The sequence below is a fragment of the Streptomyces sp. NBC_01707 genome, from assembly GCF_041438805.1.
Lineage (GTDB): Bacteria > Actinomycetota > Actinomycetes > Streptomycetales > Streptomycetaceae > Streptomyces.
This window is the reverse complement of sequence record NZ_CP109190.1, coordinates 4,073,000-4,188,342: the sequence shown is the minus strand read 5'-3', so window position 1 is coordinate 4,188,342 and position 115,343 is coordinate 4,073,000. Positions and strand designations below refer to the sequence as shown.

Here is a 115,343-nt window from a genome sequence, read left to right as displayed (position 1 = left end):
CTGAGGGTCGTCGTCGCCGACGACAACCCGGTGGTCCGGGCCGGTCTGGGCGTGCTGCTCTCCGGCCGTGAGGACATCGAAGTCGTGGCCGAGGCCGCGGACGGCCGCCAGGCCTACGACATGGCCGTTCGGCACCGCCCGGACGTCGTCCTGCTCGACGTCCGCATGCCTGGGGTCGACGGCATCTCCGCGCTGCCGCACCTCGTGCAGGTCGCCCCGGTCATGATGCTGACGTACAGCCGCGAGAGCGAGATCGTCCACGAGGCCCTGCGGCTGGGCGCGGGCGGCTATCTGGTGCACGGGGAGTTCACGGCGGACCAACTCGTGCAGGCCGTAAGGGACACCAAGAGCGGGCGGGCCCACTTCACCGCCACCGCGGCGAACGCGCTCCTGGCCCATATGCGGCAGGGCCCCGGACCGCAGGGCGGGCAGCTGCCCGAGGGGCTGGGGACCGCGCTGACCACGGGCGTTCCCCACCAGGGCCCAGGCTACGACGGACAGGGCGCCGGACATGTGCAGCGACACGGTGCGCCTGCACATCCGCCGGCTCCTGAAATGCCGCCACCTGCGACGCGACCTGCCCAACTCGCGCAGGGTCTTTCGCAACTGCAACCAGTTGTGGCACAGTCTTCAACAACCGGGGGGTCGGCCATGGCTCCCAACAGGCAGCAGTACGGGCTGAGTTCGCGGGAGGTGGAGGTCATGGAGCTGATCGCGTCCGGCATGAGCAATCAGCAGATCGCCGCCACCTGCTTCATCAGCGAGAAGACCGTCAAGAACCACATCAACCGCATCTTCACCAAGTTGCACAGCGGCAGCCGCAGCGAGGCGATCGCACGCTGGCTCGGCACGGCGCCGGCGCGGGGGAGTGGTGGACATGGCTGAGCGGGGGGCATGGGCCCAGGGCTTGGGCGTCAGGACCCAACTCGCCCTTTGGGCCCGGGATTGGGCCCTGGGACCCTCTGGCGGGCAGGGTGTTCCGCCGTATGTTTCTCATGTCGCAAACGGCACCGGCCAGGAGGAAGCCGGTAACGGAAGCGACACCGAAGAAACGTGTGAGTCGGCCGGCTACCGGTCGGCCGAACCTGGAGGGGAACACCATGTCGAACATCACCCTGAAGACCGCCGTCCGCGTCAACGGCTGGGCCAGCACCGCCGTCCGTTCCATCCAGAAGCGCTACGAGGCCAAGGACCGCGGCCAGACGGCCTTCGAGTACCTCGGCATCATCCTGGTGGTCGTGGCGATCATCGGTGCGATCGTGGCGACGGGCATCGGTGGCGCGATCTCGGGCCGGATCTCCGACCTGGTGGACCAGATCAAGGCTGGCTGATGACCGCGAAACACCGCGGCGACGCAGGGCAGGCCTTCCCCATCTATGTTGTGATGGTGGCGGGCCTGCTCTTCCTCGCGTTTGCCTTCTTTGCTGTCGGTAAGGCATCGGCCACTCGAAACGGAGCTCAGGGCGCAGCGGACGCTGCCGCGCTCGCTGCGGCTCAGGATGCTCGTGACACGCTGGGTCCTCCGTTCGTCGCTTCTCTCATGACACCGGGCGGACTCCACGAGTTCCTGCAGGACTACATGTTCAACCCGGCGGTTCCGTGTATGCAGGCTCAGCGGTTTGCATCGTCCAACCGGTCGGACACCGTGACGTGTTCCCCGGAGTACGGCTACCTGCGGGACAAGATGCACGTCAGCATCCGGACCCGCTACACGGTTGGCGACACGGTGATCCCCGGTACGGAGACGCGACATGCCACTGCGGATGCGACTGCAGTCATCGAGTTCCGATGCACCTACAAGTTCAAGGGCGACCCGGGTGAACCGGTGAGCTTCAAGTGCGATGGCCGGGATGGCTTCTCGATCGACCCGACTGACTTCAATCAGAATGCATGGGCCGCTCTGAGCAAGGCCATCTTCGCCGTCCACTTGGTCGACGACTGACAGCGAACGACGAGTAAAGGATTCAGATCCCATGAGCATTCGGCGTACTGCGAGGACCCGAAGGGTTGTGGCAGCTGTCTCGATGACGGCGGCACTGGCCCTCGCCGTCACTGCTTGCGGCAGTGATGACGGCGGAAAGACGAAGGACCCTGGTTCCTCGTCGTCCTCCGCACCCTCAAAGCCCGACGGGGACAAGGGCGCGGCGCAGGAGGATACTGCTGCCGGGGACAAAGTAGACCCGAATGTGAAACTCGCCGAGGTCAGGGGCGACAAGGACATGCTGCTGGTCGTCAATGAGGTGAAGAGGGATTCCGGCGGGTTCGTCACCGTTCAGGGTGAGTTGAAGAATCAAGGTGACGCAGCCGTCAATCCCTCTGCATGGGCTGGCACCGAGAGCGTCATCGTCAGTAAGAATCTCAACTCCGTCGGTGGCGCGACTCTGGTGGACAAGGCCGGTAAGAAGCGCTACTACATCCTGCGCGACACGGATGGCCGGTGCCTTTGCACGACGGGGATGTCCGCGGTCCAGCCCGGAAAGTCGGTCCCGGTGTTCATGCAGTTCCCGGCTCCGCCGAGTACAACGACGGAAGTCGACCTCAGCCTGCCGACGTTTGCCACCACGTCCCTGAAGATTTCTGGGTGACGGCCGACATGACACACATCCGCGCACGGCGTAGGCCAACGCATGCGGCAGGCATCGCCATCGCTGCGGCCGTACTGATGGCCGGCACGTCCGTCTTCGGTGTTTCGACAGCGCTGGCCGATGACGGACCGAGCGTGCCGCCGGGGACTGAGGCATCCGCGACGCCCCCGGTCGAGGTGGACGGCAACGACCCCGACCTCAAGATGGCCGAGGGCGGCACTCTCGCTCCCGCCAAGGTCCTCGACATCATCCAGGTCGTCGAGGACATGGGCGGCGAGGAGCGTCGCGAGGACAGCAACGCGAGCATCAAGTTCGCGCTCCAGGCCGAAGTCCTCTTCGGCAAGGACAGCGCGAAGCTGAGCTCGGCGGCCAAGTCCCGTATCGCGGCCGTCGCTGCCGAGATCAAGAAGCAGAACGCCACCAAGGTGCGCGTCTTCGGCTTCACCGACAATCTCGGTTCCTCCGCTCACGGTGACGTGCTGTCCAAGCAGCGTGCCGACGCGGTGCATTCGGTGCTGGCCCAGTCGCTCGATTCGAACGTCACCTTCGAGATCCGCGGCTACGGCGAGCAGTACCCGATCGCCAGCAACGCCAACGAAGAGGGCCGGAAGAAGAACCGGCGCGTGGAGGTCTCCTTCCCGCGCGGCAACGCTTCCTGAGGGCGCAGGCCCACCTGGGGCCTGTTTTGTAGGGTCTCAAAAGCCTTGGCAGAATCTCACGGCAGTTGGCAGATGGATGGCAGAAATGCCACTGCCGTGAGACTTGCAGTTCAGGGGCTTGACTCGTTTGGGTGGCTCGGGCGGTAGTCCGGGTCACCCAGGACGGGATCTCAGCGCCTCGTCTCGTACCTGGTCAGGATCACGCCGCAGGGAAGCGTCCGCGTCTCCACCAGGTTGAGGTTCACCCAGTTGTCCAGCGCGGCGAAGAACGGCGTGCCGCCGCCCACCAGGACCGGCGCGGTGGCCAGCACGTACTCGTCAATCAGCCCGGCCCGCATGGCCGCCCCGGCGAGCGTCGCGCCGCCGATGTCCATGGGGCCGCCGTCCTCGGCCTTGAGCCGGGTGATCTCGGCGACCGCGTCGCCGGTGACCAGGCGGGTGTTCCAGTCGACCTTGTCGATCGTCGAGGAGAACACCACCTTCGACATGTCCCGCCAGCGGCGTGCGAACTCGATCTCCGCCGGGGTGGCGTTGGGCTGCTGGTCGCCGGTCGGCCAGTAGGAGCTCATCGTCTGCCACAGCTTGCGCCCGTACAGCGACAGGTCGGTCGCCTGCAACTGGTCGGACCAAAACTGGAACAGCTCGTCGCTCGGCACGCTCCAGCCGATGTCGTCGCCGGGCGCGGCGATGTAGCCGTCGAGGGTCAGGTTCATGCCGTAGATCAGTTTCCGCATGGCGCCAGCCTTCCGTGAGTCGGTCTCACGCGTACAGACCGGCGCGGCGCGGGAAACTCATCGGTGCGCGATCTGAGCTCACATGTAGTCCTCGTGCTCGGTGGCTCAGCCCCCCGCCGACCCATGCCGCAACCGCTCATGGTGACCCGCTGGCTGGTGTACGTATTGTTCGGGGCGACTGTGCTGGGCGGCACAGGCCTGTTCCTCACCGCCGCCTCCCTTGACGCGGTGAAAGGCACGCTGCTGGGGCTGCTTGCGTACGCGGCCGCGCCGGGGGCTGTCGGTTGGGTGCTGGCGCGGCGCGTCCGGCCCGGTGGGGTCCGGGTGTGGTGGGGCCTGATCACAAGAAGACCGGTACGACCCCACCAGGCACCCCGGCTCAGACCATCGCGGACAACGGTCTCGGCGCCCGGATCGCCGGCCAGGACGTCACTCCCAAGCAGCTGAAGGACATGGACGCCGCGTGGAACTCCAAGACCGACGCGGAGAAGCAGGCCGCTCGTGACTCCGGCAAGATGAAGGACCCCAAGAGTGCGATGGAATACCTGGGAGTCTCGTGATGACTACGGAAGACGATGGCGAGGAGCCCTTGCTTCCCGAGGTCGTACGCGCCCTGCCGTACTCCTGGGACCTCGGCTTCGTCTGGCCCCCCGAGACGGAGGAGAGCCGAGAGAACCTCGCCTACGCGCGAGCCGTGCTCGAAGCCTGCCTTCCCCCGGCTCCCCTTGCCGCACCCGAACCTCCCTCCGAAGTGATTCTGAAGTTCCTGGGCCAGGACGCGTCCTGGCCCGAATGGACCCGGATCAGGCACGTGTTGCGGGAGCGCATGCCGTACGCCCGCTGCGTGACGCGTGAACGCATGGCCGAGGCCGAGGCGGAGTGCGCGCGCAGAGGCTTCGACACCACGGACTTCACCGAGCGGTGGACCGTCCGTATCTCTGCCTGGATCGCCGAACAGGTCCTGTACTGGTGCGGGCTCATGGTCGATGACACCGCGGCGATCACCCCATGGGCCATGGAACTTGCCGAGCGGTACGCGCAGCGAGGCATGGCCGCCGAGCAGGCCGTGTGGACACTCCGCAACACCGCCGAAGTCCCGCAGAGCCGCGAGGCCCTGGCCCGGCTGGCGGAGGACGAGGCGCTGCCTGCCGAGATCCGTGAACTGGCTGCGCAGGAGCGCGGCTGAGCGGTGACTCCCACGTCCGTCGGACAGGTCCCGTATCGGGCTGCCGTCAGCGTCCGTGCCGATTCCGAAGCAGTCGCATCTCCGAGCAGCACAGGACCTTCAGTGCGGATCCACCCAGCCGTGTCGGACGGCGTGACCGCCGAGCTGCATCCGGGTCCGGACTCCGGCCATGTCCATGAGGTGGCGCAGGCGTCGGTGCAGCGTGCGCGGTGACAGGCCGAGCTGTGTCGCGGCCGTCGGGTCGGTCAGACCGGCCAGCAGTAGCGCGAGGATCTTTCGGTCGAGGTCGGTCGGACCTTCCGCACCGAGCTCGACGGTGGTTCCGGCTTCGCCGCCGGTGCCCGACAGTTCGAGTGGGTGGGCGGTGCGCCATACCGTCTCGAACAGCGCGTCCAGGGCATCCAGCAGGCCGCTGCGGTGCAGCAGTACGGCGCCGGGTTCTCCGGCCGGTGTGACCGCGAGCGGGACGAGGCCGAGGTCGGCGTCGGCCAGCACGAGTTTCATCGGCAGCTGGTCGGCGACACGCAATTGCACGCCGTTTCGCAGTGAATCGATCGCATCGGTGATGATGCCAGGCTCTGCCAGCACCGCCCGGTCCAGTACCACCCGGAAGTGCACGCCGCGGCCGATTGCCGCGGGTTCGGCCGTGTTCTCGTCGGGCGGCACGGCGAGGAACGGTGCGGTGATGAAGCTGCGGACCTGCGTGCGGGCTGCCTGCTGCACCTGCAGGAAGCGATGACGGATGGCGTCGACGCCTGTGACGACCTCGATCAGATCGCTGATGCTGTTCCCGGTCATCGCCGCCCGGTGTTCCTCGGCGAAGGTCACCAGTGCGTGCTCAGCCATGCGTAGCCCGTCCCGGCGCTGGCTGATGAGAGCGCCGAGCGCCATGGCCGGCGGCGCGGCCGTGTACTGATCGTCCGCCGACCCGATCACCAGCCCCCACCCGACCAGGCGGGACAAGGCCTTGTCCACGTCGGCCCGCGATACGACGAGCAGATCCGACAGCAGCATCGCGGTGGAGTTCGGCCGTCCGAGCAGCGCCCGGTAGACGCGCTCGTCATCGGGTTCGAGGCCCAGAACATCCAGCATCGGCGACCGACTCTCTTCCGCTTGCCGCAGCGGGGAGAGTATGCGCCATGGCGGCAGACCCTGAATAGTCCCTGCTGGGAGCAGGTGTGACGGGAAGGGCCCCGGGGAGTCGCCTCCCCGGGGCCCGACGGTGCGGTTCATCGCAGGCCGTACGCCCGGATGATCTCGTTCTTGACGCTGAAGCCGCTGTCCGTCCCGGCGCTCGCGCGGACCGAGATGAAGCCGCCGCGCTTCTTGGCCGCCCTGAACGAACCCGTCCAGTAGCCGTGGGCGCCCTTGGCCAGGGTCACCTTCTGCCAGGTGGCGCCGTCGTCGTACGAGACGTCCAGCTTCACATTGGTGACCTTGCCCGGCACGGTGCCGAGGTCCATCGACACCGGCTTGAGCGCGATCTTCTGGGTCGCGTCGGCCTTGACGTCGCCGTGCAGGTCCGACTCCAGCTTGTAGTTCAGGTTCAGCACCGAGAACGGCTCGAAGAAGTCCGAGTCGACGGTGTCGGACATGAACGTCCACTCGGTGTGGGTGCGCGTCGACAGCCGGAAGGCGTCACCGGGCCGCTCCGCGTCGAGGACGGCGCGGTAGGGCAGGTTGCCCGCCGGCACCTCGACCCACTGCATGTCGGTGCTGTTCGGGTTGTCGTGGATCAGCTTGTCGCCCTGGAAGACCTGCAGGTGGGTCGGCGTCTCACCCCAGTCCAGGAAGCCGCCCAGCCGCATGTTGTCGCTGGCGGAGGCCCATGCCTGCACGTTCCAGGTCATGTAGTTCTGCCAGCGGGAGTTGTACACGCCGAAGGACTCGCCCTGGCCGGGCCGGGTCGCCGGAGCGAACCAGTCCAGACGGGTGGTGCTGCCCTTGGCATACGTGTTGTCGCCCGAGACCATCACCCACGGCAGGTCTCCGTCGACGCCCTGCGCGTGGAACTCTCTCCAGACCTGGCCCGGCGTCACCCATTCGGTGCGGGTGCCCGGGTGCCACTCGCGCTCGGGGAGGTTGAACGACGGGCTGAGGGTGAAGTCGGACCGGTAACCTTCCGCCACCCCGCCGTCCGCGGCCGAGTAGTAGCGGGCATCGATCCGGGCGAGGTCACCCTTGGTCGGCTTGTAGACCAGGGCCCGGTTCGGCACCTGGCCGGGGTATTCCCGGGTCAGGTCGTAGACGAACGGCGTGTACTCGGTCTGCTTCGCGGTCAGCTTCAGGAAGCCGGCCTTGGCCATCGAGACAAGCGTCCTGCCCGCGTCGCGGTGCACGGTGGCGACCGGGATGGTCGACTCGCCGACGTACTCCATCAGGGCACCGACACCGTCGTTGACCACGACCAGCGCCTTCGCACCGGCCGCGGCCGCGGCCTCGGTGCGCTCCTGCGGCGAGACCTCGTCGCTGCGCTCGATGACGACGACCTTGCCCTTGGCCCTGACCTTCTTGTACTCGGCCACTGCGCCGTTGCCCGCGTAGACGGCGTCCAGCTTGTCCGTGGCGGTGCCCAGCGCGCTGCCCGCCTGCACCAGTGTCTCGAAGCGGAGCCGACCGCCCGGCGTGCTCAGGCTGAGCTGCGGCTCGCCCTTGCGCCAGCGGGTGGTCAGCATGAACTCGCCCTGCTTCATCGGCTCCGTCGGCGCGACGTAGACGTCGTCGTACGTCGGCGGCAGCACGTACGCGCTGCGGTAGTCCGTGAACGGGTCGAAGCCCTTGTAGTGGACGTTGAAGTCGACCTTGCGCTGACGGTCCTCGGTGCGCTGCGGCGCCTCGGTCTGCAGCAGGCGTGCCTTGCGCGCGTCCAGCACCACGTCCATGGAGCCGTTCTTGAGCACGGTCTCCGGGTCGACCAGCACGGCCAGACCCGAGCGGTCCGACTTCTCGCCGGCCACGTCGAGGTAGCCCGCGACGGTGTACAGGCCGGGGGCCATGCGCATGGTGGTGGAGCCGTCGACGTAGACGTTCCACGGCCAGAAGTCGCCGGCCAGGTTGACCGTGACCCAGCCGGCGGCGGGCTTGCCGTCCCGACCGACCAGCTTGATGTTCAGGTCGTAGCGCTCCTCCTCCTTGAGCAGCGCCACGGACGTGCGGGTCACCGGCTTCCCGGTGGCCGCATCGGTCCCTGTCACGTAACCGACGTGCCGGCCTGGCGAGGCGGCTTGCGGGTCACCGGTCACCGGGACGGTGGCTGTGCCGCCCGCAGGGACGGTCACCTCGGTGGCCCCCAGCGCGAACGGGCCGCCGTCGTCGGTCAGCGCCAGTTTCAGCGTGACGTCGGCGGAACCGGTGTTGGTGTAGGTCAGGTCCTTCGTGACGGCGACGTCGCTCGGCTCGTGCGGCCATGTGTAGTTGCCGAAGAAGAGCGAGCCGGTGCCGCGGACCGTGGTGCGCACGGCGGCGGCCACATCGACACGGCCGGTGCCGACCTCGTACGGCGAGTACCCGTCGGCCAGGCCCTTCGCGGTGCTCATCAGGTGTTCCTTGAGCTGCGCGCCGGTCCAGTCCGGATGCCGCTGGGCCAGGATCGCCGCCGCGCCGACCACGTGCGGGGTGGCCATCGACGTGCCGCTGAGGGTGCGGTAGAGGCCCTCACCACCGTCGGTCATCTCCTGCGAGCGGGCCGCGGTGATGTCCACGCCGGGCGCCGCGATGTCCGGCTTCATGCCGCCGGAGTAGGCCAACGGGCCGGTGCTGGAGAAGGACGCGAGCTGGTCCTGCTTGTCCGTGGCGGCCACGGTCAGCGCCGAGGCGGCCGCGCCCGGGGCGGAGATGCTTTCCGGGCCCGCGTTGCCGGCGGCGATGACGAACAGCGTGCCGTACTGCTCGGACAGCGCGTCGACCGTCTGCGACATCGGGTCGCTGCCGTCCGTCGGGTAGGAGTCGCCGAGGCTCATGTTGACGACGTCCGCACCGGATTCGGCGGCCCACTGCATGCCGGCCATGACCCAGGAGTCCTGGCCGTAGCCCTCCGCGCCGCCGAGCACCTTGCCGACGAACAGGTCGGCGCCGGGGGCGACACCCTTGTAGTCGCCGCCGGAGGCGGCGCCGGAGCCGACGATCGTGCCGGCCACATGCGTGCCGTGCCCGTTGACGTCGGTGACGCCCTCGCCCGGTACGAAGCTGGTCGTGCCGTCGATCAGGCCGGCGAAGTCGGGGTGGTTGACATCGATACCGGTGTCGAGCACCGCGACCTTGACGCCCTTGCCTGTGTACCCGGCCGCCCAGGCCTCAGGCGCGCCGATCAGCGGCACGCTCTCCTTGAGGTCGGCCTTCACGCGACCGTCGAGCCACAGCTTCGACACACCCGCGCCCAACTTCGCGCTGCCGTGCGGCGCGACGGTGGTCCAGAAAGTGCGGGCCTGCCGCTTCTCGGTGCTGAGCGCTGCACCGCGGATGCCGTCGAGCCTGCGAGTCAGCTTGCTGCCCCGGGGGGCCGTCGGCTCCACGGCCGAGCGGGACTTCGGCTGGGCGTACGCCGCGATCAGCGGCACCGCGGCCGACTTCGCGTCGTCGTAGCCCATCTCGATCAGGTCGGTGACGTTGAACAGCCGCCGGTCCAGCTTGTCCGTGCCCAGCAGCGGCACGGCCTCGTCCGGGATGACGAACAGGTCACCCTTGATCTCCTGGATCTTTACGCCGCCGACGGCGCTGTCCGGCCGGTCGACGTCGGCGGTCTGTTTGCCGTCGGCCATCGTGGTGACCGTGACGACGTCGCCGGTGACCAGGGTGACCTTGTGGGTCGCCGAGGGCTTGGCGGGAACGGTGGGTTTGATCGGAGCGGCCTGTGCGGGCGCTTGCAGAACTGCGAGCCCCGAGGCCAGCAGCGGCACCGCGGTCGCGGCCGAGAGCAGCTGCCAGCGTCTGCGCCGGAAGGCGGAAGATCGTGAGGGGGAGAACATGCCATGGGTCTATCGGCCGCCGACGCCGACGAGAAGGCCTGACGAAGGCAAGTCCTTGCCATGGCACAGACTTGCCGACCGTGAATCACGCGAAGCGGGACAAGGTCGCACTTTCCCCGCGTGGCCTTGAGCCGGCGGGCGCGGCGCGAAACCCTTGGCGACCGGTCGCCGCCCCGCTCGCCCGCGCTCTCCGCGTCATCGACCGGCTCCTGCGTCTCGGCCGGCTCGGACGGCGGGACCTGTTGACGGGAACCCGGGCCTCCTGCTCACCCGTTGAGTGGCCCTGCCCCCGTTCAGTGGCCCTTCAACGGGGCCCGAGGGACTGTTCGGCCCAGATGGTCTTGCCGTGCTGGCTGTAGCGGGTGCCCCACTGGTGGGCGAGTTGGGAGACGATGAACAGCCCGCGACCTCCCTCGTCCGCGACCGGCGCGTGTCGCAGATGGGGTGCGGAGCTGCCGCCGTCCGTCACTTCGCAGGTGAGCGTGCCCTCCAGGATGAGGCGCAGTTGCACGGGCGGGGCTCCGTAGTGCACGGCGTTCGTGGTCAGTTCACTGACGATCAGCTCTGCGGTGAAGACGGTTTCGTCGTCGAGGTTCCATCGGGCGAGTTGGCGCCGGGCCAGGGCTCGGGCTTCACCGGCGCCTGTCGCGTCGGGGGTGAGTCGCCAGGTGGCCACGTGGTCGGGCGCGATGCCGGAGGTACGGGACAGAAGAAGCGCGGCGTCGCCCCGTGGGGGATCGGTGCCCAGCGCGTAGACGACGTCGTCGCACAGGGTCTGCAGTGAGCGGTCGGGCCGGCTCAGCACACGCCGGAGCAGGTCGGGATCCGTCTCCGCCTCCGGGAGCAGGGCCGCGGTGTAGAAGGCGAGGATGCTGCCCTCGGCGAGTTCGAAGCTCGTGGAAGCCCTGGGCAGATCCTCGGCGCATCCCAGCAGCGGACTCGCCGGGACGTCACAGACATGGGACGTGCCGTCCGGGTGGACCACGATCGGTGCGGGGTGCCCCGCACGGGCGATGGTGCAGATGCGGGTGATGGGGTCGTAGACCCCGTAGATGCAACTCGCGGTCAATGTCTCGTTGTGCAGCGGATCGGCGGGTGGGAGTGCCGCACGTTCCTCGGCCAGGCGGCCGGTGGTGTCGTGCAGTCTGGCGAGGAGTTCGTCGGGCTCCAGGTCGAGTGCGGCCAGCGCGTGGATTGCGGTGCGCAGCTGCCCCATGGTGGTGGCGGCGGAGATTCCGTGTCCGGTCGCGTTCCCGGTGACCAGGGCTGTGCGGGCGCCGGGCAGGGCGATGGTGTCGAACCAGCTCGCACCCAGGTCCGCGGGGAGGCGGAGCCACGCGGTGTCGACGGCTGTCCGCGGACCGGGGCTCTGGGGCAGGAGCCGGCGCTGGGTCGTGGTGGCGATGGTCCGCTCGCGGGTGAAGCGGCGGGCATTGTCGATGCACAGCGCTGTGTGGGCGGCCAGGTCGAGGGTGAGGTCGATGTCGTCCTCGGCATAGGGCTCGGTACGTCCGCAGCGGTACAGACTCATCAGCCCCAGCACCGTGCCGCGGAGCGTCAGCGGCGCCGTGATGAGCGAATGTGCCGCCGACGCGCGGATGGCCTCGGCACGTGGTGGATCCGCCGCCAGCCAGGCACCGTCGGCACTCAGTTCCACGAGCCGGGGACGCAGGTCGGACAGAGCCTGCCCGAACGGGGTCCCGTAGGGCGCGGTGCGTACATCGCCGACCGGATGCACGGGCTCCGCGACACGGCTGCGGAAGGCGGCACGCCGTAGGGGCACGTCCCGGCTGAGCGGACCGATCGGGGGGTCCTCACCCCGTACGACTTCATCCACCACCTCGACCACGAGGATGTCGGCGTATCCGGGCACCAGCACATCCGCGGCCTCCTGGCAGGTGGTGACCACGTCCAGGGTCCGACCGACGCGTTCGCGCACATCCGCAACGATGGCGGTGTGTGCGTGCGCCCGTTCACGGTCGGTGACATCGACCGTGGAGAGCGCAATCCCGAGGACCGCACCTCGGGCGCCCTGGAGGCGGAAGGCGGACACGGAGAACACCCGTTCCCGGCCGTGATCGACGGGAAAGCGAGTGCGTACCAGGCGGTCGACGGCCGGCCGGCCCTGCTCCAGGACGGGTCGGAGCACGGTGTCCACGTCCGCCGGGTCCGAGAGCGGGTACGCCTCCGGGAGCGACCGACCCAGCACGCTGTCGGACCGAATTCCGTGCATGGTGAGTGCGGCCGTATTGACGCGCATGATCCGGAGCTCGGGGTCGAGGATGTGCAAGCCGATGGGTGACTGGGTGAACAGCGCCTCGATCAGACTGGCACCTATGCCGGCCGCCACATAGGTCCCGTCGGCGGGTTCCGTCGACAGTCGCCTGATCTCCCAGGCCACGGCGCGGTCTCTCAGTACCGGACGCGCGCGCAGGTCACCCGCCGCAATGCGGCCTTCCCGGGACTTCAGCTTCAGCTCGTCCTCGCCATGATCGCCCTTGCCGACCGTGAAGAGTCCTGCGGCCGGAAAGCCCAGCACCTCGGACGCGGGGAGGCCAAGCAAGGAGGTGGCCTCGTGACTCCACTCCGTGATCACACCGGAACCATCGACGATCATGAGCGCGTCGCCCCTCACGGCCCAGGCACCTCCGTCGGCCGTCGGGGCGATCACACATCCTGACAGCGGGTGACCGTCCCGAGTCTTCGATGATCCCGCAGGTGAGGTGGTGACCTCCGTCCTGAGGAGTACTCGGCGCCGGATCGACGCCCGTTTTCAGTGTGCCGCGATGCGCTCGACGCGGCGACACCGAGCTGTACGTGGCCACGCCGGCCTGCGCCGCGACCGGCACTCGGGCACCGGTGCCGCGTGACGTGTCACGCCGTCGCGTTTCCATCGGGCCGTGAGCGTGCCGTTGGCATAGCCCGATAGCAATTGCCTCCACCGGTACCGGCCCGGGCTCTCCGGCGTCGGAGCAGGTGGTCGACCTTGCCGGCCTTCCCGTGCCCTGTGGCTGCCGGATTCCGTCGTGGACGACCGGGGCGGGGAACGGGGTGTCTGCGACGGACTGCCCGCCGCACGCGGGCATCAAGGTCCTGGGCCCAGCTGCCCAGGTGACGGAAGCTTCGCCGGGCTACGGTCGTACGTGAGCATCCGGATCGCGGCACAGCGGCGTCGAAAGTCGCATTTGTGTATGTGTGGGGGCGCGTCGGAAGGCCCCATGACTCCTACCGGCGGGTAAAGGTTGCACAGGCGGAGTCTTGTATCTCGATCATCTCCTTCCTAAGTTCAGGTGAACATCAGTAGAACTCCAGGAAGTCATTCCATGCACCGAGACATACCGCCCCTCGTCGAGGTGCGTCGCATCACGCAGAAGAAGCGCGATGCATGGTGGACCGTGCTCCTGGTCGACCCCGTGGCCACACCGCTGGTGCGGTTGGTTGCCAGGCGCACCCGCATCACGCCCAACCAGATCACCTGGGGGGCGCTGATCCTGGGGCTGGTTTCCGCCGCGTGCTTCGCCAAGGGTGACTGGTACTGGCTGATCGCCGGCGCGGTGCTCTACCACCTGAGCTTCATCCTTGACTGCATGGACGGCAAGGTCGCCCGTCTCACCGGTCAGGGATCTGTGTTCGGCGCCTGGCTGGACTACATCTTCGACCGGATACGGGTCATGGCCTGCGCCATCGCCCTCATGGCCGGGCAGTACAGCCGCACCGGTGAGATGATCTATGTCTGGCTCGCTGCCGTGGTCGTCTTCCTGGACGGTCTGCGGTACATCAACTCGCTGGAGATCTTCAAGACCCGGCACACGATGCGCAAGCAGATCAAGTCGCGCATCCGGGCGGCCCGCCGGGACGAGAACCAGGCAGAGCTCGCCTTCATGGAGGACCTGCTTCGGGACAACCCCGAAGCCGACGTCGAACAGGATGCGACCAGCGCCCCTGCGCGGGAGGAGGCGCTCTCCGGTCCGGTGAAACTCGCAGCCTCCCGAGGGCAAGTGATCGATCTGCAGCAGGAGTTCCGTCACCGCTTCCCCGGCTACCTGCGGTTCCGCTCGTTCATGCTGCGCCACCGCATCCGCACCCATCTGATCAGTGGCATCGAGTTTCAGATGAGCGTGTTCATCATCGGTCCGCTCCTGGACCAGATCATCGGTGCCACCGTCGTCAGCGCGGCGCTGCTGCTGGTCTTCGAACTGGCCATCGTCTACAAGCTGCTGTTGTCCACCCGTGACTTCACGCGCACGATGAGCTCCTTCGAGCAGCAACAACAGAACATCACGACTGCCGCCTGACCTCCGGCGGCGACCGTACGTGGGTTCACAGGTCGTCGGGACTGTCGTCGCGCAGCTTCCGCCAGAGGCGGGTGCGGTGCAGCACGTAGAGGGCGATGAACAGGACGATGGCCTGCAACCCCACCGCGAGCATCCAGAAGACGGTCGTGCTCTCCAACTCATCGGTCATGTAGGTGAAGTTCATGCCGAAGAATCCGGTCAGGAAGGACAGCGGCAGGAAGATCGTCGACACGATGGCCAGCCGGTTGATCACGCCGTTCTGCTCGCCGGACACGAGGGATGAGTAGCTGACGAAGGCTCGCCGGGAGGCGTCCTGGAGGGACGCGATGTCCGTGAGCACCGACCTGGCTGCGCGTTGGTACGAGCGGACGAGCCTCTGCCGCTCCTCCGGGAAGTTGCCGCTCAGCATCCTCCGAGTCAAGGTCTCGTCCGTCGCCTCCAGGTACGGCAGGAGCGAGTGGTGCAGGAGGGCCGCCCGCCGTCGTAGCCGTGCCAGACGGTAGACCTGCTGGGGCCGGCGTTCCCGGAACATCTCGTCCTCGAGGTCCTCCACCTCCAGCAAGGCTTGTACGGCGGAGCGGCGAAAGGTCCCCAAGGTCTCCTCCAGCAGCAGGAACAGCGTGGCCACGGTGTCGGAGGGCCTTTCGTGCGGCAACCGGGCGGTGAGGTTCCCGATCGGTCCCAGCGGCCCTCGGTGAACGGTGACCAGGTACCGCTCGGTCACGAAGGCGTGGACATGGATGACCTGGCCTGCCTCGACGACGGGTACGACGAACCCGGCACTCTCCCCGAGGAACTCGGCCCGCACGGACTCGCCCTCCCTGCCGAGCCACGCCAAGTCCTCCGCTTCCAGGCCGAGCTGATGGGCGACCGGCTGTTCGTCGGGCGATGCCTCCTCGGGCAGCTCGATGTCCACGATCAGAAAGCGGGATGTCGCGAGGCGCTCACGCGCCTCCGACACGTGTGTATGAGTAACGGTGCCTTCCGGCATCGACACCACCGATACGATCATCGTTCCTCATCGTGGATCACCGGCTGCGGCACCTTTCAGCGTGTGCAGACCCCGAAGGCCGCGCACCTGGAGGGATCCATTCGCACCGCCGGGCGGCCCCGAACGGGTGAGGGCCGCGCCGCCCGGCGTCCGTAGGCCCGAAGGGGCGCCCGCCGTCAATCGCTGCCCTGGTGGAGGCTCTGCAAGGTCACGGGGATGCCGACACTGGAGGGTGCTCCGGCAGACCTCCCCTGGAGTTCGGCGGCCATGTCCCGGATCGCGGGGAGCCGGGCGAACAGCGCATCCCCGGGGCAGTCGGTCTCATTGCCGTCGCGATGGCCGGAGATGACGTCGAATTCGGCCGAAGTGCCCTTGGGATAGCGGCTCTTGTCATTGGTGGACGTCAGTCGCACCTTGCTGCGGGGGTCGACACCGCGCAGGCCGAGTTTCCAGGCGGCGAGGGCTGCGATCGCGTGCTCCATGGGCTCCGGCACCTGTGTCCCCCGTCCGAAGGTGCCGATCGCCGCGATCCCCGCGGTGCCCTGGTTGAACCCCTGGGTGTGGGAGCCGACGACGGGGCGGTCGACACCGCCGGCGCGGCCTTCGTAGACGTTGCCGCATCGGTCGACGAGGAAGTTGTAGCCGAGGTCTCCCCAGTCCCGGTCACGGGTCTGGCCCGTGTACAGGTTGCGCAGGGTGAGCGGGACGTCCGCGCAGTCGTAGTCGTTGGGGGTGTCGGTGTGGTGGATGAAGATGGCTGTCACCCCTCCCGCGTAGTGGGCATGGGCGTCGCGCTTGGTCTCGTCGGCCCGCCACTGCGCACGCGACACGATGGTGGGCCGCTGCGCCGCACGGGGGAATGTCACGGGCGTGGCTCCGAGGACGGGGAACGGCCGCGCGGAATCCACGACGGGTTCCGTGGCGGTCTGGGTCCGCTGCGCCGAAGGAGGACTTTCCGGCATCGTCCCGTCCGCGGTCCCGCCGTTCGTCCCCCCTGCCGCTGCCGCCGTGAGAGCAACGGCCGTAGGGACCATGACCCACAGTGCCATTCGGTAGAGACGCACAGGGAGACCTTCTTTGTCTTCGCCGTGGGGACGGGCCGTGGGGACGGTGTGGGGTACGTACGCCCAACAGCTTTCCGGGAGGAGGTTCGCTGCGCGCGCCGGGTTACCGCATGCAGGGGAGCATGCCGACGTACGCAGGGGTTCCGAAGCAGGGCCGTGCCGAGGCCCCGGCACCCGGCCGGGCGTACCGTCCATGCCCGACTGCCCGGACGCACGTACCGTGACGAGGGACTGCACAGGGTCGTCGCAGAGGTTCCGGCATGGAGGAGTGGACGTGAAGCTCGGCCTGCACTACTGGAACTACTCGCAACCCGCCGACCCCGCGCTCATCGCGCCCACCCTCGGCGAGGCGGCGCGGATCGCCGACCAGGGCGGGGTCGCTTCGTTCACCGTGATGGACCACTACTTCCAGATGGAGACCCCGCAGAGCACGGCCGACGAGCCGATGCTGGAGGGGTACACGGCCCTCGGATACGTGGCGGCGCTGACCCAGCGGATGACGCTCGGCCTGATGGTGACGGGTGTGATGTACCGCTATCCGGGCCTGCTTGCGAAGATCGTCACCAGCCTCGACGTGCTGTCCGGCGGCCGGGCCGTGCTGGGTCTGGGCGCCTCCTGGTACGAGCGGGAGCAGCGCGGACTCGGAGTACCGGTCGTTCCGGTCGCGGAGCGGTTCGAACGGCTGGAGGAGACGCTGCAGATCTGTCTTCAGATGTGGAGCGAGGAGAACGGCCCGTACGAGGGGCGGCACTACCGGCTGGCGGAGACGCTGTGCATGCCGGAGCCGATCGGCGAACGGCCACCGATCATGATCGGCGGCGGCGGCGAGAAGAAGACGCTGTGGCTGGTCGCCCGGTACGGCGACGCGTGCAACCTGTTCGCCACCGACGTGGACGAGGTGGCCCACAAGCTCGACGTACTGCGGGCGCACTGTGCGGCGGCGGGCCGCGACTACGACTCCATCGAGAAGACCCTCATGTTCAACAGGCCGGTCCTGGACGAGACCGATGCGTTCCTCGCCGACGTCGAGGAGTACGCGGAGCTCGGCATCACGGCCGTCCAGGTGCTGCCGGACCGGCACCCGGTCAGTTTCGCCGAACAGCTCGCCGCACGCATCGTGCCCAGGCTCGACACGATCGGCTAGACCGCCCGGGAGCCCGTTGCAGTCGGTTCGCAGGGTTCTCCGTATCAGGAGTCCGTTCCGGTACGGCGGCACCGACACCGGCGGCGGAGCTGATCAGCAGCGCGGCGACGGAACGGGCCGAAGCCGGGCGGTCGCTGTCGAGTGCGGGCCACAGCCCCGTCGCGGACCACGGCCACCCGCTCGCCGACAGCTTCGGGGCTCGTGGAAGCACTCGATTTCCAGGGAGAACTCCATGCGTTACACGACCTTCGGCCGCCGAACCGGACTGCGCGTCTCCCAGTACGCGCTCGGTACCGGCAATTTCGGCACCGGCTGGGGCGCCGGGGCCGAGCCCGGCGAGGCACGCCGTATGTTCGACCGGTTCGCCGAGGCCGGCGGGAACTTCCTCGACACGGCGGACGAGTACCAGTTCGGCGAGTCGGAGACGCTGCTGGGGCAGTTCCTCGGCGCGGAGCGGGATGACTTCGTCGTGGCCACGAAGTTCACCAACGGCGCCGCTCCGCAGTCGGGTCTGTCGCGGACCGGCAACAGCCGGAAGAACATGCGCCACTCGGTCGAGGCGAGCCTGCGGCGCCTCGGCACCGACTACATCGACCTGCTCTGGGTGCATTTCCCTGACGGCCTGACGCCGGTCGAGGAGATCCTGCGCGGCCTCGACGACCTCGTGGGCCAGGGCAAGATCCTGCACGCGGCACTGTCCAACTTCCCCGCCTGGCGCGTCTCGCGCGCCGCCACGCTGGCGGACCTGAAGAACTGGGCGCCCGTCGCCGGAATCCAGGTCGAGTACAGCCTGGTCGAGCGGACCGCCGACCGTGAGCTGCTGCCGATGGCCGAGAGCCTCGGGCTCGGCACCGCCCTGTGGTCCCCGCTCGGCGGAGGGCTGCTGACCGGCAAGTACCGTGGTAGCGCGGAAGGCCGGCTCAGCGACCTGAAGACCCTGGTGCACACCGAGAGCAGCGATCAGAAGACCGCGATCGTCGACGCCGTCCTTGCCGTCGCCCAGGAGACCGGTGCGCCCCCGGCCCAGGTCTCGGTCGCCTGGATCAACGAGCGGGCGGCACGCGCGACGACCTCCCGGATCCCGATCGTCGGCCCGCGCACACTGGGCCAGCTCGACGACTACCTGGGCGCCCTCGACGTCGTCCTCACGCCCGAGCAGTACAACCGCCTCTGCGATGTCAGTGCCGTTCCGCTGGGTGTGCCGCACGAGGCGAGCGCAGGTGTCCGGGACAGGGTCCAGGGCGGGGACGCCTCGCTCTTCGCCACACCTGCCGTGCCGGTCGCCTGAGCCGTTCAGGTACTCATCGGGTCGCCCCCTCGCCGGTGCATGCGGACCGGTTTTGGGGCCCGCCCCTGGGCCCGTGGGCCCACGCCCCCGTCGGCTGTGCTCATTACGCTCGTAACCGACCGAACGTGAGCTGAGGGCCTGCCGCCACCGAGCGGCGATTCGACATGCTCATACGCACATCCGAAGAGGTGCCCCCACACTCTTATGAGGTGAAGCGTCGATGAAAGACGGTTTCTTCCACTCGTACCATCTCGGCTGGAGCCGACTCGATGCCGAGTCGTTGCTCGGGGATCTGGGCGCGGCGGGGCTGCGGCTCGACCACCCGGCCACCGGCCGCATCACCCTGGTCAGCCCCGGTTCCGAACCGCCGGCCACCCAGGCGCGGGTGACCTGGGAGCAGCTGGTGACCGTGGCGGGCCTGCAACGGCTCGACGAGATCAGTTTCCTGCTGTGGGTGAGGAGCGGCGCCGAGGTGTACGCGCGCATCCGTCGCACGGGGGGTGGCGTCGTCGCTCTCGAATTCGGGCTCCACGGGCTGTCCCAGGACGATCAGGAGCTGGCCGTCCGCGCGATCAGGGAGGCGATCGGCAGGGCCTCCGTGCTCTGCATCGGCTTCGTGGTCGACCGCGAGGGGGCATCGGAGGCGACCGACTGGGACGGGGTCATCGTCAACGGCACGACGCTCTTCGACAGTTGGCCGGACACGCTGGCCGTACGGCACGAGGTGGCGGCGGTGCAACCGCAGCTGTCGGGAGTGTCGTCGTTCGAGCAGTCGCCGTGGAAGCTGTTCGGCAGCGAGGTCCCCAGCCGGTAGCGGAAGCCAGGAACGGAGAGCGGGGCTGACGGCCCGCCAGGTTCGGCCGACCGTGGAGACCCCGGCACGGGCCCGACACCCTCAGACCCAGCCCCGCATCGCCACGAACCCGTACAGCAGACCCAGTGAGAACACTGTCAGGCCGGCCGCGAACACCGCGGGCATCAGTACCGGCCCCCATGCCCGCGGTCCGGCCACCGTGGCGCGCTTCTCGGGGGCCGCCGGATCGTACGTGATCCGGATCGGCGCCCCGACCTCGAAGCCCAACGGGCCGGGCGCATGGTCGACGAACTCCATGTCGCGGCCGTCGAGCGTGCGGAACGCGAACACGTACTCCGTCGCGTACCCACGCTCCCGGTCCGCCCCCCGGTCCACGACCCGTCGCTCCGCGCACCGGCCCTCGACCTGCACCCCGTGCCGGATCAGGCTCAGCACCCGGCCCAGCCGCAGCGCCGACCGCACGGCGAACGCACCGAGGAACAGGCCGAACAGCAGCAGGAAGGTCGCGGTGCCGCCGGGCAGAACATTCATGAACGCCAGTCCTCCACGGGCTACTTCACGGTGATCGAGCCGACGAACGCGTCGAGATCCTTGGCGCTCAGCGAGCCCTTCACCGCATTGATCCGGATGGCGAACGGTACGTCCTTCGAGTCGACCCCCGCCACCACGACCCCCGTCATCGGGGTGCCGCTCGCCGGGGTCTGCTCCTTGCCGGACGAGGTGAACTCGTAGTCGATCCGACGTGCGTCCCGTGCGCTCTCCTCGCCCGCCAGCCGCACATCGGAGGTGGCTTTACGGGTAGCGCCGAGGCCGATACCCGCGCCCGCCGCGGCGGCCGCCTCGCCCGCGTCGTCGACGCCCGTGGCGAAGTCGAGCTGGACCGACACCATGCCGGTGCGCAGCCCGCCCTCCGTCTTGAGCGCGACGGCCGCGTTGCTCCTGCTGCGGTCGGCCGCGGACTGCTCCTTGTATCCCTTGTCCTTCGGGTAGCCGACGGACAGGCTTTTCGTGTCGAGCTTGCCCCAGCCGTCCGGGACGGCGCCCGCGTCCGAGGAGCCGCAGCCGGTGAGAAGGGTGAGGCCGATGGCGGCGGCGACAGCCGCGCCGAGCATCCGGGACCTGTTCACTGCCGCCCTTGCCGTTGCCGCTGCCATGGTCTGTTCATCGCCTCTCGTCGTGCAATGGTGCCGGGTGGTGCCGCCGGTGCTGCGGGGTGCTCAATTCGCGCAGTAGCTGTACGGAAGGAAGCTGCGCTTGTCGCCCTGCGGAGCTCCGAGGAACTGCGCGTCCGTCAGTGTCTCCTTCTTGTGCTCGTCCGAGATGGAGAACCCGAGACTCATGCCGAGCGAGACCTCGAAGCCGAACTCCTGGGCGTCCGTCTCGCCGTGGTACTGCATGGTGCTCGACAGGCCGTCCTGGAACATCATCTGCTCGAAGGGGTCCGTTCCGTCGGGCTTCTGCTGCAGCGACTTGTCGCCGAACATGTACTCGAACGGTGCGGTGTTGTTGCCGCTGCCGTCCAGCCACTTCTCGGCGATGGCCCGCTTGTCCTCGGTGGCCTTGTCGTCGTCCTTGCCGAAGACGATCGAGTTCGTCTGGACCTCGATGCCGGTCTCGCCGGACGAGTCGGTGACGCTGCCCTTGCCGCCGCGCTTGTCGCCGTCCTTCTTGCCGTTGTCGCCCTTGGCCTCGCCCTTGTCGGACGTCGAGCCCGTCTCGACCGTCTTCGTCATGTCGATACGGACGATCTTGCCGGTCTTCTGGTCACGGGTGACGGTGATCGCTCCGGTGCGGGTGTCCTTCGCGCCGGCCGTGCCGGTGAGCGGGCCCGCCGTGCCGCTGACCTTGCCCTCGAGTTCGAGCTTGGCGGTGTACGTGTACGACTCGTTGCCGTTCACGTCGTCCTTGGTGATGGTCACGTCGGGGGAGAACTTGGCCTTGCCGCCCAGCTTGGCACCGAGCTCGGACTCGTCGCCCGCGCTGATGTTGAGACCGCCGTCGGCGTACACGTTGAGACCGATGGTCGAGTAGGAGATCTTCTTGTCACCGATCTTCTTCTCGACGTCCTCCTTCTTCTCGGCCCACTTCATGCCCGAGTACCAGCCGCCGCCGTAGCCGCCGCTGTACTTGGTCGAGGTCTCCCACATCTTCATTTCCTCGATGTCGTCCCGCATCTTCTTGGCGTCCTCCTCGCTCTTGAAGACCCAGGTGTCACCGTTGGTGATCTTGATGCCGCCGCCGACGTCGACATCCGCCTTGCCGAGCTTGCCGAGCTTGACGCCGGGCGTACTGCCGGTGGCGCCGACGGACGCGGCGTCCGTGAACGTCATGTAGACCAGCTTGTCGTTCTCGTCGACCTTGCCGTCCTCGTTCACGTCCGTCTTGGCCTGGCTGACCTTCTGCTGGAAGCCGTACTCGTTGCCCCACTCGAACCAGCCGATCTTCACCTTGTCGCCGACGGTGTCGGAGACGCTGGAGACCTGGCACAGCTTGGGCTCGTAGTCGGCATCGGTCTTCGGCTTCGCGGTCGGGTCCCCGCCGCCTGTCGTGCATCCGGCGCTGCCGCCGCCCATCGAGCTGATCGCACACCGGATCCGGTCGCCGATCTGCCCGCCGACACCCGCCATCGCCATCGCGCCGATCAAGGTGACGACGAGGACGATCACCCCGAGGTACTCCATGGCGGTGGCACCGCCGTCACGCCAGGTGTACGAGTTCGGCGCGGCGGGCTCCGTCTCGTCGGCCTCCAGCAGCCGGTCGACGGCCAGCCCCACGGCCGAGCCGGTGACCAGCACCACCACCGGCATCAGCACGCCTTCGACACCGACGACGTGCCACGAGACGTAGAGGCCGTACGCGAGCCCGACGACCGGAACACCCAAGGTGGCGAGCAGATACAGCAGACGGGACTCGCGTTGCTCGTCGGGCAGGACGCGGGCGGCGGCCAGGGTGGCGAGGAGGGTGGTGATGACGCTGGGCACATGCAGCAGTGCCAGCCGCCAGGTGAATACCTGGAGCCGCTCATCGGTGGCGAGCGTCTCGACGAGTCCACGCGTGACCAGGATCCCGGCGAAGACGTAGACGAGGGCGCCGACGGCCCAACTGCGCGTCAGGGGAAAGAACACACCCCCGCCGCGCTCCCGCGGTATGTGGCCCCCGCTTCCGCTTCTCCAACCGCCGCCACTTCTCACGGTCTTCCCCTCCGCCACTGACTCGCACTGCCTGCCCGCCCCGCTGCTGAACCTCGGGTGTGGCGTGAGCGTACGGGCGGGCGGACCGGATGACCTGGGCCCTTGGCCCCAAGTTCGGGCCCAAGTCCGCGGGAACGGGGCGTTGGGCCCGGGGGTCGGTGAAGCCGGGACAGCCCTCAACCGTCGTGGAGCACAGCCGTATCGACACCGACGCCGACACCGGCCACGCCGCCGTGCAGCTTCAGCCAACGCTGCTCGTCCGCCGCGTTGCCCACCTTGATGCCGAACGTCCACGTCGGATCGAGGAACAACGTGCGGCCCCCCTCGAAATCGAGGGCGAGGCAGGTGCAGTCGACGCCGGCGGACGTCCGGTAGGCGCGCAGCCGCGTGCAGCGCAGTTCGTCGCGGCCGTCGCCGAAGAGCTGCTCGCCGAACGAGGCGACGATCACCTCGTCCTCGGCCTCCGCCAGCAGCTCGATGTCGGCCCAGTCGAGCCCCGGAACGCGCGTGGCGCCCAGCCGGTCGTACTGGCCCTGCGACTCGAACCGCAGCAACCCGTCGTCCAGCCGCAGCCATACGGCCATCGGCTGCGGCCGGAACTCGGGGAGGTCGTCGTCCCGGTCGATCCAGCCCGGGACCAGGACATCGCGGACGCGATGCTCACGCAGTGCCGCTTCGACGGTCCGCCAGCCGCTCATATCCCTGCACCCCTGTCTCTGCGGCTACTTCCTCTTCGGCACCAGCTTGGTGAACTCGATGCCGGTGTCCATGCCTTCACCGCTCTTGAGCGCAGTCCAGAAGTCGCCGTTCTCCTTCAGTACGATCGTCACGCCCTTGCCACGATAGATCAGCCCCTCGGGCTCGCCCTTCTTCAACGTGCCCTTTCCGACCAGCTCGAACGTGCCGTCCTTGATGGCCTTCGCGATGTCCTCCCGGAACCGCGGGCCGTCCTCCTTGAGCTTCTTGTACTTGGTGCCCAGCGCGTCCTCGACCAGCTTCTTGTGACGCAGGAAGTGGTCCTTGAACTTCTTGGCGTCGCCCTCGCCCACCTCGGGCTTCCTGGCTGCCTCGGCCTCTTCGGGAGACATCTCGCAGTCGTTGTTGTGGACGAGCGCGTTCGACGCGCCGACGCCCACGTAGTACGTGTGGACGCCCTCGACCGTCAGGTCGTAGGTGGTCAGTCGCCGGGTGTACCGGGAGACGCCGGTGACCGTCAGCGTGGAGCCGGCCACCGTGCGCAGCTCGTCACCACGGCCGAGCTCGCCCGCGTCGGCCCAGCGACCGCTGTCGCTCAGCCAGAACGGGTGGGTGTCCGTCGCCGTCAGCCGGGCCTGCGTGCCGTCCGTCGCCACCACGAGCCGCGTGAAGTGCTTGTCGTCGTACGTGGTGATGGTCCGCTCGACACGACGGGCGCCGGTCACACCGCTCACCGGGTCGGTGGCGACCACACGGTCGCCGACGGAGACGTTCTGGATCGGGACGCGGCGGCCGTCGGCGAGCAGGACCGGGGTGCCGGCGAGGAAGCTGTGCCGCGCGGGGCAGGTCGTCGGCTTCTTCTCGTCCGGCTTGTCCTCCTTCCTGGGCGGGTCCTTCTTCGCGTCGTCGAGCTTCTTTCCGGCGTCCTCGAGCTTCTTCTCGGCTTCCTTGACCTTCTTGCGGTTCTTCACCAGGCCCTTGAGGGCGTCGTAGAGGTCGCCGCCGTGCTTCTTCAAGCTCTTGATGAGCTTGTACGCCTTCTTCCACTTCCACGGGGCGCCGTACTTCGCCCCGAGCTTCCCGACCGCACCGCCGATCAGGGTCAGCAGCACATTGATGAGTGTCTCGGTGCAGGCGCCCATGTCGCCCTGGGTGATGCAGTCCAGTGCGTCGGTGATCCCGAGCTCGTCGGCAAGGATCTTCGCGAGTTCCTTCGCGGCTTCCTTCGCCTTGTCGGTGTTGGACTTCTGCTCCGCCTGGGCGTCCTGGAGTTCCTTCAGCGCCTTGTCGTAATCGACCTGCTCGGGCGTCTTCGGCGTGCCGTCGTCGTTACGGTCCGAGGCCGGGTCACCGGTGCCCGGCTTTCCCGAATCGCCGTCCCTCGCCTCGGTGCTGCTGTCTCCGCCGCAGTTCCCGCCGCCCCCGATCCGGCAGACCTGCACACCGATCTTCTCGGTGAGTTCTGCACCGATCCCGGTCGCGACGAGCGCACCGACGATCGCCCCGACCACCAGAACGAGCCCCAGGTACTCCAGCGCGCCCTGCCCCCGATCACGCCGACGGCGCAGGCCCACCAACCGCACGTCCGTGCGCGGCACGGAACCCCGTGACCACCTCCGGATCCGACGACGCAAATCCCCCAGCTGAGACATGGTCCCGACACTAAAAGTCCTGACACGCCGGTGTCTTGGGCCTGTGGACCCAATGCCGGAAGCGGTGCCCGTCCCGTGTCCTGGGGCCCAAGACGCCTGAACCGCAAGGAAGTAGCGTCCTGCCCGAACGCAGTCACGGCGGGACGAACGGAAGGGTGGACGGGTGAGGACTCGCTTACAGACAGCGGAGCAGCTGAAGCTGACGGAGGAGGAGTCCCGGCTCCTGCAACAGGGCCTGGTCGAGTGGAGCGGACCGGCGCGCTGCACGGAGGAGTTCGCGGTGGCCATGGGCTTCGATGACGCGGACGACCTGAACCGGCGGGGGGACAGAATCCGCACGGCGCTGGCCGCGAAGGAACCCCTCGAGCCGATGGACTGGGCGCGGGCCCTGCTCGCCACGGAGCTGGCGTTCGCCAGCGAGGTGGTCGGCTCGGGCTACGAGTGGTCGACGACGACCGGCTGGTCCGACGACACGACCGTGAAGATCCTGCGCTCCACACAACTGAAGCTGATCCGTACGGTGTCCCCGCTCGTCGGCCGCGGCCTGGGCACCCGTCCCTCGACCTCCTGAGCGCCGCCCCGAGTTGGGCCCGTGGGCCCACGCACCCGCCGCCGTCCGGTTGTTAGCGTGCCGGACAGGGGAACAGGGCTCACGGTCAGGACGGGGAACGATGAACACTCGTACAGCAGTCGTGGCGGCGGTGCTCTGCCTCGCGGCCGTGTCCTGCGGCCCGTCCGGCGGCGACTCCTCCCACGGCAAGGACGGCGGCAGGCCGAGCAGTCCGTCGAGTGCGAAGCCGGCCGGCGACGACGCCTCGTCCCCGGCCCCGCTGCCGTCCCCGAGCACGCTGCCGGCCGGTACCGGCAAGGTGCTCACCGAGGCGGAGCTGACCGAGGCGGCCCTGGCCACGGGCGACGTGCCCGACTACGAGGTCACCCCCCTGCAGGGCAGCCAGGACACCGGCACGGAAAGAGCCGAGAATCAGGCCTGCCGGCCGCTGGCCGCCGTGATCAACGGCGCTCCCGAACCCGCCGCGACCGCCACCGTCTTCCGAACCGTCATGGACGGATCGGAGGAGGGAAAGGACGACCAGACCGTCGTCACCGAGATTCTCACCTCCCACCCGAAGGGCGGGGCCCAGCAGGTGCTGCGCGGCGTCAGGGACGCGGTGCGGGCCTGTGCGGGCGGGTTCAGGACCTCGAGCGACGAAGGGCCGTCCACGTACAGCAAGGTCGATCTCCTGGACGCGCCGCGAGTGGGCGAGGAAAGCATCGCCTACCAGGTGACGGGGAACATCGAGGGCGACAAGGTGCCACTGGTCTTCCAGCTCGTGCGGAGAGGCTCGACCGTCGTCACGTTCTACGTCGCCGACTTCGTCGACGCGACGCCTCCGGAACTCCCGGCGGAAGTGGTCACTGCGCAGCTGGCCAAGCTCCCGTGACCCGCCTCTTCAGTCGGCCTGGTCGATCTGCACCTGCACGCCCGGCCGCAGCCCCCACTTCTGCATCGTCCCGGCCGCCGACTCGAGCACATGGCGGGACCGCAGCCGCACCCTCCCGAGCCGCCCCGGCTTCATCGTATGGACCGCCACGACGTTGAACTTCCGGTCCAGGTAGGCCACATCGATCGCGAACCGCATCCCGAACGTGTGCACACTCCCGCACGGGGTGATCATCAGTGCCCCGTCGATCCCGTCCTGCCCGAGAAGCCCCTTCGACCGGGCCCGGTACGAGGCGGCGATCCGAAGCGGTATCTCCAGCCCCGGTCCCCCCTCCCGGTCCCCGACCGTCAACGTCCCGTTGCCATTGCGCCATTGACCCATGGCGACGACGGTAGCGCCCGGTGACGGCCACTGGGCCCGGAATGCCGCGCAGTGGGCCCCAGGGCCCATGACCCGTGTGCGTCGCCCGCCTAGGGTCGGTTCCGTGTACGTCATGCTGACAGGCGTCGCCGCGCTCTGGGGCGCCGCGACCGGACTGCTGGTTCCGCGCGCCGCCTACCGGTTCTCCGTCGAACCGGAGGACGCATGGCGGGACACCTGCCCCGCCGGCCACCCCTTCAGTGGGGTGGCCCGCGGCTGGCTCGGTTCCACGCGGTGCGCGGCGTGTGCAGCGGGTGCTGCGGCGCGTACGACTGCGCAGACGAGGACGGCCGCGGTACCGGCCCCAACCGTCGAGCCCGCCGTCCCTGTTGAGCCCGACGAGCCTGTTGAGCCCGACGAGTCCGACGAGCCCGACGGGTCGGCGGACACGGGTACGAGGGAGGGCGACGGTCGGGAGGGGGACGCCTGCGCCGAACCGGTCGCGCGTTACGCCCCCGCCGTCCTTGCCCCCGTCGCCACCACCCTCGGCTGCGCCGCCCTCGCCGCGGCCACCGGGCCCCGGCCCGAGCTTGCCGTCTGGCTGCTGCTGGCCCCCGTCGCCGTACTCCTTGCCACCATCGACCGCCGCGTCCACCGGCTGCCCGACCGGCTGACGCTGCCGCTCGCCGGTGCGGCCGTCGTACTGCTGGGCGGCGCGGCGCTGCTTCCGGAGCACGCCGGCTCGTGGCTGTCAGCCCTGCTCGGCGGCCTCGCCCTCGGCGGCTTCTACCTCCTGCTCTTCCTGATCAACCCGAACGGGATGGGCTTCGGCGACGTCAAGCTCGCCCTGTCGCTGGGGGTGACTCTCGGCTGGTACGGGTGGGCGATCGTCTTCGCGGGCGGCTTCGCCGGGTTCGTGCTCGGTGCCGTGTACGGGCTCGGGCTGGTGATCCTGCGGCGGGCCGGGCGTAGGACGGGCATCCCGTTCGGGCCGTTCATGATCGCGGGCGCGCTGCTCGGGATACTGTTCGGCGGCCTCGCGGCCTGACCCGCCCGGGCCCCGGAATTCGGTCGCGTCCGCGCACGCTCGGATGGCACCATCCCCGCATGCCCGGATCATCGGAAGAAGAGGAACGCGCTCGCTTCGAAGCGCTCGTCGCCGAGGCCGCCGCCGTATCCGTCGACGGCTGGGACTTCTCCTGGCTCGACGGCCGGGCCACCGAACAACGCCCCTCCTGGGGGTATGCGCGCGCCATGGCCGACCGGCTGGGCCGGGCGCAGGCGGCCCTCGACATCCAGACCGGCGGCGGCGAGGTCCTCGCCTCCGCCCCGAAGCTGCCACCGGTGACCGTCGCCACCGAGTCCTGGCCGCCGAACATCGCCCGTGCAACCGCGCTGCTGCACCCGCGCGGCGCGGTCGTGGTCGCCGATGCCGACGAGCCGCCGCTGCCGTTCGGGGACGCGGCGTTCGACCTGGTGGTCAGCCGGCATCCGGTGACCACCTGGTGGGCGGAGATCGCGCGCGTGCTGAAGCCCGGTGGTACGTACTTCTCGCAGCAGGTCGGGCCGGCCAGCGTCTTCGAACTCGTCGAGTACTTCCTCGGTCCCCGGCCCCCCGAGGCCCGTGGCGCCCGCGACCCGCAGCGGGCCCGCGCCGACGCGGAGGCGGCCGGGCTCGACGTCGTCGATCTGCGGCCGGAGACGCTGCGTACCGAGTTCTTCGACATCGGCGCCGTCGTCTACTTCCTGCGGAAGGTGATCTGGATGGTGCCCGGCTTCACGGTCGAGCAGTACCGGCCGCAACTGGCCGCTCTGCACCACCTCATCGAGACCGAGGGGCCGTTCGTCGCGCACACCACCCGCTTCCTGATCGAGGCCCGCAAGCCGCAGCAGCCGTAAACCTGGTGACGCTCGCTGTGTCACCACTCTCCCTTCACCGGCGTACGCCCGAAAGGATGCGACCCTGGGCGGTGACGCACGGGGAAGGAGCGGGCCATGAGGGTGGAGAACGGCGAGGAGGCCTTCCGCAGCACGCGGCAGGGCAACGCCGAATGGCTCAGAGGGGCACGGGTCGTCGGTGTGCTCGGACTCTTCTACCGGCCGGAGGGGCGGATGGGGGAACCGGAGGCCGTCGAGTTCCTGCTCTCCGACAGCCAGTCGTTGCTCCTGACCTGCGCCTCCGACTGGACCCTGCACATCGGCCCCGGAACCTGGCCGCGCCTGCCCGAGTGGTGCGTACCCGCCGGCCAATGGGAGTTCGCCGCCCTGCCGCACCTGCCGGAACCGCCCGACGGCGGCTGGACGGTCACCCGCACGGAGGAGCTCCGGGACGAGCGCGGCGAGGTGCACCAGGCCGTCATCCGGTGCGAGGGCGGACGCTTCGTGGTCATCGGCGGGGACACCGTCGCGATCCGTTACACCCGCGGCCACCGCGGCGCGGAAGCGACCACCTGAGTACACGAGCGACCACCACCGGGGGACGTCATGCGTGGGGCCCCACCGTCACCTTTCCGACCGTCAGTTCCGGCTTCCCCTCCAGCACCACCCCGACCCGCTCCACCTGCTCCTCCAGACCGCGCAGCTGCCCGGCCGTGAGTGGGGACAACGGCTCCACGGTCACCGGGAGCCGACGGCCCGAGCGGCGCTGGTGCCAGACCCCGGCGACCGCTCCGTCGATCAGCAGCACCGGGTGGTTCCCGGCCTGGCCACCCGCCAGCGCGCGGGCGTACGCCGCGCCCGGGAAGAGCCTCTCGCGGGGCTGCGACGCGATGGTGAACGCGTCGAAGTAGGGGAGCAGCCGCACCCCGCGGGCCGGCCCGGCGGGGAAGTCGGTGTCGCCGGCCACCAGCCAGGCCGGCCCGACACCTTCGTACGCCACCTCTTCGATCGCCCCGGCCCCGGCCCGTTCCGCGAAGACCGATACCGCCCAACTGATCGGCGCGGCAAGCCATTTGGCGAAGTGTTGCGGCGTGGCGGGACCGTACGCGTACAGGTAGCGGTGCACGAGCCCGGCCAACGCCTCCGGGCCGTCGAGCGGGGTGGTGCCAGGGTTCGTGTACGTGACCTTGCGGCCGCGGTCGGGGGCGAAGCGCAGTACACCGCGGTGGCCCGCGAGATGCATCACCTGCCGCCAGCGCGGCCACATGCCCTGGAACGCGGGCATCACCCGGTCCCCGGCCCACGGCCCGGTGCGGGCGACCACCGCGTCGGAGAGCTCGTCGATCGTCAGCTCGGCCCCCGTCAGCGCGTCGCCGATCGCCGCGAGCACCTCCTCGGTCTGATCCGCACTCAGCCGGACGTCCTTGCCGAGCGGGCCGGACCGGACCGGGATCGTGGACAACGCACCGGTCCACAAAGGCAGTTCGTCCTCCGGCAGCAGATGAACGGTGCCGCGGGGTCCGAACGTCCTGACCAGGATGCGGTCGTTCCACAGCGCCTTGCGCACGTCGGTACGCGTCGCGCCCGTCAGTCGCAGCCCCACGGACAGCTCGGCGGCGGACGGCACCTGTGCATGGGCGGCGAGCATCGCCGCCACGGCGCGGCCGGGGGAGGAGGTCATCGGGTCGGCGAGGCCCTGGCGTCCGATCCGGCGCGCGTTCGCCTCGGCCCAGGTCACGGTCGCGGTTCGTGTCGTCATGATTCGGAAACTAGCGGCCCATCAGGTCAGAGCGTGTCCCCTGTGCCATATCGGTGCTCACGACAACGCCCACGCCCTCCGTCGCGGTGGCCCTCCGCCGACCGGGTGAAGGCCGGCCCGGATCGAGCGGATCGAGGCCGCGCTCACTCCGATGGCCCAGGGCCCGCACACCACCGAGGCCGGGGACCGCGAGGTGGCCGTCCGGTGGCCACCGGCGCCACTGCCGGCCGTGAACGGGAACGGGCCCGGGGCCGGTACGCCCCGTTCCGGCGTCAAGGCGGCGCCCCGGGCCGTCCACCGTCTTCGCACCCTCTCCAGGGCCCCGGAATCCGGGCCCGGAGCGGAGTCCCACCAACTCGGAGAGTAATTGTGGAGCGGCGTGGCACGCAGCATCACTTACGAAGGGTTATGGTGGAAACCCCCCCTCGGGCCGGTCCGTATCCCCCCCCACGGACCGGCCCGTTTTTTGTGGGCAGGCGGTGCAGGCCCCGGGCGGGACCCGCGAAAACCGGACCGATCAGCCCCGTCCGGCCCAGATGTTGGTGCCCGCGGTGTCCACGGCGAAGGTGTCGATCTCCTTCAACTCCTCGGCGGACAAAGCCGGTCCGGCAAGCGCCGCGACGTTCTCCTCGAGCTGCTGCACGCTCGAAGCGCCGATCAGGGCAGAGGTCATACGGCTGTCCCGCAGCACCCAGTTGAGTGCCAGTTGGGCGAGGGACTGTCCGCGCCGCTGAGCGATGTCGTTGAGTCCGTTCAGCCGGCGGACCACCTCGTCCGAGAGCAGATCCGGGCTGAGGGACTTGCCCTGGGTCGCGCGCGAGCCCTCCGGGATGCCGTGCAGGTACTTGCCGGTGAGCAGGCCCTGGGCGAGCGGCACGAAGGAGATGCAGCCCATGCCGGCCGCCTCCAGCGTGTCCAGCAGCCCGTCGTCCTCCGTCCAGCGGTTGATCATCGAGTAGGACGGCTGGTGGATCAGGGCGGGCACACCCATCTCCTTGAGCAGCCGGGCGGCCTCGGCGGTCTGCTCCGAGTTGTACGAGGACACACCCACGTACAGCGCCTTGCCCTGCTGCACTGCGGAGGCCAGCGCACCCATCGTCTCCTCGAGCGGGGTGTCCGGGTCGAAGCGGTGCGAGTAGAAGATGTCGACGTAATCCAGCCCCATCCGCTTCAGCGAGGCGTCCAGCGACGACAGCAGGTACTTGCGGGAGCCCCACTCGCCGTACGGGCCGGGGTGCATGTCATAGCCGGCCTTGGTCGAAATGACCAGTTCGTCGCGGTACGGGGCGAAGTCCTGGCGGAAGAGCTTTCCGAAATTGAGCTCGGCGGAGCCGGGCGGCGGGCCGTAGTTGTTGGCCAGGTCGAAGTGGGTCACGCCGAGGTCGAAGGCGCGGCGCAGAATCGCCCGCTGGGAGTCCAGTGTGCGGTCGTCGCCGAAGTTGTGCCACAGGCCGAGCGAGACGGCAGGGAGCTTGAGACCGCTGCGGCCGGTCCGGCGGTACTCCATGGAGTCGTAGCGCGAACCGGCAGCCCGGTAGGAAGAAGAAGAATCAGTCACGTTTCCCTCCTTATCACGTACTTGTGACAGACCAGGTTGGGCCGGTGCGGCGCCTGCGCAGTAATGTGGCGACGTCGGGGACTGCCACGGCACGGCGGAGCGATGGCTCTGCGGACTTGTGCGGCGATCCCCAGGGGGACGACCCCGGACCCCGGGCAATGGGGCGGGCGGGCCCGCACAGAACCGAGAGGTGAACTCAGTGAACTTGCGCGACCTGGTGTACAGGCTCTACGCGCGCCGGGTGGAGGCCCGCCTCGATCACACCCAGGTGCCCAAGCACATCGGTGTCATCCTCGACGGCAACCGGCGCTGGGCGAAGGCGTCCGGTGGCACAGCCGCGCAGGGACACCAGGCCGGTGCGGACAAGATCCAGGACCTGCTCGGCTGGTGCAGTGAGACCGATGTCGAGGTCGTCACCCTGTGGCTGCTCTCCACGGACAACTTCGACCGGCCCGCGTCCGAGCTGACCCCGCTCCTCGGCATCATCGAGAACACCGTCCGCGACCTGGCGGCCGACGGCCGGTGGCGCGTTCACCACGTCGGCACGCTGGACCTGCTGCCCGCGCACACCCAGACCGTCCTCAAGGAGGCGGAGCAGGCCACGGTCGGCGTCGACGGGATACTGGTCAACGTCGCCGTCGGCTACGGCGGGCGGCAGGAGATCGCGGACGCCGTGCGCTCGCTGCTGCTCGACCACTCGTCCAAGGGGACGTCCTTCGAGGACCTCGCGGAGATCGTCTCCACGGACCTGATCTCCGAGCACCTGTACACGCGGGGGCAGCCGGATCCGGACCTGGTGATCCGCACGAGCGGTGAGCAGCGGCTGTCCGGCTTCATGCTCTGGCAGAGCGCGCACTCCGAGTACTACTTCTGCGAAGTCTTCTGGCCGGCGTTCCGCAAGGTCGACTTCCTTCGCGCGCTGCGCGACTACGCGGCCCGAGGCCGCCGCTTCGGCGGCTGACGCCGCCGCGCCTCCCGACCCAGCCTGTCCGTCGTCCGACGACGGAACCCCGGGGCGGGTGGGCCCGGACCCGTGCCCCCGGGGCGCCGCTTCCGGCTCGCCCGCGCCCCTGCGCGACGGTTCCGGCCCCAAGTGCCGGACGGACTCACATCATGGCCCGGACCTGTGTGGTCGGGACATCACTTCCGGCTCACCCGCCCGCCGCGTGGCGGCATGGCTTCGCGTGTTCGAGGGAATACCCCTGACAGGTCGACGTCCGGTCAAAAACCAGGCGGACGTCGTGTCCAAGTGAGTGGCATCGAGTCCGCTCGCCCGGGAGGCCCTTTGCACACGAAGGACCGTACATACAGTGCGGCCGACGCGGAGGGCCGGCGCTCGGCCCGCGCAAGGTGGCCGCAGCCCGGTCCGTCCTCTCCCTTTGGGATGCTCCGCGACGCCGTCGCAGCCCAACCTCGTCCGAGGGGGTACGTCCTTCCGTGGTGACCAGCACAAAGCGCCGCATGCCCGACAGGCGCACCTACGTTCTCGACACCAGCGTCCTGCTGGCCGATCCGAACGCCATGGCCCGCTTCGACGAGCACGAAGTCGTGCTCCCGATCGTCGTGGTCACGGAACTGGAGGCCAAACGCCACCATCCGGAGCTCGGCTACTTCGCCCGGCAGGCCCTGCGCCTGCTGGACGACTTCCGCGTCCGGTACGGCAGGCTCGATGCCCCGATCCCGCTCGGGGATCTCGGCGGAACGCTGCGCGTCGAACTCAACCATTCCGATCCCGGCGTACTGCCCGCCGGCTACCGGTTGGGGGACAACGACTCACGGATTCTCGCGGTCGCGCGCAATCTCCAGGCCGAGGGGTACGACGTCACGGTCGTCTCCAAGGACCTCCCGCTGCGCATCAAGGCATCGTCGGTCGGCCTCCTCGCGGAGGAGTACCGCGCGGAACTCGCCATCACCGACTCCGGCTGGACGGGGATGGCGGAACTTCCCCTCTCGGCCGAACAGGTGGATCTGCTCTTCGGAGAGGAGACGCTGTACGTCCCCGAGGTCGCGGAACTGCCCGTGCACACCGGACTGGTCCTCCAGTCCGAGCGCGGCAAGGCGCTCGGCCGGGTCACGGCCGAGGGCAATGTGCGCCTCGTCCGCGGCGACCGGGAGGCGTTCGGGATCCACGGCCGCAGCGCCGAGCAGCGCATCGCCCTGGATCTGCTGCTCGACCAGGACGTCGGCATCGTGTCGCTGGGCGGCCGGGCCGGTACCGGAAAGTCGGCGCTGGCGCTCTGCGCCGGTCTCGAAGCCGTGCTGGAGCGCAGGCAGCACCAGAAGGTCATGGTCTTCCGGCCGCTGTACGCGGTCGGCGGGCAGGAGCTCGGCTATCTCCCCGGCACCGAGGCCGAGAAGATGAGCCCCTGGGCGCAGGCCGTCTTCGACACGCTGTCGGCGGTCGCCGGGCGTGAGGTGATCGAGGAGGTGCTGGGGCGCGGGATGCTGGAGGTCCTGCCGCTCACCCACATCCGGGGCCGGTCGCTCCACGACGCCTTCGTGATCGTCGACGAGGCGCAGTCGCTCGAACGCAACGTCCTGCTGACCGTGTTGTCCAGGATCGGGGCGAATTCCCGGGTTGTGCTCACACATGACGTGGCCCAGCGGGACAACCTCCGGGTCGGCCGGTACGACGGCGTCGTCGCCGTGGTCGAGAAGCTGAAGGGCCACCCGCTCTTCGCGCACGTCACGCTCACCCGCTCCGAGCGTTCGCAGATCGCCGCACTGGTGACCGAAATGTTGGAGGAAGGCCAGATCTGATACTGGATGCGACAGTTGATGCCGCCCGGCGAGCCAAGGAGCTTAGCCGGGCGGCATCATGTTGCGGCGCCATTTCCGCAAAACACCTGAGCCAAACGAGGTGTGAGCTTTCACACGCAACGGAGAATTGCTTAGCGGTGGCCAGTTCCGGCAGAGTCTTGCTTCCGTCAGGCCCCGCATACGGCACACCCGCACCTCCAGAGGTGCCACGCACCACACAACTCAACAATCGCCGTCCGTATGCCGCCCGCGAGCACCACGCGGCACTCCCTCAGGGGAGCTGCCCACCGGGCCCGTGCCTCCCCGTGACCCAAGCAGTAGGGAGGCCAGTGTCAGGGGCACGATTGCGCCTGCGAGGTCACCTAAGCGGGCGATGCTGGAAGGACACCGTGTGAGCCGGATCTCGGTCCGGGGGTTCGCCGTGGCATCTGCCACTGCGGTCACCACCGTCGGCGCCGTCGTAGGCGTTGCTTCGGGCAGCACTCCTGCTGTCGACGACAACAACTTCGAGGCGACCGCAGCCGACACGACGCTGCTCGCCGACATCCCCGCGGGCCAGCAGGCCCAGGTGCAGACCGCCTCGCTGACGCAGCAGGCCGACGCCCAGGCGTCCGCTGCCGACGCGGCGGCGAAGAAGTCTGTCGAGGAAGCAGCCCGTATCCAGGCCGCCAAGGACGCCAAGTCGAAGAAGCAGGCGGCCGAGGACAAGCTGGAGCGGGAGCGGCAGGCCAAGGAGGACGCCGAGCGCGCCAGCCGTTCCGAGGTCCGCAGCGCCTCCGCGTTCGCCACGCAGAGCTCGTACACCGTGGCCGAAGTCCAGGCGATGGCTCGCCAGATGATCCCCAGTGACCAGTTCCAGTGCTTCAGCAACATCGTGAACCACGAGTCGAGCTGGAACTACCGGGCGACCAACGCCGCTTCCGGTGCCTACGGTCTGGTCCAGGCTCTGCCCGGCTCCAAGATGGCATCCGCGGGCGCCGACTGGCAGACCAACCCGGCCACCCAGATCAAGTGGGGCCTCAACTACATGGACAGCCGCTACGGCAGCCCGTGCGGTGCCTGGTCCTTCTGGCAGGCGAACAACTGGTACTAGAAATCGGAACCTTCCGGGGTTCCGGTCTCAACCTTGCGAAGCCCCTCACCGTCCTACGGTGAGGGGCTTCGCGCGTGTACCGTCGTCCGAACGGCTCCGGGGGGAGTGGTGGGGAGAGAACTCGGGGGAAAAGGAACGTATATGTCGAAACTGCCAGGTTGGCTCGGCCGGCTGGGCGCCGAACTGACCGAACTCGGCGAGCGCCTGGAGGAACGCCGAGCCGCGGCGGAGGCCGAGGCGGACCGGGACGCGGATGCCGAGCCACCGGTCCCGGCCGCCGCCGACCTCCCTGCCGCCACGGCCGACCACGTGCCGCCACCGCCCGCATACGCCCCGTCCGTCGCCGCCCGGCCCGATCCGGTCGCGGCGATCCCGTGGGGGATGCGCGTCGCGGCCGAGGCCGGCTGGCGGCTGCTCGTCCTGGCGGGCACGCTCTGGGTGCTGATGCGGGTCATCAGTGCCGTACAGCTGGTGGTGCTGGCGTTCGTCGCCGCGCTCCTCGTCACCGCGATGCTGCAGCCGACCGTCGCCCGGCTTCGGCGCTACGGCCTGCCGCGCGGTCTGGCCACCGCCGTCACGGCGATTTTGGGCTTCGTCATCATGGGCCTGGTCGGCTGGTTCGTCGTCTGGCAGGTCATGGACAACCTCGACACCCTCTCCGACAAGGTGCGGGACGGTATCGACGAGTTGAAGCGCTGGCTGCTCGACAGCCCCTTCCACGTCACCGAGCAGCAGATCAACGATGTCGCGAAGAACCTCAGCGACACCATCGGCACCAACACCGAAGAGATCACCTCCGCCGGGCTCCAGGGCGTCACCGTGATGGTGGAAGTCCTCACCGGGATACTGCTGGCGATGTTCTCGACGCTCTTCCTGCTGTACGACGGGAAGCGCATCTGGCACTGGGTGCTCAAGCTCGTACCCGCCCAGGCCCGGCCGGGTGTCGCGGGCGCCGGGCCGCGTGCCTGGCGGACACTGACCGCCTATGTGCGGGGCACGGTGCTGGTCGCCATGATCGACGCGATCTTCATCGGGCTCGGGATCTGGTTCCTCGATGTGCCGATGGCGGTGCCGCTGGCCGTCTTCATCTTCCTCTTCGCCTTCATCCCGCTGGTCGGCGCAGTGGTCTCCGGAGCGCTCGCGGTCGTCGTCGCGCTGGTCACCGAGGGCGTGTTCACCGCGCTGATGGTGCTGGTCGTGGTGCTGGCCGTGCAGCAGATCGAGGGGCACGTCCTGCAGCCGTTCATCCTCGGCCGCGCGGTCCGCGTCCACCCGCTCGCCGTCGTCCTCTCGGTCGCCGCGGGCGGCATGGTCGCGGGGATCGGCGGTGCGGTCGTCGCGGTGCCGCTGGTCGCGGTCACCAATACGGTGGTCGGCTATCTGCGGGCGTACGGGCAGGAAGCCGCCCTTCGCCATGCACCGCAGCCCCGCGGGGCCACCGCGATCGGCTCGGCCCCGACCTCGAGTCCGTCCCCGGCGCCGGAGCCACCGCCCGCTGGTGAGGGTGACGGGGAGGAGAAGCCGCCGGCGCAGTGAGGCGAAACGATAAGAAGGGCCCCGTGGACGGTCGGTCGTCCTCGGGGCCCTTCTCGTATCAGGGGTACTGCTGTTACTGCTCGGCGAGCACGGCCTCGGCATCGAGGGTCACGCCGACCGCCTGGATCACCGAGGCGATCTTGAAGGCTTCCTGAATGGTCTCACGGTCCACGCCGGCCTTGCGCAGCACCTGCTCGTGCGAGTCCAGGCACTGGCCGCAGCCGTTGATCGCGGAGACGGCGAGCGACCACAGCTCGAAGTCGACCTTCTCCACGCCCGGCTTGCCGATGACGTTCATCCGCAGGCCCGCACGGAGCGTGCCGTACTCGGGGTCCGACAGCAGGTGCCGGGTCCGGTAGAAGACGTTGTTCATCGCCATGACGGCGGCGGCCGACTTCGCCGCGGTGTACGCCTCGGCGGAGAGGTTGGCCTTGGCCTCCGGCTCGAGCTCGCGAAGCACCTTCGGCGAGCGCGAGGCGATCGCGCAGGCGAGGACGGTGCCCCAGAGCTGCTGCTGCGGGAGTTCGCTGTTCCCGATGACCGAACCGAGGTTCAGCTTCAGGTCCTTGGCGAAGTCCGGTACGGCGGCCTTCAGTTCGTCGAGTGCCATGTCGGTGTCAGCTCACTCGCCCGAGAGGAGCGCGACCGGGTCCAGGGTGTTCTCGCCCTTGGTCCAGTTGCACGGGCACAGCTCGTCGGTCTGCAGGGCGTCGAGGACCCGGAGGACCTCCTTGGGGTTACGGCCCACGGAACCGGCGGTCACCATCGTGAACTGGATCTCGTTGTTCGGGTCGACGATGAAGACGGCGCGCTGCGCGAAGCCGTCTTCGCCCTCGATGCCGAGGTCACGCATGAGCTCGTGCTTCGAGTCGGCCATCATCGGGAAAGGCAGGTCGGTCAGGTCCGGGTGGTCCTTGCGCCAGGCGTGGTGCACGAACTCGGAGTCGCCGGAGAAGCCGAGGATCTGGGCGTCACGGTCGGCGAACTCGTCGTTCAGCTTGCCGAAGGCGGCGATCTCGGTGGGGCACACGAAAGTGAAGTCCTTGGGCCACGCGAAGACGATCTTCCACTGACCCTCGTAGGTCTTGTGGTTGATCTGCTCGAACTCCTTGCCGCTCTCCAGCGAAACACAAGCGGTCAGGTCGAACTGGGGGAACTTGTCACCGACAGTGAGCACGCGCTCTCCTTGCAGCGTAGGAATTCCCTTTTGCGGGAGTTCCTCAGGGTTGGACGGTGTCCACCTTGGCACAGAGTGCATTGATCGCAGAAATAGCTACACTCGGTCCTGATGATCGGAGGTGCCTATCAGTGGCGCAGAGCAACCAGGGCAATCGACCTAAACAGCCCAGTCTGTCGCAGCTGCGCGCCTTCGTGGCCGTGGCCGAGCATCTGCACTTCAGGGACGCGGCGGCGGCAATCGGGATGAGTCAGCCTGCGCTCTCCGGGGCGGTGTCGGCGCTGGAGGAGACACTCGGTGTCCAGCTCATCGAGCGTACGACGCGCAAGGTGCTGCTCTCGCCCGCCGGGGAGCGGCTGGCGGTGCGGGCCGGGGCGGTGCTCGAGGCCGTCGGTGAGTTGATGGAGGAGGCCGAGGCGGTCCGGGCGCCGTTCACCGGTGTGCTCAGGCTCGGCGTGATTCCGACCGTCGCCCCCTACCTGCTGCCGACCGTGCTGCGACTGGTCCACGACCGCTACCCGGAGCTCGACCTGCAGGTGCACGAGGAGCAGACGTCGTCGCTGCTGGAGGGGCTGGCCGCCGGCCGGCTGGACCTGCTGCTGCTCGCCGTGCCGCTCGGGGTGCCCCAGGTGACCGAACTTCCGCTCTTCGACGAGGACTTCGTGCTGGTCATGGAGCGCAGCCACTGGCTGGGCGGTCGTGCCGACATCCCGCGCGAGGCGCTGCGCGAGCTGCCGTTGCTGCTGCTCGACGAGGGGCACTGTCTGCGTGACCAGGCGCTGGACATCTGCCGGGAGGCGGGACGCACGGAGAGGGCGCCGGTGACCACGACCGCGGCCGGGCTGTCCACGCTGGTGCAGCTGGTCGCGGGAGGGCTCGGGGTGACGCTGCTGCCGCGTACCGCCGTCACCGTGGAGACCGCCCGCAACGACGCGCTGACCACCGGGTACTTCGCGGATCCCGCGCCGTCGCGGCGGGTGGCGCTGGGGATGCGGACCGGGGCGGCGCGGCACGGCGAGTTCGAGGAGTTCGCGGCCGCATTGCGTGAGGCGATGCGGGCGCTGCCGGTACGGCTGACGGCGGGCACGTCCCACGCGTGAAACGTGAAAGGGGTGCGGCCCCTCCTTGCGGACGGACCGCACCCCTTGTGTCCGTCATTCCGTCCGCAGGCCGTCCGGTCGCATGAGCCGCCACAGCAGCGGCAGCGAGACCAGGGTGACCAGCAGGATCAGTGCGCCACCCGCCCCCACCATCGGCAGGAACACCCACCATTCGGTCACCTTCTTGGCGATCATCCTGGTCATCACGGCGCCGAGCCCGAGCCCGCCCGCGACCGCCACCACCAGGCCGATGACCACCGGTACCGCGGTCTGCCAGAGCACCGACCAGCCGAGGGTGGTCCGCCGGGTGCCGAAGGCGATCAGGACCGACAACAGGCGTCTGCGCTCCCGCAACTGCTCCAGCTGGGAGACCAGCATCGAGGCGGCGATCAGCAGCAGGGTCACGGTCGCGCCGACCTGGAGGCCGGTCTGCACGCTCGCGTACTGCCGGTCGCGCGTCATCGAGTGCAGGGAGGAGACGCTCATGCCGGGGTCGATCCTGGCCGCCGTGTTCCGTACGTACTCGGAGACGTCCGCGACGTTCTCGTCGACCTTGATCTGCGCGTTGACCGTCGCGCCGGGCAGCGTACTCGGGTCGACCGCGCCGACCGTGGCCATGATGCCCCAGTGGTCCTCGCCCATCGGGTCGGGGCGGGAGACGACGGTCCGGGCGTCGGCGGGCAGGGTCCACCGCTTCGACTTCACGCCGTCCGGCTCGATGGACGAACTGATCTCGACCTCCTTGCCCTTGCGAGCCGTCTGGTCCATCCAGGAGGTCATCTCCTTGTCGTTCCTGGGGTGGACGACGAAGACGTCGCCCTCCTTGCAGGAGTCGATCCGGGCGATCTCGCGCAGGGTCGCGCAGTCGCCGACGGACAGTGAGGTGGTGGGGCGGATGTCGCCCTCGTACTTCCCCGGCCGGGTGACGTACACCTCGACGGTGCCGATGACGGCCTGTACGCCCTTGGTGGCCCGGAACTCCTTGATGGTGCGCGCGGCCGCGTCACCGGGCACGTTCTCGGAGGACGTCGTGAACTGGGCCCGCGAGGGATCCTGCCCGGTGATCCGGTTGAAGTCGTCGCCCACCGCGGCGAACAGCATCTGCAGCGCCACCGCGCCCGCCACCGCGACCGTGATGCCGCTGACCGCACGGGACGCCGCCCCGCTGCTCAGCTGGAGCCTGCGTGTCGCGAGCTGCCAGGGCACCGGGCCGCCACGCAGCCGGTTCACACACGTCTCGACCAGCCACGGCAGCAGCAGCGCGAGCCCCACCAGGACCAGGATGGCGCCGGCCGCGATCGGATACGGATCGACAGTTGTGTTCTCGTCGACGTTTCCGGTCAGCGCGAGCACCGTCACGCCCAGGACCGGCATCAGCAGCCGCCACCAGAGACGGCGTCTGCGGCTGCGGCTGTTGCGTACGACTCCGAGCGGTTCGATCACCACCGAGCGCAGGGCGGTCAGAGTGACCAGCACCGCCGCCACCGGAATCGACACCGCGATCAGCGCCGCCAGCCAGGGGGCCGGGACCAGATCGGCAGGGAAGGCGCTGACGTCCCACACCTCGACTCCGCCTATGAACCGACGCCCCACCAGGAAGAGCGCCAGACCCGCCAGCAGGCCCAGCACGGCACCGAAGAGCGCCTCACCGGCAGCGATCCGGCGGGTCATCCGGATGTCCGCGCCGACCAGGCGCAGCGCCGCGAGCCTGCGGTCGCGACGGTCCCCGCCGAAGCGCACGGCGGTCGCGATGAAGATCGCGACCGGCACCAGCAGGACGACGCAGGTCATGATGACGAGCACGATGAGGACGGGGGACAGGGGCTCGGGTGGGGCCTGGTCGCCGTAACCGGCGAGCCGGTGGCCGCCCGCGGCGGCGGTCAGGGTGGCGCTGCCCGCGTAGTAGCGCAGTTCGCCCGGGGAGCTCAGTCCCGGATCGGCGATGGTGCCGGTGATCCGGTACGGCAGCCGCTCCTTGAGGAGTCGTCCTTCCGGGGAGGCGAGCAGATCCTTCAGGGCAGGCGAGAGCACCATCTCGCCGGGGCCGGGGAAGTCGGCCACGCCGGGCGGGGTCACCGGGTGCGCCCCTTCCGGCCGCATCAGGAAGCCCTCGACGGAGCGGCCGCGGAACTCGGACTGCGTGCTGATCCGCAGCACCGTGGAGTCCGACTTCGGGACGGTGTCGTTGCGTGAGACGCGGGCCTCGGCGCGGGCCTGGTCGCGGGCGGAACGCTGTTCGAGCAGATGCGGTACGGAGGAGGCGACCAGCAGCAGCGCCACACCGAGGCCGACACCGACCGCGGTGAGCACGGTGCGCGTCCAGCCCTCCCGCCCGCCGGAGGAGGCGAACCGGATGCCGAGGCCGAGGTCGCGCAGCAGGGCGATCGCGCGGGAGGGCTCGGTGGGCCGGGGTTGCTCGGCCGCCGGGACCTTCCTCGGTTCGAGCAGCGTCATGCGATGTGCTCCAGGTCGCGGGCACGGCCGTCGCGGACGGTGACGTCCCGGTCGGAGTAGGCGGCGATGCGGGCCTCGTGCGTCACCAGGACCACGGCGACACCGGCGGACCGGGCGGCCTCGGTGAGCAGGTTCATCACCCGCTCGCCGTTGAGGGAGTCCAGGGCGCCGGTCGGCTCGTCCGCGAAGATCACCTTCGGGGAGGAGGCCAGGGCGCGGGCGATGGCGACGCGCTGGCCCTGGCCGCCGGAGACCTCGCCGGGACGCTTGGTGCCGAGGTCGTCGACCTCCAGGCGCTCCATCCAGCGGAGGGCGGTGCGTTCGGCGTCCTTGCGCCTGGTGCCGCTGAGGCGGAGCGGCAGGGCGACGTTCTCCACGCAGGTCAGCTCCGGGACGAGCTGTCCGAACTGGAAGACGAAGCCGAAATCGGTGCGGCGCAGGGCGCTGCGTTCGGCGTCGGACATCGCGGAGAGTTCGCGGCCCGCGTAGCTGACCGTGCCGCTGTCGGGGCTGATGATGCCGGCGAGGCAGTGCAGCAGGGTCGACTTGCCGGAGCCGGACGGGCCCAGCACGGCGACGATCTCGCCGGGGTGGACGGAGAACGAGGCGCCGTCCAGGGCGGGTGTCGAGCCGTACGCCTTGTGCAGGTCGTGGGCGACGAGGAGGGAGCCGGCCGGGGTCATGCGACGACCTCGAGGGCGAGGCGGTCGAGGCGGGCGGCGGTCAGTTCCAGCCAGCGGAGGTCGGCCTCGAGGTGGAAGAGGGCGTGGTCGCAGATCAGCTGATCCGCGAGGTCGCCGCCGCGCTTGCGGTCGGTGAGGATGCGCATGAGGCGCAGGTGCTCGGCGCGCTGCGTGTCCAGGAGGGTTTCGGCGCTGCGGCCGGTGAGCAGGGCCAGGACGACCTTCGTGTACAGCGTCGACTGGAGGTACGGCTCCGGCTTCTCGGGCTGCGCGAGCCAGTCGGCGACGTCGGTGATACCGGCCTCGGTGATGGCGTATCGCTTGCGCTCGGGGCCGCCGCCGCTCTCTATGCCGTCGACCTCGACGAGGCCGTTCTTGAGGAGGCGGGACATGGTCGAGTAGACCTGGCCGTAGTGCAGGGGGCGGTCGTGGCCGAACTTCTCGTCGAAGGTGCGCTTGAGGTCGTAGCCGTGGCGGGGGCCGGACTCGAGGAGCCCGAGGAGGGTGTGACCGATAGACATGCGGACACTATAAGTGGTGTGTATACCTCGCGTGTATATCCGGGTGGGGCGGTCCCCCTCGAGGTGAGGTGGGGCACGCCGCCGTGCCGCGCGGTGCCGCCTCGAGCGGGCTCACGGCGACCCCGTGCCGACCCGACGGCATCGCGCCCCGCGCCCACGGGAACGGGCCCCGGGAGGATGCTCCCGGGGCCCGTTCCTTGCGTCACCGTGTTCAGCGGCGCGGTGCCAGCACCTGCTTGAGCACGTCGTGCACGTACGTGTTCGGGTGCTTGCCCGAGAAGCTGTCGGAGAGCGGACCGCTCGCCGTCACGGGCACGTCCACGCTGGTGTGTCCCGACGTGGTCCAGTCGATGATGAACTTGCGGTCGCTGCCGCGGATCGAGAACGGACCGTCCTCGGCGGAGATGGCGTCCCCGGACTCGTCGGTGCCGTCGACCTCCTCGACCGAGAGACCGCCGGTCTCGTGGTCACCGGTGACGACGAGCAGCGTGTCGGGGTGCGTCGCGATGTACGCGCGGGCGACCGCGACGGCCTTCTCCAGCTGCTGCATCGACTGCAGGACGCGCGTGCCGTTGTTGGAGTGCGCGAACTCGTCGGTGCCTTCCTCCTCGACCATGAGGAAGAAGCCCTTCTTGTTCTTGTCCAGGCTGGTCAGGGCCTTGCTGGTCATCGTGCCGAGGTCCACGACCGGGCTGTAGACGTCGCCCTGGCCCTCGGGGCGCTGCTGGAACATCTCCTCGTTGCTGAACAGCCCGAGGATCTTGCCGTTCTTGGCCTTGCTCAGCCCGCTCGCACTGTTGACGTACGAGTAACCGGCCTTCTGGGCCTTCTTGATCAGGTTGCCCTTGGTGCCGCGGCTGCCCTCGGTCGTGTCCTCCGCCGGCTTGTCATTGAACGCGCCCGGCGTACCGGCCGGCAGCCACCAGTCCTCGCCGCCGCCCAGGATGACGTCGGGCTTGCTGACGTCCAGGTACTGACGGGCGATCTCGTCCTGCTGTCCGCGGTCCGCGGTGTTGGCGAAGAACGCCGCCGGGGACGCGTCGGTGACCTGGGCGGTGGTCACCAGTCCGGTGGCCTTGCCGGCCGCCTTGGCCTGCTGGCCGAGGGTCGCCAGCGGGTTGCCGTCGACGTCGACGCTGATCGCGCCGTTGTAGGTCTTCTCGCCCGTGGCCCATGCGGTCGCCGCGGCGGCGGAGTCCGTCACGACGGCCTTCGGGTCGTGCGGGGTGGTGGTGAGCTGGCCGGATGCCGCGAGGCGGTCCATCGCCAGCTGGCCTTCCAGGCCGGAAAGGTTGAGCCTTGCCGCCTCGCGCATCGAGGCGCCCATGCCGTCACCGTTGATGAAGATGACGTTCTTCGCCGTGGGGGTCTTCGCCTTTGCCGCCGACTGCGGAGCAACGGCCGACGCACCCAGCGTCGGGTTGAGCACCATCGTGGCGACTGCCGCCACGACGGCCGCGGCAACGGGTGCTCCCCATCGCGCACTACGCACGCGTCTGTTCACAACAGCTCCTCGTGAATTGCATAGCTTTCACATGCGAACGTAGGTGTGGGGTCGGTACCCGTCGTGAACGAGAGGCGTCGGGAGACGGAACAACCCGCAGCCGGGGCTTCGTCGGCCCGGTTCCGCTCGTCGCCCTCGGCCCCGGGAAGACCTGCCGGAGCGCGGCGGGCACGGTCGGATCCGGCTTCCTCCAGCGGCGTCCGCCGGGGACGACGGCTGCGTGCCCACGATCGCCGGACGGGCCGGTCCTCCGGCCCGTCCGGCACTGCGGGGCAGGCGCCCGGCGCCCGGTCCCGTCCGCCCCCCTACTCCGCCGGGGGCTTGGGGGGACGGCCCCGGCGGGGGATGGGGGACGCTGTCGTCGGCAGGCGGCCCGCCTCCGCCAGCGCCCTGCGCAGCAGGAACTCGATCTGGGCGTTCGCGCTGCGCAGTTCGTCCGAGGCCCAGCGGGCCAGCGCGTCGTGCACCGCGGGGTCCAGCCGCAGCAGCATCTGCTTGCGCTTCGGGGTTTCTTCCGTCACTGGTAGAGCGTGCCCGTGTTCAGGACGGGTTGCGCCGCGCGGTCACCGCACAGCACCACCATCAGGTTGCTGACCATTGCCGCCTTGCGTTCCGAGTCGAGCTCGACGATGTCCTGTTCCGCGATCCGGGTCAGCGCCATCTCGACCATGCCGACCGCGCCCTCGACGATCTGCTGACGGGCCGCGACCACCGCCCCCGCCTGCTGGCGCTGGAGCATCGCGGAGGCGATCTCGGGGGCGTAGGCGAGGTGGCTGAAGCGGGACTCGATGATGCGTACGCCGGCGGCCTGCACCCGGGCGGTGAGTTCGGCGCCCAGCTTCTCGGTGATCTCGTCCGCGTTGCCGCGCAGTGACAGGCCGCCCTCGTCGTGGGCGTCGTACGGGTACTCGATCGCGATGTGGCGGACGGCCGCCTCGGTCTGCGTGGCGACGAACTTCCGGAAGTCGTCGACCTCGAAGAGTGCCTGCGCGGTGTCCTCGACCTTCCAGACGACGATCGCGGCGAGCTCGATCGGGTTGCCGTAGGCGTCGTTGACCTTGAGGACCGCGGTCTCGTGGTTGCGGACCCGGGTGGAGATCTTGCGGCTGCTGGTCAGCGGGTTGATCCAGCGCAGTCCGTCGGCGCGGATCGTTCCGACGTACCGGCCGAAGAGCTGGATGACGCGGGCCTCACCGGGCGCCACCATCTTGACGCCGCTCATGCAGAAGAGCGAGGCGACGGCGAGGAGCACCCCGACGACGAGGAGCGGGATCCCCGCCCCGTTGTGGCCGTGGGCGCCCAGGGCGCCACCGAAGATCGCCAGGCCGACGCCGAGGAATACGCCGAGAACGGTCAGGAGCAGGCCGAAGCCGCCGGGGATGGAGTGGGCCGTGGTCTCCCGGACCTGTGGCTCGGGCATCTCCGGAGCGCCGTCGGTCTGCGCCGCTATGGCGTGGTCCGTCATTTTTTCCCCCTGTTTGTGTGTCTAGCTCGTTGCTAGCAATGTGATTACACATTAAGCGAATTCGCAACCATGTGCACCTCCCGGGAGTCGGTTCCTTAAGGAACGGGTGCTGATTGTCACGTCCGGAAAAGACCGGATCGCTTGCATTTTGTCCTTGTCGACAGTGTTAGCTGTCTGGGCTGAGCGGATCAGGCGAGCAGAGAAACGGGAGCGATACAGCGATGGGTCGAGCGGATGCGCGACGAGCCCAGCAGCGCGGAGCGCGGCGGGCCGCGAAGAGCGGCGGCATACGCAGACTCTTCACCTGGCGGAAGATGCTGGGCACGTTCTTCGGGTTCTGCCTGCTGATCATGGGCGCCTTCGTGGCGCTCTACCTGTACGTGGACATACCCAAGGCCAACGCCCTGGCCGAGCGGCAGAGCAACGTCTACCAGTACAGCGACGGCACAGTGCTGACCCGGACCGGTAAAGGGGTCAACCGCCAGATCGTGGACCTCGCCGAGGTCCCGAAGGAGGTGCAGCACACCTTCGTCGCCGCCGAGAACAAGACGTTCTACAAGGACAAGGGCGTCGACCTGAGGGGCACCGCGCGCGGCATCTTCAACACGCTCTCCGGCAAGGGCAAGCAGGGTGGCTCGACCATCACCCAGCAGTACGTGAAGAACTACTACCTGACGCAGGACCCGACGGTCAGCCGCAAGCTCAAAGAGCTGGTGATCTCGCTCAAGGTCGACCAGAAGAAGGACAAGAACTACATCCTCGCCGGGTACATCAACACCGCGTACTACGGCCGCGGCGCGAGCGGGATCCAGGCCGCGGCGCAGGCCTACTACGGGGTCGACGCCAAGGACCTCAACGTTTCCCAGGGTGCCTACCTGGCCGCGCTGCTCCAGGCCCCCAGCCAGTACGACTGGGCGGTCGCGACGCCCACCGGCCGGAGGCTCGTCAAGGAGCGCTGGGCCTACACGCTCGACAACATGGTCGAGATGCACTGGCTCGACCAGGCCCAGCGCGACACCCTGAAGTTCCCCGTCCCGGACAAGCCCAAGCCCGCACGCGGCATGGAGGGCCAGACCGGATACCTCGTCGAGGCCGCCAACAAGGAGCTGGACAAGCAGGGCATCACGGGGGACATGCGGGAGGCCGGCGGCTGGACCTTCACCCTGAACATCGACAAGAAGCGGCAGAAGCAGCTGGAGGCGTCGGTCGACCGCCAGCTGGAGTCCAAGCTGGACCGCAAGGGCAACAAGGTCGACGCGACCGTCCAGGCAGGTGCCACCTCTGTCGACCCGAAGACCGGCGCAGTCGTCGCGCTCTACGGCGGGGTGGACTACGTCAAGCACTACATCTCCAACGCCACGCGCCGGGACTACCAGCCCGCCTCCACCTTCAAGCCGCTGGTGCTCGCCTCCGCGCTGGAGAACGAGTCGAAAACCCAGGGCGGCGATCTGATCGGCGTCAACACCCGCTACGACGGCACCAGCAAGCGGCCGGTCGTGGGCAGCGACACCCCGTTCGCCCCCGAGAACGAGGACAACCAGAGCTACGGTGATGTCACCGTGCAGACCGCGATGAACAAGTCGATCAACTCGGTCTTCGCGCAGATGGTGGTCGACGTCGGCCCGCCCGCGGTGAAGAAGACGGCGCTGGCGCTCGGCGTGCCGGACCAGAACTTCCCCGAGCGCCCGGCCATCACACTGGGCACGATGAACGCCTCGACCTGGGACATGGCGGGCGCGTACGCCACGCTCGACAACCACGGCCGGAAGGTCACCCCGTTCATCGTGAAGTCCGCCAAGCACCGGGACCGCACCGTCGACCCGGTCGAGGGCATCGGGAGTCAGGTGATCAGCCGCAAGTCCGCCGACACCGTGACCTCCGTCCTGAGGGGCGTCGTGCACAGCGGCTCCGGCCAGGCGGCCAACACCTCGGCCTACGAGGCGGCGGGCAAGACGGGTACCTCGGAGAACAACAAGTCGGCCCTGTTCGCGGGCTACACCCCGGAGCTCACCACGGTCGTGGCGCTCTTCGGTGAATCCCCCAAGGAAGGCGGCGGTCAGGTCAGTCTGACCGGCACCGCGAACTCCGGCCGGGCCAACGGTGGCGGCTTCCCGGCGCAGATCTGGGCGGACTACACCCTCGGCGCGCTGGGCGGCGGCTCCAGCGCCCAGTTCGATCTCCAGGACGTGGAGCGCGGCGAGGTCACCGTGCCGGCCAGCCCGTCGACGAGTCCCTCGACGTCGGAGAGCCCCGACCCGTCGCCGTCCGAGTCGTCGGATCGGCCGTCGCAGAGCCCGATCGAGACGCCCAGCGACCCGGCCAGTCAGTCGCCCATCGAGCCGCCGAGCGAGTCCCCCGTCCTGCCGAGCGAGTCCCCCGTCCTGCCGGGCGGCGGAGCGAACTCCGGGCGGCCCGGACACAACAACCCGCTCAATCAGTGAACGCATGAGAGAGCGATGAACGCACGGGAGAGGGGCGGTGCCGGACGGGCACCGCCCCTCTCCCGTGTTTCTGCGTACGACGGTGTCAGCCGCCGTTGACCTCCTTGGCGATCCGGTCGCCGAGGTCCTGGTCGACGTTGCGCCAGTACTGCAACGCCCGCTCCAGGACGGGGCGGCTCACGCCGTCCAGGAGATGTCCGGAAATGTTCGACACGAGCCGATCGCGTGCCGCGTCGTCGAGCACCTTGCGGACCATCGTGCCCGCCTGGCCCCAGTCGTCGTCCTCCCGGTGCAGCTTGTACGCCTCGTGGACCATCTCACCCGCGGTGGCCCAGCCCGCCGGGTCGCCGAAGCGTTCGGTGTCCGCGGCCGGTCCGCCGTACGAGTTCGGCGCGTAGACCGCCCCCGTGCGCGTCGGCTCGTACCGCATCGGGCCGTCCTTCGCGTACGAGTTCCGGCCGAAGCGCGGACGGTTCGGCGGCAGCTGCGCGTAGTTCGGGCCGATCCGGTACCGGTGGGTGTCCGGATACGAGAAGAGCCTGCCGAGCAGCATCTTGTCGGGCGACGGACCGATGCCGGGCACCAGGTTCGACGGCTCGAAGGACGCCTGCTCGATGTGGACGAAGAAGTCCTCGGGATTCTCGTTCAGCGTCATCCGGCCGACTTCGATCTCCGGGTAGTCGCCGTGCGGCCACACCTTCGTGAGGTCGAACGGATTGAACCGGTAGTCCGGCGCGTCGTCGAACGGCATGATCTGGACGTACAGCGTCCAGCTCGGGTGGTCGCCCCGCTTGATCGACTCGAACAGGTCACGGCGGTGGACGTCGCCGTCGATACCGGCCATCTCGTCGGCATCGGCCTGGGTGTAGAAGTCGATGCCCTGGTCGGTCTTGAAGCGGTACTTGACCCAGAACCTCTCGCCGCCCGCGTTCACCCACATATAGGTGTGCGAGCTGTAGCCGTTCATGTTGCGGTACGTCTTCGGGATGCCGCGGTCGCCCATCAGCCAGGTGACCATGTGGGCGGACTCGGGAGAGAGGGTCCAGAAGTCCCACTGCATGTCGTGGTCGCGCACCGCGCTGTCCGGGCGGCGCTTCTGCGAGCGGATGAAGTCCTGGAACTTCATCGGGTCCCGTACGAAGAAGATCGGCGTGTTGTTGCCGACCATGTCGTAGTTGCCGTGCTCGGTGTAGAACTTCAGCGCGAAGCCGCGGGGGTCGCGCCAGGTGTCGGGGGAGCCCTGTTCGCCGGCGACCGTGGAGAAGCGGGCGAGCATGGCGGTCTGCTTGCCCGGTTGGAAGAGGTCCGCCTTGGTGAACTGGCTGACGTCGTTGGTCACCTTGAAAATGCCGTAGGCGCCGGAGCCCTTGGCGTGGACCACTCGCTCGGGGACCCGTTCACGGTTGAACTGGGCCATCTTCTCGATGAGGTAGTGGTCCTGGAGCAGGATCGGGCCGTCGGATCCGACGGTGAGCGAATGTTCGTCGCTCTCCACCGGGATCCCGGCATTGTTCGTGGTGTAAGGAGCGTTCTTCGTTTCCTCGGTCACGAGCGTCCTCCCGTCGGTGCGGGGTGTCGGTCAGGTCGTCCAGGCGGCGCCCGGTCACGACTGAGTCAACTCCGACGACGAGAGGTCGGCAACATGTAGACCTTGTCCAGACTTGGGTTAATTCGTCCTGATTTTATTGCTGGCCGCGAGTCGGCATCTCGAACCAGACGACCTTGCCGGTGGACAGCCGGGTCGCACCCCACCGCCGGGCCAGCCGGTTCACCAGGAAGAGCCCGCGGCCGCCTTCGTCCATGTCGCGGGCCCGGCGCTGCCGGGGCAGCTGCGGGGCGTCGTCGCCGACCTCGCAGCGCAGGATGTCGGTCCGCAGCAACCGCAGCGTGACCGGTCGCTCCGCGTACCGCACCGCATTGGTCACCACCTCGCTGACCAGCAGTTCCACCGAGTCCGAGAGCTCGTCGAGGCCCCATCTGCTGAGCGCCCTGCGGGCCAGCCGCCGGGCCCGTCCGGGGGCGGAGTCCTCGGGCTCCAGGAACCAGTACGCGACATCGCTCGGCGCGATCCCGTCGAACCGGGCGGCGAGCAGCGCGATGTCGTCGTCGCGGTCGCCCGGGCCGAGCATGTCGAGCACGTCGTCGCAGAGCGCCTCCAGCGGCGGCGAGTGATCCGGTCCGGTGAGCTGGGCGGTGGCGGCGAGCCGCTCGCGCAGCTGCTCGATACCGGTCCAGACGTCCCGCAGCCGGGACTCCACCAGACCGTCGGTGTACAGCAGCAGCGTGGCGCCCGAGGGCGCGTCCAGCTCGACGGCCTCGAAGTCCACCCCGCCGACGCCGATCGGGGCGCCGGGCGGTACCCGCAGCACCTCGGCGCGGCCGCCCAGATGGAGAAGCACGGGCGGCGGGTGTCCGGCGTTGGCGATGGTGATCCGGTGCGCGACCGGGTCGTACACCGCGTACAGGCAGGTGGCCATCCGGTCGCTGCCGAGCCGCTGCGCCTGCTCGTCCAGGTGGTGCAGCACCTCCTGCGGCGGCAGGTCGAGCCCGGCGAGGGTCTGTGCGGTGGTGCGCAGCTGGCCCATGATGGCCGCGGAGGTCATGGAGTGGCCCATGACGTCGCCGACGACCAGGGCGACCCTGCTGCCGGGCAGCGGGATGGCGTCGTACCAGTCGCCGCCGACCCGGGCCGTCTCGGCGGCCGGGAGGTAGCGGGAGGCGAGCCGGACGCCGGTGGGCTGCGGCAGCGAGTCGGGCAGCATGGTGCGCTGCAGCTCATCGGCGATGTAGGCCTCGCGCCCGTACAGCACGGCCTTGTCGATGCCGAGCGCGGTGTGCGTGGCCAGCTGGGCGGCGACCAGCAGGTCATTGGCCTCGAACGGCGGCCGCTCGGTACCGCGCAGGAAGACGGCAGCACCGATCACCCGCCGGCGGCCGCGCAGCGGGGCGAGGATCACCCGGTGGCCGGAGGGGACGGTGCGCCCGGCGCCGAGCAGTTCGGGCAGGGCGACGCGGGCCGCCGCGGAGTCCCCGAAGACGGGCCGTACGCCGCGCAGCACCTCGGCGAGCGCACCGCCCGCCTGCACCTCGCAGAGTTCGGCCGCGGGCGTCAGGTCGGCGTGCGGGTCGATGGTGGGCGGGCGCAGTCGCTCGGTCTCCGGGGAGGTCTCGGTCTCCTCATCGTTTAAACGCAGCCGGTCGGACCGGCGCAGCCGCAGGATGAACGGAGTGGCCGGGCGCTCGTCGCCGACGGGGAGCGGATCGCGGAGGTAGACGAGTATGGCGTCGGAGAACGTCGGCACGCTGGCCCGGCACAGGCCGAGGACGATCTCGTCCAGGTCTATGCCGCGGGCGATCCGGCGGGTCGCGGCGCCCACGAAGCGCAGCCGGTCACCTTCGCGGCGGGCCACCGTCTGCGGGTCCGGTCCCGCCGCCGCTGTGCTCGGCGTGACGGCGGGGGCCGGTGCCGTCGCGGGGCCGGGAATCGCCGTGGGATTCGAGCCGGTGCCGGCGGGCGTGGCCGGCTTCGGGCCCGACGCCGCTGCGGGGCCGGGAATCGCTGCGGTGGCAGGGGCGGCTGCCGGCGCGGCGTCCTGCTGCCGCGGCCGGGCGCGTTCCTGCGACCGGGCGGCGAGAGGCTGCCGGCCTTCGTGGGAGGTGGGATGCTCCGTCACGCGTGGGGTTCCGTCCGTCCGGGCCGGTTGTATGAGGCAATCACCTTGTGGGGCGCCACTGTGCCCCGGAGAGAGCGTTGATGACAACGGCTGCCATCGCATGCCCAGCTCTGCGGGGCCGAAACCGTATGCCTGCGGGGTGTGTCGCTGACAACGTTTCCGCCGTTTCGGCGGCGGACAGCGTGCACATCTCCACCCCCTCGTAGTGGCTCGTGCGGTTGTTGCTGCTCATGCAACTGATGCGGCTCATGAAGATCGTGCACTCGTGCGATGACTCGCGGTCAGGTCGTGTGCCGCGCCCGCCGATTGGAGCGGAGCAGCCCTCCGGAGGACGATCCTACGTTTGCCCCCCTGGGGTGCATCAAGGGTCTCACGACGGCATATGCGAGGGCGTACGGTCCCAGTCATCCGGCAGAGCGGGCACCTGCCACCGCGGATCGGGCCGCCAGTTCTCCCAGCCGTCCCGGAACGGAGCGCCCCAGGTGTTGATCACGTCGACGGCCGCGCGGCCCGCCTCCCGTACCCGCCGCGCGGTGTCCCGGTCCATCAGACCGACCCGCTGCGCCTGGGCGAATTCGTCCTCGTCCAGCCAGCGCCAGCTTCGGTCGGGGTGCACGGCGATGTCGAGAAAGTGATCCTCGGAGTCGACGCCGCCGGCCCAGCGGGTGCGCGGTTCCTCCAGGTTCACGTACCAGTTGCGAAAGCTCCAGCCTCGGTCCCAGAACAGCCAGACCGACCAGGGTTCGCCGGGTCGGGCGAGTTTCAGCACGCCCCTGCCGAACCAGGTCGAGCGGGCGACGGTGCGGGGCGCGGTGTACCGGGTGGCGAGCGGCTCGGCGTGCACGCTGGTGCCGTCGGCGAGGACCGGTCTGATGCATTCGGTGCCGGGTGCCATCCAGACGGCGAGCAGTTCGTCGGTGTCCTGGACGACGGTGACCGGCCGGCAGATGTGGACGGGGCTGTGGGCGTCGCCGGGCGACCGCGGACCGTTGCCGCGGTAGCGCCACAGGATGTGATCGCCCGGCGCCCAGTACCCGGCGTCCGAGCGATCGACTTCTGCGCGCGCGTTGTCTCCCGTACCTGCCATGGAGAGATCTTAGGGATGCGGCCGCCCGGTTGCTGCGATCCACGTCACGGGCGGGTCATACGCAACACGTCGAGCGCTTCGTCGAGCTGTTCCACCGTGAGATCGCCGCGCTCCACATACCCCGAGGCCAGCACCACTTCGCGGATCGTCCGCCGTTCGGCGAGCGACTTCTTGGCGACCTTCGCCGCCTCCTCGTAGCCGATGTACTTGTTCAGCGGGGTGACGACGGACGGTGAGGACTCCGCATACTCCCGGGCCCGTTCCACGTCGGCCGTGATCCCGTCGACGGTACGGTCAGCCAGCAGCCGGGAGACGTTGGCCAGCAACCGGACCGACTCCAGCAGGTTCTTCGCGATGACCGGCAGCATGACGTTCAGTTCGAAGTTGCCCGCCGCGCCCGCGACGGCGACCGTCGTGTCGTTCCCCATCACCTGGGCGGTGACCATCAGGACGGCCTCGGGAATGACCGGATTCACCTTCCCCGGCATGATCGACGAGCCCGGCTGGAGGTCCGGAAGGCTGATCTCGGCCAATCCGGTGCGCGGGCCGGAGGCCATCCAGCGCAGGTCGTTGGAGATCTTGGTGAGCGAGACGGCGATCGTGCGGAGCTGACCCGATGTCTCGACGAGCCCGTCCCGCGCGCCCTGCGCCTCGAAGTGGTCGCGGGCCTCGGTGAGCGGAAGCCCGGTGACGCGGGCGACCTCGGCGATCACGGCGGCGGAGAAGCCGGGCGGGGTGTTGATGCCGGTGCCGACGGCCGTGCCTCCGAGCGGCAGTTCGGCGAGGCGCGGCAGCGAGGCGTTCAGCCGCTCGATGCCGTACCGGATCTGCGCCGCGTAACCGCCGAACTCCTGACCCAGGGTCACCGGCGTCGCGTCCATCAGATGTGTACGGCCCGACTTCACGACTGTTGCGAACTCGGCGGACTTGCGCTCCAGCGCGGCCGCCAGATGGTCCAGGGCGGGGATCAGTTCACCGGTGACGGCCGCGGTCGCGGCGATGTGGATGGACGACGGGAAGACGTCGTTGGACGACTGCGAGGCGTTGACGTGGTCGTTGGGGTGGACCTCACGGCCGAGCCGTTCGGTGGCGAGGGTCGCCAGGACCTCGTTGGTGTTCATGTTGGAGGACGTGCCGGACCCGGTCTGGAAGACATCGATCGGGAAGTGCGCGTCCCAGCGGCCGTCGGCGACCTCGGCCGCCGCGTCCTGGATCGCGTCGGCGATGTCCGGGGCGAGCACCTTGAGCTCGGCGTTGACCTTGGCCGCGGCGGCCTTGATCCGGGCCAGGGCCTCGATGTGAGCCCGTTCCAGGCGCTGGCCGGAGATCGGGAAGTTCTCCACGGCGCGCTGCGTCTGGGCCCGCCATCTGGCATGCGTGGGGACCTTCACCTCACCCATCGAGTCGTGCTCGATGCGGTACTCGGTGGTGTCGGCCGGGCCGGCGGGTGTCTGTGCGTCGTCCATGGGGTTCAACCTCCTGAAAAAGTTGAGCACTTGTCTTGTTCTGCGTATTCCCAAGTCGCCTACCGGCCAGTAAATACCGGGGGTAACCACAAACCGGGGAGGCGCAATGAGGCGCACCAGACACAGACTCCGCCGTACGGTCGCGGCTGCCGCGGTCTTGGCGGCGGCGATGGGCGGCACGACCGCGGCAGCCGGACCGGCCGGCGCGGCACACCGGTCCGGTACCACCCCTACCGCATCCACCCCCCTCCCGCCCGAACTGGAGGCCGTCCGCGCCGCCGAAGCCACCCGGCTGTACGGCGACCCGGCGGAGCGCCCGCTCGCCGACCGCAGGACCGGGCTGATCTCGCTCGGCGACAGCGAGATCTCCGGCGAGGGCGTCGGAACGTACGAAGCGGGCACCAACGGTCCCGACAACTGGTGCCACCGCTCGCCCGACTCCGCCATCCACCGCACCGGGATCCCCGCCGACGTCACGTACAACGTCTCCTGCTCGGGCGCGTACACCGGAAACATCGTGATCGGCGGGACCAGGCAGTACGCCGACGAACTCGTGCAGAGCGACAACCTCGCCATCAAGGCCCGCAACACCCGCATCAAGATGATCGTGCTCGTGGCCGGCGCCAACGACGACCTCCAGTTCGGCCCGGTGATGACGGACTGCGTGGAGCGCTGGGTGCTCCTCAAGGGCGCCTGCCGGCCGACGTACGAGGGCGGCTGGCAGGCTCGGGTCGACGGGCTCGTCCCCAAGGTCGAGAAGACGGTTCGCGACCTGCAGACCGTCATGTCCGACGCCGGATACGCCAGTGGCGACTACAAGCTCGTGGTCATGGGCTACCCCAGCCCGATCGGCCCCGACTTCAACGACAACCCGAACTTCCCCGGCAAGATTCCGGGTGGCTGCGCCGGTTACGACTCCGACGCCGCCTGGGGCCGGAACGTCGCCGTCCCCGCCTTCGAACGCGGAATGCGCAAGGCCGCAGCCGACACCGGGGCCGTCTACCTCGACAACTCCCGGCTCTTCCACGGCCACGAGGTCTGCATGGAGGACACCTGGGCCCGCGGCCTCTACATCGACCTGTCGCACTTCCCGCCGGACTCCAACTCCGTCCGGCAGTCCTTCCACCCCAACGCGCGCGGACACGCCGCCTTCGCCTCCTGCCTGACCCAGATCTACAACTCCGGTCTGCGCGAGGCGAGCTGCGCAGACCCGGCGAGCACCGGCAAGCCGGTCCTGGAGCCTGCCGCCTGGGACTCGGTCTTCAAGCCCCTGAGGAACGCGGCCACCGGCACGTGTGTCGACGTCCCCGCGTCGGTGACCCGGAACAACACGAAGATCGCGGGCTGGGACTGCCACGGCGGTCGCAACCAGGGCTGGTGGTACGACGCAGGCACGAAGACCGTCCGTACGGAACTGAGCCACGACCGGTGCCTCGACGTGCCGGGCGCCGACTACCGGGCGGGTGTCACGCTCATCCTGTGGAACTGCTCGGGCGCGGCGAACCAGCAGTTCGTCCAGGAGTCGGGCACGCTGCGCCCGGCGGCTTCGACCGGGCTGTGCCTGACGCTCGCGGCGGCCAAGGACCCGCTGAAGCTCCAGGCGTGCGACGGGACCGCGAAGCAGCGCTTCGCGTAGGGCCGCAGGGCGCATGACGGCGGGGCGGTCGCGCGCCGCGGCCACCCCGCCGTCACTCGTCCACCGCCTCGCTCAGGGACCGGACCGTCGGCGACAGATAGAGCCGCCGCAGCGGCACCGGAGGCAGGCCTCGCTCCCGCATCGCGGTGGCCAGACGGATCGCGTAGAGCGAATTGCCGCCCAGATCGAAGAAGTTGTCGTCGGGGCCGACCGGCACGCCGAGGACGGACTCCCAGATTCCGATAAGTTCCGCGAAGAGGCCGGTGGGGGCAGTGGTGCCGGGCGGGGCGTCGGCGAGGGCCTCGGCCGGGGCCGTCGGGGCGGGCAGCCCGGACGGGTCCAGCTTGCCGTTCGGGGTGAGCGGGAGCTGCTTCAGGGCGGTCACCGAGGCGGGCAGCATGTGATCCGGCAGCAGCTTCGCGGCCCTCCGGCGTATGTCGTCGGCCGTGCCGACCGGGTCCGCCGCCAGAACGACGTACGCATCGATCCGCACACCCGCCGCGTCCAGGAACGCGTCCCCGGACACCGTCACGGCCGCCGCGGTCACGGACGGATCGGCCAGCAGCACGTGACGGATCTCGTCCGGCTCGATCCGGAAGCCGCGCACCTTCACCTGGCTGTCGATCCGGCCCAGATGCTCCAGCGTGCCGTCCGGGAGCAACCGGCCCAGATCGCCGCTGCGGTACATCCGTCCGCCGTGCCACGGGTCGGGTACGAAGTGCTGCCCGGTCAGCTCCGGGCGGCCCAGGTACCCGGTCGCGACCCCGGCGCCACCGACGTGTATCTCGCCGGGTACCCCGGGCGGGACCGGCCTGCCCCGGGCGTCGAGCACGTACACGTACCAGCCGGGCAGTGGACGTCCCACCGAGCGGGATCCGCACAGCGTCGTGTGCCGGGTCACCGTCTGCGCCGTGACATGGACCGTCGTCTCGGTGATGCCGAACATGTTGACCAGCCGGCAGCGGTCCTCGGGGTGGCGGTCGAACCAGTCGCGCAGCGGGCGGACGTCCAGCGGTTCGCCGCCGAGGACGACCAGGCGCAGGGCCAGCGGCGGCCCGTGGCCCCGGCGTTCGCCGTGCTCCCGGTCGGCGGCCATGAGCTGGGTGAATGCGGACGGGGTCTGACTGAGGACGGTGACCCCCTCCCGCGCGAGCAGGGCGTGGAAGTCGGCGGGGGAGCGCGACAGCCAGTAGTCGACGACGACCAGCCGGGCGCCGGTCAGCAGGGCGCCCCAGATCTCCCAGACGGAGAAGTCGAAGGCGCTGGAGTGGAAGAGGGTCCACGTGTCGCCGGGGCCGAGACCGAAGTCGTCGCGGGTGGCTTCGACGAGGGCGAGGACATTGACGTGGGGCACGACGACGCCCTTGGGGCGGCCGGTCGAGCCGGAGGTGTGGATGACGTAGGCCGGGGCGGTGGCGGGCCGGGCGGTGAAGGCCTGATGCTCGCCCGGGTGGCCGGTGAGGGTGGTGGTGTCCTCCACCGTCAGCCGCAGCCCGGCGTCGTCGGCGATACGGGCGCGGCGGTCCGCGGGGTGGTCCGGATCCAGCGGTACGTAGATCGCGTCCGCCTTGAGGACGGCGAGCATCATCGCGACGAGGTCCGTCGAGCGGGGCAGGCAGAGACCCACATTGTCACCGGGCAGGACGCCCCCGGCGCGCAGCCCGGCGGCCAGTTCGTCGGCACGGGAGTCCAGCTCCCGGTAGGTCAGGGTGTGCTCGCCACAGGTCAGGGCGGGCGCGTCCGGACGCAGGGCGACCTGGTCCGCGAAGGCCTCGTCGATGCGGCGGGAAGGGACGGACGGCGGGGCGGCCGGGCGGCCGAGGGCGAGCTGCTCGGCGGACTCCGTCTCGTCGAGCAGGACGAGGTCGATGAGAGGGGTCTCGGGCGGCACGGTGGCCAACTGGTCCTGTACGCGCGCGACATGGCCCTCGGAAAGGGCGGCTTCGTCGATGACGTCGTCGCCCGGAGGAGTGAGAGGAGCGAGAGGAGCGAGAGGAGCGAGGGGAGTGGCCAGGAGGTCCCCGACCGTACGGTCCTCGGACAGGTCGGCTTCGAGCACGGCCCGGCCGTCGAACGCGCCGAGGGCGTACCCGGGCCGGTCGGGCGCCGATACGGGCACGGTCACGCGCACGGACGACCTCCCCTCGTACCGTCCGCGCACGAGTGCGGTGGCGGCGGCGCGCCGCAGGGCTGCGGGGGCGGGGACGAGACCGGGATGTGCGGCGGGGGGGCGTTCGGCCGTCCGTACCTCGTCCGGCCCGAGCTCCCCGCCGAGCACCCGGGAGATCAGCCGGAGCGAGGTCGCGTCCAGCGCCGCCGGATCGGCGACGAGGACGAGATCACCGGGACGGGGAACGGGCGTGCGCACGGTGCCCTGCGCGGTCCCGTCGGCGGTCTCACCCGCGAGGCCGCCCGCGGTCCCGCCTGCGCGGGCGTCCACGAGGTCGCCTGTGGTGCCCGTCGCAGGGGTGTGTACGCGCCCGCCCGCGAACACGCCCCCGGACCCACCCGCGCCCTCCACCTCGTACCGCAGCAGCAGCACCCTCAGCAGCTGCCCCGGTCCGAGCGGACGTCGGGTCTCGGTCTCGCGGCGGCGTGCTGCCCTCTCCGAGTCCGCCGGTGCCGGGACGGTCTCGGTCCACAGCCGGGGGTGCGGGCCGTCCGGCCACCACCGCTTCGACGCCGTCGCGAGCACGGTCGCGACGGCGTCGTTCGTCGCGCCCCGTGGCAGGCGGACCGTCAGCGTATGGGGGGCGATCGGCACCGGTGCTCTCCTCCTCGTCGGGGTGCGCCTCAGCGCGTCGTGAATCCGCCGTCGACCGTCAACACGCTCCCCGTCACCTGACGCGACTCGTCCGACGCCAGCCAGAGCGCCGCGTCCGCGACATCCTGTGGTTCGACGAGTGCGTTCATCGGCTGCGCCCGGACGAACGTCTCCTCATGCTCGGCGACCGGCACCTCCAGCGACCGGGCGATCTCCGCGAGCATCCGGCCCTCCATCGCCTCGTCGTCCCGCACCGACCCGGGGCACACCGCGTTGACCCGGACCTTGCGCGGGGCGTAGTCCAGTGCGACGGCCTTGGTCAGCCCGACCAGGCCGTGCTTGGCGGCGACGTAACCGGCGAAGTGCCGGTAGCCGACCAGGCCCGCCGTCGACGCGATGTTGACGATGGAGCCGGAGCCCTGCGCGGTCATCCGCCCCCCGACGGCCCGGATCGCCCGCCAGGCGCCACCGAGGTCCACATCGATCATCAGCTGCCACTCGGGCTCGGTGATCTCATGTGCGGCACGGCCCGAAGGGGCCGCGATCCCGGCGTTGTTGACGAGGACGTCGATCCGGCCGAAGCGTTCCTCCGCGTCGTCCGCCGCCGCCTCCAGCGCGCCGAGATCCCGCACGTCCGCCTGCCGGGTCAGCACGGCGGCGCCCGCATCGCGGCAGAGCTCCGCCGTGTACGCGAGCTGGCTCGACGAACCGAGCGGATACGGAACGCCGGGCAGCGGACCCGCCACATCGAGCAGCACCAGATCCGCGCCCTCGCGGGCGAACGTCAGCGCACAGGCCCTGCCGAGCCCGCGTGCCGCACCCGTGATCAGAGCGGTCCGCCCGGCCAGCCGGCCGGTGCCGCCGCTCGTCGTCATACCTCGCCCAGTTCGGTGGCGATCAGTTCCAGCAGCGCGCCCGGCCGGTCGGCCAGATACATGTGCCCGCCGTCCAGCTCGGCGACGGTCAGTTTCCCGCTCGTCGCCCACCCCCACTCGGCGGCGCCGGCCGCGCCGACGAGCGTGTCCGTACGCCCGCGGACCGAGACGACGCGTACGGTCAGCGGCCGTTCGGAGGCCGGCCGGTAGCTCTCGTGCAGCTGTACGTCGGCCCGGAGCGACGGCAGCAGCAGCTCCCGCATCTCCGGGTCCTCCAGCGCCGGATGCGCGTACCCGGCGAAGCTCTTCACCCGTGCGACGAACTCGTCCTCCGGCAGTCCGCCCGCCCGGTCGGTGCGGGCCGTCCACGGACCGGGCGAGCCGCTGACGAAGAGCGCTTCGAGACGGATCCCCGGCTCGCGTTCGAGCCGGTGCGCCAGCTCGTACGCGAGTACCGCGCCCATACTGTGCCCGAACACGGCCACCCGTCGGCCCGTGCCCCCGAGCGCGGCGGTGACCTGGGCGTACGCGTCGTCCACGGCCTCGGCAGCCGAGGTGTACGCGGGCTCGGCGAACCGCTTCTCCCGGCCCGGCAGCTGCACCGGAAGGAACGTCAGCCCCACCGGGGCCTGCCCCTGCCAGGGCGTGAAGAACGACGCACCCGCCCCGGCGAAGGGCAGGCAGATCAGGACAGTCTCTTCCACGGTCTCTCTTCCGGTCGAAGGTGTACGGGAGGGTCAGCCGGACGTCACGAACGCGCCCAGGATGGCGGCCAGATACGCCGGGTCGTCCGCCCCGCACAGCTCGCGCGCCGAGTGCATGGAGAGACCCGGCACCCCTACATCGACGGTCGCGACCCCCAGCCGGGCCGCGGTGAGCGGACCGATCGACGTACCGCACGGCATCGCGTTGTTGGAGACGAACGGCTGCCACGGCGCACCCGCCCGCTCGCACGCCGCCGCGAACACGGCCATCCCGGTGCTGTCGGTGGCGTACCGCTGATTGACGTTGACCTTGATCGTCGGTCCGCCGTTGGGCAGCGGGTGGTGGTCCGGGTCGTGCCGCTCGGCGTAGTTGGGGTGCACCGCGTGCGCCATGTCGGCGGAGACGCAGAAGGCCCCCGACACCGCTCGCGACCAGTCCTCCGAGCTGCCGCCGCGCGCGGTGACGGAGCGACCCAGGACCCGCTCCAGCATGGGGCTCTGCGCACCCGTCTCGGAACCGCTGCCGACCTCCTCGTGGTCGAAGGCCGCCAGGACGGGGATGTACGAGGGACGCTCGGCTCCCGTCGCCGCGCCAGCCAGCGCGGTGACGCCGGCATGTACCGACACCAGGTTGTCCAGCCGTGACGAGACGACGAACTCCCGCTCCGCGCCCAGATATCCGGGCGGCTGGATGTCGTGCAGCATCAGGTCCCAGCCGAGCACCTCGTCCGGGTCCACCTCGGCGGCCGCCGCCACCCGGCGCAGCAGCGCGCCCTCCTCGGGGGCGCCGAGCGCCCACAGGGGGGCGACATGGCGCTGCCGGTCGAGCACCAGTCCCTCGTTGACGGATCGGTCCAGGTGGATCGCCAACTGAGGTACCCGCAGCAGCGGTTCGTCGATCTGGACGAGCCGCGACTCGGTCGTGCCGCCGGGTCCGCGCAGCGCCAGCCGCCCGGAGACGCCCAGGTCGCGGTCGAGCCAGGTGTTGAGCGGGACCCCGCCGTAGATCTCCACGGCGATCTGGCGCCAGCCCGCCGAGCCCGTGTCAGGGGTGGGCTTGATCCGCAGGTTCGGCGAGTCGGTGTGCGTGCCGATGATCCGGAACGGGGTGTGCGCCGGGGCGTCCTCGGGGACGTACCACGCGATCAGGGCGCCGCCGCGGGCGACGAAGCTGCCGCCGGTCGTGCCCGTCCAGTCGTCCGTACCGCGCAGCTCGCGGAAGCCGGCCTTCTCCAGCCGCTGGATCGCGCTGGCCACCGCATGGTACGGGGACGGGCTGGCCCGGATGAAGGTGAGCAGGTCGTCGGTGTGACTGCGGTGACTGGGGTGGGGGGCCGGCGTCATACGGCGTCCGCCTTTCCGCTGTTCGGTTTCGCGGGTGGGGGTGAGGGTTTGGGGCGTGAGGGTGGCGACCAGGGCTTCGAGGGTGTGAGTGACGGGGACGACGGGAGCAGCAGTTCCCGGACCGGGCGGTCCGGCCGGGCGCAGAACTCCTCGAGCAGCGCGATGTACGAGTTGAGGAGTTCTTCAGCTGTCTCCCGGTTCCACAGGTCGGTGGAGTACTCCAGGAACGTCCGATAACCCTTCGTACGGTCCCGGCACGGCGCAAGCCCGAAGCACAGCTCGCTGCGTGAAAGAGGCGGTGCCAGATCCTCCACCTCGACGTCCAGACCGGGGATCTCGATGTCCGTGTCGAGGGAGTTCTGGAAGGCGAGCACATGCGGCACCCGGTCCGGCACGTCGTCGGCGCCCGCGTCGCGCATCGCCTGCATGATCCGGGCCGTCGGCAGCACATGCGCCATCGCCCCCATCGCCCCCACCCCGGTACGCGCCGTCAGCTCGGCACAGGTGGTCTCGAGATTGGCCGAATCCTGTCGTACGCGGACCATGACCGCCGTCGACGTCATGGCGACGAGCGACTCGAATGCGGTGCCCTGACGGTTGGCGTACGGGACGCTCAGCAGAATGTCCGGCTCCCCGGAGAGCCTGGTCAGAAACACTCCGAGCGCCGTGGCCGCCACCGCGAACGGGGTGGTGTGAACAGCCCCGGCGAACTCCTCGACGGCCGCCCGCACCGCCCCCGACGCCCGGCCGCGGATGGTGTCGCCGAGCCCGCTGAGCTGCGCGGGCCGGGGACGGTCGGTCGGTACGGGCACCCGGGACGGCACTCCGTCGAGATACCCGGCGCAGTACGCGGCCCGGCGGGCCTCCGTCGCCGGGTCGTCCTGGGCGCGCTGCCAGCGGGCGTACTCCGTGACCTGCGAGCCCGGCGGGTCGAGAGTGTGCGGCACGCCCTTCGCCGCCGCGGTGTACAGCGCGGCGATCTCGGCGAGCAGGAGCGACAGGGACCAGCCGTCGGCGGTGATGTGGTGCAGGACGAACATCAGCGCCCAGCGGTCCTCCTCGACGCGCAGCAGCCGCAGTCGGGGAATCGCGGGCTGCGAGAGATCGAAGCCGGTGGTCGCGGTTTCGCGACACAACTCATCTGCCCGGGAACGCCGTTGACCTGGTGGCAGACCGGTGAGGTCCTCGACGGGCAGATCGACGGGTCGCGCGGCGACGACCTCCTGCCACCAGGACGCGTCCTCCTCGACGAACCGGGTCCGCAGGGAGTGGTGCCGGGCCAGCAGCTCGGTGAGCGCGGACCGCAGCGCCGGCACGTCCAGCGCGCCGGTGAAGGTGATCCGGGTCGGGATGTTCCACAGCTCGGAGTGCGGTACGGAGTGGTGTCCGGCGATCATCCGGGCCTGCTGGTCGCTGACCGGGGCACGGTCGACGACCTCGACATCCTCCCCGGCGGGTTCGGGCTCGGGCGTGAGCTGGTCGGTCATCGCCCGCAGTGTGGCGTCGGAGAAGAAGTCCGCCATCGGATAGTCGACACCGAGCGCGTCCCGTACCCGGTTGACCAGGCGGATCGCGGTGATCGAATTGCCGCCGAGATCGAAGAAGTTGGTCTCGGCGGGGAAGCCGCGGACGTCGAGGACGGACTCCCAGACGTCCCGGAGCGTGTCCGCGGCGGAGCGCGGTGATTCGTCCCCGGCGGCCCTGCCGCCACTCGTCATCGACTCCAGCGTCCCGACCACCTCGTCGAGATATCCGTGCGCCGTCTCCGCGTCGAACAGATCCGCGTCGTAGCGCAGCCGCAGCCGCAGGCCCGATGCGGTGCGTGTCGCCATCAGGGCGAGTTCCAGCGGGGCGGACTCCGTCCCGGCGGGCACCTCCTCGGCCCGTAGACCCGGCAGGTCGATCCGCGACAGCGTCTCGTTGTCCAGGTCCACCGACACGGTGATCAGGGGGCGCGGGTTGCCCGGGTCCGGGTGCGTCCCGACGAGCAGGGCGTCCAGGTCGACCAGCTGCCGCTCGTCCGCCTCGCGCAGAGCGCGCCCGGTGGCCCGTACCGCATCGGCCGGGTCCGTGCCGTCCGGCAGCGACACCCGCAGCGGCAGCAGCGCCACATGGAAGCCGACCGTGTCCCGGGTCCCGGGGGTGCGCCGCCCGAAGGTGGACCCGAGCACGAACTCGTCCTGCCCCGAACGCCCGCGCAGCACCAGCTGCCACGCCGTGCACAGCGTCGCGAACAGTGTGGCGCCCTGCTCCCCGCTCCACTCCTGCCACCGTACGGTCCGCTCCTGGTCGACCCGTACGGCCACCGCCCCGCCGCGCCCCGCGACCCGGCGCTCGCGCGGCCGGTCGGTGGGCAGTTCGAGCACCGGCGGCTTCTCGCCCAACTGCTCCCGCCACCAGGCCAGATCGGCCGGGTCCCGGGCGGGTTCCGGTGCACCGGCCGTCGTGCCCGCAGGCCGCGCGAAGACCGGTGCGCGGTTCTCCACCGCCGCCCGGTACAGCTCCTCCAGGTCACTCGTCATCAGGCCCGCGGAGTGGGCGTCGGTGACGATGTGGTGCATGCCGAGCACCAGCACCTGGTCGTCGTCCGCGAGCCGGATCAGCCGGGGTGTGAACAGTGGTCCCTCGGCCAGGTCGTACCCGCGCCCGCTCTCCTCGGCGACTGCCGCCGCGACCGTCGGATCGGCCCCGTCGGGGGACTGCCCCCGGGCGTCCGTCACCAGGAGCGGGATGCGCAGCCCGGGCCGGACGACCTGGACCACGGTCGCGTCGCCGCTGCCGGCCCGGAACACGGTCCGTAGCCCGGCATGGCGGGCCACCAGCCCGTCCAGGGCGGCACGGAGGGCGGACTCGTCGAGCCGGCCGCGCAGGCGGACCGCCTGCGTCTCGTTGTACGCGGCGGAGTTGCCGAGCAGCCGGGCCGCGAGCCACAGCCGCCGCTGCGCGGAGGTGGCGGGCGCGGTGATGTCCTGCGCCTCCCGCGGACCCTGCGCCTCCCGCGGCCCCTGGGCCTTCTGCGGCCCCCGGGCCTCGTGCAGTCCCTGCGCCTCCGGCGTCCTCCGCTCCCGGGTGCGGCGCCGCAGCAGATCCAGCTGTTCCAGCCCCGCCCGCATCCGCTCCTCGGGCAGCCCGAAGTCGACGAGCGCGGCGATCTCGTCGGCCCCGGCCCTGTGCAGGGCGTCGACGAACGGGGCACAGCTCTCCGGGGTACCGATCAGGGCCCGCTGGTCGCAGTACCGGTCGTACGCCCGGCGGAAGAGATAGTCCAGGTCGTCCTCGCTCGCCGTCGCGACGTCCTCGGGGCTGCGGCCCAGCGCGGTGGCGGCCGACCTCATCAGCAGCGACGAGCGCAGATAGCGGCTCATCGGCTCCAGCGCCTCGGCCCGCGCGGCGGCGTGATCCGTACCGAGGTAGGTGTGGACCAGGACGGTCACCCGGCCGCCGTCCGGATCGAGTCCGGAGTCGGCGCGCACCTGCCGGTAGTGGTCGATGTTCGCGGCCAGTTCGGCCACGGTCTGGCTCATGAGGTTGGTGACGATCCCCAGCCCGCGCCGGGCCGCCTCCCCGTACGAGGAACGCTGCCCGGAGGTGGCGAGGAACATCGGAGGCTCGGCCTGCACCGGACGTGGATGGATGCGTACGCCGGTCTCGGCGCCCTCGCCCGTCCGACGCGCGACGGACTCGCCGGCCCACAGCCGGCGGACGTCGTCGAGATGGGAGAAGGCGATCTCCCGGCGGTCCTCGAACCGGTCCGGGTGCAGGGCGAAGTCCTGCGCGTGCCAGCCGGTGGCGCAGCCGATGCCTACCCGCCCGCCGGACAGGTTGTCGACGACCGACCACTCCTCGGCGACCCGGATCGGGTCGTGCAGCGGCAGGACGACCGAGCCCGCGTTGATCCTGATCCGTTCGGTCTCACGGGCGAGGACGGCGGCGAGTACCGCCGGGTTGGGGAAGAGGCCGCCGAAGGAGTGGAAGTGCCGTTCGGGCAGCCAGACGGAGCTGAAGCCGCGCTCGTCGGCGAAGCGGGCCGTCTCGATGACGCTGTCGTAGGCCTTGGCCGTGTCCGCGGTCTCGGGGTGGTCACCGAAGAAGTAGACGCCGAGGTCGGGGGCAGGGCGGGTGCGCGGTGCGGGCAGCGGCCGGACGGGCCGCTTCGCCGACGGGAAGAAGCCGCCGTCGCGCAGTTCGCGCAGTGAACCCTCCACGGCGGCGGCGATCGCCGCCACGTCGTCGTCGGTGTGCGCGGTGGAGAGATAGAAGCTGCGCCACTCCCAGACGTACAGGCCGCGCAGCAGGAGGTGGTGGTAGAGCAGCTCCATGTCGGCGCGGTGGGTGAACCGGAACATCGAGCCGAAGTGGGCCAGTTCGAGCGGGAACTCCTCGTCCCGGAAGAAGCGGTTGAGGCGGTCGGCGAGCGCGTCGGTCCGGGCGTTCAGCTGCTCCTGGAGAGCGGGGCCCTCCTCCTCGAGGTGCGTGAGCACCGCCCGCGCCGCGGCCATCGACAGCGGGTGCTGCACGTACGTACCGCCGAAGAAGGTGGTCTCGTGCGGGGGTCCGCTGTCGTCCCCGTACTGCCAGGGACCGCCGTCGACGCCGTCGAGGATGTCGGCGCGGCCCGCGATCGCGCCGATCGGGAAGCCGCTGCCGAGTGCCTTGCCATAGGTGGCCAGGTCGGGGACGACGCCGAAGTGGTGCTGGGCGCCACGCGGGTGCGGGCGCAGACCGGTCAGCATCTCGTCGAAGAGGAGCACGATGCCGCGGCGGGCGGTCAGGTCGCGCAGCGACCGCAGGAAGTCGGCCGGGCGGAGTGCGGGGTTGCGGCACTGGACGGGCTCGACGAGGACGGCCGCCACGGTGTCACCGAGCGCGTCGATGGTGTCGAGGGAGTCCTGGCTGCCGTACTCCAGCACGATCAGCTCGGCGACGGCGCTCGCGGGGATGCCGCGTGAGACGGGTACGGCGCCGGGGCCGCCCGGACCACCGGGGCGGCCGAGCACGGAGTCGATGTGCCCGTGGTACGAGCCGCGGAACATGACGACCTTGTCGCGCCCGGTCGCGGCCCGGGCCAGCCGGACCGCCGCCGAGTTCGCCTCCGTACCGGAGCTCGCGAACGCCACCCGCTCCATCCCCGTCAACTCGGCCAGTAGTGCGGCCACTTCACCGGTGTCGGAGGAGCGGGGACCGAACCGGAGGCCCTGCGAGAGATGGCGCTGCACGGCATCGGTGACGAACTCCGGCTCGTGCCCGAAGAGCAGGGAGCCGAAGCCCATGGTGATGTCGGTGTAGTCGTTGCCGTCGACATCGGTGAGCCGTGACCCGTGCGCGGACCGGGCGGCGATCGGGTACAGCATCTCTTTGGTGGCCTGGCGGAACCCGACGACGGCCCGGCTGTCGGCGAGCACCGGCCGATGCCGCTGTGCCAGTTCCTTCGAGGTGCGGGTGCGCTCGGTGAACCGCCGGACGAGGGAGGCGGTGTGCGCGCGCTGTGCGGGGTCGGCGTCCGTCCCGGCCATGCCGGCCGCGGGGTCCACGACGAGGCGGGGGCCGTGCTGTGCGGCGGCGGTGGAGGGGGAGCGGGGCGGGGAGGAGGCAGCAGCGGCTGCGAGCTGTTCGGTCAGGCGTCGCGAGAGCTCCGCCGCGCGGGCCACCTCGACGGCGGCACCGTCCGCCTGGTTCATCGGCGGTCCCCCTCGGGGGCGGCGGCGGAGATGCCGGTCAGCAGGGCCACGGCATCCGAGAGCTGGGTGAGCATCGCGGCCTGGTTGCGGGCCAGCTGGGTCACCTGACGGGTCAGTTCCTCGACCTCGGCGCGCGTCGCGTAGACCGGCTCCGGCTCGTCCTCCACCTGCGGCTTCGGAGCCGTGCGCGTCACTATCAGGCGAGCCGTGAGCCGGGGGGTGCCCGCCTCCTCCAGTATCTCCCGTATCGCGATCTCCGTACCGAACTCCGCCTCCAACTGCCGGACCATGCCGATCAGCTGGAGCGAGTCGGCGCCCAGTCCGACATACGTCCTGTCCGCACCGACCTCCGACGGCCGGTAGCCCAGATGGCCGGCGGTCAGCGCCAAGACCCGTTCCAGTACGGCCTGTTCGGTCATGCCATCCTCCGTTGTGCGCTCGGGTACGTACGAAGTGGTCGGGACCGGTGGCGGACCGACCCAGTGGGACCGACGCTGGAACGGATACGTCGGCAGCGGCACCCGCCGGCCGCCGCATCCCGCGAGCAACGCCGCCCAGTCGACGGCCACCCCCGCGCAGTGCAGCCGGGCCACCGCGTGCCGGAACGCCGACGTCGGTACGGGGGCCGCACCCGGCAGCACCCGGCGCGCCATCCCGGTCAGTACGGCGGAGGGGCCGAGTTCGAGGAGGACCGCGCCGGTGGGTCGAGCGGATCCCATGGACCCGATGGCCCGCAGCACCGCGTGGAAGTCGGCGGTCCGCCGTGCCTGCCGGACCAGATGGTCGGCGTCGGGCCGCCACCCCGGATGCCGCACCGCCCCGTCGAGCCCGCTGACGAACGGCGTGCGCAGCGGGAGCAGCGGTGTCTTCTCCACGGCGGTCCGCAGCTCGTCGAGGACCGGATCGAGCAGGGCGGTGTGAAAGGCCCGGTCCACGGCCAGCGGCTCGTACGCCTCTCCGCCCGCTGCCAGCAGAGCGCGCGCGGCCTCGACCGCCTCCGGGGGCCCGGCGACGACATGGTGGACCGGCCCGTTGACCACGGCGAGCTCCAGCCCCTCGACGGCAGCCTGCAACTCCCGTACCCGCGCTTGCGGTACGAACGCCGCGAGCATCGCACCGGCCGCCGACCGCTCCTGCATCAGCCGCCCGCGCCGGCACAGCAGCCGCATCCCGTCCTCCATGCTCAGCGCCCCGGCCACGCAGAGCGCCGCGTACTCGCCGACGCTGTGCCCGGCGACCAGCGAGGGTGTGACGCCCAACTGCTGCCAGAGGCGGGCCTGGGCGATCTGGAGGGCGAAGAGAGCGGGCTGCGCGAAGCCGGTGGTCCAGGCGGCCGGGCCGTGGCCGTGCACGACCCGGTCGAGGAAGTCGCCGTTGCCCGTCTCCTCCTCGTAGACGCGGGCGCAGGAGGCGAGTACCTCGGCCACGACGGGGAAGCGGGCGGCAGGCTCCGCGCCCATGCCCGGATGTCCGCCGCCCTGCCCGCTGAAGAGGAAGACGGGCCGCTCCGGCTCCTGTTCGACGACCCCCGTGTCGTACACACCGCCCGGGTCCGCCCCCGCCAGGAACGCGTCCAGCCCCGCCACCGGATCCTCGGACGTCACGACCAGCCGGTGGCGCAAGTGACGTCGTCCCAGCGCTGCCGTGACCAGCAGATCGGCGGGCTTCGCCCCGGTCCCGCGCATCAGCCGCTCGCGGAACGCGCCGGCGTACGCCACCAGCGCTTCGCGGCTCGCGCCGGACAGCGGCAGCAGGGGCAGCGTCCCCGAGGAAAACTTCCGCTCCCGCCCCGGTGTCCGCCCGGGCTCCTTCTCCCGCACCACGGGCGCCTGCTCCACAATCACGTGCGCATTGGTACCGCCCATCCCGATGGAGTGCACCCCGGCTCGCCGCACCTCCCCGGGCACCGGCCACGCCGCCTCCCTCGCCGGTAGGACAAACGGGCTCGACTCGACGGCGAGCGCCGGATTCGGCGCCCGGAAGTTCACCAGCGGCGGGACGATCCCGTGCCGCAGGACCAGGATCGCCTTGATCAGCCCGGCCAGCCCCGCCGCACTGTCGAGGTGTCCGATGGCAGGTTTGGTGGAGCCCAGCGCGCAGAACCCGGTCCGGTCGGTGTGGCGGCGGAACGCCTCCGTGAGGGCGGCGAACTCGATCGGGTCGCCCTTGAACGTCCCCGTGCCGTGCGCCTCCATGTAACCCAGCGATTCCGCCGGGACCCCGGCGGACCGCAGCGCGCCCAGCACGGCGTCCCGCTGCCCGGCGACACCCGGTGCGGCGAAACCGGCCTTCGCCGCACCGTCGTTGGTGACCGACGAGCCCAGGATCACGGCGTGCACGGTGTCTCCGTCGGCGAGCGCCCGGTCCAGCGGCTTCAGCAGGACGGCGGCGACACCGTTGCCGCCGACCGTACCGTCCGCACCCGCGTCGAAGGCCCGCACGGCACCGGTCCGGGAGAGCGTGGAACCCTTCACATGACGGTGCCCCGTCACCTGCGGCAGATGCAGCGCCGCCGAGCCGACCAGCATCAGATCGGCGTCACCGGCGCGCAGCGCCTGACAGGCCAGATGCACGGAGACCAGCGAACTGGAACACGCCGTCGCCACATTGATCGCGGGACCGGTCAGACCGAGCCGGAACGCGGCCCGATTGGCGGTGAAGTCCGGGTAGTTGCCGACCTGGACCTGTTTGACGGTCATCCAGTCGCCGGACCGTGCCTCCGGGGCCAGGTTCTCGGCGAGATAGCTGTGCAGGGAGTAGAGGCGGTAACCGGCGCTCCCGTACACCCCGATCCGTGACGACTCGTCGTGACCGGCGTAGCCACCGTCCTCCAAGGCGTGGAAGCAGCACTCCAGGAAGAGCCGCTGCTGCGGATCGGTGAGGGCCGCCTCGCGCCCGCTCATCCCGAAGAAACCGGCGTCGAACCCGTCGATGCCGCCGTGCCCGTCGCCGTCCAGCAGCGCCGCCGCCCCGATGAACCCCTCCGCCCGGTACTCCGACTCCGGTATCCCCGCGGCGGCGAACTCGGCCTGGGTGAAACGGCGTACGTGCGAGACGCCGGCCCGGATGTCGCGCCAGTACCGCTCGGGGGTGTCAGCTCCCGGGAACCTCAGCGCCATCCCGATCACCGCGATGCGGTTCTCGTTCCCCCGCTCCTGATCCCGCTCCCTCGCCGTCTCCACCACCGCGACTCTCTCCCCTCCGCAGCCCCGCAACCCGGAGCAGGAACGCCACCGCGACCACCATCGCAGCGCCATGGGACCAACCGACGACCGTCAGCGGGCTGTAGCGGTCGAGTGCCGCCGCGACAAGGATCATTCCGACGCCGAAGCCAAGATTCTCGAACGTCGCGGAGAGCCCGAACGCATGCCCGCGCAGGTCGGTGGAGAGCGTCTGCAGATGCGAGGTGTACGAGACCTCCGTGAGCCCGTCGGCCGCTCCCGCGACCAGTGCGATCACCCCCGTCGCCACCAACGGGAACCCCGCGAACGCGAGGATGAACGCCCCGGACATCACGATCGTGCCGTAACCGAAGCCCAGCGCACCCACCGATCGGCCGGTGCGCTTCGCGTACCGCTGGATCACCTGTTGTGCGACGACGTTCCCCAGCGCCCACAGGCACCAGAAGGCGCTGACGAACACGGCCGGGCGCGAGGCGTCGAGCCCGGCGGAGTAGACCGGCAGCGCCGCGTTGTGGGACGACGAGCCGAACGCGTCCACCCCACGCAGCGCCACCATCAGGCCGAGACCGGGCGCGGCGGCCAGCGCGACGAACGCGACGGGCATCCGCCGCCGCCCCGCCTTCTCCGCGGCCGCCGCACCCTGTTCGGTGCGCCCGCCGGAATTCCCCTCCGAATCCGGCCGGGCGCTCTTCCCTCTGCCTCCGCCCGCGATCGGCAGCAGTGCCACCGTCACGGCGCAGATCACAAAGGTGGCCATGTCCACCACGAAGGCGGCGGTGTAGCCGACCAGCGACACGACCACGCCGGCCGATGCGAAGCCGGCCACCATCGCCAGCGAACGCCCGGTGATGGAAAGGGAGTTCGCCCAGCCGCGCCGGTCGGCGCCCACCATCTCGGGAATGGAACTGCGCAGCGACACCATGAAGAGCGTTCCGCAGGACCCGACCACCACCGAGACGGCCATCAGCGCACCCGTGCGCAGCCCGTCCGGCGCAAGGACCAGCAGCAGCATCACCGCCGCCTGAGCCACATTCGTCCAGAGCATCACGGTCTTGGCGGTGAAACGCGCGAGCAGCGTGCCGGCCGTCAGACCGGCGACAAAGCCGGACCCCAGCCGCACCGCCATGAACAGCCCCATGGCGATCGCCCGGCCCGTCGTCTCATAGACGAACAGATTGAGCGCCACCATATTCAGGAAGGTGCCGTACGAAGAGATGGCGTATCCGGCGACGAGGAATCGATAACGCCGTTCGCCGTGCGCCGCGCTGTCCGGGCCGTCGTCGGAATGGCTGTTGGTCTGGTCGATGCCGAGCTTCACCCGGACATACTCGTCGAGCAACCACGACCCCCGATGTCGAGCCGTTTGCACAAATGTAATCTGCATACTTGTGAAGGACGATCAATCCGGCCCACGGGCATGTGATTGCCGCGAATCGTCGCCCGACCGTCCCTGCGAGGCGGCCCTGGCGGCGTACCGGCGCGCGCTCATGGAGGGAAGCCTTCCACAGGACGGGGCGCCGGCCTGCCTACGGGCCCTGCAATTGGTGGTGACGGACCGGGACGTACCGGGTTCGCTGATTCCCGTGCCGCCGGAGACGGCATCGTTCGCCGCACTCGGCCCCATCGAGGAGGCGATCGTCCGGCAGCGCCGCAACCTTCGCGCGGTCCGCGCCAGTCTCGCCGCGTTCGAGGAGCTGTACGCGGAAGTCCACCGGCTCGAACAGCCCGTTCTCACCCGGCTCGTCGGAAGGGCCGTCATCAGCAAGGCACTTGACGCGGCCGTGGGCAGTTGCCAGGAGGAGCTGCTCACCGCACAGCCCGGCGGCGGCCGCCCCTCGCACGTCCTCGGCGAGGCGTTGCCCCGCGATCTGCGGATGCTGCGGCGCGGAGTGCGGCAGCGGACGATCTACCAGCACACCGTCCGCTCGCACCGGGCGACGCTCTCCTACATCGAGCAGGTGACGTCGGCCGGAGCCGAGGTCCGGACGGTCGCCGAAGTCGTCGACCGGCTCATCGTCTGCGACCGGGAGATCGCGTTCGTGCCCGCCCCCGACGAGCCGGACACGGCGCTGCGGGTCCAGCACCCGGCCCTGGTCAGCATGGTGGTCCGGCAATTCGACAACGCCTGGTCCCGCTCCGTCCCGATCCGTCCCGACGGCGCGCCGCTGCGCTCCTCCGTCATCATGTCCGACCTTCAACGCACCATTCTGCTGGCGGTCGTTGGCGGTGAGACGGACGCGTCGATCGCCCGCCGGCTCGGCATGAGCCGTCGCAGCGTGGCCGAACACATGCGGAAGGTATCGGAACAACTGGGCAGCAACAGCCGCGCCCAACTCGGCTATCTGCTCGCGACGTCGGGGCTGTTGGAGCCCTGAGCGAAGCGCTACGGACGCACCGCGGGGGCGCCCCGGCGGAAACCGGAACGCCCCCGCAGGCAGGTGCGCACGAAGTGGTCAGGCGAGACCGGGACCCCGCACCGGAATGCTGGTGAACGTGGGCGCGGGAGCGGGCTCGGTGAAGAAGTCGTTGCCCTTGTCGTCGACGACGACGAACGCCGGGAAGTCCTCGACCTCGATCCTCCAGACCGCCTCCATGCCGAGCTCCGCGTACTCGACGACCTCGACCTTCTTGATGCAGTCCTGGGCGAGGCGCGCCGCCGGGCCACCGATCGAGCCGAGGTAGAAGCCGCCGTGCGCGTCGCACGCGTCCGTGACCTGCTTGGACCGGTTGCCCTTGGCGAGCATCACCTTGGAGCCGCCCGCCGCCTGGAACTGTGCGACATAGCTGTCCATGCGGCCGGCCGTCGTCGGGCCGAAGGAACCGGAGGCGTATCCCTCGGGCGTCTTCGCCGGGCCCGCGTAGTAGACCGGGTGGTCCTTGAGGTACTGCGGCATCTCCTCGCCCGCGTCCAGCCGCTCCTTGATCTTGGCGTGCGCGATGTCGCGCGCCACGACCAGCGGACCGGTCAGCGAGAGCCGGGTCTTGACCGGGTACTTGGTCAGCTCGGCGAGGATGTCGTCCATCGGCCGGTTCAGGTCGATCTCGACGACGTCACCCGCCTCGTCGAGGTGCTCGTCCGTGGTGTCCGGCAGGAAGCGCGCCGGGTCCTTCTCCAGCTGCTCCAGGAAGACGCCTTCGGCGGTGATCTTCGCTGTGGCCTGGCGGTCCGCCGAGCACGACACGGCGATCGCGACGGGCAGCGAGGCGCCGTGCCGCGGCAGGCGCACCACACGCACGTCGTGACAGAAGTACTTGCCGCCGAACTGAGCGCCGATCCCGATCTTCTGCGTCAGCTCGAAGACCTTCTCCTCCAGCTCCTTGTCCCGGAAGCCGTGACCGGTCGGGGAGCCCTCGGCGGGCAGCTCGTCCAGGTAGTGCGCGGAGGCGTACTTCGCGGTCTTCAGCGCGAACTCGGCCGACGTACCGCCGACGACGATCGCCAGGTGGTACGGCGGGCAGGCCGCGGTCCCGAGCGAACGGATCTTCTCCTCCAGGAACTTCATCATGGAGGCCTCGTTCAGGACGGCCTTCGTCTCCTGGAAGAGGAACGACTTGTTGGCCGAGCCGCCGCCCTTCGCCATGAAGAGGAACTTGTACGCGCCGCCGTCGGTGGCGTACAGCTCGATCTGGGCCGGGAGGTTCGAGCCGGTGTTCTTCTCGTCCCACATGGTCAGCGGGGCCATCTGCGAGTAGCGCAGGTTGAGCTTGGTGTACGCGTCGAAGATGCCGTGCGACAGGGCCTCCTCGTCACCGCCCTCGGTGAGCACGTTCTGCCCGCGCTTGCCCATGACGATCGCGGTGCCGGTGTCCTGGCACATGGGGAGGACACCCGCGGCGGCGATGTTCGCGTTCTTCAGCAGGTCGAGCGCGACGAACTTGTCGTTGGACGACGCCTCGGGGTCGTCGACGATCCGCCGCAGCTGCGCCAGGTGTGCGGGGCGCAGGTAGTGCGAGATGTCGTGCATCGCCTCGGCGGCCAGGGTGCGCAGCGCCTCCGGGTCGACCTTGAGGAACGTACGGCCGTCGGCCTCGAAGGTCGAGACGCCCTCGGCGGTCACCAGCCGGTACGGCGTGGTGTCCTCTCCCAGCGGGAGCAGATCGGAGTACGCAAACTCTGGCATTACGGCCATTCCTCACTCGGCGACAGCGGCTGACCACCCTTGGGCAGCGCACCCATCAGGGTAGAACGCCGCAAGCGGGCCGAACCTGTGAGGTAAGGCTCAGTTCGAACAGCGCATGCACTCACCGTCCCGCATCGATCAGCTCGCAGTGCGCCCGCGCCATGTCGGGCCCTGATCCACCGGACAGGCCCTAGTCGCGATCTATCGCGTTTGGGTACGCTGAGCCGGTGGACCTCGAAAAGCACCCTCAGCAGCCTGCCGCCCCGGCGCCGCCCGCGCCCGCCGGCATCCGCGCCTCCGACGCAGACCGCGACCGGATCGCGGACATCCTGCGGGAGGCCATGGCCGAGGGCCGGCTGACCGCCGAGGAGCACGCCGAACGGGTCGACGCCGTCTACCGTGCCAAGACCGTCGGTGAACTCGAGCCGTTGGTACAGGACCTGCCGACCCCTGGGGGTGCCACCCGGCCGTCGTCCGCCACGCCGTACGCGTACGGCCCCGAGGCCCCCGCGGGCCCGGCCGACAATCTGGTGGCGATCTTCAGCAGCTCCACCCGCAAGGGCCGCTGGCGGGTCGGTGGCCGTACGAACGCCTTCGCGCTCTTCGGCAGCGTGGAGATCGATCTGACCGAGGCGCTTTTCAGCCAGAGGCTCACCGTCATCAACGCGACCTCCATCTTCGGCAGTGTCGAGATCAAGGTTCCGGAGAACATCTCGCTGCGTGGCAGCGGCACGGGCGTCTTCGGTAATTTCGAAGTCGTCACACTGGAATCCGCCGACCCGGAAGCCCCGGTGATCGTCGTCAACGGCTATTCCGTCTTCGGGAACGTCGAGGCAAAGCCGAAGCGCGGAAAACTCATTACGGATCTCCACAACCAGCTGCGCAAACACCTCGGCCGCTGAACCCGCGTCGGTCCGCGCGGCTCTGGATCCGGCCAAAATTCCGGTCGACCGCAATTCCGTCACCCGGAACTCAGTGCCACTCAGTGCATAGGCGCACGCACAGCGGGTAGGGAGTGCTGCATCGTCTCTCGCTCGCGAAGCCGTCGTCAGGAGTAGACCGTGCTGCAACTGCCGCATCAGCCCCTGCAGGTCGCCGCCGTTCCCACCCAGGGCACTCCTGCTCGGGAGGACCAGGCCGGCCCCTGGCACTCGGAGGCGGTGTGCCGCCGGGACGAAGCCGGGCTGTTCTTCGCCCCGTCGAAGGAGCCGACTGCTGCCCGACTGTCCCGCGAGGAGTCCGCGAAGCGGGTCTGCGCGCGCTGTCCGGTGATGGTCGAATGCCGGGAACACGCCTTGGTGCAGCCCGAACCGTACGGGGTGTGGGGCGGCCTCACGGCTGCCGAGCGCCGTGTGGTGCTCGCCCGCCGCAGGCGCCGCGAGGTGGAGCTCAAGGCGGCCGCCTCGGCCGACCACATCGCCGCCGCCGGCTGACCGGCCCGTATCTCCGAACCGCCGGCCCCGTACCGGCGCCCGGCCCGACAGCTTTGCGCCGACGCCTCGCACCGACGCGAAGAGGCGCCCCCACCGCACATGGGGGGCGCCTCTTCACGTTCCGACGGCTCCGCACGCACTGCCGTGCGTCGCCGCTGCGCGTCACCTGCCCGGCGCGGCTCCTGCCGCGGCGAGGCCTGCCTCGCGCGGTCTACTTCGCGCGGTCGAAGTCGATCGCGCTGTAGGCGCGCAGCTTCGACAGCCGATGGGTCGAGTCGATCTTGCGGATCGTGCCGGACTTGGACCGCATCACGATCGACTCGGTGGTCGCCGTCTCGCTGCGGTACCGCACGCCGCGCATCAGCTCACCGTCCGTGATGCCGGTCGCGACGAAGAACACGTTGTCGCCGCTGACCAGGTCGTCGGTGGACAGCACCCGGTCGAGGTCGTGCCCGGCGTCCAGTGCGCGCTGCCGCTCCGCCTCGTCCTTCGGCCAGAGCTTGCCCTGGATGACACCGCCGAGGCACTTTATGGCGCAGGCCGAGATGATGCCCTCGGGGGTGCCGCCGATGCCCATCAGCAGGTCGACGCCGGTGCCCTCACGGGCGGCCATGATCGAGCCGGCGACATCGCCGTCGGTGATGAACTTGATCCGGGCGCCGGTCTCCCGGATCTCCTTGACGATGCCCTCGTGGCGCGGGCGGTCCAGGATGACGACGGTGACGTCCTCAGGGGCGGAGTTCTTCGCCTTGGCGACCCGGCGGATGTTCACCGACACCGGGGCGTTGATGTCCACGAAGTCGGCGGCCTCGGGGCCGGTCACCAGCTTGTCCATGTAGAAGACCGCGGACGGGTCGAACATGGTGCCGCGGTCGGCGGCGGCCAGCACGGCGATCGCGTTCGGCATGCCCTTGGCGTTCAGGGTCGTGCCGTCGATCGGGTCCACGGCGATGTCGACCTCGGCGCCGGTGCCGTCACCGACCCGCTCGCCGTTGAAGAGCATGGGTGCTTCGTCCTTCTCGCCCTCACCGATGACGACGACGCCGTTCATCGAGACGGTCGAGACGAGGGTCCGCATGGCCTTCACGGCGGCGCCGTCGGCACCGATCTTGTCACCGCGGCCGACCCAGCGCCCGGCAGCCATGGCGGCGGCCTCGGTGACCCGGACCAGCTCCAGCGCCAGGTTGCGGTCGGGGGCCTCCGGGGAGACCTCTAGTTGTGACGGCAGGTGATGCTCGGACATCGGAACGCACCTTTCTGTACGGCGACGACCGGAAGAGGGTGCTGTGACTCTATCGCCAGGTCGACAAAATGAGCAGACCGGGTCACGTATGAGCGGCCTCGACGGCCGGTTGTCATGGGTGGCCGCCCCTCGGTCGGGCCCGTCGGGCGTAATGCGAACATGGACCCGTGGCAAGCAAGCGAGGCAAGCAGACAGTGCGGGACATGTTCCTGTCGATGGCGGTGATCTCGGCCGTCGCCGGGGGTGTCTACATTTTCGTACCGCACGACGACAAGGCCAACCCGGTCAAGGCGGTCGACTACCGGGTGGAGCTCCTGACGGCGCGGCGTGCGGCGCCGTATCCGGTCGCCGCTCCGGCCGGTCTGTCCAAGGACTGGAAGCCCACCTCGGTCAGCTACGAGCGCCAGTCGGGCAACGGCTGGCACCTGGGCTTCCTCGACCCGGACGGGAAGTACGTCGCGGTGGAGCAGTCCACGTCCCCGGCCAAGAAGTACGTGTCCGAGGTCAGCCAGGACGCGAAGAACACCGGGCACACGCAGCAGGTCGCGGGTGAGGCGTGGCAGCACTGGAAGGGCCCGAAGTACGACGCCTTGGTGCGCCACGACGACGGCGCGACCACGGTCGTCACCGGCTCCGCCTCGACGCAGCGGCTGGCGGAGATGGCCGCCGCCCTCAAGACGTCCTGAGCCGGGCATACGTCATACGGAGAAGGCCCCGGAGCACCAAGTGCTCCGGGGCCTTCTCCGTATGACCGGGTGGATCAGACGGTCTTGACGACCTCGTCGTAGGCGAGACGCGGCAGACGCGGGAACCAGGCGTCCTCGCCCGGCTTGCCGATGTTGACGACCATCAGCAGGCTGTGGTCGGAGTCGAGGAACTCCTTCTCGATGCCCGCGGCGTCGAAGCCGGTCATCGGGCCGGCGGCCAGACCGGCGGCGCGGACGCCGATGATGAAGTACGCGGCCTGCAGGGCGGCGTTCAGCCCGGCGGCCGACTCGCGGACCGGGCGCTCGGAGAAGAAGGCGTCCTTGGCCTGGGGGAAGACCGGGAACAGGACCGGGAGCTCCTCGTGGAACTCGTTGTCGGCGGCCAGGATCGCGACCAGCGGGGCGGTGGAGGTCTTCGGCTGGTTGCCCTCGGCCATGTGGCTCACGAGGCGCGCACGGGCGTCGTCGGAGCGGACCAGGACGACCCGCAGCGGCGACTGGTTGAATGCGGTCGGGCCGTACTTGACCAGGTCGTATATCGCCTGGACCTGCTCCTCGGAGACCGGCTCGTCGGTGAAGGTGTTGGCGGTGCGGGCCTCACGGAAAAGGAGGTCCTGGGCGGCGGGGTCAAGGGCGAGGGACATCTTGCATTACCTTCCGGGCGAACGGGGATCAAGCGATACGGCGACGGTAACCGAGGGATAGGTTAACTTTCAACTAACGCCGGACCTGAGTGATCCACTCCACAGACGTGTGCGTGGACGACCGGCCGGGCCGCCCCGATTTCCGACGAGCCTCACAACCGCCGCGCGCTCGGATCCATTCCGGGCCGGGCCGGGGCGGACCGGACCGCCCCGGAGCCCTACGGCTCGGGAGTCACCCGGCGTCGTCCTGCGGGTCCTCCCCGGGCCGGGCGAGGGCCTCGTCCAGGCGGGCCCGGGCCCCTTCCAGCCAGCGCCGGCAGACCTTGGCCAGCTCCTCGCCCCGTTCCCACAGCGCGAGGGACTCCTCCAGCGTCGTGCCGCCCGCCTCCAGGCGCCGTACAACCTCGATCAGCTCGTCCCGCGCCTGCTCGTAGCCGAGCGTGTCGGTGGCGGCAGCTGCCGTTGTCGCGTCGTCCGTCATGTGATCCACCCTATGTGTGAGCTACGACAGCCAGGTCCGAACCGCGTCCGCGGCCGCACCGGGTCCGGGCGAAGGAAAGGAATGGGCGCCGCGCCGGCTCACTCGGCCACCCGCACGGTGAACTCGCCCTCCGACACCCGCGCCCGCAGCTCGTCGCCCGGCGCCCCGGCGTCCGCGGGGGAGCGGACCACATGACCGTCCGGCCGCTGCAGCACCGCGTACCCGCGCTCCAGCGTCGCCGCGGGCGACAGTGCGACGACCCGCGCCCGGGTGTGGGCGAGCTCCGAGTCCGCCCGGTCCAGCAGATGCCCCAGCACCCGGCGGCTGCGTCCGATCAGCGCGTCGACCTCCGCCGCGCGCTCGTCCACCATCCGCAGCGGCTGCTGCATGGAGGGCCGGCCCAGCGCGTGCGCCAGCCCCCGCTCCTCCCGGTCGAGCAGCCCCTGTACGGTCCGCAGCGCCCGGTCCCGCAGCTGCTGCACCCGGTCCAGCTCCTCGCCCACGTCCGGCACGACCTTCTTCGCCGCGTCCGTGGGCGTGGACGCCCGCAGGTCGGCAACCAGATCGAGCAGCGGGGAGTCCGGCTCGTGCCCGATCGCGGACACCACCGGCGTACGGCACTCGGCGACCGTACGGATCAGCTGCTCGTCCGAGAACGGCAGCAGGTCCTCCACGCTGCCGCCGCCACGCGCCACGATGATCACGTCGACGTCCGGCAGGTCGTCCAGCTCCTTCACCGCCTGGACCACCTGGTTCACCGCGTGCACACCCTGCACCGCCGTATTGCGGACCTCGAAGCGCACCGCGGGCCAGCGCCGCCGCGCGTTCTCCAGCACATCGCGCTCGGCCGCCGACGCCCGCCCGCAGACCAGGCCGATCAGCTGCGGCAGGAACGGCAGCGGCTTCTTCCGGTCCAGGGCGAAGAGCCCCTCGGCGGCCAGGGACTTCTTCAGCAGCTCCAGCCGGACCAGCAGCTCACCGATGCCGACAGGCCGTATCTCCGTGGCCCGCAGGGACAGCTGGCCACGGGGCGCGTACCACTCGGGTTTGGCGAGGACGACGACGCGGGCGCCCTCCGTCACCACGTCCGCGATCCGGTCGAAGACCTGCCGGAAACAGGTCACGCTCACCGAGATGTCGTGCGACGGGTCGCGCAGGGTCAGGAACACCACCCCGGCGCCCGGCCGCCGCGACAGCTGGGTGATCTGCCCCTCGACCCAGACGGCTCCGAGCCGGTCGATCCATCCGCCGATGAGACGGGACACCTCGCCGACGGGCAGCGGGGCTTCCGCGGAGGTATTGAGAGCCATGCGAGCGAGCGTATCGGCCACCAAGGACAACGAGGCGGCCCTACACTGCCGGACCCCGCCCCCACTGCATCGCCAGCACCACCAGCCCCACCCCCAGCCAGCAGACCCCCACCACCTGCGCGCTCGTCGTCGCGCTGAGGATCACCGCGATCAGCACCCCCGCACCCACCACGGGCACCAGCACATGCCGCCACCAGCTCGGCGGCCCGTCCATCCGGCGTACGGCGAACCAGCCGACCACCGACGCGTGCAGCAGCACGAACGCCGTCAGCGCACCGATGTCGACCACCGACACCAGGTGGTCGAGGCCGTCGTCCCGTCGGGCCGCCCAGACCGCCGCCACCAGCGTCACGGCCGCGGCGATCAGGATCGCGGCCCGCGGCACTCCGGACCGCGGGTCGATCCGGGCCAGCAGCGAGGGCAGGCGCTGCTCCCTGGACATGGCGAACAGCAGCCGACCTGCCGCCGCCTGCCCGGCCAGCGCCGCGAACGCCGCCCCGATCGCCTTGCTGACCGCCACCAGGTCGTGCAGCCATGTGCCCACCGCGAAGTCCACCGTGTCGTAGAACGCCGACCCCTGCCTGGCCGGTTCCGCGGCCAGATCCGCCGACGTCATCGGCTCCAGCAGCGCCGCCAGATAGCCCTGCGCCACGAACAGCACCCCCGCGAGGGCCAGACAGAACAGCAGCGCCCGCGCCACCTTCTCCGAGCCGCCGGTGGCCTCCTCCGCGAACGAGGCGATGGCGTCGAAGCCCAGATACGAGAGCACGGCCACCGACACCGCACCGAGTACCGCCTGCAGGGAGAAGCCGGAGTCACCGGTCAACGGAGTCCACCAGCCGCGTTGCGCCCCGTCCTGGACGAGAACCACCACCGCCGACACCAGGAAGACCAGCAGCACCACGATCTCCATCGCGAGCACCGCGAAGCCGACCCGCGCCGCGGCCCGTACACCCCAGAGGTTGAGGAGCGTGGTGACGACCACCGCGAGCGCCGTCCACACCCACCGCGACACCTCAGGGACCAGCGAGTTCATCGCGATCCCGGAGAAGAGATAGGCGACCGCCGGGATCAGGAGATAGTCGAGCATCGCCATCCACCCGGCGATGAACCCGGGCCCTTCCCCGAGTCCCTTGCGCGCATATGTGAAGACCGAACCCGCCAGGGGCGCAACCCGCACCATCTGCGCGTAACTGAACGCGGTGAAGCCCATGACGACGGTCGCCGCGACGTACACGAGCGCGACCGCGCCGTCCGACTTCGCGTCGAGCGTGCCGAAGATGCCGACCGGCGCCATGGGGGCGATGAACAGCAGCCCGTAGACGACCAGATCCCGGAACCCGAGTGTCCGCCGCAGGGTCGCCCGGTCCGCCGTACTGCTGCCCGCCATGAACCCTCCGTCGGTCGCGCGGACACGGTCGCGTACGTGGCATACGTGGCATTGCAGGGCGTACACGTGGTGAACGTCGCGTACGGCTCAGTCTCCCGACCCGGCCGAACCCTCGCCTGTTCGGTACGGCCTTACGATGGGACGCATGACTGCTACGCCCAGCCCGTCACCCGCCGCCGCCCCGAGTGCGGGCGCCACGCGCCGCAGTGACGCCCGCCGTGTCCTGCTCGCCGCACCCCGTGGCTACTGCGCGGGCGTGGACCGTGCCGTGATCGCCGTCGAGAAGGCCCTGGAGCAGTACGGGGCCCCGATCTACGTCCGCCACGAGATCGTGCACAACAAGTACGTCGTGCAGACCCTGGAGAAGAAGGGTGCGATCTTCGTCGACGTCACGGCGGAGGTGCCCGAGGGCTCCATCGTGATGTTCTCCGCCCACGGCGTCGCGCCGACCGTGCACGCCGAGGCCGCGGAGCGCAAGCTCGCCACGATCGACGCGACGTGCCCGTTGGTGACCAAGGTCCACAAGGAGGCCGTCCGGTTCGCCAAGGAGGACTACGACATCCTCCTGATCGGCCACGAGGGCCACGAGGAAGTCATCGGCACGAGCGGTGAGGCACCCGACCACATCTCGTTGGTCGACGGCCCCGAGGACGTCGCCCGTGTCTCCGTGCGCGACGAGTCGAAGGTCGTCTGGCTCTCCCAGACCACGCTCTCGGTGGACGAGACGATGGAGACGGTGGACGCGCTGAAGGAGAAGTTCCCGCAGCTGGTCTCGCCGCCCAGCGACGACATCTGCTACGCCACGCAGAACCGTCAGATCGCGGTGAAGAAGCTCGCCGAGGACGCCGAACTGGTCATCGTCGTCGGCTCCAAGAACTCCTCGAACTCGATCCGCATGGTCGAGGTCGCCCTCGACGCGGGCGCCCCCGCGGCACACCTGGTGGACTTCGCGAGCGAGATCGACGAGGCCTGGCTGGAAGGCGTCACCACGGTCGGTCTCACCTCCGGTGCCTCGGTTCCCGACGTGCTGGTGGACGGCGTGCTGGAGTGGCTGGCCGAGCGCGGCTACGGCGACGTGGAGACGGTGAAGACGGCCGACGAGTCGATCACCTTCTCGCTGCCCAAGGAGCTCCGCCGGGACCTGCGCGCAGAGGCGGCGGCTCTCACCGCCGAGTGACGCCTTCCGTGCTCCCCGGGGGGAGCGACCCGTGCTCGGGGAAGGTGAGCGGGGTGCGGCGCCAGCCCGTACGGTGGACCGCATGCAGATCTTCGGCGTGGACATCGGCGGATCCGGGATCAAGGGTGCTCCCGTGGACCTGGACCGCGGAGACCTGGCGCAGGAGCGCCACAAAGTACTGACACCGCATCCGGCCACGCCCAAGGACGTGGCCGGATGCGTGGCCGAGGTGGTCGGCCACTTCGACTGGTCGGGCCCGGTCGGCATCACCTTCCCGGGCGTCGTCACGGGCGGTGTCACCCGCACCGCGGCCAATGTCGACAAGGGCTGGATCGACCATGACGCCCGGACGCTGCTCGGCGAGAAGCTGGGCCTTCCGGTGACCGTCCTCAACGATGCCGACGCGGCAGGGATCGCCGAAATGGCCTTCGGCGCGGGGCGCGGCCGCAAGGGGACCGTGATCATGCTGACGCTCGGTACGGGTATCGGCAGCGCGGTCTTCATCGACGGGCAGCTCGTACCCAACACCGAGCTCGGCCATCTGGAGCTGGACGGCCACGAAGCGGAGAAGCATGCCTCCACGAAGGCCAAGGAGGACGAGGAGCTGAGCTGGCACCACTGGGCGCACCGGGTGCAGAAGTACCTGGCGCATCTGGAGATGCTGTTCACGCCCGAGCTCTTCATCCTCGGCGGCGGAGTCAGCCGAAAGGCCGACAAGTTCCTGCCGCTGATCGAGCATGTGCGGGCCGAGATGGTGCCCGCCGAGCTCCAGAACAACGCGGGCATCGTGGGCGCGGCGATGGCGGCGGCAGGCAAATAACCCCTTGTACGCCCCTGTCCAGCCTTTGCCCCCGCTCCGCCCCTCCTCCGGTCTCAGGGCTTCGGACGCCGGGGAGGCCGGGCGGGGCGAGCCGTCTTCGTGGCCGCCCGCATCCGCCGCCGGCGCTGCCGCATCAGCCGGACCTTGCGTACGGAGGCGATGAGCCCGGCGATGAGCGTGCCGCCGTACAACCAGCCTGCATGGACGGCGAGCGCCGTGACCACCGCCATGGTCTGCCCGCCGAAGCCGCCCGTGCCGCCGGCGATCGGAATCACACCGACGGTGAAGGCGATCGGCACGCTGATCGGTGCGGTCACCAGGTCCGCGGGCCGCACCCAGAGCGCGGTCAGCGCGCTGACCGGCAGGAACAGCACCCCGTAGAGGATCGCCGAACCGTCGAACAGCAGCCAGTCGAGGCAGGCCAGCGCGAACATGACGGCGGCGGCGAACAGCCCCGCACCGATGCCGGTCAGTCGCGGATTGGGGAGCCTGCGCAGCGCGAGCAGGGCGGGCGGCACCCGTCGTGCCCGCCCGTCGGGCGTGGCCACCACCCGGTAGACGGTGGTGGCCTCGTCGATGGTGCTCTGCGGGGACAGTGGGGCCTGTTGCGAGGACTGCCGGCGCTGAGGGGGACGTGTTCTGGGCTGCTCCACCGGGACAACGTAGGTCGCGAGGTGGGAGGGAGGAGGCGTTGGACACGCCCTTTGGGTGAGCTTCGCGGTGAGTTCGATGCCACATGGTCGAACGGGAACCGCATCGGCCCCTGACCGGACGCGTGAGTACCCGCTCGCCCCCGCCCGTAAACTGGAGAATCGGCCCACCCGTCCTTACTCCAGGAAGTCGCCAACGTGTCGCTCACGATCGGAATCGTCGGTCTGCCGAATGTCGGCAAGTCGACCCTGTTCAACGCCCTGACCAAGAACGACGTGCTGGCGGCCAACTACCCGTTCGCCACGATCGAGCCGAACGTCGGCGTCGTCGGTGTCCCGGACGCCCGTCTGAACAAGCTGGCCGAGATCTTCAGCTCGCAGCGCCTGCTCCCGGCCACCGTCGACTTCGTCGACATCGCCGGCATCGTCCGTGGCGCGAGCGAGGGCGAGGGCCTGGGCAACAAGTTCCTCGCGAACATTCGCGAGTCGGACGCGATCTGCCAGGTCATCCGGGCCTTCAAGGACGAGAACGTCGTCCACGTCGACGGCAAGGTCTCGCCCAAGGACGACATCGAGACGATCAACACCGAGCTGATCCTCGCCGACCTCCAGTCCATCGAGAAGGCCGTCCCGCGCCTCACGAAGGAGTCCCGCCTCCAGAAGGAGAAGGTCGCGGTCCTCGCCGCGGTCGAGGAGGCCCAGAAGATCCTGGAGTCCGGCGAGACGCTTTTCGCCGCGGGCATCACCGCAGGCACGGAGAAGGGCAAGCTCCTCCACGAGCTGCACCTCCTCACCACCAAGCCCTTCCTCTACGTCTTCAACGTCGACGAGGACGAGCTGGTCGACGAGGACTTCAAGAACGAGCAGCGTGCCCTGGTCGCCCCCGCCGAGGCGATCTTCCTCAACGCCAAGATCGAGTCCGAGCTGATCGAACTCGACGACGACGAGGCCCTCGAACTCCTCCAGTCCATGGGCCAGGAAGAGCCCGGCCTGGCCACCCTCGGCCGCGTCGGCTTCGACACCCTGGGCCTGCAGACCTACCTCACTGCAGGCCCGAAGGAAGCCCGCGCCTGGACGATCAAGAAGGGCGCCACGGCCCCCGAGGCGGCCGGTGTCATCCACACCGACTTCCAGAAGGGCTTCATCAAGGCGGAGATCGTCTCCTTCGACGACCTGGTGACGATGGGCTCGGTCGCCGAGGCCCGCGCGAAGGGTAAAGCCCGCATGGAGGGCAAGGAGTACGTGATGCAGGACGGCGACGTGGTGGAGTTCCGCTTCAACGTCTGATCGATGCGTTACTGCGCGCGTCGCCTTTCGTCGTGTTCGCAGGTGGCAAGGGGTCGGCTCGTTCGGGAGTCGGCCCCTTGCTCGTTACCCGGGCCGGACAGGTACTCGATCTTCTGAAGCATCGTCACCTGAGCATGGGCTGGAAGGAGCAGTCCTCCTCGTCGGGAGAGTCCGGTAGGAAGCCGTCGGGGACGGTGCGGGCGGCGGAGGCGAGGAGGCGGTCCAGGTCCTCCGCGAGCCAGCCTTCCGCGGGCGGCGGGCGCATCCAGTCGGGCAGTGCGGCCATGAGCCAGGGCTGGCGAGTGCAGCCGTCAAGAGGGGTGTTGTGCTGCTGATTCATAATGGGCGCGTGGATGTCGTCGGGATACTTGAGGCCGCCGCGCTGCTGGTGCCCGAAGGCGTTGCGACCGACAACGACGTCACGGTTTCCGATGTCTGGGACTACCTCGCGCACGACGAGTGGGAAGTGGCGTTCGACCTGCTCGAGGAACTCGGTGACGGATGGACGGCACCGAAGGGCTTCTGGGAGCAGCTGGAACGTGTGGCGGTGATGCTGGGGCTCGAACGGAGCCGGGAGTGGTGCCGGTGGCGGGGTACCGAGACACGAGTGGGCGTCATCCGGGCTGATCTCGTGCTCCTGCCGACCGGTGAGACGTTCCGGCGCGCTCCGATCCCCGGAGCCGGGGTGCTGCGGCCGATGTGGGACATCGGCCACCGGAGGGAGGGCGGGGCGTCAGACCTGGACATCGCCCGCGTGTGGGTCGAGTTCGGTCCTGACCTCGTACCCGGCGCTCGGGCGCCAGTGCGTCTCCTGCCTTTGACGCCCGCGCGGTGGAGGCATCTCATCCCGGGGGATCGGATTACGCTGTACGAGACTGCGGTGGCCGGCGGGTCGGCGTCGATCCTGGAGGTACACCCTCCAGAGGTGCAGGGAGACCTCACTCCACGGTGTTTACTCGGCTGACCTGAGCCGCGCCAGGACGGTGTTTTCGTAGGTGTAGCGCTGCAGTGCGCGTCCCTTTCAACGTCTGGTTGACCTGGCGAAAGGGAGTGCCTGACCTGTGGTGGCGCGGGCTTGGCGGTCTTTGTGGTCCGCGGTATCTCAAGGTAGCCGACGCACTCACGCCGGATCCACGATCCGGCGCAGTGGCCGGCCGAAGCGGCGAGCCCGGACCGTTGCCGGATGTGGATTCGGCAGCCGCATCGCGGCATCCGAAGTAGTCGCGGTGCCCCGCTCGGTCGGCGTCGGCCACCCTGGACAGACACCTCGAGACAGGTGTACGGGGTGCTCCAGGCGGATGCGGATCGCAGAGCGCGATCCCGTTCCGCTCTACCCGGTCTCTTCCTCGGATGCCGGCTGAAGCCAGTCGCTGTCGGGGCGCGCGAGGAGGCGGGCGTTGGTGTACGCCATGGCAGTGGTGAGGACCGTATGGCCGCGATAGAACTCACCCTGCCGGGAGACGACCAGTGCCAGATCGACCACGCCGACGGACTGCAATGACAGGGGCAGCAGTAGTTGGACGGTGTCATGAGTCGGATACCAAGAGGGCACCGCGGCCTTGTAGTTGCGACGTACACGGTCCACGGACGCGTCGACCGCGCCCTTCAGTGCCATGCGAGCGAGGTACGGGTTATTGCGCAGTGCCTCCGGGAAGCGTTCGAGGTTCCCGGTCTCTTCGTTGAGGATGTGGTCAACGTTTACGACGAGTTCTCGCCGCCAGTCGTAGACGTAGTCCGCAGGGTCCTCGGTGTAGGTCACGAACTCGGGACGCAGCGAAGGCGGGAAGTGGTCCATGAAATCGCGCTTACTCGCCTCAACCCAGCTGACGAAGGCCCATTGCTGGCTGTCGGAACGGCTGTTGCGGCGAAACAGTCCGTAGATCGTCTCCTGCTGGGGTGTCGCCAAGCCCGTGTTGAAGGCGGAGTACGTACCGCTGGAGCTGGCCGAGAGCTTCTCCTGCCGGCGTGCCCGTTCGAACGTCCACCGGATGTAGTTGCGCAGGATTCGGATGCTTCCCACAGCCTCAGGGGAACGTCCGTCCCAGTCCTCAGGCTCTGCCATCAAGGCCAACTGGTCGTAGAGGTCCGGCTTGGCCGCGGGGCCGGCCAATGTCTTGCGGACGTAACCCATGTACGCGTACTCGAACAGGGCGTTGCCGGGCCGGCGCACCCGTATCTCCGGGGTGGGCGCGCCGGCCTCGTGGTTCTGCTTCAGCTTTGCAAGATCCGCTGGTGACGGCAGGGGCTGCTTGTCGGTGGTCACTACCCATCCTTATGACATCGGGGAAAGCTTCAGCACGCGATGATCTGGGGTGGAACAGGCTAGATCCGGGTTGTCAGGTACGTCAGCGGATTCGGCCATGCGGTCACGATCCGTTCCCAGCCCCTTCTCGCGGACATTTCGAGCACTGCGATCGTTGGTCCAGGGGATGACCTGCTCCAAGAACCGCTCGGGGGGACCACATGCGGTGCCAGTCCAGGGCCCATGCATCTGCGAGGGTCGAGAGCTGTGCCGGTGCTCCGGGCAAGGACGGTCAGTCCCCCGCTGCCACTTCAGGTGCCGAGGCTGCGGGCGAAACCGGGCGTACGCCGACCTTCGCGTAGCCGCAGTGAGGTAGCTGCGGCTACGGGCGGGATCAGCCGTCTGTGAAGTCGCACCCAGCGCTCCCAGGGGCGGTGCATTTCGATCCGCGAGCGCATTGCACGGAGTCTGACGGCTCACCCCTCACCCTCGCCGGTGGGCTGCCTCCACCGCCCTCACGCCCCCGTCGGCCACGATGCCGTCGCCGATCCGCGATCGCGCACTCCGCGCCTGCCGCAGTGGCAGTAGGAGGTGAAGTAAGATTCAATCTACGTAAGAATGTATCTACGTTAATGATCCCAGGGGTGCCTCGTGGAGTTCCAAGGCCGGGCCGGAGATCTTGAGCTGTTGGCTGAGCAGTACCGGACAGTGGCCGAGGGGGTTGGAGCCACCCGGGGGCGGGCCGTGATCATGACGGGTCGGCGTCGCGTGGGGAAGTCGCGACTGGTCCAGGAGTTCTGCGACCGCTCGGGGGCGCCGTACGTGGTGTTCCAGGCCACCCGGGGGCGCAACCCTGTGACGGAGCGCGCCGACTTTGTCGCGACCCTCGCGCAGTCACTGCTGCCGGGGGCGGAGTTGGTCGCCGGCCTCCAGGCGCAGGACTGGAATCAGGCCCTGCGCTCGCTGGCACTCGCGGTACCCGATGACTCACCGAACATCGCGGTGATTGACGAGGTGCCCTGGCTGGTCGAGCAGGATCAGGAATTCGAGGGCGCACTCCAGACCGTCTGGGACCGTCACCTGTCTTCCAAGCCCGTGCTTCTGCTGCTGGTCGGCAGCGATACATCGGTCATGGAGGCACTGCAGTCGTACGGCCGCCCGTTCTTCGGCCGGGCAGCGAAAATGACCGTTCAGCCCCTGAACCTGGCCGACGTGCAGGCCATGACCGGGCTCGATGCCGCGGAAGCTGTCGACGCCCAGTTGATCACCGGCGGCTTCCCCGAGATCGTGCAGTCATGGCGGCCGGGAATGGGGCGGACGGCCTTCCTGCAGGCTTCGGTCACCAATCCTCTCTCGCCTCTGCTGGTGGCCGGTGAGCTGTCCCTGCTGGGCGAATTTCCCGAGGCTTCGCACTCGCGAGCCGTACTGGAAGCGGTCGGCAGCGGAGAGCGCACGTTCAGCGCGATCGCAGCCCAAGCCGGCGGCGCCGGCGCGCTGCCGTCCGGCACGCTCTCCCCGCTGCTGGCCACGTTGCAGGCCAAGCGCGTCCTGGCCGCCGATCTCCCCCTGTCCGTCAAGCCGGACAGCAAGAACAAGCGCTATCGGATCGCCGACCCGTATCTACGGTTCTGGCTGGCCTTCCTTGCGCGCGCGATCCCACTCATCGAGCGTGGCCGCGGTGACTTGGCGTTGGAACGCATCGAGCGGTCATGGACCACTTGGCGCGGGAGAGCGGTCGAGCCACTGATCCGCGAGTCCTTGCTGCGTCTGATGCCCGATGACGAGTGGCCCGGGACCGAGGCCATCGGCGGTTGGTGGAACCGTCAGAACAACCCCGAGGTCGACCTCATCGGTGCAGACCGTGCGCCGGTGGCCCGGCAGGTGCACTTCGTCGGGTCGGTCAAGTGGCTTGAGACCCAGCCCTTCGGCCGTCATGAGTACGAGGCCTTGGTGCGCGACGTGCTCGCCGTCCCCGGTGCCGCGCCGGACACTCCGCTGGTCGCGGTCTCCCGCTGCGGTGTGGCCGACGATCTGCCGCTGGCCGCGCACTGGGGACCTGAGGACCTCGTACGGGCGTGGCGGTCCCGATAGCGGCAGAGCCCGAAGCCCCCACCTCACGAGCGCCCCCGGCCACGCACATCCGTCCGGTCCCGCCGGTCAGGAGGGCGCGCCGGCCAGGACTTCCACCTTGCCGGTGTCCAGCGAGTAGTAGGCGCCGACCACGGCGAGGGCGCCCTTTCCCACGAGTGGAGCCAGGTCCTGGTTGGAGCGCAGGTCGGCCGCGGTCAGCGTGACCTGGGCGCGAGCCATGGTCTCGACCGGATCGGTACCGCCTTCCCGGACAGCCTGCTCGTACGCCGGCCGCAGCGCCTTGGTGATCGCCTCCAGGTTTCCCGGCAGCGGTTTGCCGTCACGGATGGACTCGTATGCCGCCTTGACGGCGCCGCAGCGCTGATGGCCGAGGACGACGACGAGCGGAGTGCCGCTCGTCATGGGCCCGTACTCCACGGAACCCGTGACCACCGGGCCGACCGCCTCCCCGCCGGTGCGCATCACGTAGAGGTCGCCCAGCCCGGTGTCGAAGAGGAGCTCAGGAGGTACCCGGGAGTCGATGCACGAGAGGATCGACCCGAAAGGCTCCTGCGTCTGAGCCACGAACTCGCGCCGGTCCGGATCCCGGTCGGGATGGTGCAGATCTCCGCTCACCCAGCGCTTGTTGCCGTCCATCAGCCTCGTGAACGCCTCGGTGGGCGTGGACGGCCGCGCCTGCGGCGAAGCGCTGCTCGTCGGTGAAGCGCTCGCCGACGGGGCGGCGCTCGACGACGAGCACCCCGCAAGCGCGACCGTGGCGACCGCAAGTCCGCCTGCGAGCAGAGCCCTGCGATCCGGATGTCCCGTTCTGTCCATCGGTCGTTCCCCTCGGTCCGCTGAGCCACGTCCTACGTCTCGACCAGGGCGATTGTTCAACGCGGCGTGGGAACCCGACGGCAGGCGCACGAGGACATGGGCTGCTTTGCCACCGACGGCCCAAACAGCCCGTGCGGGCAGCTGATCGAGCACCTGATGCGCGAGGCGGGCCCGATCCGAGTGACACGACTCCTCGAAGCTCCCCTGAGCCGCAGCCCGGGCCTCCCTCCCAACGCCCCGTCAGGCCGTTGTCCGGGACATCCTCCGCCCGCCCGGCATCCACGGAGCCCCTCCTGCCCGAGTCGGCCCTACGCGGTTTCGGCAGCCGGTGTCGGCTTCCGGACGGGGCACGGTCCGTGGGCAATCGCGGCCATGAGCGAAGAGTCGATACGGAGTTACCTGGCATCGGTCGAGAGCCGGCTGGCGGCCGACGGCTGCGGACCGCGCTGGGAGGACTGGGCGGGCGCGCCTGTCCTCGTCGGCCGGAGGGCCGACTTCCGGACGCGCTGGGCGGCCACCAATCTGCATCTGTTCACCGTGGCCGCCGCCGTGCCCGAGATCACCGACCCGGTCGTCGACACGTTCACCACACAGGTGCTCACGTACGCCAAGAAGAACAAGGGCGGGCTGCCCGTCGGCATGCAGACCGGCGTCGCCTGCTTCCCTGTGCTGGTCAGCGACCGGATCGACCCGGCCGCGATGGCGTGGGCGGAGGGGAAGCAGCGCAATCGGTTCGCCTGTTTCGCCCGACCGGTCGTCGTCGACAGCGCCCAGGGGTACGTTGGGATGTGCCGGGGGAAGCCGGCCATCGGGCGCGCTTGTGCGGGGCACCTCGTCGAGAAGGGTGCACGCTGCTTCCCGCCACAGGGCTGAGCCGTGGATCCGACCGGAAGAGGCCGGGGTTTCACCGTCCGGCATCGACGCGCCCTCGGCCTCGATCGTCAGCCGCATGTGCCACGCCGAGCACCGGCAGCGTCGAGGGAGGAGATCGAGATGTCGTATCCGGAGCCGATCTATGCGGACGGCAAGGGAGAGATCAGCGCCACGTACCGGCCGGTGAGCACGGCTCCGAACTTGATGTCCGGCAACGGGAGCGCCACCCACTATCTGGCGACCACCGAGAGCACGCACGGCGAGTTCGGCCTGTACCGGATGGACATGGTGCCGAAGGCCGGCGGGCCGGCCACGCACTTCCACCGGTCGATCTCGGAGTCGTTCTTCATCCTCGACGGGACGGTGCGGATCTACAACGGCGACCGGTGGATCGACGCCACGCAGGGCGACTTCGTGTACGTACCGCAGGGTGGGCTGCATGCCTTCCGGAACGACTCCGACGCGTCGGCGTCGATGCTGCTGCTGTTCACGCCGGGTGCGCCGCGCGAGGAGTACTTCGAGAACCTCGCCCAGACCGCCGAGTGGTCGCCGGAGGAGCGGGCCGAGTTCTTCATCAAGCACGACACGTACTGGACGGACTGACCGGCAAGGCGGGTCACCTGCAGTCCGGTTGTGGCGTGCAGGCGACCGCGTGCGAGGTCAGGGCGCCAGGCCCGTCTTGAGGCCGGCGCCGCACAGCGGTACGACGACGCTGCGGTCCGTCCAGTGGCCGACCGCCGCCCAGCAGGCGACGCCGGTCGTCTCGACGTAGAAGCCACGGGCCGCCAGGTCCAGCTGCGCCTTGCGGATCTGATCCTCCGTCACAGTGAGGAACGTGCCACCGGACTCCCTCACCGCCGCCAGGATCTGGCGTGCGCGCGGCGGCCGGGGGATGGCGATGCCTTCGGCGAGCGTGGGCCCGGCCGCGCTGCCGGGGTCGTCGAGCAGGCCGTCCGCGCCCGCGTGGAAGGCGGCGGCCAGCGGTGAGACGGCCTCGGCCTGTACGGCGATCAGCGCCGGCTTCTCGTCGATCAGGCCATGGGCGTGGAGCTCCGCGGTGGCCAGGGCCGCGCCGAGGAGCAGCGTGCCGTTGCCGACCGGTACGGCGACGGCATCGGGGAGGCGCCCGCCGAGGTCTTCCCACATCTCGTAGACGTATGTCTTCGTGCCGTGCAGGAAGTACGGGTTGAAGACGTGCGAGGCGTAGAAGGTGCCGGGGGAGTCGGCGGCGGCCCGGGCGGCGTGTGCGGTGGCCTCGCGGTCGCCGGGGACGATCTCCAGGTGGGCGCCGTGGGCCCGGATCTGTTCGGTCTTCTTCGGGGAGGTGCCCTCGGGGACGTACACCGCGCAGGGCAGCCCGGCCCGCGCGCAGTAGGCGGCTACGGCGGTTCCCGCGTTGCCGCTGCTGTCCGCGACGACGCGTTCGGGGGAGAGGCGCCGGGCGAGTTCGGCGAGCATCACGGCGCCGCGGTCCTTGAAGGAGAGCGTCGGCATCAGGAAGTCGAGCTTGGCGGAGACCGCGCCGGTGAGCGGCACGAGCGGCGTGCGGCCCTCCCCGAGGCTGGTGGCGGGTGCGGTGAGGGGCAGTACCTCCTCGTAACGCCACAGCGAATTGACGCGTCCGGCCAGGGAGTTGAGCGAGACCCGGCCAGTGGCTTCGAAGTCGAGGTCCCAGGGGCCGCGGCAGACCGGGCAGCACCAGGTCAGGCTGGTGGTCTCGGCGCGGGTTCCGTCCTGCGGGCAGAGATAGGTGGCCATGACCGCCAGCATGTCAGGCGTGTGGCGGACGCATGGCAATGGATTGTCAGGGTCGTACTTCTGGGCGCTGCGGTTCCGATGCCGCGTCCCACAGGGTTTTCGTGAGGCGCCGAACACGTGGGGGCGACCGCATCGGCGGCCGCCCCCCCCCCACGCCCCTGCTGACCAGTACCCTGTGGGCTGCTTCCGGGTACCGGGTCAGTGTCGGCCGAGGCCCTGGTCGACGGCGGTCATCAGCTCGCCGTCGTCCGTGTCCCCGTCCAGCGACCAGAACATCGCGCCGCCCAGACCGTGCCGGCGGATGTACGACGTCTTGGTGCGCAGTACCTGCGGGTCGTCGTACGTCCACAGGGTCGTGCCGTCGAACAGCCACGCGTGGCCGTTCCTGACATCCCGATGGATCTTGTACGTACCGGATTCGGCCAGCTTCTTGAGGGCCTTGTAGTCCTCGTAGCCCGCAGCCCAGGTGGCGGGTGCGGGGGCCGAGGCAGGCTGGCCGAGACCGTCGCCGCCACCCGTCACGCCCGTCCAGCCCTGACCGTAGAACGGCATGCCCATGACCAGCTTGCGGGCCGGGGCGCCGCGCCTGATCCAGTCGCGCACGGTCTGGTCGACGCTGAAGTCGCCCTTCGCGTACAGCGCGGACTGCTGAGCCGTGGTCGTCTCGCCGGACACATGGAAGTCGTAACCCTGCAGGTTCACGAAGTCGAAGTCCCGCATGATCCGGCGGACGTCGAAGCCTGCATCGATCTTGGCCGGAGCGGTGGGGACGAACGCCGACAGCTCGTAGTGCTTGGGCCTGCTGCCGTGCCCCTTGCTCTCCTTGGCGGTGCTCTTCGCGTACGCGTCGAGCTGGGTGCGGAACTCGTGCACCAGCGCGGTGAAGTTCCGCTTGTCCTCGGGGCGGTAGACCGTGTCCGTGTCGCCGGCGGAGCCGGGCCACTCCCAGTCGATGTCCACGCCGTCGAAGAGACCGGCTGCCGCGCCGTCGCCGCCGCGCGCCCCGTCCACCGGCAGATTGCCCTTGAAGTACAGGTCGATGCAGGAGGAGACGAAGGCCTTGCGGGAGGCTGCGGTGCGGGCCGCGTCCGAGAAGTGGGTGGACCAGCTCCAGCCACCCAGGGAGATCATCACCTTGAGGCCGGGGTGCTTGGCCTTCAGCTCGCGCAGCTGATTGAAGTTGCCCGCGAGGGGCTGGGTGTCGGTGTCCGCGACGCCGTCCACCGACCCTGCGGCATCCAGTGGACGGACGTAGTCCGCCCAGGCGTCGGCCTCTCCCGGCACATTGCCGGTGAAGCACTTGCCGTCGGCGCTGACGTTGCCGAAGGCGTAGTTGATGTGGGTGAGCTTGGCCGCGGCGCCGCTCGTGTCCAGATCCTTGACCTGGAAGTCGCGTCCGTAGACACCCCATTGGGTGAAGTAGCCGACGCGCTTGTAGGTCGCGGAACCGGAGGAGTGGGCGGGGGAGGCGGGGCCTCCGGAGGCGGAGGCGGCGGGTGCGATCCCGGCCACCAGCGAGAGGGCGCAGGCGGCAATGGCCAGTCTGGACAGGGTTCTTCGACGCATGGGGCCCGTTCCTGTGGGTGCGCTGAGAGGTGCGAGAGCCGTGCTGTGTGGTGAGGAAACTATTGGTCTGGACCAAAACGGGTCAAGGGGTTGGCGGTGATCGGGTGTGATCGAGGGGACCCGTGGCGCCCGAGTCGGACCGAACGTGACCGGGACTCCTGTGGTGACCAGGGCCTCGATATGCGCAGGGCAGCGCCAGATCATCACTTCGGGTGAAACTTTGGCCTGTGCTTGCGGTGCACAACCGACGGTTGCCAGGCTGTTGCAGACTGTCAACCTGTTGGGAGTGGCCTGTGACATTCGGTGAGCAGCCCGCCTATCTGCGCGTTGCGAGCGATCTGCGAGAGAAGATCGTCAACGGTTCGCTGCCGCCGCACACGCGCCTGCCGTCGCAGGCCCGTATCCGCGAGGAGTACGGCGTCTCGGACACCGTCGCGCTGGAGGCACGGAAGGTGCTGATGGCGGAAGGGCTGGTGGAGGGGCGCTCCGGCTCCGGTACGTACGTGCGTGCGCGCCCGGTCCCGCGTCGCATCGCCCGCTCCGGCTACCGGCCGGACGCGGGGGCCAGTCCGTTCCGCCAGGAGCAGACGGCGGAGGGGGTGCGAGGGACTTGGGAGTCCCGCAGCGAACAGGAGGAGGCGGGCCCGGAGACCGCCGACCGCCTCGGTATCGAACCGGGGGACCGGGTGATGCGTACGAGATACATCTTCCGGGAAGCGGGGGAGCCGATGATGCTCTCCACCTCCTGGGAACCCCTCGCGGTCACGGGACGCACGCCGGTGATGCTGCCGGAGGAAGGCCCGCTGGGCGGCTGTGGGGTGGTCGAGCGGATGGCCGCGATCGATGTCGTCGTGGACAACGTGGTGGAGCAGGTCGGCGCGCGCCCGGGGCTGGCGGAGGAGCTCCTGGCGCTCGGTGGTGTGCCGGGCCATGTGGTGATGGTGATCGGGCGTACGTACTACGCATCGGGGAGGCCGGTGGAGACGGCTGACGTGGTGGTTCCCGCCGACCGCTACCGCATCTCCTACCACCTTCCCGTCAGGTGACCGGTGTGCCGGGCCCTGCCGGGCGGCCGGTGCGCCGAGTTCCTGTCGGGTGACCGATACCCGGACGGTCCGGCCGGCGCTCGTGATGACGAGTTGACGCCCACTCGGTTCCCGTAACCGATGGGCAATCACCGACCGTACCGGCTTGTCATGTGCCGCTCCTGCCTTCCCGTTCGTACCCGCACACCGGACCGACGAACGGGAAGTCACCGATGACGGACACCGCCGCCCCCTCACGACGACGCCCCAGTCCCCGGAGGCAGTTGGATACCGGGACTGCCAAGCCGCCTCCCCTCAGGCGCAGTTACGCGAAGCTCGCCTCTGACGAAAGCCGCGAGGACTACTCGCTCCGCTACGCACCCCACTCCTTCCGACGCTGGTCGCCCGCGATGGTCGCGGGCACCGCACTCGGTGGGATCGCCTGTCTCGCCGACTTTGCGATCGGCCTCAATCGTCTTCGCCTACGGTTTCACCAGCGGCTTCGCCTCGGCCTGACCGCCGCGACGATCGTCTTCCTCGTCGGCACATCGATCGCCCGGGCCTGTGCGAAGTACGGGGTGGAACTGGTCACCTGTGGTTCGAACGCGCCTATCTGTATGCGGTGAACCCGGTCGGATTCGGTGCGATGGTGATCGCCTCAACCGTCTCGATCCTCGCTTTCTTCGGGCTGTTCGGCGCCTACGCGGAGGCCTTCTCGACCTTCATCGCGGCTGGACTCTCCCTGACTCTCTGCCCGTTGATCGCCTGGGCGACAAAAGGGAAGTACTACCTGGCCCGCCCCAACCCGGTGAACGGCCCGGGCGTCGAGATCGAAGACATCACGGCCACCCATATCTGTTCCGTTTGCGACACCGCCTACGAACTCCCGGACATCGCCGACTGTCTGTCTGCTCGCTGTGCTGCTCGCTGGACGCGGAATGCGGGGACGTTCGCCGCAATGAGCCGACAGCCGGTCCGGTCCGCATGCCGATGCCGACGATCCGGACGGCAACGGCAACGGCAACGGCAACGGCGTCGGCGGAGGCGAAGGCGTAAGCGGCGCAAGTGATCCGTGTGGCACAAGGGGGCGCATCAGGATGACTGCGCCCCCTTGTGATGGCCGGATCGGTGTCTCTTTGTGTAATTACGTATCCGTTGCGTGAAGGTCAGGCGTACGCTCGGGCATATGCGTACTGCGGTTTCCTGGGGATCCTTAGAGTCGTGCAGGCCGTTCAGGGGAGGGGCGCGATGCTCGGGAGGGACACGATGAGCGACGGCGGGGCCGTGCTCCCCTGGCTGGTGATAAGGCAGGACGACAACGGCAACAGGTACCGCGTTGGCAGATATGCCACGCAGGCCGAGGCGCAGAAGATCGCCGACAAGCTCGACGGCCGCGGCCACAAGCAGCTGTATTGGGTCGAGCGCCTGGGGCAGAACGCCCGTCCATGACTGCCTTCCCCGGCCGCCGCTTCGGGGGGCGGGGCGGCCGGCGGTGCGCGAGGCGGTGCGGGTCGGGGTGGAGTGGTCGCGGCGGGTCGGAGCGTCGTGGTCGGGGGTTACGCTCCGGCGTATGAACGATCGCGTGGTGGTGGCCGGAGCCGTCTACGACCAGGGGCGCATGTTGGCCGCGCGCCGCAGTGCCCCGCCTGAGCTGGCGGGCCGCTGGGAGCTGCCCGGGGGGAAGCTGGAGCCGGGGGAGACCGGCGAGCAGGCGCTCGTGCGTGAACTCCGCGAGGAACTCGGTGTGGAGACGGAGCCGCTGGAGCGCATCCCCGGCGAGTGGCCGCTGGCGCCCGGATATGTGCTTCGGGTGTGGACGGCACGACTGGTGTCCGGTGTGCCCGCCCCGCTCCAGGACCATGACGAACTGAGATGGCTCGGACCGGGCGAGAGCGACGCGCTCGACTGGCTGGACCAGGACCGGCCCGCCGTGGCCGAGGCCATGCGCCGTCTGCCGACCGGAACCGCCGTGACCGGAACCGACTCGGCTGGAGTCACCCCTGACCGGGACGCCCCGACCGGGCCTCTGTCGGACGGCGCGCGCCACTGACCGCGCGCCCCCTCTCTGTGCGCGCACGCCGCCCTACACCCGTACGCCCCACATGTCGATTCCAGCGATAGTCCACCCCGAATATCGGGTATGGGCTGATTAGTCCCCTTAAACAGAACGTTCCCTGTTTGCTGGTCTTGGGAAGTGATCGGCGTGATCGATACCGAAGGCGACTGCGCCGAGTGGACCTTTCCGGCCGTGCCGGGGGCTGTGCGCACCGCTCGGCATGCGGTCCACGAGGCGCTGCGCGGCTGGGGGCTCGACGCGACGGTCGGCGATGTGACCGTTCTGCTGGTCAGTGAGCTGGTGACCAATTCCATGCGTTACACCTCAGGCCCCATCGGTGTGCGACTCGTACGCCCCCAACCCGACGGCGAAGGTCCGGACGCCCGTCCCGGACTGCTGGTGGAAGTCTCCGATCCGCTTCCGGATCCGCCCACCGAACGTGCTGCCGGACCCGATGACGAAGGGGGCCGAGGGCTCCAGCTCGTGGCCCGCTCCGCCTGCCGCTGGGGGACACGGCACGGAAAGAGCGGCAAGACGGTGTGGTTCGAGCTGGCCCTCCCTGGTTAGGAGTGGGGTGGGACGCACAGCGATCACAAAGGTCGGGAAGTACCTGTCAGTACCTGGCCGAAAGGGACTGAGACCGTGCTGTGATCGTGAACGCCGTGTCGGTAAGGGCCGTAGTGCTGAATACTGCGGGCAGGACCGGTCCGGTGTGTGAGCTGGAGGGGACGGTCGCGTGAGCGAAATACCTGGGACAGCGGGCAATGTCGTGTGGCAGAGCAGCCCGCCTGGCTCGATCTATGACTACATCAGGGTCGCCTCCTTCTCGATCGGCCCCGACGGGCTGATCGAGCAGTGGAGCCGCCGGGCCGCCGGTCTCTTCGGCATTGCCGCAGACGAAGCGGTGGGCAGGGATCCGGTCGAGGCCTTCATGCCCTCCGAGCTGCGCACCGACGGCCATCGCCGGGTCGGCGAGATACTCGACGGCAAGGAGTGGACGGGCCTCGTCCCCTTCCGCATGCCGGGCGACAACGCCGTTCACGGCCTCGCCGAGCTCTATGTGATGCCCAGTGAGACGGGGAGCGGAGAACGGGCCGCGCTCTGCATCGTCGTGGATGTCCGCGCCCTGCGTCGTATCGAGACGGACCTGGCGGCTTCGCAGGCCATTTTCGGCCAATCTCCCTTCGGTTTCGTGTTGTTCGGCACGGACTTCACGGTCGTACGAGCCAACCAGCGCTTCGCCACCGTCTTCGGCGGCCAGGCCGACGACCACCGCGGCCGCACGGTCGACGACTATCTGGCCCGCCCCGAGGCCGAGCGCCTGACCGCCACCCTCAAGCGGGTCCTGGAGACCGGAGACTCCGTCACCGATCTCCAGCTTGTCGGCACCGCACCCGGTGACGAGGAGAGCCGCCACTGGTCGATGAACCTCTACCGCGTGCACAGCGGAGCAGGCCGGCCCGTCGGTGTCGCCGGGCTGGCCACCGATGTCACCCGCCGCCATATCGCTGCCCGCGAGGCTGCCAGCGCCCGCCGTAACCTCGCCCTCCTCAACGAGGCCAGTGCCCGCATCGGCAACTCCCTCGACCTGGAGACCACCGCCCGCGAACTTCTCGACGTGGCCGTACCCGGCTTCTGCGACCTCGCCTCCGTCGACCTCTACCAGGGGCTGCTCACCGGCGACGAGGCACCGCCCGGCAGGTGGGGCTCGCTCCGCCAGGAGCCCGTCGGCGGCTCCGCCGAACTGCGCCGCGTCGGCTTCGCCAGCGCCGTGTCGGACGCCGTTCCGGACAGCACCGCGACCGACGGGGACACCGACCCGCCGGCACTGGGCGCAGTCCACCGCTACCCCTTCAACTCCCCCTGCGCCAAGGCTCTGCGTACCGGCCGGGTCAAGAACGTCCCCGGAGACGACCGCGGTTTGGTCCAGTCCACCCTCGCCGTGCCGATGGTCGCCCATGACACCGTCGTCGGCCTCGTCCAGTTCTCCCGTACGAAGGGCAGCGAACCCTTCGGCGAGCGCGACCGTGCCCTTGCCACCGAGCTGGCCGCCCGCGCCGCCGTCTGTATAGACAACGCCCGCCTCTACCGGCGCGAGCACGAACGCGCACTCATACTCCAGCGCAGCCTGCTGCCACCCGGCGACCCCGAGGCCGCGGGCCTCGACATCGCCTGCCGCTATCTGCCGGGCAATGCGGCGACCGAGGTGGGTGGCGACTGGTTCGACGTGATCGAACTCCCCGGGCATCGCACCGCCCTGGTCGTCGGTGACGTCATGGGCCGCGGGCTGCGGGCCGCCGTCGCCATGGGTGAACTGCGCACCGCCGTAAGGACCCTGGCCCTCCTCGACCTGGAACCCGCCGAAGTGCTCTCCGCGCTCGACGAGGTCGCCCGTGGCCTAGGCACCCCCGGTGGCAGCACCGCCTCCGACGGCGTCGGCGGTGGCGCCCAGTGGCCCTCGAGGGCCTCCCACAAGTCCCGCGACGCCGACCTGTCCGAGGTCTACCTCGCGACATGCGTCTATGCCGTCTACGACTCGGTCACCCGGCGATGCACCTTCGCCAACGCCGGTCACCTCCCCCCTGTTGTGGTCGAGCCGGGCGAACCGGCGCTGCTGCTCGACGTCCCGCCCGGGATGCCGCTCGGCGTCGGCGGCGAACCCTTCGAGGAGGTCGAGGTCGAACTCAAGGAGGGCGCCCTCCTCGCCCTCTACACCGATGGACTCGTCGAATCCCGTGACCATCCGCTCGACGAAGGGCTGCAGGCTCTGCGCAACGCCCTCGTGGAACCCGCGCTCCCCCTGGAGGACGTCTGTGACCACGTCCTGAGCACCCTCGACACCCGGCACGGCGAGGACGACATCGCCCTGCTGATGGCCCGCATCCAGGGTCTGCCGGCCGACGCGGTCGGCGACTGGCGGCTGCCGCGCGAACCCCGGTCCGTCGGTCGCGCCCGCGAACTGGCCCGCAGCCAACTGATCGCCTGGGACCTCGACGATCTGGTGGACACCACCGAACTCCTCGTCAGCGAGCTGGTGACCAACGCCCTGCGGTACGGCGAGGGCGAGATCCGGCTCAGGCTGCTGCGTGACCGTACGCTCGTGTGCGAGGTATGGGATGCGGGTCTCGTCCAGCCACGGCGACGCCGGGCGCGCGACACGGACGAGGGCGGGCGCGGGCTGCAGCTGGTGGGGCTGTTGAGCGCGGCTTGGGGTTCGAGGCGGACACCGCGCGGCAAGACCGTCTGGTTCGAACTGCCGCTGCCCGACGGGCAGCCGGCCGCCGAGCGCACGGTCGAGCAACTGTTGAGCATGTTCTGACACCCGGACGTGGTGCGAGTGCGGTGAGCGCTCCGGTGCGGTGGTCATGAGGAGGTTTTCAGGGCGGCGAGCCTGGCCTCGACCTCCGCGCTGTCGCCCAGGCTGTCGAGCTGCTCGAACTGGGCGTCCAGGGAGGACGCGGCGAGTTCCTGCTTGCCCATCGCCTTCGCCTCCTCCCGCCGCACCTTGTCCTCGAACCGGCCGAGTTCACTGGTCGGGTCGAGAACATTGATGTTCTTGACGGAGTCCATCATCTGATTCTGTGCCTGGGCCGACTTGGCACGGGCGACCAGCTCGTCCCGCTTGGACTTCAGCTCCGTCAGCTTCGACTTCATCTGGTCCAGGCCGGACTTGAGCTTGTCCACCACCACCGTCTGCGACGCGATGGTCGGCTCCGCGGTCTTCGCCTCCTTCTCCGACTGGAGCTGACGGCCGAGGGCGACCTTGGCCAGGTTGTCGAACTTGTCGGCCTCCGCCCCCGATCCGGCGGCTCGTAGCTCGTCCGCCTTGCGACTGGCCGCGAGGGCCTTGTCGCCCCACTCCTTGGCCGCGTCGACATCCTCGCGGTGGTCCTGTTCCATCAGCCGCAGATTGCCGATGGTCGCCGCCACCGCCTGCTCGGCCTCGGAGATGTTCGCCGTGTAGTCGCGGATCAGCTGGTCCAGCATCTTCTGCGGGTCCTCCGCCTGATCCAGCAGAGCGTTGATATTGGCCTTCGCCAGCTGGGTGACGCGGCCGAGGATGGTCTGCTTGGTCATGGCACCTCTCCTTTGTATGGACACTACGAACGCGGTACGGACCGTGGGCTCCCTCCCCGTGCATGCTCTGCCGATGGTTCAGAAGCGGCCGCCGCCGCCCCGTCGGCCGCGAGTGCCCCCGCCGCCGAAGCTGCCGGGGCCACCGCCTCCCCCGAATCCGCCTCCGCCGAATCCGCCGCCGAACCCTCCTCCGTAACCCCTGCCGCCCCCGCCGCCCAGGAGTCCGCCGAGGATGATCCCGCCGAGAACCGCGCCGCCGACCCCGCCGCCCCCTCCTTGTACACCGCCCGGGCCGTTCGGGTTCCCGTACGCCCGCACATCCTCTTCGGCCAGGCTCCGCGCCTGTCCGGCCAGCGAGTCGGCCTGATGAGCCTCGGCCAGCGCACCCTGTGGATCGTCCGTGCCGGACAGCTCCCTGGCCTGCTCCAGCCGGCGCTGGGCCTCCGCGAGCCGGGTCCGGGCCTGGCTGCCGACAGCCCCCCGATTCGTCGTGATGTAGTCCGCAGCTGCAGCGATCGCCGAGCGCGAGGTGAGCATCGCCTGGTCGAACAGGGCCCGGGCCCGACGGTCACCCTGCTCCCGTTCGCGGGCCCCGGCCAGCGCCTCGTCCAGCGCGGCATCGGCCTCCTCCACCCTGCGCAGCGCATCGATCGGGTCGTAGCGGCCGGCCTGCAGCTCCCTGTTCACATCGCTCAGTACCGACTGTGCGCGGGCGATCCGCCCCCGCAGGTCCGCGGTCGACACCCCCTCCGAGGTGCCTTCCAGCAGCCCGCCCGCATCGGCCAGATCGGTCTCCGTCTCGGTGAGCGCGGCCGGCAGTTCGGCCGCCGCCTCCGCGAGTTCCCGGGCGCGCCGGTCCACGGCGTCGACGAGCGTGGTCGCCTGGTCGACCGCGCCCTCGGCCGCCCGGACGTACACCGCCGCCGCCGCGTTGTTCCCCCCGTCCACCGCCTGCCTCGCCTGGTTGAGGCTGGAGGTCGTGAAGACGAGTCGGTCCTTCGCCTGTTCGATGTCGCCCGCGACGGAGGAGGAGGCCGAATCCGCGTACCGCCCGCGCATCGAGGTGAGGGAGGTCTGGGCCGCCGAGACCCGGCCCGCGAGCGCACGGAACGCGGTCTCGGCTGTGGCAAGCGCCTGTGGAGCGTTGCGTTCCAGCGCGCGCAGCCGGTCGAAGTCCTCGGATACGGCATCGAGACGTGCATTTGCCCCCGTGCAGCGGTTGATGATCTCGTTCAGCATCCGGCGACGCGTCGCATCGTCCTCCGGGAATGCATCGTCCAGCTGCTGACGCAACCGGAACGCGGCCGTCAGCTCGCCTTTCGCGAACGTGACGGCCTCGGTGAACGGGGCGGCGGCCTCGTCCCCGAACTGCGCGGTGGCGAATCCGAGTTCCTCCTCGCTGGTGCGGACGGCGTCATCCGTCTCCACCAGCGCCTGTTTGGCGTAGGCATCGAGGTCCGGCAGCGGAGTCGGCGGCGAGGGGGATCCGCCCGACGGCGCGGCGCCGTGTCCCCAGCCGGTCGCCCCGGGTGTGGTGCGGGTCGTGGTGCGTCGTTTCCGGCGGGTGTACGCATAGGCGGCGACCGCTCCCGCCCCGCCGACCAGGACCACGGGAAGGATCAGGTCCCCGGTGCTCGTCCCGCCGGAACTGCCCGTTCCGGGATCGTCGATGCCGGGTGTGACGGCAGGGGTGGGCACAGGTTTCCCGGCCACCACGGCGGCGTAGCCCTTGGCCGCCCCGATCGCGGCGCCCGCCCAGTCGTTCTGCTTGAGGGCCGGCTCGATGGCCGTGCTCGCCACGTCCCGCAGCTGGGAGTCGGTGAGGCGGGAGCCCGGGTCCACGGTGTACGCGTACCGCCGGTCGTGCGTGGCCACGGCGAGCAGCACGTCGTCGAGACCCAGACCGTTCTTGTCGGCCGTCTCATCGGCCCAGTTCTGCGCGGAACGGCCGGAGAAGTCCCGTACATAGACGACGAAGAGCTGGATGCGCCGGTCTGCATAGAGACGGTCGAGTGCGGCGACCACCTGGCCCCGGCGGTCGCCGAGCGCACCCACCTTGTCGGTGATCTGCCCGTCCCGGGACAACGTGACGGGGGCGTCGGCGCGAGCGGCCGGCACAGCGGCAAGGGCCAGCCAGCACACCGCCACCAGCAGGGTGACGAGGGCCCGGCCCGGTATGAGAATCCGGGTACGGCTCACGAGCTGCATCACATCTGTGAGGCTATGTCCACCCTCAGTCACCCGCGACCCGGCGCCCCCCGGGGAACCGTGAGGCGGCCGACGCCGCCGTGGGTCCTACGGCAGCCGCCGTGGGGGATCGACGACCCCGTCGTACAGACGCATCCGCCACCACACCTCGCGCCGCCACGGATCGCCGGCCGCGCGCGGATCGGGCAGGGTCCGGCGCAGCAGCTGCGCATCGATCCGGGCGATGCGGCGCCCCAGCTCGGCCTGCGGCCGTGGTGCAAGCGCGGCCAGGATGTCGCCCAGCACATCCCGGGCATGGGTCACGTCGTCCAGCGAGCAGCCGCGGCAGGGGCAGTCGGCGAGGCCGGGATACAGCGTGCGTCCGGGGAGGCGGAAGAAGGAGCAGCAGCGTGCCAGGGCCGCTTCTGTGACTCCCGGGAAGATCTCGTACAGATCGCTCTCACACTCCACGCGACGGATCGCTGCGCTGGTGGCGAGGGAGAGCCGATGGATTCTGCCCGGCTCGGACAGCCATCCCGGCGTCCTTCGCTCGGCGGCGCGCAGCGCGCCGGGCCGCCTACGCGGCATCGGCCTTTCGGCGGTGGGACATCATGCCGGTCATACTGCCACGGCACACCGACGATCAGGGGGTGAGCGGAGTGCGTTCGCATATGAAGGGCAAGGCCGGCGCCGTGCGGAACTGGGTGGCCCGGTTCCGCTGGAGTCAGTGGTGGCGTACCTGGCCGCGGCGGATCGCGCTGGGACTCGTCCTGGTGATCGTGGTTCCGCTGCTCACCGCGGGTGTCGTCCTGCGGCTCAACTACTCCGGAGACCCGGGCGACGACACCCGTACCCGTGGCCGTGATGCAATCTGGCTCGGGCACGCCTGGGTCGACGGACGCAAGAACGACAGGGACCTGGACGCGTTCGCCGAGCGGATCCGCGGGACGGGGATCAAGGACCTGTACGTCCATGCAGGACCTCTGGAACACAACGGCACACTGCCCGTGACCGGCTATCCGAAGGCCCGGTGGCTGCTCGATGCCGTGCATCGCACCCTGCCCGGCATCCGGGTGCAGGCCTGGCTCGGGGACGTGCTCGCCACGGAGGGACCCGCCGGTCTGCGCCTTGAACGGGGCGCGTCCCGCGCAGCCGTGGTCGGGTCCGCGCGGCAGATCCTCGATGCCGGTTTCGACGGTGTCCACTTCGACCTCGAACCTCTGCACTCCGGCGACCGGTACTACCTCTCGCTCCTCGACGACCTGCACGTCCTTACGAAGGCCCGCAGGGCCACGCTCTCCGTCGCCGCTCACCAGATCGACCCGCTGCCCGCCGCGCACAGTGTCGTGGGCACGCTCAGCGGCAGTCCCAAGTGGTGGTCGCAGAGGTTCTTCGGGCAGGTGGCGCGGCGCGTCGACCAGATCGCCGTCATGTCGTACGACACCTGGATGCCGCTGGAGGGCATGTACGGCGGTTACGTCGCCGAGCAGACCGCGCTCGCCCTGGAGGTGACGCCCCCGGGAACCGATCTCCTGATGGGACTGCCCTTCTTCCACGAGGACGACCTCGGCCACCATGAGGCGGCGGAGACGGTTCCGGCCGCGGTCCGCGGCACCAGACTGGGTCTGGCGCGCACGGACCGCGGCCGGGAACGGTTCGGAGTCGCGCTCTATGTCGACTTCGCGGCGCGGGACGGCGACTGGGCGGCGTACCGGGAGGGATGGAACTGACCCCGGAACGGCCTTTGCCTCACGCCGCCGCGGGTCAGATGGAGAACTGCTCCTTGGCGAGCAGCGGACGCACGTTCGACCGGAAACCGCCCGTCCGGAAAGGCCGTTGGAGCAGCCCCGGGCGGATCGCCTGGGCCAGTGCCGCGGCGATCATGCCCTGGTCGAGGGCGAGCATGAAGTCACTGACCCGTCCGGTGCGGACATTGACGGAGTCCCGGAAGCCGAGGCCCTCGTGGTAGGCCCCGAAGTCGCGGTCGAGCGCCCGTAGGTTGGCGACCGCCTCGCCCGGTGCGTACGGCAGGGCGAGGAACGACGCATGCGGGGTGACCACACCGTTGGTGAAGGCTGACGCGGGCGGCAGCGGAGCGCCGTCCGTGGTGTACGTGCGATCGGTGTTGGAGGCATAGCCGTCGACCTGCATGCCGATGGCGTCGACACCGTACTCCTGGTACCCGCCCTCGGGAATGTTGGCGGGGGAGAAGCCCCAGTACCCGTACTCCGCCTCCTCCATACCGTGTTCGATCTGGCTGCGGACGTAACGCTGGTGGGTGAGACCCCAGGACTGCGGTGACCACTCCGCCTCCGGCACGAACAGCGGCACCATCAGCGCCTCGAACATCGAGCCGCCCCAGCTGGGCACGATCTTCCGGCCGCGGTGCGTGTAGTGGCCCTGCCACACCCGGATACCGTCCATGTCGACGTACGAACCCTGCGGATGCTGTTCCTGCTCGTTCTCGGGAACCATCGTGCGCAGCAGGTGCCAGTAGTGGTCGGCGGGCAGCGAGCCGTCCGCGATGCCCAGATAACTGGCCATGCGGGGCTCGGTGTTGAGCGCGCCGTAGTGGTGCCCGGTGGGCTCCTCGGTGTCGGGCCAGAAGCCGCCGCGCAGCTGGCCGGGGCCGGCGACCGGGTCGGCCGGGTCGTACGGCGTGTAGTAGTACGACCAGTCGGCGGTCGCCAGCATCCTGGCGACGCGGGGGCGCAGTGCGGGTGAGGCGTCGGCGGCGATGCGCAGGCCGGTGATCAGCCAGGCGTTGTCGACGGAGGAGAGGAACGGACGGACCGGGTCCCCGGTGCCGGGCCACTCGGTCAGCACCGAACCGTCGTGCGCGTCGTACCAGTTGAGCCAGAAGCCGTGGTGGCGCTCCAGCTTCTCCACGGTCCGGACGGTGCGCTCCAGCCTGCGGTGCATCGTGGCTTCGCCGATCACGCCGAGACCGGCCGCGGCGACGGTCGACCAGAGGCCGCAGCCGATATTGGTGGGCGACGTCTGGCGGGACTGGACGGGGTCGCCGGAGCTGCTGACGTCGATCTTGTCCGTGGCCAGACCGAGGTCGGTCGTCATGGCCTCGATCGAGTGATACGTATCCCGGAACCAGCGCAGCAGCAGCGGTGTATCAAGGGCATGAACAGGTTGCGCGGCATGCGCGGATCGAACGGAACGAGCGGCCGGCACGGTGGCCGGGGACGCCGCAGACTGCGCGGCGCTCGCGGAGGACGCGGATATGGCCCCCAGCGACAGGGCGGCAGCCCCGGTCCCTGTGGCGGTGATGAATGTGCGACGGTCCATGAAGATCCAGCTCCCAGTGGCAGAAGGGGGAAGGGGGAATTTCGTGGCGTGCTCGACGCGGCAGTGGAGAGACCGCCGCGGGTATGGCTGCGGCGGTGGCGCCGTTGTGGGGTATGGCCGTCGGCGCGGCCGAGGCCGTGGGGCTTCGGCCGCGCTGAACGGAGCAGCACGGGGACCGGCGGCCGTCAGGTTCCGTCGGCTCCTGTGCTGAACGGGGCCGTCAGGTGGCTCCCGGTCTGTGGGGTGCCGTCAGTCGGCGATGCGCGGCAGTGTGCGGGTGCGGCCCATCTCGCCCAGCCAGACGGCGGACGGCTTCGGCAGGCGCTCGAAGGTCTCCGGGTCCCAGCCGATCAGGCCGAAGGTGGGCTTGTAGGAGCCCCACTCGTAGTTGTCGAGAGCGCTCCACGCCAGGTAGCCCTGGATGTTGAGGCCGTCCTGCAGCGCGGCGGCGACCTCGTTCAGCGCCCCGGTGTAGTAGTCGATGCGACGGCTGTCGTCATCGGTCGCGATGCCGTTCTCGGTCACGATCAGCGGTACGTCGCCGCCGACGACCTCGGCGGTGTGGCGCAGCGCGTAGCCCACCGCGGACGGGTAGTACTCCCACTGCGTAAGGGTGCGCTCGACGCCGTCGGCCGCCGGGATCGGGCCGTCGGCTCCGATCTTGGTACGGGTGTAGGACTGGACGCCGATCCAGTCGTCGCCGCGGGATGCCTCGATGAAGACGTCCTCGCGCGGGTGGCGGTACGCGGTGGTGACGTCCTCGGCGCCGGGCAGGGCCTGGTAGACCTGGTTGGCGATGGTCCAGCCGACCTGGATGCCGGCGTTGATCGCCCTGACCTCCTTGACGGCCGCGTGGTGGGCGGCGATGACGGCCTGGGTGGTCTCGTCGTCCGGAGTCGGCAGACCCGCCGGCGGGAAGCTGTTGTCGCCACGCTTGGCCTGGCCGGCCATCACGGCGATCATGTTGGGCTCGTTGATGGTGCAGACGTGGCTGACGTCCTGGCCGATCACCGGTGCGCAGGCGGCGACGTACCGGGCGAAGAGCTCGGTGGCACCTTCGGCGGTCCAGCCGCCGCGCGCCTCGAACCACTGCGGCACGGTGAAGTGGTGCAGCGTGATCATCGGACGCAGGCCGCGCGAAACGGCGCCTTCGACCATGCGGCGGTAGTGGGCGAGCTCGGCCCGGGAGAACCGGCCCTCGGCCGGCTCGATGCGCGCCCACTCGATGGAGAACCGGTAGTCGGTGAAGCCCAGTCCGGCGAGCACGTCCATGTCCTCGTGCCAGCGGTGGTAGCTGTCGCAGGCGTCCAGGCTGGGCTCCTGGATGTGGGTGCCCGCGGCGTGCTCCTTCACCCACCAGTCGCTGTTGGTGTTGTTGCCCTCGATCTGGTGGGCGGCCGTGGAGGCACCCCACAGGAAGCCTTCGGGGAACGGGACCTGGGTGTGAGTCATCGCAAGATGTCTTTCTGGTGCGTGAAGGGGGGCGGCCGTCGGGGGTACGGGGTGCGGCCTGGTACGAGTCGGTGGGGCGGGCTACTTCATGCCCGCCGTGGCGATGCCCTGGGTGAAGTGCCGCTGCAGTGCGATGAACAGGATCAGCACCGGCAGCACGACCAGGAACGCTCCGGCCATCAGCATGCCGTTGGAGCCACCGGCCTTGTTGGGGTCCGTGGCGAACGTCGCGAGCGCGACCGGAAGGGTGTATTTGTCCGGGTCGTTGGTCGCGATCAGCGGCCAGACGAAGTTGTTCCAGGAACCGAGGAAGGTGAAGATCGAGAGCGTTGCGAGGGCGGGCTTCACCAGTGGCATCACGATCCGCCAGAAGATGTACCACTCGCCGGCGCCGTCCATCCGGGCCGCTTCCAGCAGCTCGTCCGGGATCGACTGCATGAACTGCCGCATCAGGAAGACACCGAAGGCTCCCGCGGCGAAGGGCAGCACAAGTCCCGCGTAGCTGTCGATCAGTTGGAGCCTGCTCATCAGCACGAAGAGCGGCAGCAGCATCAGGTTGCCGGGCACCATCAGGGCGCCCAGGACCAGCCCGAAGATCTTGTTGCGGCCGACGAAGTTCAGCTTGGCCAGGGCGTAGCCGAGCATCGAGCAGAACACCAGGTTCGAGACGGTGACCAGCACCGCCACGATGACGGAGTTCATGAAGTACAGCGGCAGATCGAGCTTGTCGAGCAGCTCCCGGAAGTTGTCCAGGGTCCACTCGGTGGGGATCCACACGGGTGGGCTGGCCGACAGTTCGCTCGACGTCTTGAAGGCCGAGAGCGCCATCCAGAGGAACGGTGCGGACATGATCAACAGACCGACCGCGAGCAGGACGTAGATCAGCAGCCGCTTCGGCTTCCGGGTCCTCTTCACTCCCGGGGGCCTGATCGGCTCCGTCGACGGCGCCGTCGGGACGGCGCCGGGTGCACGGGTGGCGCTCATTTCGTGTTGTCCTTCAGCAGTCGGAGCTGGAGCACAGTGATGCCCATGATCACTACGAAGAGGACATATGCCATGGCGCTCGCGTAGCCCATGTGGAAGAAGTTGAAGCCCTCGCGGTACATGTTCAGTGAGACGGTGAGGGTGGAGTCCGAGGGGCCGCCCTGCGTCATCACGAACGGTTCCTCGAAGACGTTGAGGTAGCCGATGGTGGTGATGACGGTGGCGTAGAGCAGCGTCGGCCGCAGCAGGGGCACGGTGATCCTGCGGAACTCGTGCCAGACACCGGCGCCGTCGAGCTTCGCGGCTTCCCGTACCTCGGTGGGAATGGCCTGCAGTCCGGCGATGAAGAGCACCATGACCGTGCCGACGTTGCGCCATACCGCCATGGCGATCATCGACGGCATCGCCAGTGTCTCGGAGCCGAGGAAGTCCGGAGGGGTGAGTCCCACTTCGGTGAAGAGCCCGGCGATCAGCCCGTCGCTCGGGTCCAGGACGAACCGCCAGACCACGGCGACGGCGACGATGGTGGTGACCACCGGGGCGTAGAAGCCGACCCGGAAGAAGGTCCGGGCCCGGTCGATGCCGTTGTTCAGCAGCACCGCGACGACCAGCCCGAGGAAGATCGTCAGGGGGACGCCGATGACCACGAAGTACGCCGTGTTGAAGAGCGACTTGAGGAACTTCTCGTCGCCGAACAGATTGACGTAGTTCTCGAAGCCGATGAAATTCACGTCCAGCGGGTGCGTGACATTGCGCAGCCCGAAGTCGGTGAAACTCATCAGCAGGGTGGCGAGGATCGGGAACGCCATGAAGACGGTGAAGAGGACGAGGAAGGGAGTGGAGAACAGCCAGCCGGCAGCGTTCTGCACACCCATCGACGACCTCTTGCCACCCCGGCGCTCCTGGGGCCCGGCGGCCGGGGACTGGGAGGTCCCCGGCCCGGCCTGCACCTTGGCCGGCTCTGCGGCCTTTCCGGTCGTGGTGCTCATGGCTCCTACTTCACGAGGCCTTCGATCTGGGACTGCGCCGTCTTCAGCGCGTCCTCGGCGGAAGCCTTGCCCTGGGTGACCTTCGCGATGGCCTGGTCGACCTTGTCGGTGATCTCGGTCCACTTGGCGAGCGAGGGAGCGGCCTTGGCGGTGTCCATCTGCTTCTTGAAGACCTGGAGGTCGGCGTCGCCAGCGAGGGCTCCGGAGGTCCAGGCCGCGGTGTTGGCGGGCAGGTCCTTGGTGCGCTTGTACCAGTCGGCCTGGCCCTTGGCGTCGGTCAGGTACTTGATGAACTCCGTGGCAGCGGCCTTGTGCTCACTGTCCTTGGAAACCACCAGGGAGGAGCCGCCCGCCATGGAGACGGAGGACTTGTCGGCGGGGACGTTGGCCACCGCCCACTTGCCCTTGATCTGCGGCTGGCCCTCGTTCAGCAGGGTGACGTGCCAGGGGCCGCCGAAGAACATCGGGACGCGGCCGTTGCCGAAGTCCTTCACCACGTCGTAGCCGGGCGCCACGGACTTGTTGGAGAGGCCCTTGTCGAAGTACGTGCCGTACTCCTTGAGCGCCTTGACGGCCTCGGGGCTGTCGATGACGGCTTCGCCCTTGTCGTCGACGATCTCGCCGCCGGCCGAGTAGAGGAAGGAGTAGAAGTTCTGCACCGTGTCCAGGCCACTGGGCTGGATGGACAGGCCCCACTTGGTACCGGCCTTCTTCTGGTACGCGGTGGCGAGGTCCTGCATCTCCTTCCAGTTGGTCGGGGCCTTGTCGATGCCGGCCTTCTCGGCCAGGTCGGTGCGGTAGTAGAGGACGCGGGTGTCGACGTACCACGGCACGCCGTACGCGGTGCCGTCCACCTCACCCTGATTCCAGCCGGACGGGAAGAAGTCCTCCTTGTCGAAGGTCTTGGTGTCCACCGGCTCCAGGACACCGAGTTCGGAGAACTCGCCCATGTAGCTGCCGCCCATCTGCGCCACGTCCGGCATGGTGCCGGCGGCGGCCGCGGAGACGAGCTTCTGGTGGGCGACGTCCCAGCCGACCGGGGTGACCTTGACGGTGATGTTCGGGTGCGACTTCTCGTAGACCTTCGCCACATCCGCGAGCTTCTCGCCCTCGGCCCCCATGGCCCAGACGGTGAGCGTCTGCTTCTTGTCCGCGGCGACGTCGGCACCGGAACTGCCGCATGCAGTGATACCGAATGCGAGCGCGACTGCGATACCGACCGAAGCGGTTCTGGCGGTGCGGGACATGGAGGGCTCCTCCTCGAGCAATCCGGATGTATGCGCTGCCTGTAAGCGCATACATCACTCTGCGACACGGATTCGGAGATGCGCAAGGGGGTGCTAGGTCACACTCGTGCAACGTGCCCGTCATCTGATTGTTCAACTTTGGAACGGTAAACGGTGTGTTTGGGAATATGGAAAGGATGTGACCGATTTCGTGCAGGACCGCGCAGCCAGGGATGGGCGATATTGTCGTGATCATGACTTCGTTTGCGCATGATCTCCCGTTCGATCCGTCCTACGGGTACACGCGGGACGAGCTCCTGAGCGTCCCCGCGCCCGCGGCCCCGGATGATTTCGCGGCCTTCTGGCGAGCCCGCCACGATGAGGCCCGCAAGGTTGCCACGGAGCCGGAGATCGGTCCGCTGGAGGACGAGCGGGACGGGCTGCGGATCCATGGTGTGACGTTCACCTCCGTGGGCGGGATCCGGCTCGGCGGCTGGCTCGCCCGGCCCGCGGAGGGCGCCGCGGAGCACGGGTTCGTCATCGGCCACGGGTACGGGGGCCGGCAGGAGCCGGGGGCCGATCTGCCCCTGCCCCTGCCCCGGTCCGCCGTGATCCTGCCCTGCGTGCGTGGCATGGGCGGTCGCGGTCTGTGGCCGGGCATCCCCGATGTGGCCGACGTGCACGTGCGTCACGGCATCGAGTCGCGTGACACGTACGTCATCGGCGACTGCGTGGCAGATCTGTGGTGTGCCGCGTCGGCGCTGCACGAACTCGTTCCGGAGCTGGCTCCCGGGGGTGCTCCGGGGGCTCCCCGGCTCGGCTACCTCGGGGAGAGCTTCGGCGGCGGGCTCGGTGCGCTGGCCCTGCCGTGGGACGACCGGTTCGGTGCCGCGCAGCTGACGGTGCCCACGTTCGGCAACCACCCGTTGCGGCTCACACTGCGGTGCGTCGGCAGCGGTGAGTCGTTGCGCGCGTATCACCGGGAGCATCCCCAGGTCACCGAGGTGCTGCGGTACTTCGACGCTGCGACGGCCGCCGCGCAGCTGAGGCTGCCGACACTGGTGGCGGCGGCGCTGTTCGATCCCTCGGTGCCGCCGCCCGGCCAGTTCGCCGTACACAACGCGCTCGCCGGACCGCGTGAACTGCAGGTGCTGAGTGCGGGCCATTTCGAGCACGAGGGGCTTGCCGGGGAGGCGGCGCGGCTGCGGGGGAACCGGGAGCGCTTCTTCCGGGCGCATCTGGGCTAGAGGGCGTCGGGGGCGTCGGGCCGGCCGGACCGGGCTCGCACGTCCACGCATGCACCACTGACGGGTCGACCTGTCCGCACGCTCCGGACGCGCCGGGCTCCGTGGCTCGTCCGGGGTGGGTGGAGCAGTCGCAGCCGATTCGGCGGGCTCAGCCGCAGCCGCAGCTCGCCCTGCGGGCCAGGGACACCGGGAGCATCAGCGACACCGGCTCGCGTTCCCGGTCGCCCAGGCGCTGCACGAGCAGTTCCACGGCCTGCTCGCCCAACTGCCGGATCGGCTGCCGTACGGTCGTCAGCGGCGGCCGCACGATCCGGCTCAGCGGGATCCCGTCGAACCCGGTCACGGCGAGATCCTCGGGCACCCGCACCCCGCGCCGTTCCAGCGCGCGCAGGGCGCCCACCGCCATCTGGTCGTTGGCGAACAGCATGGCCTGCGGGCGTTCGGTGTCACTCAGGCCCGCGTACCGGTCGAGCATGGCTTCCGCCGTCCGGGCGCCTTCGGCCTGCGTCATCATCCCGGCGCGCATGTCCGGTGCGTCCGGCACCGGGAGTCCGGCGTCGCGGCAGGCCTCCTGGAAGCCGCGGAACCGCGCCTCGGCGTCCGGTGACGCCACCTCGCCCCCGATGAAGGCGAGTCTGCGCAGTCCGTGGTCCTCGATCAGATGGCGAGCCAGTTCGCGTTCGCCGTCGGCGTTGGCCACGACGATGTGGTCGAGGTGGTCGATCTCGCGCGGTCCGGCGAGCATCACCACCGGCAGCCGGCGCGAGATCACTTCGAGGTCCTCGGT

The 115,343-nt window shown here is 69.6% G+C and carries 96 protein-coding genes and 1 pseudogene (2 of these 97 running past the window's edge); 43 read left to right on the top strand and 54 right to left on the bottom strand.

What is annotated here, in order from left to right; genetic code table 11:
* From OG963_RS18705 to OG963_RS18685, 5 genes are all read left to right on the top strand, one after another.
* Positions 1 to 885, top strand: the 3' portion of a protein-coding gene (locus OG963_RS18705; RefSeq protein WP_093772986.1) for a response regulator transcription factor. 198 nt of this gene lie to the left of the window's left edge; only the last 885 of its 1,083 coding nucleotides appear in the window; its start codon lies off the left edge, out of view; its stop codon occupies positions 883 to 885.
* Between the two features lie 215 nt (positions 886 to 1,100).
* A complete protein-coding gene (locus OG963_RS18700) occupies positions 1,101 to 1,331 on the top strand; it encodes a Flp family type IVb pilin (RefSeq protein WP_093929491.1) in 231 nt (76 codons plus the stop codon).
* Positions 1,331 to 1,942, top strand: coding sequence for a pilus assembly protein TadG-related protein (locus tag OG963_RS18695; protein WP_319736855.1), 612 nt, complete (start codon positions 1,331 to 1,333; stop codon positions 1,940 to 1,942). The genes OG963_RS18700 and OG963_RS18695 overlap by 1 nt, the downstream gene beginning before the upstream one ends.
* A 31-nt stretch (positions 1,943 to 1,973) precedes the next feature.
* Positions 1,974 to 2,585: a hypothetical protein gene (locus OG963_RS18690; protein WP_319736853.1), complete on the top strand. Its 612-nt coding sequence runs from the start codon at positions 1,974 to 1,976 to the stop codon at positions 2,583 to 2,585.
* 8 nt (positions 2,586 to 2,593) lie between these two features.
* Positions 2,594 to 3,244 (top strand): OmpA family protein, encoded by a 651-nt coding sequence (locus tag OG963_RS18685; RefSeq protein ID WP_319736852.1) that lies wholly within the window; start codon positions 2,594 to 2,596, stop codon positions 3,242 to 3,244.
* Between the two features lie 170 nt (positions 3,245 to 3,414).
* On the opposite strand, the gene OG963_RS18680 is transcribed toward OG963_RS18685, so the two are convergent.
* Positions 3,415 to 3,978, bottom strand: coding sequence for a dihydrofolate reductase family protein (locus OG963_RS18680; RefSeq protein ID WP_319736849.1), 564 nt, complete (start codon positions 3,976 to 3,978; stop codon positions 3,415 to 3,417).
* Positions 3,979 to 4,304: 326 nt separating this feature from the next.
* Between OG963_RS18680 and OG963_RS18675 the strand changes: the two genes are divergently transcribed.
* Both OG963_RS18675 and OG963_RS18670 read left to right on the top strand, forming a co-directional pair.
* Positions 4,305 to 4,538, top strand: coding sequence for a hypothetical protein (locus OG963_RS18675; RefSeq protein WP_319736847.1), 234 nt, complete (start codon positions 4,305 to 4,307; stop codon positions 4,536 to 4,538).
* Entirely contained in the window at positions 4,538 to 5,164 is a 627-nt protein-coding gene (locus tag OG963_RS18670) for a hypothetical protein (protein WP_319324634.1), read from the top strand. The genes OG963_RS18675 and OG963_RS18670 overlap by 1 nt, the downstream gene beginning before the upstream one ends.
* Before the next feature lie 99 nt (positions 5,165 to 5,263).
* On the opposite strand, the gene OG963_RS18665 is transcribed toward OG963_RS18670, so the two are convergent.
* From OG963_RS18665 to OG963_RS18655, 3 genes are all read right to left on the bottom strand, one after another.
* Positions 5,264 to 6,256 (bottom strand): helix-turn-helix domain-containing protein, encoded by a 993-nt coding sequence (locus OG963_RS18665; RefSeq protein WP_093929484.1) that lies wholly within the window; start codon positions 6,254 to 6,256, stop codon positions 5,264 to 5,266.
* Between the two features lie 137 nt (positions 6,257 to 6,393).
* Complete coding sequence (locus OG963_RS18660; RefSeq protein WP_371799261.1) at positions 6,394 to 10,128, bottom strand: S8 family serine peptidase; 3,735 nt, start codon at positions 10,126 to 10,128, stop codon at positions 6,394 to 6,396.
* Between the two features lie 304 nt (positions 10,129 to 10,432).
* Positions 10,433 to 12,763: a SpoIIE family protein phosphatase gene (locus OG963_RS18655; protein WP_371799260.1), complete on the bottom strand. Its 2,331-nt coding sequence runs from the start codon at positions 12,761 to 12,763 to the stop codon at positions 10,433 to 10,435.
* 688 nt (positions 12,764 to 13,451) lie between these two features.
* On the opposite strand from OG963_RS18655, the gene OG963_RS18650 reads away from it, so the two are divergent.
* On the top strand, positions 13,452 to 14,423 hold the full coding sequence (locus OG963_RS18650; protein WP_093772973.1) for a CDP-alcohol phosphatidyltransferase family protein: 972 nt from the start codon (positions 13,452 to 13,454) through the stop codon (positions 14,421 to 14,423).
* 25 nt (positions 14,424 to 14,448) lie between these two features.
* Here the strand turns inward: OG963_RS18650 and OG963_RS18645 are convergent, their stop codons facing one another.
* Positions 14,449 to 15,384, bottom strand: a complete 936-nt coding sequence (locus OG963_RS18645; RefSeq protein ID WP_256223443.1) for a CorA family divalent cation transporter — start codon at positions 15,382 to 15,384, stop codon at positions 14,449 to 14,451.
* Between the two features lie 206 nt (positions 15,385 to 15,590).
* Positions 15,591 to 16,280: a peptidoglycan recognition protein gene (locus tag OG963_RS18640; RefSeq protein ID WP_319324642.1), complete on the bottom strand. Its 690-nt coding sequence runs from the start codon at positions 16,278 to 16,280 to the stop codon at positions 15,591 to 15,593.
* Positions 16,281 to 16,752: 472 nt separating this feature from the next.
* On the opposite strand from OG963_RS18640, the gene OG963_RS18635 reads away from it, so the two are divergent.
* The 3 genes from OG963_RS18635 to OG963_RS18625 all read left to right on the top strand — a co-directional run bounded on the left by OG963_RS18635 (position 16,753) and on the right by OG963_RS18625 (position 19,724).
* Positions 16,753 to 17,622: an LLM class F420-dependent oxidoreductase gene (locus tag OG963_RS18635; RefSeq protein WP_037821785.1), complete on the top strand. Its 870-nt coding sequence runs from the start codon at positions 16,753 to 16,755 to the stop codon at positions 17,620 to 17,622.
* A gap of 232 nt (positions 17,623 to 17,854) precedes the next feature.
* Positions 17,855 to 18,910: an aldo/keto reductase gene (locus tag OG963_RS18630; protein ID WP_362269769.1), complete on the top strand. Its 1,056-nt coding sequence runs from the start codon at positions 17,855 to 17,857 to the stop codon at positions 18,908 to 18,910.
* A 220-nt stretch (positions 18,911 to 19,130) separates the two neighbouring features.
* Positions 19,131 to 19,724: a hypothetical protein gene (locus OG963_RS18625; protein ID WP_371799259.1), complete on the top strand. Its 594-nt coding sequence runs from the start codon at positions 19,131 to 19,133 to the stop codon at positions 19,722 to 19,724.
* A gap of 81 nt (positions 19,725 to 19,805) precedes the next feature.
* Here the strand turns inward: OG963_RS18625 and OG963_RS18620 are convergent, their stop codons facing one another.
* From OG963_RS18620 to OG963_RS18600, 5 genes are all read right to left on the bottom strand, one after another.
* Complete coding sequence (locus OG963_RS18620) at positions 19,806 to 20,255, bottom strand: DUF3592 domain-containing protein (protein ID WP_093772963.1); 450 nt, start codon at positions 20,253 to 20,255, stop codon at positions 19,806 to 19,808.
* Positions 20,256 to 20,275: 20 nt separating this feature from the next.
* Complete coding sequence (locus OG963_RS18615; RefSeq protein WP_371126335.1) at positions 20,276 to 20,878, bottom strand: hypothetical protein; 603 nt, start codon at positions 20,876 to 20,878, stop codon at positions 20,276 to 20,278.
* A 63-nt stretch (positions 20,879 to 20,941) separates the two neighbouring features.
* The gene (locus tag OG963_RS18610; protein WP_371126334.1) at positions 20,942 to 22,915 is read right to left on the bottom strand and encodes a hypothetical protein; all 1,974 of its coding nucleotides are present in this window, start codon (positions 22,913 to 22,915) and stop codon (positions 20,942 to 20,944) included.
* A 176-nt stretch (positions 22,916 to 23,091) separates the two neighbouring features.
* Complete coding sequence (locus tag OG963_RS18605) at positions 23,092 to 23,613, bottom strand: hypothetical protein (RefSeq protein ID WP_093772959.1); 522 nt, start codon at positions 23,611 to 23,613, stop codon at positions 23,092 to 23,094.
* A gap of 24 nt (positions 23,614 to 23,637) precedes the next feature.
* A complete protein-coding gene (locus OG963_RS18600; protein ID WP_371799258.1) occupies positions 23,638 to 25,209 on the bottom strand; it encodes a polymorphic toxin-type HINT domain-containing protein in 1,572 nt (523 codons plus the stop codon).
* Between the two features lie 217 nt (positions 25,210 to 25,426).
* On the opposite strand from OG963_RS18600, the gene OG963_RS18595 reads away from it, so the two are divergent.
* On the top strand, positions 25,427 to 25,834 hold the full coding sequence (locus tag OG963_RS18595; RefSeq protein WP_093772955.1) for a hypothetical protein: 408 nt from the start codon (positions 25,427 to 25,429) through the stop codon (positions 25,832 to 25,834).
* 100 nt (positions 25,835 to 25,934) lie between these two features.
* Positions 25,935 to 26,705 carry a hypothetical protein gene (locus OG963_RS18590; protein ID WP_143136429.1) on the top strand — a complete coding sequence of 257 codons (771 nt, stop codon included), beginning with the start codon at positions 25,935 to 25,937 and terminating at the stop codon, positions 26,703 to 26,705.
* A 9-nt stretch (positions 26,706 to 26,714) separates the two neighbouring features.
* Here the strand turns inward: OG963_RS18590 and OG963_RS18585 are convergent, their stop codons facing one another.
* Complete coding sequence (locus OG963_RS18585) at positions 26,715 to 27,086, bottom strand: DUF192 domain-containing protein (RefSeq protein ID WP_093773399.1); 372 nt, start codon at positions 27,084 to 27,086, stop codon at positions 26,715 to 26,717.
* Positions 27,087 to 27,189: 103 nt separating this feature from the next.
* Here OG963_RS18585 and OG963_RS18580 point away from each other — a divergent pair, with 103 nt between their 5' ends.
* The 3 genes from OG963_RS18580 to OG963_RS18570 all read left to right on the top strand — a co-directional run bounded on the left by OG963_RS18580 (position 27,190) and on the right by OG963_RS18570 (position 29,519).
* Positions 27,190 to 28,113 carry an A24 family peptidase gene (locus tag OG963_RS18580; RefSeq protein ID WP_371799257.1) on the top strand — a complete coding sequence of 308 codons (924 nt, stop codon included), beginning with the start codon at positions 27,190 to 27,192 and terminating at the stop codon, positions 28,111 to 28,113.
* Between the two features lie 59 nt (positions 28,114 to 28,172).
* Positions 28,173 to 28,964 carry a class I SAM-dependent methyltransferase gene (locus OG963_RS18575; protein WP_093929479.1) on the top strand — a complete coding sequence of 264 codons (792 nt, stop codon included), beginning with the start codon at positions 28,173 to 28,175 and terminating at the stop codon, positions 28,962 to 28,964.
* A gap of 96 nt (positions 28,965 to 29,060) precedes the next feature.
* On the top strand, positions 29,061 to 29,519 hold the full coding sequence (locus OG963_RS18570; protein ID WP_093772947.1) for a hypothetical protein: 459 nt from the start codon (positions 29,061 to 29,063) through the stop codon (positions 29,517 to 29,519).
* Positions 29,520 to 29,547: 28 nt separating this feature from the next.
* Here OG963_RS18570 and OG963_RS18565 read toward each other — a convergent pair whose 3' ends face one another.
* Both OG963_RS18565 and mgrA read right to left on the bottom strand, forming a co-directional pair.
* Positions 29,548 to 30,702, bottom strand: coding sequence for a winged helix DNA-binding domain-containing protein (locus tag OG963_RS18565; protein ID WP_319324654.1), 1,155 nt, complete (start codon positions 30,700 to 30,702; stop codon positions 29,548 to 29,550).
* Between the two features lie 517 nt (positions 30,703 to 31,219).
* A complete protein-coding gene (gene mgrA, locus OG963_RS18560) occupies positions 31,220 to 32,260 on the bottom strand; it encodes an L-glyceraldehyde 3-phosphate reductase (protein WP_030914963.1) in 1,041 nt (346 codons plus the stop codon).
* A gap of 199 nt (positions 32,261 to 32,459) precedes the next feature.
* Between mgrA and OG963_RS18555 the strand changes: the two genes are divergently transcribed.
* The 4 genes from OG963_RS18555 (at position 32,460) to OG963_RS18540 (ending at position 37,649) form a co-directional block, all read left to right on the top strand.
* Positions 32,460 to 33,221: an isoprenyl transferase gene (locus OG963_RS18555; RefSeq protein WP_093772941.1), complete on the top strand. Its 762-nt coding sequence runs from the start codon at positions 32,460 to 32,462 to the stop codon at positions 33,219 to 33,221.
* 476 nt (positions 33,222 to 33,697) lie between these two features.
* The gene (locus tag OG963_RS18550; RefSeq protein WP_030914969.1) at positions 33,698 to 35,020 is read left to right on the top strand and encodes a PhoH family protein; all 1,323 of its coding nucleotides are present in this window, start codon (positions 33,698 to 33,700) and stop codon (positions 35,018 to 35,020) included.
* 391 nt (positions 35,021 to 35,411) lie between these two features.
* Positions 35,412 to 36,113: a transglycosylase SLT domain-containing protein gene (locus tag OG963_RS18545; RefSeq protein ID WP_030914972.1), complete on the top strand. Its 702-nt coding sequence runs from the start codon at positions 35,412 to 35,414 to the stop codon at positions 36,111 to 36,113.
* Between the two features lie 141 nt (positions 36,114 to 36,254).
* Positions 36,255 to 37,649, top strand: coding sequence for an AI-2E family transporter (locus OG963_RS18540; protein ID WP_093772939.1), 1,395 nt, complete (start codon positions 36,255 to 36,257; stop codon positions 37,647 to 37,649).
* A gap of 73 nt (positions 37,650 to 37,722) precedes the next feature.
* On the opposite strand, the gene OG963_RS18535 is transcribed toward OG963_RS18540, so the two are convergent.
* Both OG963_RS18535 and OG963_RS18530 read right to left on the bottom strand, forming a co-directional pair.
* Positions 37,723 to 38,259: an alkyl hydroperoxide reductase gene (locus OG963_RS18535; protein WP_093772937.1), complete on the bottom strand. Its 537-nt coding sequence runs from the start codon at positions 38,257 to 38,259 to the stop codon at positions 37,723 to 37,725.
* A gap of 12 nt (positions 38,260 to 38,271) precedes the next feature.
* Entirely contained in the window at positions 38,272 to 38,826 is a 555-nt protein-coding gene (locus OG963_RS18530; protein ID WP_030914981.1) for a peroxiredoxin, read from the bottom strand.
* 131 nt (positions 38,827 to 38,957) lie between these two features.
* Between OG963_RS18530 and OG963_RS18525 the strand changes: the two genes are divergently transcribed.
* Entirely contained in the window at positions 38,958 to 39,926 is a 969-nt protein-coding gene (locus tag OG963_RS18525) for a hydrogen peroxide-inducible genes activator (protein ID WP_362269790.1), read from the top strand.
* Positions 39,927 to 39,980: 54 nt separating this feature from the next.
* On the opposite strand, the gene OG963_RS18520 is transcribed toward OG963_RS18525, so the two are convergent.
* From OG963_RS18520 to OG963_RS18495, 6 genes are all read right to left on the bottom strand, one after another.
* Entirely contained in the window at positions 39,981 to 42,380 is a 2,400-nt protein-coding gene (locus tag OG963_RS18520) for an ABC transporter permease (RefSeq protein ID WP_371799256.1), read from the bottom strand.
* A complete protein-coding gene (locus OG963_RS18515; RefSeq protein ID WP_093772931.1) occupies positions 42,377 to 43,063 on the bottom strand; it encodes an ABC transporter ATP-binding protein in 687 nt (228 codons plus the stop codon). The genes OG963_RS18520 and OG963_RS18515 overlap by 4 nt, the downstream gene beginning before the upstream one ends.
* Complete coding sequence (locus tag OG963_RS18510) at positions 43,060 to 43,584, bottom strand: PadR family transcriptional regulator (protein WP_030914991.1); 525 nt, start codon at positions 43,582 to 43,584, stop codon at positions 43,060 to 43,062. The genes OG963_RS18515 and OG963_RS18510 overlap by 4 nt, the downstream gene beginning before the upstream one ends.
* Positions 43,585 to 43,795: 211 nt before the next feature.
* A complete protein-coding gene (locus OG963_RS18505) occupies positions 43,796 to 45,088 on the bottom strand; it encodes an alkaline phosphatase (protein WP_319736791.1) in 1,293 nt (430 codons plus the stop codon).
* A 305-nt stretch (positions 45,089 to 45,393) separates the two neighbouring features.
* Positions 45,394 to 45,579, bottom strand: coding sequence for a hypothetical protein (locus tag OG963_RS18500; RefSeq protein ID WP_051877984.1), 186 nt, complete (start codon positions 45,577 to 45,579; stop codon positions 45,394 to 45,396).
* 26 nt (positions 45,580 to 45,605) lie between these two features.
* Complete coding sequence (locus tag OG963_RS18495) at positions 45,606 to 46,553, bottom strand: SPFH domain-containing protein (RefSeq protein WP_093772929.1); 948 nt, start codon at positions 46,551 to 46,553, stop codon at positions 45,606 to 45,608.
* 221 nt (positions 46,554 to 46,774) lie between these two features.
* On the opposite strand from OG963_RS18495, the gene OG963_RS18490 reads away from it, so the two are divergent.
* Positions 46,775 to 48,994 (top strand): transglycosylase domain-containing protein, encoded by a 2,220-nt coding sequence (locus OG963_RS18490; RefSeq protein WP_093929475.1) that lies wholly within the window; start codon positions 46,775 to 46,777, stop codon positions 48,992 to 48,994.
* A gap of 85 nt (positions 48,995 to 49,079) precedes the next feature.
* Here OG963_RS18490 and OG963_RS18485 read toward each other — a convergent pair whose 3' ends face one another.
* The 4 genes from OG963_RS18485 to OG963_RS18470 form a co-directional block, all read right to left on the bottom strand.
* The gene (locus OG963_RS18485; protein ID WP_093772925.1) at positions 49,080 to 50,543 is read right to left on the bottom strand and encodes a catalase; all 1,464 of its coding nucleotides are present in this window, start codon (positions 50,541 to 50,543) and stop codon (positions 49,080 to 49,082) included.
* Positions 50,544 to 50,676: 133 nt separating this feature from the next.
* Positions 50,677 to 52,668, bottom strand: a complete 1,992-nt coding sequence (locus tag OG963_RS18480; protein ID WP_093772923.1) for an ATP-binding SpoIIE family protein phosphatase — start codon at positions 52,666 to 52,668, stop codon at positions 50,677 to 50,679.
* A gap of 370 nt (positions 52,669 to 53,038) precedes the next feature.
* A complete protein-coding gene (locus tag OG963_RS18475; protein WP_093772921.1) occupies positions 53,039 to 53,755 on the bottom strand; it encodes a DUF402 domain-containing protein in 717 nt (238 codons plus the stop codon).
* Positions 53,756 to 53,799: 44 nt separating this feature from the next.
* Positions 53,800 to 55,221 (bottom strand): class II fumarate hydratase, encoded by a 1,422-nt coding sequence (locus OG963_RS18470; RefSeq protein ID WP_371799255.1) that lies wholly within the window; start codon positions 55,219 to 55,221, stop codon positions 53,800 to 53,802.
* A 106-nt stretch (positions 55,222 to 55,327) separates the two neighbouring features.
* Between OG963_RS18470 and OG963_RS18465 the strand changes: the two genes are divergently transcribed.
* Positions 55,328 to 56,857 (top strand): ricin-type beta-trefoil lectin domain protein, encoded by a 1,530-nt coding sequence (locus tag OG963_RS18465; protein ID WP_319324670.1) that lies wholly within the window; start codon positions 55,328 to 55,330, stop codon positions 56,855 to 56,857.
* Between the two features lie 52 nt (positions 56,858 to 56,909).
* Here the strand turns inward: OG963_RS18465 and OG963_RS18460 are convergent, their stop codons facing one another.
* From OG963_RS18460 to OG963_RS18430, 7 genes are read right to left on the bottom strand one after another with little or no spacing between them, the layout of a single operon-like run.
* Complete coding sequence (locus tag OG963_RS18460; RefSeq protein ID WP_371799254.1) at positions 56,910 to 59,621, bottom strand: amino acid adenylation domain-containing protein; 2,712 nt, start codon at positions 59,619 to 59,621, stop codon at positions 56,910 to 56,912.
* A 29-nt stretch (positions 59,622 to 59,650) separates the two neighbouring features.
* Positions 59,651 to 60,496 (bottom strand): SDR family oxidoreductase, encoded by an 846-nt coding sequence (locus OG963_RS18455; protein ID WP_093772913.1) that lies wholly within the window; start codon positions 60,494 to 60,496, stop codon positions 59,651 to 59,653.
* On the bottom strand, positions 60,493 to 61,200 hold the full coding sequence (locus OG963_RS18450; protein WP_093772911.1) for a thioesterase II family protein: 708 nt from the start codon (positions 61,198 to 61,200) through the stop codon (positions 60,493 to 60,495). The genes OG963_RS18455 and OG963_RS18450 overlap by 4 nt, the downstream gene beginning before the upstream one ends.
* 33 nt (positions 61,201 to 61,233) lie before the next feature.
* Positions 61,234 to 62,544, bottom strand: coding sequence for a M18 family aminopeptidase (locus OG963_RS18445; RefSeq protein WP_371799253.1), 1,311 nt, complete (start codon positions 62,542 to 62,544; stop codon positions 61,234 to 61,236).
* On the bottom strand, positions 62,541 to 68,222 hold the full coding sequence (locus OG963_RS18440) for a MupA/Atu3671 family FMN-dependent luciferase-like monooxygenase (RefSeq protein ID WP_371799252.1): 5,682 nt from the start codon (positions 68,220 to 68,222) through the stop codon (positions 62,541 to 62,543). Before OG963_RS18440 ends, OG963_RS18445 begins: the two co-directional genes overlap by 4 nt.
* Positions 68,219 to 71,341 carry a type I polyketide synthase gene (locus OG963_RS18435; RefSeq protein WP_371800306.1) on the bottom strand — a complete coding sequence of 1,041 codons (3,123 nt, stop codon included), beginning with the start codon at positions 71,339 to 71,341 and terminating at the stop codon, positions 68,219 to 68,221. Before OG963_RS18435 ends, OG963_RS18440 begins: the two co-directional genes overlap by 4 nt.
* Positions 71,316 to 72,593 carry an MFS transporter gene (locus tag OG963_RS18430; protein WP_371127906.1) on the bottom strand — a complete coding sequence of 426 codons (1,278 nt, stop codon included), beginning with the start codon at positions 72,591 to 72,593 and terminating at the stop codon, positions 71,316 to 71,318. Before OG963_RS18430 ends, OG963_RS18435 begins: the two co-directional genes overlap by 26 nt.
* A gap of 199 nt (positions 72,594 to 72,792) precedes the next feature.
* On the opposite strand from OG963_RS18430, the gene OG963_RS18425 reads away from it, so the two are divergent.
* On the top strand, positions 72,793 to 73,779 hold the full coding sequence (locus OG963_RS18425) for a LuxR C-terminal-related transcriptional regulator (protein WP_371799251.1): 987 nt from the start codon (positions 72,793 to 72,795) through the stop codon (positions 73,777 to 73,779).
* 78 nt (positions 73,780 to 73,857) lie between these two features.
* Here the strand turns inward: OG963_RS18425 and OG963_RS18420 are convergent, their stop codons facing one another.
* Positions 73,858 to 75,525, bottom strand: coding sequence for a fumarate hydratase (locus OG963_RS18420; RefSeq protein WP_030915062.1), 1,668 nt, complete (start codon positions 75,523 to 75,525; stop codon positions 73,858 to 73,860).
* 227 nt (positions 75,526 to 75,752) lie between these two features.
* On the opposite strand from OG963_RS18420, the gene OG963_RS18415 reads away from it, so the two are divergent.
* Together OG963_RS18415 and OG963_RS18410 are read left to right on the top strand one after the other, a co-directional pair.
* Positions 75,753 to 76,427, top strand: coding sequence for a DUF1707 domain-containing protein (locus OG963_RS18415; RefSeq protein WP_093772897.1), 675 nt, complete (start codon positions 75,753 to 75,755; stop codon positions 76,425 to 76,427).
* A gap of 159 nt (positions 76,428 to 76,586) precedes the next feature.
* Entirely contained in the window at positions 76,587 to 76,958 is a 372-nt protein-coding gene (locus OG963_RS18410; protein WP_030915067.1) for a WhiB family transcriptional regulator, read from the top strand.
* 211 nt (positions 76,959 to 77,169) lie between these two features.
* Here OG963_RS18410 and glpX read toward each other — a convergent pair whose 3' ends face one another.
* The gene (glpX, locus tag OG963_RS18405) at positions 77,170 to 78,201 is read right to left on the bottom strand and encodes a class II fructose-bisphosphatase (protein ID WP_030915070.1); all 1,032 of its coding nucleotides are present in this window, start codon (positions 78,199 to 78,201) and stop codon (positions 77,170 to 77,172) included.
* A 167-nt stretch (positions 78,202 to 78,368) separates the two neighbouring features.
* Between glpX and OG963_RS18400 the strand changes: the two genes are divergently transcribed.
* Positions 78,369 to 78,887: a DUF4245 domain-containing protein gene (locus tag OG963_RS18400; protein ID WP_371799250.1), complete on the top strand. Its 519-nt coding sequence runs from the start codon at positions 78,369 to 78,371 to the stop codon at positions 78,885 to 78,887.
* 74 nt (positions 78,888 to 78,961) lie between these two features.
* On the opposite strand, the gene OG963_RS18395 is transcribed toward OG963_RS18400, so the two are convergent.
* From OG963_RS18395 to OG963_RS18380, 4 genes are all read right to left on the bottom strand, one after another.
* Positions 78,962 to 79,552: a malonic semialdehyde reductase gene (locus tag OG963_RS18395; protein WP_371799249.1), complete on the bottom strand. Its 591-nt coding sequence runs from the start codon at positions 79,550 to 79,552 to the stop codon at positions 78,962 to 78,964.
* Between the two features lie 232 nt (positions 79,553 to 79,784).
* Positions 79,785 to 80,033 carry an exodeoxyribonuclease VII small subunit gene (locus OG963_RS18390; protein WP_093772893.1) on the bottom strand — a complete coding sequence of 83 codons (249 nt, stop codon included), beginning with the start codon at positions 80,031 to 80,033 and terminating at the stop codon, positions 79,785 to 79,787.
* A gap of 98 nt (positions 80,034 to 80,131) precedes the next feature.
* A complete protein-coding gene (xseA, locus tag OG963_RS18385) occupies positions 80,132 to 81,343 on the bottom strand; it encodes an exodeoxyribonuclease VII large subunit (RefSeq protein WP_267002379.1) in 1,212 nt (403 codons plus the stop codon).
* A 40-nt stretch (positions 81,344 to 81,383) separates the two neighbouring features.
* Positions 81,384 to 82,733, bottom strand: a complete 1,350-nt coding sequence (locus OG963_RS18380) for an APC family permease (RefSeq protein ID WP_093772889.1) — start codon at positions 82,731 to 82,733, stop codon at positions 81,384 to 81,386.
* A 136-nt stretch (positions 82,734 to 82,869) separates the two neighbouring features.
* On the opposite strand from OG963_RS18380, the gene OG963_RS18375 reads away from it, so the two are divergent.
* Together OG963_RS18375 and ppgK are read left to right on the top strand one after the other, a co-directional pair.
* Positions 82,870 to 83,910: a 4-hydroxy-3-methylbut-2-enyl diphosphate reductase gene (locus OG963_RS18375; RefSeq protein ID WP_371799248.1), complete on the top strand. Its 1,041-nt coding sequence runs from the start codon at positions 82,870 to 82,872 to the stop codon at positions 83,908 to 83,910.
* A gap of 82 nt (positions 83,911 to 83,992) precedes the next feature.
* Positions 83,993 to 84,730: a polyphosphate--glucose phosphotransferase gene (gene ppgK, locus OG963_RS18370; protein WP_030915089.1), complete on the top strand. Its 738-nt coding sequence runs from the start codon at positions 83,993 to 83,995 to the stop codon at positions 84,728 to 84,730.
* Between the two features lie 53 nt (positions 84,731 to 84,783).
* Here the strand turns inward: ppgK and OG963_RS18365 are convergent, their stop codons facing one another.
* A complete protein-coding gene (locus OG963_RS18365; RefSeq protein ID WP_177309213.1) occupies positions 84,784 to 85,278 on the bottom strand; it encodes a DUF6542 domain-containing protein in 495 nt (164 codons plus the stop codon).
* Positions 85,279 to 85,578: 300 nt separating this feature from the next.
* Here OG963_RS18365 and ychF point away from each other — a divergent pair, with 300 nt between their 5' ends.
* Positions 85,579 to 86,667 carry a redox-regulated ATPase YchF gene (gene ychF, locus OG963_RS18360; protein WP_093772887.1) on the top strand — a complete coding sequence of 363 codons (1,089 nt, stop codon included), beginning with the start codon at positions 85,579 to 85,581 and terminating at the stop codon, positions 86,665 to 86,667.
* A gap of 214 nt (positions 86,668 to 86,881) precedes the next feature.
* Here the strand turns inward: ychF and OG963_RS18355 are convergent.
* Positions 86,882 to 86,953 (bottom strand): annotated as a pseudogene (locus OG963_RS18355) (Uma2 family endonuclease); the annotation flags it as partial.
* Between the two features lie 63 nt (positions 86,954 to 87,016).
* On the opposite strand from OG963_RS18355, the gene OG963_RS18350 reads away from it, so the two are divergent.
* Positions 87,017 to 87,631, top strand: a complete 615-nt coding sequence (locus OG963_RS18350) for a hypothetical protein (protein WP_319330221.1) — start codon at positions 87,017 to 87,019, stop codon at positions 87,629 to 87,631.
* A 366-nt stretch (positions 87,632 to 87,997) separates the two neighbouring features.
* Here the strand turns inward: OG963_RS18350 and OG963_RS18345 are convergent, their stop codons facing one another.
* A complete protein-coding gene (locus OG963_RS18345) occupies positions 87,998 to 88,930 on the bottom strand; it encodes a DUF3825 domain-containing protein (RefSeq protein ID WP_319330223.1) in 933 nt (310 codons plus the stop codon).
* A gap of 630 nt (positions 88,931 to 89,560) precedes the next feature.
* Between OG963_RS18345 and OG963_RS18340 the strand changes: the two genes are divergently transcribed.
* The gene (locus tag OG963_RS18340; protein WP_371799247.1) at positions 89,561 to 91,000 is read left to right on the top strand and encodes an ATP-binding protein; all 1,440 of its coding nucleotides are present in this window, start codon (positions 89,561 to 89,563) and stop codon (positions 90,998 to 91,000) included.
* A gap of 66 nt (positions 91,001 to 91,066) precedes the next feature.
* Here the strand turns inward: OG963_RS18340 and OG963_RS18335 are convergent, their stop codons facing one another.
* Positions 91,067 to 91,816, bottom strand: coding sequence for a carbonic anhydrase (locus OG963_RS18335; RefSeq protein ID WP_177309205.1), 750 nt, complete (start codon positions 91,814 to 91,816; stop codon positions 91,067 to 91,069).
* Positions 91,817 to 92,188: 372 nt separating this feature from the next.
* Between OG963_RS18335 and OG963_RS18330 the strand changes: the two genes are divergently transcribed.
* Positions 92,189 to 92,689 (top strand): levansucrase, encoded by a 501-nt coding sequence (locus OG963_RS18330; protein ID WP_371799246.1) that lies wholly within the window; start codon positions 92,189 to 92,191, stop codon positions 92,687 to 92,689.
* Positions 92,690 to 92,809: 120 nt separating this feature from the next.
* Positions 92,810 to 93,292, top strand: coding sequence for a cupin domain-containing protein (locus tag OG963_RS18325; protein ID WP_093929461.1), 483 nt, complete (start codon positions 92,810 to 92,812; stop codon positions 93,290 to 93,292).
* A gap of 57 nt (positions 93,293 to 93,349) precedes the next feature.
* Here the strand turns inward: OG963_RS18325 and OG963_RS18320 are convergent, their stop codons facing one another.
* On the bottom strand, positions 93,350 to 94,447 hold the full coding sequence (locus OG963_RS18320) for a threonine synthase (RefSeq protein ID WP_256223436.1): 1,098 nt from the start codon (positions 94,445 to 94,447) through the stop codon (positions 93,350 to 93,352).
* Between the two features lie 198 nt (positions 94,448 to 94,645).
* A complete protein-coding gene (locus OG963_RS18315) occupies positions 94,646 to 96,013 on the bottom strand; it encodes a glycoside hydrolase family 18 protein (protein WP_371799245.1) in 1,368 nt (455 codons plus the stop codon).
* Positions 96,014 to 96,306: 293 nt separating this feature from the next.
* Here OG963_RS18315 and OG963_RS18310 point away from each other — a divergent pair, with 293 nt between their 5' ends.
* The 7 genes from OG963_RS18310 to OG963_RS18280 all read left to right on the top strand — a co-directional run bounded on the left by OG963_RS18310 (position 96,307) and on the right by OG963_RS18280 (position 102,413).
* On the top strand, positions 96,307 to 97,059 hold the full coding sequence (locus OG963_RS18310; RefSeq protein WP_093772863.1) for a GntR family transcriptional regulator: 753 nt from the start codon (positions 96,307 to 96,309) through the stop codon (positions 97,057 to 97,059).
* Positions 97,060 to 97,322: 263 nt separating this feature from the next.
* The gene (locus OG963_RS18305; RefSeq protein WP_371799244.1) at positions 97,323 to 97,664 is read left to right on the top strand and encodes a hypothetical protein; all 342 of its coding nucleotides are present in this window, start codon (positions 97,323 to 97,325) and stop codon (positions 97,662 to 97,664) included.
* Positions 97,661 to 98,107, top strand: a complete 447-nt coding sequence (locus tag OG963_RS18300; RefSeq protein ID WP_371799243.1) for a hypothetical protein — start codon at positions 97,661 to 97,663, stop codon at positions 98,105 to 98,107. Before OG963_RS18305 ends, OG963_RS18300 begins: the two co-directional genes overlap by 4 nt.
* A 179-nt stretch (positions 98,108 to 98,286) precedes the next feature.
* The gene (locus OG963_RS18295) at positions 98,287 to 98,487 is read left to right on the top strand and encodes an SPOR domain-containing protein (RefSeq protein ID WP_093773393.1); all 201 of its coding nucleotides are present in this window, start codon (positions 98,287 to 98,289) and stop codon (positions 98,485 to 98,487) included.
* A gap of 121 nt (positions 98,488 to 98,608) precedes the next feature.
* Complete coding sequence (locus tag OG963_RS18290) at positions 98,609 to 99,088, top strand: (deoxy)nucleoside triphosphate pyrophosphohydrolase (RefSeq protein ID WP_362269838.1); 480 nt, start codon at positions 98,609 to 98,611, stop codon at positions 99,086 to 99,088.
* A 144-nt stretch (positions 99,089 to 99,232) separates the two neighbouring features.
* Positions 99,233 to 99,661, top strand: a complete 429-nt coding sequence (locus OG963_RS18285; RefSeq protein WP_030915157.1) for an ATP-binding protein — start codon at positions 99,233 to 99,235, stop codon at positions 99,659 to 99,661.
* Between the two features lie 202 nt (positions 99,662 to 99,863).
* Positions 99,864 to 102,413, top strand: coding sequence for a SpoIIE family protein phosphatase (locus tag OG963_RS18280; protein WP_093772861.1), 2,550 nt, complete (start codon positions 99,864 to 99,866; stop codon positions 102,411 to 102,413).
* A 44-nt stretch (positions 102,414 to 102,457) separates the two neighbouring features.
* On the opposite strand, the gene OG963_RS18275 is transcribed toward OG963_RS18280, so the two are convergent.
* From OG963_RS18275 to OG963_RS18265, 3 genes are all read right to left on the bottom strand, one after another.
* Positions 102,458 to 103,171 (bottom strand): PspA/IM30 family protein, encoded by a 714-nt coding sequence (locus tag OG963_RS18275; RefSeq protein ID WP_093772859.1) that lies wholly within the window; start codon positions 103,169 to 103,171, stop codon positions 102,458 to 102,460.
* A 78-nt stretch (positions 103,172 to 103,249) separates the two neighbouring features.
* Positions 103,250 to 105,379, bottom strand: a complete 2,130-nt coding sequence (locus OG963_RS18270) for a TPM domain-containing protein (protein ID WP_371800305.1) — start codon at positions 105,377 to 105,379, stop codon at positions 103,250 to 103,252.
* An 87-nt stretch (positions 105,380 to 105,466) separates the two neighbouring features.
* The gene (locus OG963_RS18265; protein ID WP_218133083.1) at positions 105,467 to 105,946 is read right to left on the bottom strand and encodes a hypothetical protein; all 480 of its coding nucleotides are present in this window, start codon (positions 105,944 to 105,946) and stop codon (positions 105,467 to 105,469) included.
* A gap of 83 nt (positions 105,947 to 106,029) precedes the next feature.
* Here OG963_RS18265 and OG963_RS18260 point away from each other — a divergent pair, with 83 nt between their 5' ends.
* Entirely contained in the window at positions 106,030 to 107,088 is a 1,059-nt protein-coding gene (locus OG963_RS18260) for a hypothetical protein (protein ID WP_371126365.1), read from the top strand.
* 34 nt (positions 107,089 to 107,122) lie between these two features.
* Here OG963_RS18260 and OG963_RS18255 read toward each other — a convergent pair whose 3' ends face one another.
* From OG963_RS18255 to OG963_RS18235, 5 genes are all read right to left on the bottom strand, one after another.
* The gene (locus tag OG963_RS18255; protein WP_093772853.1) at positions 107,123 to 108,658 is read right to left on the bottom strand and encodes a glucoamylase family protein; all 1,536 of its coding nucleotides are present in this window, start codon (positions 108,656 to 108,658) and stop codon (positions 107,123 to 107,125) included.
* 249 nt (positions 108,659 to 108,907) lie between these two features.
* A complete protein-coding gene (locus tag OG963_RS18250; protein WP_371799242.1) occupies positions 108,908 to 110,110 on the bottom strand; it encodes a glycoside hydrolase family 1 protein in 1,203 nt (400 codons plus the stop codon).
* Positions 110,111 to 110,191: 81 nt separating this feature from the next.
* Positions 110,192 to 111,094 carry a carbohydrate ABC transporter permease gene (locus tag OG963_RS18245; RefSeq protein ID WP_093772849.1) on the bottom strand — a complete coding sequence of 301 codons (903 nt, stop codon included), beginning with the start codon at positions 111,092 to 111,094 and terminating at the stop codon, positions 110,192 to 110,194.
* Positions 111,091 to 112,083, bottom strand: coding sequence for a carbohydrate ABC transporter permease (locus tag OG963_RS18240; protein ID WP_093929455.1), 993 nt, complete (start codon positions 112,081 to 112,083; stop codon positions 111,091 to 111,093). The genes OG963_RS18245 and OG963_RS18240 overlap by 4 nt, the downstream gene beginning before the upstream one ends.
* A 5-nt stretch (positions 112,084 to 112,088) precedes the next feature.
* Positions 112,089 to 113,330: a sugar ABC transporter substrate-binding protein gene (locus OG963_RS18235; protein ID WP_093772845.1), complete on the bottom strand. Its 1,242-nt coding sequence runs from the start codon at positions 113,328 to 113,330 to the stop codon at positions 112,089 to 112,091.
* A 233-nt stretch (positions 113,331 to 113,563) separates the two neighbouring features.
* On the opposite strand from OG963_RS18235, the gene OG963_RS18230 reads away from it, so the two are divergent.
* Positions 113,564 to 114,556 carry an acetylxylan esterase gene (locus tag OG963_RS18230; protein WP_093773389.1) on the top strand — a complete coding sequence of 331 codons (993 nt, stop codon included), beginning with the start codon at positions 113,564 to 113,566 and terminating at the stop codon, positions 114,554 to 114,556.
* Between the two features lie 148 nt (positions 114,557 to 114,704).
* Here the strand turns inward: OG963_RS18230 and OG963_RS18225 are convergent, their stop codons facing one another.
* On the bottom strand, positions 114,705 to 115,343 hold the 3' portion of the coding sequence (locus OG963_RS18225; RefSeq protein ID WP_093772843.1) for a LacI family DNA-binding transcriptional regulator. Its footprint extends 432 nt past the window's final position; the window shows 639 of its 1,071 coding nt (coding positions 433-1,071); its start codon lies beyond the right edge, outside the window; the stop codon is at positions 114,705 to 114,707.

Bases quoted from the DNA above. Each gene is read 5' to 3' on its own strand.
- OG963_RS18495 (WP_093772929.1), bottom strand. From the start codon at position 46,553: ATGACGGACCACGCCATAGCGGCGCAGACCGACGGCGCTCCGGAGATG.
- OG963_RS18695 (WP_319736855.1), top strand. From the start codon at position 1,331: ATGACCGCGAAACACCGCGGCGACGCAGGGCAGGCCTTCCCCATCTAT.
- OG963_RS18420 (WP_030915062.1), bottom strand. From the start codon at position 75,525: ATGCCAGAGTTTGCGTACTCCGATCTGCTCCCGCTGGGAGAGGACACC.
- OG963_RS18565 (WP_319324654.1), bottom strand. From the start codon at position 30,702: ATGACGACACGAACCGCGACCGTGACCTGGGCCGAGGCGAACGCGCGC.
- OG963_RS18435 (WP_371800306.1), bottom strand. From the start codon at position 71,341: ATGGCGCTGAGGTTCCCGGGAGCTGACACCCCCGAGCGGTACTGGCGC.
- OG963_RS18630 (WP_362269769.1), top strand. From the start codon at position 17,855: ATGCGTTACACGACCTTCGGCCGCCGAACCGGACTGCGCGTCTCCCAG.
- OG963_RS18700 (WP_093929491.1), top strand. From the start codon at position 1,101: ATGTCGAACATCACCCTGAAGACCGCCGTCCGCGTCAACGGCTGGGCC.
- OG963_RS18335 (WP_177309205.1), bottom strand. From the start codon at position 91,816: ATGGACAGAACGGGACATCCGGATCGCAGGGCTCTGCTCGCAGGCGGA.
- OG963_RS18430 (WP_371127906.1), bottom strand. From the start codon at position 72,593: ATGGTGGCGCTCAATCTGTTCGTCTATGAGACGACGGGCCGGGCGATC.
- OG963_RS18515 (WP_093772931.1), bottom strand. From the start codon at position 43,063: ATGACCCCGGCCGGCTCCCTCCTCGTCGCCCACGACCTGCACAAGGCG.
- OG963_RS18570 (WP_093772947.1), top strand. From the start codon at position 29,061: ATGAGGGTGGAGAACGGCGAGGAGGCCTTCCGCAGCACGCGGCAGGGC.
- OG963_RS18270 (WP_371800305.1), bottom strand. From the start codon at position 105,379: ATGCAGCTCGTGAGCCGTACCCGGATTCTCATACCGGGCCGGGCCCTC.
- OG963_RS18235 (WP_093772845.1), bottom strand. From the start codon at position 113,330: ATGTCCCGCACCGCCAGAACCGCTTCGGTCGGTATCGCAGTCGCGCTC.
- OG963_RS18650 (WP_093772973.1), top strand. From the start codon at position 13,452: ATGCACCGAGACATACCGCCCCTCGTCGAGGTGCGTCGCATCACGCAG.
- OG963_RS18330 (WP_371799246.1), top strand. From the start codon at position 92,189: ATGAGCGAAGAGTCGATACGGAGTTACCTGGCATCGGTCGAGAGCCGG.
- OG963_RS18395 (WP_371799249.1), bottom strand. From the start codon at position 79,552: ATGTCCCTCGCCCTTGACCCCGCCGCCCAGGACCTCCTTTTCCGTGAG.
- OG963_RS18575 (WP_093929479.1), top strand. From the start codon at position 28,173: ATGCCCGGATCATCGGAAGAAGAGGAACGCGCTCGCTTCGAAGCGCTC.
- glpX (WP_030915070.1), bottom strand. From the start codon at position 78,201: ATGTCCGAGCATCACCTGCCGTCACAACTAGAGGTCTCCCCGGAGGCC.
- OG963_RS18455 (WP_093772913.1), bottom strand. From the start codon at position 60,496: ATGACGACGAGCGGCGGCACCGGCCGGCTGGCCGGGCGGACCGCTCTG.
- OG963_RS18510 (WP_030914991.1), bottom strand. From the start codon at position 43,584: ATGTCTATCGGTCACACCCTCCTCGGGCTCCTCGAGTCCGGCCCCCGC.
- OG963_RS18540 (WP_093772939.1), top strand. From the start codon at position 36,255: ATGTCGAAACTGCCAGGTTGGCTCGGCCGGCTGGGCGCCGAACTGACC.
- OG963_RS18250 (WP_371799242.1), bottom strand. From the start codon at position 110,110: ATGACTCACACCCAGGTCCCGTTCCCCGAAGGCTTCCTGTGGGGTGCC.
- OG963_RS18315 (WP_371799245.1), bottom strand. From the start codon at position 96,013: ATGCGTCGAAGAACCCTGTCCAGACTGGCCATTGCCGCCTGCGCCCTC.
- OG963_RS18490 (WP_093929475.1), top strand. From the start codon at position 46,775: ATGGGTCGAGCGGATGCGCGACGAGCCCAGCAGCGCGGAGCGCGGCGG.
- OG963_RS18375 (WP_371799248.1), top strand. From the start codon at position 82,870: ATGGGACGCATGACTGCTACGCCCAGCCCGTCACCCGCCGCCGCCCCG.
- OG963_RS18670 (WP_319324634.1), top strand. From the start codon at position 4,538: ATGACTACGGAAGACGATGGCGAGGAGCCCTTGCTTCCCGAGGTCGTA.
- OG963_RS18660 (WP_371799261.1), bottom strand. From the start codon at position 10,128: ATGTTCTCCCCCTCACGATCTTCCGCCTTCCGGCGCAGACGCTGGCAG.
- OG963_RS18440 (WP_371799252.1), bottom strand. From the start codon at position 68,222: ATGAACCAGGCGGACGGTGCCGCCGTCGAGGTGGCCCGCGCGGCGGAG.
- OG963_RS18665 (WP_093929484.1), bottom strand. From the start codon at position 6,256: ATGCTGGATGTTCTGGGCCTCGAACCCGATGACGAGCGCGTCTACCGG.
- OG963_RS18585 (WP_093773399.1), bottom strand. From the start codon at position 27,086: ATGGGTCAATGGCGCAATGGCAACGGGACGTTGACGGTCGGGGACCGG.
- OG963_RS18685 (WP_319736852.1), top strand. From the start codon at position 2,594: ATGACACACATCCGCGCACGGCGTAGGCCAACGCATGCGGCAGGCATC.
- OG963_RS18615 (WP_371126335.1), bottom strand. From the start codon at position 20,878: ATGGCAGCGGCAACGGCAAGGGCGGCAGTGAACAGGTCCCGGATGCTC.
- OG963_RS18230 (WP_093773389.1), top strand. From the start codon at position 113,564: ATGACTTCGTTTGCGCATGATCTCCCGTTCGATCCGTCCTACGGGTAC.
- OG963_RS18290 (WP_362269838.1), top strand. From the start codon at position 98,609: ATGAACGATCGCGTGGTGGTGGCCGGAGCCGTCTACGACCAGGGGCGC.
- OG963_RS18625 (WP_371799259.1), top strand. From the start codon at position 19,131: ATGAAAGACGGTTTCTTCCACTCGTACCATCTCGGCTGGAGCCGACTC.
- OG963_RS18320 (WP_256223436.1), bottom strand. From the start codon at position 94,447: ATGGCCACCTATCTCTGCCCGCAGGACGGAACCCGCGCCGAGACCACC.
- OG963_RS18535 (WP_093772937.1), bottom strand. From the start codon at position 38,259: ATGGCACTCGACGAACTGAAGGCCGCCGTACCGGACTTCGCCAAGGAC.
- OG963_RS18470 (WP_371799255.1), bottom strand. From the start codon at position 55,221: ATGGACGACGCACAGACACCCGCCGGCCCGGCCGACACCACCGAGTAC.
- OG963_RS18380 (WP_093772889.1), bottom strand. From the start codon at position 82,733: ATGGCGGGCAGCAGTACGGCGGACCGGGCGACCCTGCGGCGGACACTC.
- OG963_RS18620 (WP_093772963.1), bottom strand. From the start codon at position 20,255: ATGAATGTTCTGCCCGGCGGCACCGCGACCTTCCTGCTGCTGTTCGGC.
- OG963_RS18520 (WP_371799256.1), bottom strand. From the start codon at position 42,380: ATGACGCTGCTCGAACCGAGGAAGGTCCCGGCGGCCGAGCAACCCCGG.
- OG963_RS18325 (WP_093929461.1), top strand. From the start codon at position 92,810: ATGTCGTATCCGGAGCCGATCTATGCGGACGGCAAGGGAGAGATCAGC.
- OG963_RS18260 (WP_371126365.1), top strand. From the start codon at position 106,030: ATGAAGGGCAAGGCCGGCGCCGTGCGGAACTGGGTGGCCCGGTTCCGC.
- OG963_RS18275 (WP_093772859.1), bottom strand. From the start codon at position 103,171: ATGACCAAGCAGACCATCCTCGGCCGCGTCACCCAGCTGGCGAAGGCC.
- OG963_RS18265 (WP_218133083.1), bottom strand. From the start codon at position 105,946: ATGCCGCGTAGGCGGCCCGGCGCGCTGCGCGCCGCCGAGCGAAGGACG.
- OG963_RS18590 (WP_143136429.1), top strand. From the start codon at position 25,935: ATGAACACTCGTACAGCAGTCGTGGCGGCGGTGCTCTGCCTCGCGGCC.
- OG963_RS18445 (WP_371799253.1), bottom strand. From the start codon at position 62,544: ATGACGCCGGCCCCCCACCCCAGTCACCGCAGTCACACCGACGACCTG.
- OG963_RS18390 (WP_093772893.1), bottom strand. From the start codon at position 80,033: ATGACGGACGACGCGACAACGGCAGCTGCCGCCACCGACACGCTCGGC.
- OG963_RS18475 (WP_093772921.1), bottom strand. From the start codon at position 53,755: ATGGCAGGTACGGGAGACAACGCGCGCGCAGAAGTCGATCGCTCGGAC.
- OG963_RS18500 (WP_051877984.1), bottom strand. From the start codon at position 45,579: ATGCTGCTGCGGCTGGACCCCGCGGTGCACGACGCGCTGGCCCGCTGG.
- ppgK (WP_030915089.1), top strand. From the start codon at position 83,993: ATGCAGATCTTCGGCGTGGACATCGGCGGATCCGGGATCAAGGGTGCT.
- OG963_RS18465 (WP_319324670.1), top strand. From the start codon at position 55,328: ATGAGGCGCACCAGACACAGACTCCGCCGTACGGTCGCGGCTGCCGCG.
- OG963_RS18255 (WP_093772853.1), bottom strand. From the start codon at position 108,658: ATGGACCGTCGCACATTCATCACCGCCACAGGGACCGGGGCTGCCGCC.
- OG963_RS18295 (WP_093773393.1), top strand. From the start codon at position 98,287: ATGCTCGGGAGGGACACGATGAGCGACGGCGGGGCCGTGCTCCCCTGG.
- OG963_RS18245 (WP_093772849.1), bottom strand. From the start codon at position 111,094: ATGAGCGCCACCCGTGCACCCGGCGCCGTCCCGACGGCGCCGTCGACG.
- OG963_RS18605 (WP_093772959.1), bottom strand. From the start codon at position 23,613: ATGAGCGGCTGGCGGACCGTCGAAGCGGCACTGCGTGAGCATCGCGTC.
- xseA (WP_267002379.1), bottom strand. From the start codon at position 81,343: ATGGCTCTCAATACCTCCGCGGAAGCCCCGCTGCCCGTCGGCGAGGTG.
- OG963_RS18690 (WP_319736853.1), top strand. From the start codon at position 1,974: ATGAGCATTCGGCGTACTGCGAGGACCCGAAGGGTTGTGGCAGCTGTC.
- OG963_RS18240 (WP_093929455.1), bottom strand. From the start codon at position 112,083: ATGAGCACCACGACCGGAAAGGCCGCAGAGCCGGCCAAGGTGCAGGCC.
- OG963_RS18680 (WP_319736849.1), bottom strand. From the start codon at position 3,978: ATGCGGAAACTGATCTACGGCATGAACCTGACCCTCGACGGCTACATC.